The following is a 115,343-nucleotide window of genomic DNA, read 5'->3' as shown; positions in this document are numbered from 1 at the left end:
TCAAGTGAAGCTTCGCTTGTTCAGCTATCCGGCCATCGGGATAAAATAAATGGGCTGTATTATACAATCGTCCCTCTTTTTCGATAATATGAGTGCCTCCAATAATATGCATGCCCGTTTCTTTAGCAAGCGATGTAAATAGTGAATAATATCGGTCCGTATAATGAGGTAAATTTTGAATCGTCTGCTTTTGATTCGGAATGGACAGCAATTGAGTCGTAAAAAATTCAGGAAAAAGAACAAAATCAGCATCAAACTCTTCTGCGGTTTTCACATAATGCGTTACTTGGTTTGCAAAATCTTCAAAACTCCCGATGGAATGAAGATGATATTGAACAGCAGATACACGTATTTTCATGTAGCCTCTTTCCCTTCATCATAATCTGTTCCCCGCTTATTACTGAACAAAGTATAACATAAAACCAGTTTAATTTAATTTGCTAAATACAGTATAATAATTATGCAAAAGATAGTGAACGAAAATGAATTATCACGTGATATTACAATCTTCAGAAGACCGAAAAACTTTTGAACAGCCACACATTCAAAATGTGTTCTGGAAATTATACAAAACATCGAAAAAAACGAACCGCTGTTCTTTAAATCGACAGCACTATGGAATAGCGAAACGTTTAAAAAGATCAGAGGAAAAGTGTGGTGAAAGCATTGTTTAAAATTTTGCTCATTGAAGATGACACCACCCTGTTTCATGAAATAAAAGAACGGTTATTACAATGGTCTTATGATGTATACGGCATTACTGACTTTGGAAAAGTGATTGAAGAATTTACAGCCATCAAGCCTGATTTGGTCATCATTGATATTCAGCTGCCAAAGTTTGATGGATTTCATTGGTGCCGAATGATCCGCTCCCATTCAAATGTTCCGATTATTTTTTTATCATCGCGGGATCACCCGACCGATATGGTGATGTCAATGCAGCTTGGAGCGGATGATTTTATACAAAAGCCGTTTCATTTCGAGGTGCTTATCGCAAAAATACAAGCAATTCTCCGCCGAGTATACAACTATAATACAGAACAAATGAAGCTGAAGGCATGGTGCGGGGCGACGGTCGATTATGAGAACAATACAGTCACAAATGATAAAGGAACAATTGAACTAACTAAAAATGAACTATTGATATTAAAGCATTTGCTTGAGAAGAAAAACAAAATCGTCAGCCGGACAGAATTAATCAAAAGCCTGTGGGAGGATGAGCGCTTTGTCAGCGATAATACCTTAACGGTCAATGTCAATCGTTTGCGAAAAAAATTGGATGAGCTCGGGTTGGGACGCTTTATTGAAACGAAAGTCGGCCAAGGCTACATAGCAAAGGAAGAGGCAGCCGTATATGATTAAAAAATATATTATTGAAAGAAAGAGCTGGATCCTTCTCTTTTTATTCATGCAGCTGTTTATCCTTTTTATTTCTTATCTTGATTCAACCATTTCATTAAAGTCCGTTCTCTATATTGTCTTTTTATTGATGATTATTTTTTTCATTTTTGTCATCATCCGCTACAATAAAGAAACAAAGTTTTATAAAAGCTTGGAAGGATGGGAAAACAGCCTTGATTTAACAAGTATAGCGAATGCTGAAAGCCCTTTTGAAAAAATGATTGAACAGCGGATAATAAACCAAACGAAGCTTTTGAAACAAGAGGCTTCGCAAAATCGAATTGCGCTCGAGCAGGAAAAAGATGAATTGCTGTCATGGATTCATGAAGTTAAAACACCGCTGACAGCGATGCATTTAATCATTGAACGATTAGATGATGAAGTTATCAAAGCACAATTGACATATGAATGGCTGCGCATTCATCTGCTGCTTGACCAGCAGCTTCATCAAAAACGGATTCCTTTCATGGAAAATGATTTATATATTGAAAATGTTGCACTGGAACCACTCATTTTCAAAGAGATAAAAGCTTTGCAATCATGGTGTATGCAAAAAGGAATTGGGTTTGAGGTCGAGCTAGAGGCTGCCGAAGTGCTAAGCGATGCGAAATGGCTCGCCTTTATCATGAGACAGCTGTTAACAAATGCGGTAAAATACAGCGATTCATCCGATATCATCATTCAAAGCTATCGGCAAAATGATCAGACAATGATCAAAGTGAAGGATTTTGGCCGTGGCATTGACCCGAAGGATCTGCCGCGTATTTTTGACAAGGGCTTCACATCCACGACCGCACATCAGGACAATGCCTCAACAGGCATGGGATTATACTTGGCGAAAAAAGCCGCCGAAACATTGCTGATAGATATTAAAGTAGAGTCAAAGCTTGGAGAAGGAACGACTGTTACCTTAACCTTTCCAAAGAAAAATGAATTTGTCCGCATTACAAGCATGTGACAATTTTGTCACATGCTTTTTCATTTTGTTCGCTGAATCGAAGGAAAAATACAAGAAGGACGATTATGATAAAAATATCAAGGAGGGACGCGATATGTATATTTTAGAGGCAACAAAAATTTACAAAAGCTATGGAAACAAATTTAATAAACAAGAAGTGTTAAAGGGATTGGACATTCGTGTCGAAAAGGGAGAATTCGTCAGCATCATGGGGGCATCCGGCTCAGGGAAAACGACATTGCTCAATGTTCTATCCTCTATTGATCAAGTCAGCCAAGGAACGATCAAAATAGAAGGAAAAGACATTGTAAGCATGAAAGAAAAACAACTGGCTGAATTCCGCAAAAGACATTTAGGATTCATCTTTCAAGAATACAATTTGCTCGATACACTAACAGTGAAAGAAAACGTCCTGCTGCCTTTATCCATTACAAAAACAGCAAAAAAAGACGCGGAGCAAAAATTTAATGAACTAGCGACAGAACTAGGAATTTATGAGATCAAAGACAAATATCCGAATGAAATTTCCGGCGGCCAAAAACAGCGCACTTCAGCAGCAAGGGCATTTATTCATGAGCCGAGCATTATTTTTGCCGACGAACCAACAGGCGCCCTTGATTCAAAGTCGGCATCTGATCTATTAAACAAGCTGCAAAAATTAAATCAAAAACGAAAAGCCACCATTGTTATGGTCACCCACGATCCGGTTGCAGCAAGCTTCTCAAGCAGGGTCATTTTTATAAAAGACGGACAAATTTATACCCAATTAATAAAAGGGGAAGAAACAAGACAAACGTTCTTTCAGCATATTATGAAAACCCAAGGGGTATTAGGCGGGGTGCAAAATGAGCATTAATCAGCTGATTTTCCGTAATTTGAAAAAAAATCTGAAAAACTACTATTTATATGTATTTGCCTTAATGTTTACAGTAGCCCTTTATTTCGCGTTTGTCACATTGCAATATGATCCGTCAATGGATGCAACAAAAGGCTCGATTAAAGGGGCTGCTGCCATTCGAACTGCATCCGTATTATTGATTGTCATTGTGACTGTCTTTCTCTTGTATGCCAATAACATCTTCATTAAACGGCGCAGTAAAGAAATTGGCTTGCTACAATTAATCGGCATGACAAAAGGGAAAATATTCCGCATTCTTACGGCTGAGAATTTTATCATTTATTTCAGCTCATTATTCATTGGAGTCTTTATTGGATTTGCCAGCTCCAAATTATTCATTATGATTTTGTTTAAAATTACCGGTGTCAATGCCATTGCAACGCTTACTTTTTCACCTAATGCTTTGATCCAAACAGTGATCGTTTTTAGTGCGATTTATCTTTGTATCATGCTGTTGAATTACGTATTTATTAAAAAGCAGAACATTTTATCTTTATTTAAAGTTGCTTCCACTACAGAAGTAAAAAAAGTATCCCTGTTGGAAATGATTATCGGGATTCTCGGCATATTCTTCATCATTATAGGCTACTATATTTCGTCTAAGTTATTTGGCGGCGATTTTACTACGATGAATGAGCTATTCCTTGCGATGATCTTTATACTAGGATCTGTCATTATCGGAACCTATTTATTTTATAAAGGGTCTGTCAGCTTTATTTTTTATCTCATTAGAAAAAAGAAGGATGGTTATTTAAATATTCATGAGGTACTATCTCTTTCATCGATTATGTTCCGAATGAAGTCAAATGCTTTATTATTAACGATCATTACAACCGTCTCTGCTCTTGCCATCGGATTGTTATCTTTAAGTTATATTTCCTACTATTCATCGGAAAAATCCGCTGAAAATTATGTCGCCGCCGATTTTGCTCTGACGAATGCGGAAGATGCAAAGCATTTTAAAGAAGCATTACATGCGCATCACATTCCATACAGTGAAAAAATGATTGATGTGATCCACGCAAACATCAATATGGAGAAAATATTAGATACAAAGCTGAAGGAATTGAAAGTTGACCCGGCATCCATGCCTCTCCCAATCATTAGTGACGACGATGTAGAAAAGATCAATCTGTCTCCAGATGAAACTCTTTTTGCAGGGTATAACGATATGATGCAGAAGTTTATGCCGCTGAAAAGTTCCGGTCAAATCGAATTAAAAGGCCGGCACGAAGTCATACCGCAAAAATATTTAGGTTTACAAAAGGAATACTACATTTCCTATTTTTTCACAGGCGGCGGCCTGCCTGTTGCCATTGTCGACGAAACGATATTTGACCGTTTACAAAAGGACATGGACATGAAACCGTCTGTTCATATAGGAATTGATATTCAAGATGAAGCTAAAATACAGGAAGCTAATGAAATCTTTCAAAAAACGACGTTTAGCGGCAATCATGATTCACGGCTCGCCATGAGCAGCAATCAAAAACGATCTATGGGGCTCAGCATGTTTATTGTCGGCTTTTTAGGTTTAACTTTTCTGATTACATCCGGCTGCATTCTTTATTTCAAACAAATGGATGAGAGCGAAGATGAAAAGCTAAATTATACCATTTTAAGAAAACTCGGCTTCACACAAGGCGACTTGCTCAAAGGAGTTCAAGCCAAACAAGCTTTTAATTTTGGGATTCCTTTGATCATCGGGCTTTTCCACAGCTACTTTGCCGTTCAATCCGGATGGTTTTTATTCGGCACAGAGCTCTGGACGCCAATGATTCTCGTCATGCTGCTATATACAGCTTTGTATTCGATTTTCGGCTTTCTCTCCGTACTTTATTATAAAAAAGTAATAAAAGCGGCTCTTTAATATTAAGGAACTGTCCAAAAAGTCAGTATAAGTTGACTTTTGGGAACCCCCTCTTTATTAAAAAAACCGCCCGTGTGAAAAACGGGTAGCTTGTTCAACTTTATAGAAAAATATAAGCCTCAGCTCCCCACAGGGTGTCTGAGGCTTATATTTCATTATATGAATAACCCCCGAAATCCTCCCAAATCTCAAACCGTAAAAAAATAAGAAAATCTGCACCGCTCGGCAATCAAGCTTTTATTTGGATACGACGGAAAAACGTTTATTAATGTGCTTACGGTTTTCAATTTCATCTACAAGTGCTATCGCATAGTCTCTATAACTGATGTAGCTTTGGCCTTCAGAGTTGACAGCAAGCACATCGCCTGAAACTTTATATTCACCTGTGCGCGGACCTTGCGGATCAAAAAATGCAGCTGGGCTAATATAAGTCCATTGAATCCCTTCAGAGTTTTCAAGATCTTGCAAATTTTGAGCTGAGCTTTTTGCTACCGGCAAATATTCTTTCGGAAAATCCGGCGTATCAAAGAGGCGGGTTGTTTTCGCTTCATCGACAAACAGGCTGCCCGCTCCTCCTACAACAATAAGCCGCGTATTAGGCGCTCCTTTCAAGGCATTGATTAATACTTTTCCTGCCTCCACATGTTTATGCTCTTCACCAGGTGCAGTGCCAAATGCATTTACAACAACATCAAAATCTTTTATATCCTCTGATGTAATATCGAAAATATCCTTTTCAACAGCTGGTACATCAGTCACTTTAGAAGCATTGCGGACAATAGCCGTAACATCATGTCCTCGTTCCTTTGCTTCCTTTACTATTAAACTTCCTGCTTTTCCCGTTGCACCAATAACGGCAATTTTCATAAACAATTTTCCTCCCTTTATGTAACTAATTCAGTTACAAATTATATGTAACTATTATAGTTACAAATATAAATCTCTGTCAACTTATTGATTGAAGCTGTCATCCGGAAATCATTGCCTGCCGACCTGTTTGACAAAATTTCAAATTTGTCACTAAAATAGTGACAAATGGTGGTGGAAACTTATGATTAACAGCCGTTTAGCAGTGGCGATTCATATTATGATCTTAATAGCATCAAATCCCCTTGAGCATATGTCTTCAGAATTTATTGCCAAAAGCGTCAACACGAATCCCGTGGTGATCCGGCGAATTACAAGCATGCTCAAGAAAGCGGGACTATTAACTTCCCATGCCGGCAGAACCGGAGCAAAATTAACAAAAAACCCTGAAGACATAACACTTTTGGATATTTTTAAAGCGGTCGAACCGAAAGATGAATTATTCGCTATTCACGAAAATCCGAACCCCAATTGTCCCGTTGGAAAAAACATTCAATCCGCCCTGGACAGCACATTTACGCGCGTTCAAAAAGCGATGGAAGACGAGCTGTCCAGCCAATCCCTAAAAGACGTAATGGGCCATTTCTTACAATAAGAATGGCCCATAAAAAATGAAGCTGTAGTTATTTCCTCTTTTTCGGCACTTATGACCGTTTCGCTGTTTTGAATAAGGTGAATGATTCATTTTTACTTTCATTAGTTTGCACGCATGCAGGGAATCTTTGAAATCGATTTTATTCCTCCATCAAGTGCTTGATTTCAAAATAAAAAGCATGGATAAATTTTTTCGTATTGATTCGTATAGACGATGCAGCTGCAGGCCGATCGGCTTTTAATTCCTCCATTTTTTGACGAACAGCAATGAAATCAAAAAATTTGGATGAGTAATTTTCAAACTTTGGATGGATGAAGTCTGTGAGCCCAAGTGACGCTAAGTTGTTCAAGGAATGATAGATCGCCCTCCGCACACGTTGTTCAGACGCTTTAATTTCCCTTTTCAGCTCCTCTTCACTGGCTCCTTCTCCAAGCTTCTTCAACGCAATATTTCTAAATATCTCCTTTAATGAAGGAAATCCGCCGGCAAATGTTTTCTCTTGTTCGTAATCATATAAAAACTGCATGATTTCAATGAGATCTTTACTGCCGCTTTCTCCGGCAATGCCTAGTTCTGAAAGGAGGAATCGTGCACTGGCAGAAAGAGAATTTTCTTTATAAGGATTTACATTTTGCTTTAGAAGATGATCAACGTTCATAACACTATATAAAGAGTGATGGATATCCTGAATGGTTTTTTCCAAACATATATGACCCATCACCTTCTTTAAGATTGACAATACTTCAATTTTATTAATCGGCTTCGTTATATAGTTTTCGATTCCGTATTCATAAGCTTGGCCGATCATATCCTTTGATTCCACCTGCGATATCATAACAATTTTCCCTTTAAAAATCGGCTTGATTTTCTTAATCGTTTCAATGCCGTCCTGAACGGGCATTAACAGGTCAACTAATAAAATATCGACTTTCTTCAAATTTAAAAATTCACCGCTAACATCAGCACCGTCTGCTGCTTCACCGACGACTTCACCAAGTTCCTCGTCTTCAATGATATGCCATAGCATAGTACGAATTGACTCATCGTCATCTATTATAAAAAACCTCATAAAATCACCTTTTCTGGGTTAAATTTCCAATTGGCAGACGAACGATAAATGTTGCCCCTTTGCTATCTTCCTGATGCTCAAATTTTACTTCCCCGTTAAGCTTTTCGGCCAATTCTTTCACATATGAAAGCCCAATACCTGTTGATGAATTGCCCGTGCTGTCGAATTTCAAGGTGAATCCTGGTTTAAAAATAATATCTTTATATTGATCGGGAATTCCGGGACCATCATCATGAACGCGTATTTGGAGCCAATCATTTTCCCGCTCCACTGCAATTTCAATGCTGCCAGTTCCTTTGATGGCCTCCACTGCGTTAGCGACAAGGTTATTCACAATGGAAATAAACGTATACACATGATACTCAGGATGTGACCCATTATATGCAATACTGAATTCAATGTTTTTCCCCAACAGCTCAGCATACTTCTCATGTGTTCGAACAATGATTGATAAAAGTGATCGGACATCTAAATAATCAAGGGAGCTTTCTTCTGAAATTACTTTTGAAAGTCCAGACAAAATGCGTTGATTATCTTTTTTGATCTCATGAACCTCGCCGGCAATCCTCAAGGCATGCCGTGAAAGCTCCTCCAGCGACAGCCTTTTCTTCCCTTTCCTGATCTCCTGCAATTTTTGATACAGGTTGTAAGATTGCCTCGTAATTTCCTCAGCATCTTGAACGGATTTTTTTAATAGCACCGACTCTTCGTAAAGGTTCGATACAAGTATGATCATATGTTCATTTCGTTTTTGAATCTCCGCTTCCCTTAGCTTAGATTCATGCAATTTTATCATACTAAATAAACCGATCACAAAAAAACTTCGGAATATGGCAATAATCATAATTTTATTAAAGGCATCTAAAGTCATTACCGTTCCAATCATAATATTTTCAGCGAGTAGCTCGACAATCCCGGCTGCCAATTCTATCACAATCCCCAAAAGGCCGATCACCCATGGTCGATTGTAAAATCGGTGAATTCTTAAAACAGAAAAAACAAGCGCATACGTGAAGTAATAGAAAAAATAAGGAGAATTTGTATGAATGGAAGCCATCCAATCAACAGATGTAAGGGATATCAAATCGAGAAGAACCCGAAATGTCACAATTGATAAGCCTGCAAGAACACCACATATAACAGCTGGTACCTTTCTCAGCCACAATAAAAAAATAAACAATGTTGGAGGTCCAAAACTCACCCGATAAACTTCATTAAATGGATAAAATTTAATTTCGCCAGCGAGCGGAACCAAAATGATCATTGCAACCAATAATTGAAGTTCTTTTTTTTCAAGAGAGTGCAAGTTCAATATTACCACAACCTTGTTATAATGGTTCCTCTTAAAAAATTGAATAAAAGTTAGAATTTTAAAAACGAAGTAAATAATCAATTTGTAGAATTTTGTAGATTTATCGTCTGATCTTGTAGTTTCAATTTTAAATTAGATGAGATAACTCGTAAGCGCTCTCGCAAACAACTCTACTAATTATTATAGCTTATTATTTCGACGAGTAATCATTTAAAAGATAATGATAATCAATTTTGTCATCCATTCGTTTTGGAGGCAATTATAAAAGAAAAGAGGTGCTATGATGAAAAGAATAAGCTTGGCTTGGCAAATTTTAATAGGTCTTGTACTAGGTATTGTTGTTGGTACTATTTTTTATGGTAACCCAGATGTTGCGAAATTTTTGCAGCCAATTGGGGATATATTTTTACGATTAATTAAAATGATCGTCATTCCAATTGTTATTTCCAGCTTAATTGTCGGTATTGCAAGTGTAGGTGATACAAAAAAACTCGGAAAGCTTGGCGGAAAAACAATTTTGTATTTTGAAATTATTACAACTGTCGCCATTATTGTCGGACTTTTAGCAGCTAACATTTTTCAGCCTGGTTCCGGCGTCGATATGAGCTCATTAGAGAAAACAGATATTCATAGTTATGTCGATACGGCAGAAGCAGTTGAAAGCCACGGAATAGCTGATACATTTGTCAACATTGTTCCACCAAACATTTTCCAGGCATTTGTTGAAGGAAATATGCTGGCGATCATTTTCTTCTCTGTATTTTTCGGACTTGGAGTCACAGCCATCGGAGAGCGTGGAAAACCGATCATTGCCTTTTTCCAAGGTACAGCTGAAACCATGTTCTGGGTGACGAACCAAGTGATGAAATTTGCACCATTTGGTGTGTTTGCCCTTATCGGTGTGACTGTGTCTAAATTCGGTATCGAATCATTGGTGCCGTTGGGTAAATTAGTAATTGTCGGCTATGCAACAATGTTATTCTTCGTTGTCGTCGTTCTTGGATTTGTTGCAAAATTAGTCGGTCTAAACATTTTTCACATCATCCGTTTACTTAAAGAAGAGCTTATCCTTGCCTATTCAACCTCAAGCTCAGAAACAGTTATGCCAAGAATAATGGAGAAAATGGAGAAATTCGGATGTCCAAAATCCATTACAGCATTTGTCATTCCAACAGGTTATTCCTTTAATCTTGATGGTTCAACCCTATACCAAGCATTAGCAGCACTGTTTATAGCACAAATGTATAGTATTGATTTGTCCATCGCTGATCAAATTTCATTGGTGCTTGTATTAATGTTGACCTCAAAAGGAATTGCAGGCGTTCCAGGCGTTTCATTTGTTGTACTGTTGGCTACGCTGGGAGCAGTAGGCATCCCGCCTGAAGGTCTTGCATTTATCGCAGGTATTGACCGTATTCTCGATATGGCTAGAACAGTGGTCAATGTCATTGGAAATTCATTAGCCGCTGTCGTTATGTCTAAATGGGAAGGTCAGTTCGATGTTGAAAAAGCTATTTCATATATCAATTCTTTTAAAAATAATAAGCAATCCGCAGCTTAATATAACCGATATAATTCCAAAAACTTTGCAATCAAAAAGCCGGAGTGGTTATGATACCCTTCCGGCTTTTGCTATAGATTGAAGATAATGATTTCAACAGCTTTGTTAGATTCATTCGTAAAAGATGATACTTCTGATCTTGATCGTTTTCTACATAGTTAAACGTTAAGAAAAAACAGAGCGTATTTTCCATCATTTCTGTCATTTCCTATTATTTCTTTATCTTTGTTTGTTCCAAAGTGCAATTCTTTCCCAAAAAGCTTTTCGCATGTAGAATGATTTTTCACAGGAATAAGCAGACAGCTCAAACTCGAAAAAAAGGTGTCACCTATAATGATTATTAAATAAAACTTGAAACTGTTTCCAAATTCAAGTATTATATAGAAAGACTTAGAAATAGGCACGTTTGAAAAAGTGAAAATTAATAATTTTATAGTGGACGGATGTTTATTTTCTTGTTGTCTTCAACACAAAATCACAATAGCCGAATCTGAAATAATTGGTGTATCGCTTAATTTTGCAAAATTACCATAAAACAACTTCTTCGTTTATTAGAGAGATAGAAACTTAAAAAACTTTGAACATATTTTTAAAAAGATAAATCAGGAGTTCCATTGCTTTCAATTCATTTCAGATTAGAAAAACCGTAAATTAAATTTATGGTATCTTAGGCTATTTAACTTATATAAGTTAGGGCCTTTGTTTAATCTAATTTTGAATAGTGGACGTGGTGAGCCGTCCGCGATTGCAAAAGTGAGCATTGCCTTATTTGCGCCATTTGCAAAAACACCACGTCCACAAAAGTTAAATCTCAAGGGAGTACTGTTTTCATATCTCTAATCTCCTAATGATTATTTTTCTTTTTAATACTAATATCTATAAAATTGTTGATAACGTTTGCAAGCAAGGAATCTCCAATTACACAAAACCATTTGTTTACCTTTTCCCTAATTCATCAATTAATTTTAATAAATTAGGATCTTCTATATAATTTTCTATAGTGATAATTCTTTTGTTTTTATGAGATAATCTTGCTCTTTCTAATAAATCTTTATGAACGACGATAATGTCAGTGTCTTCTGGAACATCCTCTATTCTATAATGTTTTACTTCAATACCGTCAATATTTGCTTTTTGCAGTCTTTTTCTAAATGTGGTTGCACCTAATGCACTGCTGCCGGCACCTGCATCGCAAGCAAATGAAATTTTACTTATTTTTGTATTAGACAGTTCATTAGATGGATTTAAAATTTGTTTCCCTTCAGATTTCATTGCTTTTGACTTTTCGATTGAACTTGTAAAATCTTCTTCATCTGTTTTTTTATCAAACTTTAATATTATTGCAGTAACGATGAAGGATACTACCGCAGCTACGATTACACCTGAAATGATTCCTAGGAAATTACCTTTAGGGGTTAAAGCTAAATAAGATATTATGGATCCCGGACTAGGTCCAGCTACAAGACCCGCATCGAAAAGATAAAAAGTTGTAATACCTGACATCCCGCCGGCAATCATTGCTAAAATTGTTAATGGTTTCATTAATACATATGGGAAGTATAACTCATGAATGCCTCCGAAGAAATGAATTATTATAGCACCCGGAGCAGTCCGCTTAGCAGCCTTTTTGCCGAAAAAGCTAAAAGCTAATAATAATCCAAGACCAGGTCCTGGGTTTGACGCAACGGTAAAGTAAATTGATTTTCCTGCTTCAAGCGTTTCTTGCATACCTAAAGGATAATATATTCCTTGATCAATGACGTTATTTAAAAACAATACTTTAGCTGGCTCATTAATAAGAGATAATAATGGTAAGTACCCTGTATCCACTAGAGATTTAATAGCGGATGAAACAACATTATTTGCCGCTTCAATAACCGGTCCTATAAAATAAAAGGAGAAAATCATTAGAAAGAAGCCTAAAATACCAATTGAAAAGTTATTAACAATCATTTCAAATCCTGCAGGTATTTTACCATCTATCAATTTATCAAATTTCTTTATAAGCCAGCCTCCCAAAGGACCAATAATCATCGCGCCTAAAAACATTGGTATATCGGATCCAACTATTAGCCCTATGGCTCCGATGGTACCCATTACAGCGCCCCTTTGGCCGGCAACCATTCTCCCTCCTGTGCTTGCTAAAAGCAAAGGCAATAAATACTTGATTGCCGGATCAACTATACTAGCAAGATTCTCATTTGGAAACCAGCCAGAAGGTATAAACAAAGCTGTTAATAACCCCCATGCAATAAAAGCTCCAATATTCGGCAAAACCATATTGGTCAAGAATCCTCCAACAGCTTGGATGCGTGCACGAAAAGATGGGGTTTTGGCTTTAATTACATTTTCCATGTATAACACCCTTTCTTCATATCAATATTTATAGAAGAAATTTCTATACTTTTTTGAAAAAAAAGATGTTTAAATTTTAAATTTAATCAAAAAAACATTTTTTATTCTACCATTTTAATAACATTCATTATTTCTTCTTCATTGCTTGAATTTCTAAACTTATTTACAACATCTTCATCAATTAGTATAGAAGATAAGTCGGATAGCAAACCTAAATGACTTGAATTGTCTTCAGCCGCTAAGACGATAATAATATTCACTTCTTTTCCCTCTGGGAACTGCACGTTGTTTTGTAATTTCAAAAAAGAAATGCCTGTTTTGATTACTCCTCCTTCGTTTCTTGCATGCGGCATGGCAATTCCCGGAACAATTACTATATATGGACCATTTTTATTGACATTATCAATCATATCTTGAATATATTTAGGAGTAATATTACCTTTTTTTAATAAAGGATCGGAAGCAACTCTTATAGATTCCTCCCATGAAGATACTCTATTCAAGAAATTTATATTACCTTTTAAATATTCACTTAACACACCGTTTCACCTTTCTTCATGATTCTATTTACACTACCATTTCTGTATTTTTAGTTGATAATAAATTTCTTTAATTTTTTCTCTAATTGTTTTATTTTCTAACTCTGTAAAATGTAAAATGGCTTGTTCGATCCCATTTTCACAAATGTAGTTTTGCAAAATTACAGACTCTTCATCATCAGGGTTATCGAATAAAAATGCAGCAGCAACGGCAACTGATAAATATTCTATTGAAAGTCCTAAATCAAAAAGTTCTCTAGTGGGTTTAATTAATCGTTCATTATAGCCCAGTTTGCGAATCGGCGATCTTCCTACTCGCAAAATCGAGTCGCTAATATTTTTGTTTTTAAAGCGCTTTATAATTCTTTCAATAAAATCACTCATATCTTTTGGGTCCATATTAAATTTCCTTAAAATATATTGGGAAGCTTCATTTAGCGTTTCCCGTACAAGATGTTCAATTTTTGCATTTCTCAAAGCGCTCTGTATTGTAGATTCTCCTGCTAAAAACCCAATATAAGCAGTTGCCGCATGACCCATATTCACTAAATATAATTTTCTTTCAATATAAGGCTGTAAATCTTCAACATAGATTGCGTTTTTTATAATAGGCGAATCTGCATTAACGATTTCTGATTTGTTAATGATCCATTCATAGAACGGTTCTACAAGAACACTCTCACCCCCTTCGCTATGTTTTGATAAAGCTAGGCGATCAATAGCTGAATTAGGAAAGCCAACAAAAGTACATATATTTTCCATTTCTTTATTTGAAACATATCTCTTTATCTCACGTTTCAAACTGGAAGAAGCGTTAATTGCATTTTCATTTGCGATAATGTCGATCTTCTTTTTATTTTCTTTTGCTCTTTTCAAAAGGCCTTGAGATAATATATTAGCTATTTTAGGTATGTTATTGATGCCGACAGATGTTGTAATTAAATCTGCATTCACAATAGCATTGATCACTTCTTCTTCTTGTGTTACACTGTTTAATGCTGAAACCGGAGAGATAGTCTCTATCGTATGATTATCATCTAATATCTCAACCTGATAACTATTGTAATTGTTAAATTTATCAACCGTTTTTTGATTTATATCCACGAAACAAACTTCATACCCAGTTTTGTTTAATAAGTAACCAATTAAACCTTTCCCTATATTCCCTGCACCAAAATGCAACGCTAGCATAATATTATCTCCCTTTACAATACTTAAAACTCTTTATCAAAGAATATCCAATCCAGCGAAGCTATTAACTTTTTACTCTAAATTCGCGTGATATTGCCAAAGACTAGACATATCAATATTTTGCTCTCTAATCATCATTAAGGCTAACGCGTCGCCTAATAACAATAAGCTTTGTTCAAATAAGCTTGTCATTGGTTGTACAGATTTCACTTCATTTGGCAGCTGTAGTTTTGTACCTACTGGTATCCTTACGAAACAATCTGAATACTCATTCATTGAGCTATTTGGATTTGCACCTATATGAGCAACTTTTGCTTTAAATTGCTTTGCCTTCTTTGCAATGATTAATGGAAAAGCCGTTTCTCCGCTTCCCGATCCCACTATCAACAAGTCTTTTTCAGTTATTGCAGGCTCAGTGATTTGGCCGACAATATAAGTTTTAATACCAAGATGAGCTAATCGTTTAGCGATAGCTTTCAAAGATAATAGAACTCTTCCAACCCCGACAAAAAATACTTTATCTGCTTTTTTTATCTCGATTAACAATTTATTGACTTCATTCATATCAATTTGGTTTAAAGTAGTGGTGAGTTCGTTTGTAATTTCCTTTACAATATCATAGTAATTAACCATTATTTCCCCTCTTTTCACAATAAACCTTCTATGATGCATTTTTCCATCGCTTTTTTATTCTCAGCTAAACTTTTGTCTCGAATAAATAAGCTTGTACTCCCGGCAACTAGTATGTCGGCCCCAGCTTTTACTAAGCTTGGTATTGTGTCTAAAGATACTCTGCCATCAACCTCAATATTTGTATCCAATTCTTTTTCTTTTATTAATCGCGCCAAATCTTCTACTTTTTTTATTGCATAAGAAACTTGCTTTTCATTTTCATCAGTTGCAAAGCCTGGATTGATTAACATTAACAAAATGGTATCGCACTGCGGCAAAATATAATCCAGGACAGACAGGGGAGTTGCTGGGTTGAGTGCTAAACCTGCTTTAATTCCATTGTTTTTTATTAAGTTAATGTATCGATCAATATGAGTGCTCGTTTCATAGTGAAATGATATTTGTTGTACATCAATTTTGATCATCTCTTGTATAAAAAATTCATTATTATTGGACATAATGTGGACATCAAAATTCATATCAGTTATTTTTCGTAATTGCTTAATAGTATCTATTCCCAATGGCATACTAGGGCTAAAGTGTCCATCTATAATATCAATATGTAAAGTATCCAGTCCTTCTTTCTCAATTTCTTTTACACTTTTTTCTAAATTACATAAGTCAGCACACATTATAGAAGGTGCAATCGTTATTTTTTTATTATTTTGCATGTTTGTGCCTCCATTTGCATGTGTTTGCATGTTTTCCTTTATTATAAAACGCATACAATGAAAAGTAAAGCATGTTTTTGCGTTTTCATGCCATTATTTGCGCGAATGCGTTTTGATCAATTGTTGAAATTATGATAAACTATAAGAAAGACTTAAAGGAGTAAAGTCACTATGCTAAAGGAAGAACGTCAACAAAAAATCTTGCAGATTTTAAATGAAGAACATAAAGTTATTGCAAGCGATTTAAGTAAACGCCTGTCAGTTTCGGAGGATACAATTCGAAGAGATTTAAAGGAGCTTGATAACCGCGGACTTATTAAAAGGGTTCATAGCGGAGCTTTGAGGATAGGGCCTCCTGTTGTTGATTTTTCAACAAGGCAGCACATGTTTAATGAAGTTAAAATTAAATTAGCTAAAAAAGCTTTATCCTTTATAAAAGAAGACATGGTTTTATTAATTGATGGAGGAACGACTAATTTACATCTAGTAAACCAATTACCTTTAACATTAAAAGCCACCGTCATTACAAACAGCCCGCCAATCGCTATGGCTCTGACTAATCATCAACATATTGATGTTATTATGATCGGCGGAACTTTATTCAAACAATCAATGGTTAATTTAGGAATAGACACTGTCGAATCTTTAAGTAATATGAGAGCAGATTTATATATCATGGGAATTTACAAAATTGATCCTTATATAGGAATCAGCGTCCCAAGCTTATCAGAAGCATTAGTAAAGCGGAAAATGGCTTCCATCTCTTCTGAAATATTAGGGATGGCAACATCTGATAAATTAAGCACTGTTTCCAATCACATTGTATGTCCTACTAAAGATTTAACATACTTAATAACAGAAAATATTAGTCCTAACATTAAAAAGATATATGGCAGCCAACAAGTAGTGGTGGTTGATTGATAATGCATTAACAAATTTGATAATCAGCAGTTTGATGAGAAAAAACGAGGGTAAATGAAATCAGATTCAACAAGCCGCTGGTATTGCTAATATATACCATATTGCTAAATTTCGAAGACCGCTTGGTTAATTCCAATTTAATTAAAAGAGGATAGTCTTCCTTCAGGGTAGACTATCCTGCAAAAAATCATGTATCTTTGATGATTGATTAAGCCGTCAAATCCCCTTTAACCCGTTCCGAATAAATTGGATCGTGTATTCCATTTCTTTCTCGTCATCCCATGGATAGTCCGGCATGACCAAAAAGCGGGTAATGAAAAACCCAACGATCGCGTTAATCGTTAAACGAATGACAGTCTCGGTGGGAAAATCACCTATTTGCCCATTTTGTTTAAAATGGTTGACAACTTTTATAAACTGAGGCAAAACTTTTTCAGTAAAAACCGCGCTAAATTTTTCTTGAATTTCTGCATGGAACGCTATTTCCTGAAAAAAAATTTTTAACAATGGGACATTGTTTTTGACAAATTGATAGCGGTTGCGGATGATTTTCCTTAACAGATCTTCAAAATCATCAAGTCGTTGATCCTGGAAAACTTCATTGATAAACCTTTCAGCAAATAAGGGAACGGCAAATTCTATAATGATCGGTGAAACGATGGATATCAGCAAATCTTTTTTTGTTTTGTAATGGCGAAAAATCGTTCCTTCCGCTACCCCGGCTCTTTTCGCAATTTCGCTCGTGGATGTCGCAGCATACCCTTTTTCGGCGAAAATTTCGACTGCCGCTTGAAGAATTTTTGCCTGCTTCGGCGTTAAATCTTGATTCGCTGCCTTCATGAACTCGTCCATAAAATTTTTCTGGTCCATACACTTTCCTCCTTATTTCTCTCTTTTATTGTTATAACCTGCGATGTTTTTTCAATGCAAATATATTTAAGACATAGAAAAGCAGCGCAAAGCCGAACAATATTAGCAAATCCTGCCAAAGATCGACCAAGTCTTTTCCTTTAATCATGATTTCTTGAATGGCGTCCGCTCCATAAGTAAGCGGCATAAATTTACTCAACACTTGCAACCACTCTGCCAATGTCTCCAAGTTAAAGATTCCCGAAAAAAATGCTTGTGGAATGATGACAATCGGAATAAACTGCATGATTTGCAGCTCATTATTTGCAAAGGCTGATAAAAGGGTAGCAAGCGCCAGCGCAGTGATGGCTAATAAAAATGTAACTACTAACAGCTGCCAAAAATCCCCTGCCATCCAAATATCAAGTACATATACGCAATACGTGACAATAACGAACGATTGAATAATCGTGAATAAGCCAAATCCTAGCAAATAGCCTGTTACAATCTCCCATCTTTTAATCGGCGTCGACAGCAATTTTTCTAATGTTCCTTGTGTTCTTTCCCGCAAAAATGAAATACCGCCTAGCACAAAAACAAAGAAAAAGACAAAAAAACCGATTAGTACTGAACCCGTCTGATCAAAAAGATTGATTTTGTCAGAGCCATAATAATATTCGACATCAGGCTGAATATTTTTTTGGTCTGACAGGGAGCTGAAGGCGGTTTGAATCACCTTCATAACCGCTGAATTGGCTGTCGGGTCGCTTCCTTCCAGCAAAACATACGGAACATGATTTTTTATCGTTATAAATGCATCTAAATCCTCTTTTTGAAAAGCCTCCTTCGCTTCACTTTCGGACATGTGAACAACATCTTTCTCCAATTCATTTTGCAATACTTGCTCAAGCGGCGCCGGTATATTTTCTGCTGCTATTTTCGGTTCGTATGGGTCGCCGTCTAATACAAGCCATACAAGAGTGATAACTAAAAGCGGCGCAAAGATCAATAAAGCAATCGACCGTTTATCCCTTAACAGCTGTCTTATAATTCGGATGACAACAGCTCCTATTCTCATTTCTCATTCCTCCCGTATGCTAAAAATGCTTCTTCAAGTGAATCGACCTTTTGGTTTTCTTTTAGCTTTTCCGGCGTATCACAAGCAATGATATAACCGTTTCTTAGCATGGCCAGACGATCACACTTTTCCGCTTCATCCATGACATGTGTCGTAACTAAAATGGTCATCCCGTTGTTTTTTAGTTTTCTTAATTCACTCCATATCGATTGGCGAAGCACTGGATCGATTCCAACCGTCGGTTCGTCTAAAATTAATAGATCCGGTTTATGCATGAGCGAAGCAGCTAGAGACAACCGCCTTTTCATCCCACCTGAAAAGTCCTTGACAACTTTATCCATATGATCAGTTAAATCGACAATTTCCAAAACTTCCTGAATCGCTTTCTTCCGTTCTTGGCGTTTTAGCCCGTAAATAGCGGCTATAAATTCCAGGTTTTCTTTCGCGGTCAACTCCTGATAAAGAGCATCCGATTGCGCCATATAACCGATTGATTTCATTAGCTCGAGTGAAGGAACTTTTTGATCTTTGATGGAAATTTTCCCTTGATCTCCCTCTAAAATTCCTGTGATCATTTTGACCAACGTCGTTTTCCCAGAGCCGGATGGACCAAGAAGCCCGAAAATCTCTCCCTCATTTACGTCCAAATCAATATTTTTTAGCACTTTTTCCTTCCCAAATGAAATCGCAGCTTTACGGACAATAATCATTGAGGCCATTTTTTCCCTTCCTTTCGTACAAAATGAGTGAGTACTCACATACATTATAGTTGTGCAAATGAATTTTGTGAAGTGAGTAATCACTCATTTTTTGTAAATGATAGAAAAAATTTTTTAAACAGATTCGGCTTTAATAGTTATCGTCTTAAAAAAGCTGACCGCTGCGGATTTATACAAAAAGCAACAATAAGCATCTGAACTAGAAAAAATCCACACAAATTGACTGAGGAATGAACATCAGAAGATGCGCTTTTTTGCACAAATTATGCCCATTGGAGAAATCGGGGCAATCGGTTAGCTATTGGCTCATTAGGAGTGTTTTACAGGAACGACTAGATGAAGATAGCCTTGTTATTCGTTCCTTAGAAGAAATTAAACAAGCATTTTTAGTTATTTTACATAACGATTAAAGGAGATTTTAGATACAATACACATTCAATAAAAATGGTTGAAGTGATACTATATGGGCAAGTGGTACTGTAAAAACAATAATGATTGATTCAATATAATAATTCTTCTCATGCGGATTTCTGTTTACGGATAAGGCTGACATATGTGACTTTCAAATCTTACAGTTGAAAGAAGTGAAAAAGGATGAGCTTAGAGGCATTAAACAAACAAGTGAAAACCGATCTTTCCTATCTCGCCTTCGGAGGTCCAAGCTGGGTGCGAACGCTAAAAAAACCTGAAGGGCATGTCTACGATGTCGTGATCGTCGGCGGCGGCCAAAGCGGCTTAGGTGCGGCTTTCGGTCTTCTACGCGAACGGATATCCAACATTCTTGTCATTGATGAAAACCGAGAGGGCTGGGAAGGACCGTGGGAAACCTACGCCCGTATGGTGACCTTGCGAACACCTAAACATTTGACCTCCATCGATCTTGGGATTCCTTCCCTAACCTTCCGCGCTTGGTGGGAAGCACAATTCGGATCGGAAGGCTGGGAAGCGCTAGACAAAATTCCTCGGGGAGATTGGATGAATTATTTGCGCTGGTTTCGGAAAGTTCTCAATCTGCCCGTCATCAATGAAGTAAAGTTGAAGTTGATAGAGCCGACTGATGAAGGGATTCATCGGCTTCATATTGAAGGAACGGGTGCACCATCTGACATATTGCTCGCACGAAAGGTTATTTTAGCCACGGGAATTCAAGGCGGCGGCGAATGGCATGTTCCTCCTTTCATTGCTGAAAAATTGCCGCATCATCTCTATGCCCACTCCTCAGAAGCAATTGATTTTAAAGCACTACAAGGGAAAAAGATCGGAATTTTGGGCGGCGGCGCATCTGCCTTTGATAATGCCAATTTTGCCTTATCAGAGGGTGCGGCCGAAGTTCATGTCTTTGTCCGCCGCAAGAAATTGCAGCGTATCAATCCGATCCGCTATATGGAAGTTTCCGGTCTAATTGAACATTTCCAAGCTCTATCGGACGCTGATAAATATGCAATCATCGCTCATTTCTTTAAATATAATCAGCCGCCGACCAACGATACCTTCGGACGCGCAGCCTCATGGCCCGGTTTTCACCTGCACTTAGGAGCACCATGGCTTGATGTTGAAGCTGCAGATCAAGGTGCAGTAGTGACCACACCTCAGGGCAAGTTCACCTTCGATTTTCTGATCATCTGCACCGGACTCGTCACTGATCCTGCTTTGCGTCCGGAGCTGAAACTTGTCGAAAGCCACATAGCTCGTTGGGGAGACCGCTATCATCCCCCGAAGGAGTTGGCCAATCCAATGCTTGATGCCCATCCTTATCTCAGCCCTGGTTTCGCTTTTATAAGCCGCGATGAAAAGGGCAAAAAACTTCTGTACGGACTTTTCGCTTTCAACTATTCGGGTTTGATCAGCTGCGGTATTACGGCAGCTGCTCTTTCCGGCTTGAAATACGGGATACGCAGGCTCGTATCTGAAGTAGCAGATCAGCTTTTCTTAGATGATCGTGAAAAGATATTGAAAGACTTCTTTTCCTATAACGAAATCGAATTTGTCGGGGAATGGACTAAAAAGGAGTAAGGCTTTAGAATAACCGTTGGTGGTGTGGGGGCTGTCTCAAGTTGATTTTTCAGCTAAGAGGCGCCCCTTTTTCAAATAAAAATAACGTTTATATTTTTTTCGGACAGCTGTTTGCATGGAATTTATGACCGGAGAAAGCAGCCTTTTAACACTCTTTAAAAATAAATAAGGTGAATCGAATCAAAGTTCGATCCACCCAATTAAATTTTTTCAGTTTCCTTCGAACAATTAATGGACCACGGCTGGACCAATTAATGCTGCTGGTTTTTCCCCTAAAGCCAGCTTGCTAATGTTTGTATAGCTAATATGTTTATATGATTGCAGCAATTGTTTTAATTCCGGAAATCTTTTATCTTTTTTTAGTTTTTCGATTTCCTGATGATAGATAGACAGCACATAATCATCCTGAAATTTCGGTTGGAATTTACCTGGGTTTTCATCCATTAGTAAAGAACCCATATATTGATATCCATATTGTAATTGACGAGTCAAATGGACGATATTTAAAAATTTACGATAAATAGTTGGTGTTGTTGCCTTTAAGTTTTCGATAGCGGTTTGTGCATTTTTCAACTCATCGTAACTAGAGTCTATTATCACACTATATCATTCCTTTGTTCCGTATTAATCCCACGGTTTATTCAGTGAAAGTCTGGACACGAGTTCTTTATTTTGTTGTCTTTTTAACTTGCGAATGCTTTCACGTTCTTTTCCTGTTTCGTAGAGATATTTTTCTTCCTCTGTTTCTGGAATAATAGGCGGTACTTCCAACGGTCTTTTATTCTCATCCAAGGGAACAAAAGTGAAAAATGCAGTAGCTGCAATTCTTCGTTTCCCAGTTTCTAGATCTTCTGCAATCACTTTACAGAAAATCTCCATGGATCTTTTACCTGTATAGCTAACAAATGATTCAATACAAACCGAATCACTTACCCGGATCGGTTCAAGGAAATTAACGGAGTCGGTCGACGCCGTAACACATTCCTTTACCCTTGTATGTCTGCGGGCGGAAAGCGTCGCACATGCATCCATCTTCTTCATTAAAACTCCGCCAAATAATGTATGATAATTGTTCAAATCATTAATGAGCACTTGATCTGTTTGAACAACACGTGTTTCTTTAACTTTTTTTGCTTCCATCATGATCACCTTACGTATAAAAATACTTTTGAAGCGTACGCTTCATCCGTATTAAAATTTTTACAAAGAGAATTATAATATAGCTGGTTTGCAAAGATACAATGCCAATCCTATATACAATTCATAACAAAATAGTATGGAAGCGCTCTTTAACCTAAACAAAAAACCACCCGTGTGATGAGCTGTCCCCAGTCAAGTAGACAGGAATAAAAAAGCACATATAGAAAAATCCCTCCATAATAGACAGATGAACAGGCTTTCTTTTTCCTGTCTACTATAAAGGGATCGTATCATTGAGCTTGGTCGTGTGTTACATTCTATTCCAAATAAACTTTTATTTCATCATTTGCTTTATCAATTCTCGGTTGAGTTCTTTAAAGATTTCGTTATGGGATGATACCATGCCAAATTTATCAGCCTTAGGTTCAATAAATTGTTTAGCGCTATTTACCGCATTTGCGGCATCCTGAAAGGCCCCCGCAATCAAATGCAATTTCCCATCGTATTTTAGAATATCCCCCGCTGCATAAAGTCCCGGTACAGAAGATTCGCTATGGGCGTTGCCCGCAATGTAGTGATTGTCAATCATTTGAATTTTCAGCTCGCTTTTTTCCAGCAAGGAGGAATCGCGCTCATAGCCATGATTCACAATTACTTCATCAATCGGTAAATAGGTGATCTCTCCTGTTTCACGGTTTGTTAGCTCAACTCGTTCAATCCGTTCATGGTCCTCGCTGGCAATCAATTTGGTAATCGTTGTATGAAAATAACAAGTAGCCGAGCTGTTTAGAAGCTGCGTCACCTGCGATTCATGACCTTTTAACATCTCCCCTCGATACGTCAAATACACTTTTTTAGCAATCGGCACTAATTCATTCGCCCAATCAATAGCCGCATTGCCTCCTCCTGAAATGATGACCGTTTTATTTTTGAAGAGCTTTAACGATTTCACTGTATAATGCAGATTAGCCACCTCGAACTTTTCTGCACCCTCGATCTCCAGTTTTTGCGGCTTCAATATACCGCTTCCCACTGCGACAATGACCGTCTTGGAAAAATGCTGCCGTCCAGAAGCGGCCTGCAATATAAAAGTGCCATCTTCCTTTCGTTTCATCGATTCAATCTTTTCATTTAGTACCACTGTAGGATTAAATGTTAATCCTTGCTTGACAAGCTGCTTAATTAATTGTTCTCCTGTAATCGGTGCATGTCCTCCAACATCCCAAATCATTTTCTCCGGGTAAACATGAAGCTTGCCGCCCAATTGCGGCTGATACTCAATCAGCTTTGTTTTCATTTCCCGCAATCCGCTATAAAATGCCGCATACAACCCCGCTGGTCCGCCGCCAATAATCGTCACATCGTATAATTCGTCATGTTTCATCTATTTCCACCTCTCCTAGAACTCAGGAAATGATTATCATTCTCAATTAAATATACATTGTTTTTACCTCTTTTACAACGAATAGTGATTGACTATTGAAAAAAATGTTTACACCATATAGAGCTCGTATTGTTTATGGACGGTCGGACCACTGTCTCGCATTCGCACAACGAGAGCAAGTCCCAGACGGTTCCTAACCGTTGGAAACATCCGTCTTTCTTCAAGCTATCTATGAAAATCGTTTGTAGATGCAGGAAAGCAACGGACATCTAGAACCTCTATCTATTCTTCATGAAAAGATAGCGGCCGCTTCCACGAACATATGAAACATGATATTCATATGAATCCTTCCTAGCCCCTGCTTAAGTACAAGAGACGGCTCCACACAAAAAAGACACTTTTTTCTTGTTTCTGCTTCAAGTAAAAAAAGCTTCCTTTCATAAAAGGAAGCCTTCTTATAGTTGACTCAATCGGATTTAGAATCCTGGCCGGGATTAGCCGTCGACAGCTTTTCTTTTGCAAATCGTATAAATTCCTGCGCAATCTGTGATAAGCTTGCATCCTTTCTCCAAATCATTGCCAGATTCCATTCGATTTCCGGATTAGTGACGGTGATCGTTTTAAAATCATCTGTTAGTTCTATACACGTACTTTCAGGCAGCAAAGTAATACCTATATTGTAGGCAACCAATTCTTGAATAAACTCCAGTTGTGATGTTTCCGAAATAATTTTCGGTTGAAAACCGGCTTCTTTACAAGAATTGATGACAAGATTTCTTAGCACAAAATCCCGGTCGAACATAATAAAGTCCTCTTTTTTTAGCTCCTGCAAAGACACTTCTTGTTTTCCCGCCAGACGATGAGACGAAGAGACAACTAGTTTTAATTTCTCATTCACAAATATAATACTGTCAAGATTTTCATTTTCCTCAGAAAGAACAACGACCCCAAAATCCAATAAATTATTGAGAACCTTCTCTTCAACTGGTTTGGAACCATCCTCTTCTAGTAGGAAAATCACCTCTGGATATTCTTCATGAAACGATGCAATCAATTTTGAGAAGAAAATGGAATTCGTAATCGTAGGTAGCCCGATGCGAATTTGTCGTTTTCTTTGCATAAACATTTTATCTAGTTCTGCATCCAATTGCTGCAACTGATTTTCAATTTTTAAAGCATGTTTTTTTAAAATACGGCCTGCATCCGTCAATATCAGCTTTTTTCTAGTACGTATGAAAAGCGGTGCTCCAATTTCATCCTCCAATGATTTGATAATTCTACTGAGAGCAGGCTGCGTAATGAACAGGTTCTCAGATGCAGTGGTAAAATTGCCGGTACGTGTAACCTCAAGAAAACACTTCAATTGTTTAATTTCCAATTGAATCAAACACCCTATTACATTTTAATGATAATAAAGTTTACCATACTTTTCACTTTAGCGCTTTAAATTTGTTTTATCAAATTGACGAAGCATAAAACCTTGATGTTCTTGTTAGGATTAGGAATATATTCAATGGGAATCAGAAGCATTTACTTTAAAAGGATCAAAATGGAATCCCGAAAAAAATTTATTAATACTTGGCAAGCTGTACTAGGAAGCGCTATCGCAATGCCTTTATGCTTTTCTCTTAATAGCTTTAATAGTTGATAAAATGTCTTATCAAGTCGAGCCTCTACCTTTATATTTTCACTAATATTGTAAATTTAATCCCACTGGCTCTATCCTGAATCCTGTTTACAAAACGCTTTTCGAATACTATCAACCTTACGAATATTTTTTTGAATTATCATTTTCCTCTTTAAACCATTCATTTATAGATCTTGAATCTTTTTCTCTCCATTCACTTTCGCAGTGTTCTTAATTAAATCCCACCAAATAAAATTTCCTTTCTACTGTATACGGCATATTTGTTTATCGGAAGCCTCACTTGCCGTAAAACCGTGATTGACATGATATGTTTTAATATTTTTAATAAACACCGCCAGACATACACATATCAAAACCATCATACAATCCAATAGAGAATGCTTACTGTATGATCCAAAGAAAAGGAGCGTATTTCATGGATAATCCAACTCGGAATCATCCAGCGTATGGAAATGTGCCGCAGCCGATAAGGGACGATGGTGCCGGTGCGACCGATTTCTGTCCGCGTGACGTCATGCGGGACCTTGAAAACCCCGATATGTTCGTTCCGCCGGCTACCGATGCCGGAACAATCCCCAACTTGAAGTTTTCTTTCTCCGACACTAATATGCAGTTAAATCACGGCGGCTGGTCACGGGAAGTAACAGTTCGTCAGCTGCCGATCGCGACCACGCTTGCGGGGGTGAACATGCGTCTGACGCCGGGCGGTGTTCGAGAGTTGCATTGGCATAAGCAAGCGGAGTGGTCCTACATGATCTTGGGCCGGGCACGAATCACAGCGGTCGACCAGAACGGGAGGAATTTTATAGCCGATGTCGGTCCAGGCGATTTATGGTACTTTCCCCCAGGTATTCCCCACTCGATTCAAGGGTTGGAGGAAGGCTGTGAGTTTCTGCTTGTCTTCGACGATGGCAACTTTTCCGACCTCGATACCTTCTCCATCTCCGATTGGTTCGCACACACACCGAAGGACGTGCTAGCGGCGAATTTCGGTGTACCGGAAAGTGCCTTCGCTCATATTCCGACGGAACAGCGATATATTTTTCAATCGAAGGTGCCCGGCCCTCTGGAAAGTCAAAAAGTGCCGGATCCTTACGGTACTGTTCCAAAGAGCTTCACACACCGGCTGTTTGCACAGAAGCCAATCGTTACCCCGGGCGGGACGGTGCGCATAGTCGATTCCACTAACTTTCCCATTTCAACTACGGTTGCAGCCGCGCTGGTAGAAGTCAAGCCGGGCGGAATGAGGGAAATGCATTGGCACCCGAATAACGACGAATGGCAGTATTACCTCACGGGCACAGCGCGTATGACGGTATTTGCAGCAAACGGCAAGGCTCGAACCTTCAATTTCCGGGCTGGTGATGTAGGATACGTACCGTTCGCTTTTGGACATTACATTCAAAACACTGGTGACCAAAGTCTGTGGTTTCTGGAGATATTCAAAAGCGACCGTTTCGCCGATGTGTCACTGAACCAATGGATGGCGCTGACTCCTCGGGAGCTGGTAGAGAACAACCTGCATGCAGGTCCGGAACTGATGAATGCACTGCGGAAGGAAAAATGGCCGGTCGTTAAATACGATGGGAACTAACGGCAAATAGGAAATTCCTAAACAGATGGGAATTATTTTGTACTTTCGCTCAGTCAATTACAGTTGCTAAAAAAACAATAGTTATAAAGAATCACTTCATTTGATACGATCCCCTCATAGTAGACAGAAAAAAGAAAGCCCATTCATCTGACAATTATAGAGGAGCTTTTTCTATGGGGAAAATACGAAAAACCTATGATGTAACGTTGTGGATTTATATTTGAAAGAGGACATGGGCTACAAAACGGTGGCGAAAGAATTAGCGATTGATCATTCCATGGTCTCTGCTTCTTCCTATCCCCGAATGTTCGCCCTTTTATTCTAATTGTGACGGCGCTTCACACAGATGATTCATTCTGCTTGTTTCACGTTTCTTTCTTTTACTGCTTTTACTTCGTACATGCCTACTTCAACATTAAGCATGTATTCTGGTTTCGGATGGTTGCGCTTTTCTCTGCGAGCGGCAATATGCGCATCGCTTTTTTTCCACCGCTTCCAATGTTCTTCTGATTCCCAGGTGAAGGACAATGACTTCTCCTTCCCATCCCTTTGTTTTTTCACCATAATTTTAATGTCAACAAACCCTTCCTGCTGTTCAATGATTCCCGGTTTGCTGAATTGTTCAACCACTTTCTCTGCGTTCCTTCTGTCACCGTAATTTTTCTTAATTGTACAAACATATTTTTTCTCCCATTTTTTATTGATCAGACTGTGTTTCTTCATCCTCAGTTGCTGACTCTTCTCCGGATTTGTCTTTCCCATCTGTCAGGCTGTCGTATTGCTCAATTTCTTCTTCGTGAATTTCAAACAGTTGGGTGAATTCGTTGATCACCATTTCAATGGCTTTCAGCTCTCCAACCAAAACTTGGTTAATCGATTGCAGTTCTGGTGCAGCCAGCTGCTGTTTTAATGTCGCACGTTTTACATTCAGCCTGTTTAAAAACTCAATAGCTCTCCCACGACGGAATGTTTTTGCACCGTGATGATGCTTTTTTCTGCGGTATCCCCCCTCTTTTGGATGGTGTTGCCCTTCGTGTGAAAATTTCTCGTTCGGACCGAACCCTTTACCGAATTTGTCTCTCATTTGTGCACTCCTTTCTGTATACAAATGTATACGATTATTATTGTATACATTTGTATACAACATGTCAAATTTTCCATTATGGGAAATTTTTATGACACTGAATCAACTTCATAATTGCCCTTTTTAAAAATGTAAAAACCGCCACTATCGACGATACTTCTTTGGTTTTCCAGAGTTTCAAGAAGGTCAACCGTTTAATCCCTCTCTGATGCCTCATTTCCGCAAACAATCAGGCTTGGAAATCATTCATGAAGCGAACGAATGGAGGAATCAAGAAAGCACAACGTCAGAAAGCTCAAGATTCTTCCAACGATGAAACACCCAGCCGGCAAATCATCTGATTTGAGAAAAATGCTACATAGAGCTTATTTTTGAAATTTCCTGAATTGTACAGGGACAAATGCCGGAAATAAAGCATAAATAAATACAGTAAAAATTCGTTAATTTGGGAGTGAGGTGTCATGAAAACTCCATGGATTCACCATGAGAGGATGCAGCAAATACGTTCTAAACAAATGGACATTTTTAAATCTTCAAGAGTTCAAAAAAAATCTGTATGTGCCAATTTTCAGCATACAAAAGAAGAAAATGATAGTCACAAATCAGATATTGTGGCAAATCGCATTGATACAGCAGAAGCAGATGATTCACATGAAAATTACGGTATAAAAAAGGTGCCCAAACTAAACAAAAATAAAAATAATGTTTCCAAACTGATGAATTTATACAAAAAGTATAATATGGCTAAAAGAAATCATACAGGCAGCATCTGTGGTCCCACTCAACCATCGAATGGAACGACCGATCCTGAACACGTTTCCTCAACTGATGATCACACTTTAAAAACGGATGATTCCTATATTAAGCAGATTTCTTTACCTAGCCCTGGCCATGAGACTAAGGAGTATTCCTCAGCCGATTCGGTTCTTGAGCCTGTTCATACTTCATCCAATTCGGATGAAATAAATGATCAAGAGGATGACTTTGATACTGATCCTATTGATCATTCAGTCGATAGAGCTCATTCATCATCGGATGGAAACAATTCTGAACTAATGCCTTTAGCTAATGCTGATCATGATTTGAAAACGGATTGTTCTTCCCATGATGTTAAGCAGATTTCTCTACCTAGCCCTGGCCATGAGACAAAGGATCAGTCTCCAACCGATTCTATTTTTGAGCCTATTCATATTTCATCCAATTCGGATGAAATAAATGATCAAGAGGATGACTTTGATACCGATCCTATTGATCATTCAGTCGATAGAGCTCATTTATCATCGGATGGAAATGATTCTGAACTAATGCCTTTAGCTAATGCTGATCATGATTTGAAAACGGATTATTCTTCCCATGATGTTAAGCAGATTTCTCTACCTAGCCTTGGCCATGAGACAAAGGATCAGTCTCCAACCGATTCTATTTTTGAGCCTATTCATACTTCATCCAATTCAGATGAAATAAATGATCAAGAGGATGACTTTGAAACCAATTCTTTTGATCATTCAGTCGAGCTTGCTCATTTATTGGATGAAAACAATCTTAAACAAGTTTTTCCAGCTGTTGACGAGCATGCTGTGAATACGGATGAGGCTTCTCATATTAAGCAGATTTCTCTAACTGATCTTGATGAACAGGAGACGAATGATCAACCTGCAACCAATTCGGGTTTTGAGCTAGTTCACGCCCCATCCAGTTCGGATGAAATAAACAATCATAAGGATGTCAGTGAAATCAATCTTATTAACCATACAGTCGAGCCAGTTCATTCATCGGACGATGCCGTTCCTGAACAAGTTTCTTCAGCTGCTGATGAGCATGCTGTGAATACGGATGAGTATTTCCATGCTGATCTTGAACAGGATAAAAAGGATCATCCAGCAGATTCAGCATTTGAACCTGCCCAAGATTTATCCAGTTCGGATGAAATAAACGATCATGAGGATGTTCGTGAAAACAATTTTATTAACCAGCTAGTTCACTCATCAGTTGGAGCTGATCCTGAACAATCTCCTTCAGCTGTTGATGAGCATGCTGTGATTACGGATGAGTATTTCCATGCTGATCTTGAACAGGATAAAAAGGATCATCCAGCAGATTCAGCATTTGAACCTGCCCAAGATTTATCCAGTTCAGATGAAATAAACGATCATGAGGATGTCCGTGAAAACAATTTTATTAACCAGCCAGTTCACTCATCAGTTGGAGCTGATCCTGAACAATCTCCTTCAGCTGTTGATGAGCATGCTGTGATTACGGATGAGTATTTCCATGCTGATCTTGAACAGGATAAAAAGGATCATCCAGCAGATTCAGCATTTGAACCTGCCCATGCTTCATCCAGTTCGGATGAAACGAACGATCAAGATGTCTTTAAGATCAATTTTATTAACCATACAGTCGAACTAACTCGTCCATTGGATATTGCCGATTCTGAACAAGTTCCTACAACAGATGTTGTTCGTGCTTCGAAAATGGATGAGACTTCTCATGCTGCTGGTCTTGAACAGAATACAAAGGATCATGCTCTAACCGATTCAGTTTTTGAACCTGTTCCTGCTTCATCCGGCCCGGATGAAATAAATGATCAAGAAAATATTCATGAAACCAATTTTATTGACCATAAAGTTGAGCCGGATCATTCGTCGGATGGTGTCGTTCCTGAACAAAATTCCTCAGCTGATGTTGAGCATATTGTGAAAACGGATGAGGTTTCTCATGCTGAACAGGAGATAAATAAAAAATCTCCGACCGATTCTGTTTTTGAGCCTGTTCATCCTTCATCCGAATCGGATGGAACGAATGATCAAAAAGCTATTAATTTTGATAATGCAGATGAATCTATCAAATATGGAAAAACATGTTCAATGACTATAAAAAGACCATTTTCGACTTTTGTAGAAATAGATGACTTTCTTCATTCTCCTATCTTTAGCAATATAGTTCAAAATTCAGCTGAATTTCTTGACTTAAACAATAAACAAACTCCTCAATTAAACACAAAATTACTCAATACGACAACTTATTATCCTGAACAGCCTGAATGTCGTTTAGTTTGCTCTAAAATTCATGAAATGATCTCTTTAACTGACACTGTACACACTTATAGTAAGAATAATACAAATAATCATTATCAATCTATTGCAGTTCCCCTGCATGACTCAAAAGCTGCGAAAACAAGCGAAACAGATAACAAAACTTGTACATCTCATGACTTTATACAAATTAGAGTTCCAGTTGTAGCAGGGGAATACAAAATGGAAATAATTTTAGAAGAAGATGTTGTATTTGAAGAAGAGATTTTGGGCGTTAAAGAAATCTCTAAAGAGGTCGTACTAACAAATTGTAAATTCGTACCTACTCAATTCTCCCCATCATTAGATAATGGAACATGTACAGCACTGAAAGGAAATTTATTTATAAAAGGATATATATCACAAAATATTGAGTACACTGCCGCAGACAACGGAAATGAAGGTTCCAAACAAAATGAATCAGTACCTTACTATCGTCAATTGCACCAAAAAATTATATTGGATTTAATCGTTCATTTATTACAAGTACAACAAGTTCGGGTCAGTTATGCTGGCAATGGAATCTAGAGATCATCGAATGTATACGAAATCCACTCTTTGATTTAAAAATGAGAAAAATGATTATGTGAAAAGCCCAAACTTAAAAATGAATGCTGCATATTGTATTAATGCAGAGTTTGGAAAACTCAAAAAAAAATTAAGGAGTGGATTTTTTCATGAGTAAAGACGATCATCAAATCCCAGCTTGCCCAGTAAAATCGACAGAACAAGTACCATTATCAAATGAAAATACCGATTTAGTTCTTACACCAGATGTTACTGTAACTCTTAAAACTCCAGTTGTATTAGCAGAAAAAACTATTCAAGTGGTAGTAGAGGCAGATATTCCGCTTGATCCGCCAGCAACTGAAATTAAGAGAGTGACAAAAAACGTATTTTTGGAACAAGCGAAACTAGTACCTGTTAGATTTACACGTATTGGTACAACGGACTATTTTAGAGTAACTAGAGCGAAATTATTTGTATCAGGATTTATTCGCAAAGATATTGAATATGCTTCCAGAGACTGCAATGGAGCACTTCAAGACAGAATTGCAGACGTTCCGTTCTCTGGTTTTACAGAACTTGCAGACGCTGCTCCAACCGGAGATTTCCTTCTTTTCCCAATAATAGGAATTTCTGATCAAAGCAAAGCTCTCTTCTTAAATGAGAAAAATGACCTTGTTCCTCGTTTGGATAAATATTTCTTCCAAAATCTCGTCAAATATAATGAACAACCATACGGTGAATTAATAGCCGCAAACTTCTATGAACTTGATTTCTCACCAGTTAAAGTAGGACCTGAAGGCCAGTTTAAAACATTGCGCGAAAAAATCGTCTTAGATCTTACTGTGAAATTATTACAAGTTCAACAATTTCAAACTACAGCTACACAAGTAACTCCTAGTTTCCCTGAAGGAACTTTAGATGCTGCCACAAACAGATCTAAACACAAATAACTAGTTCAGAAGCCGTGACTTTTTGGGTCATGGCTTCTACTTTTCTTTTTAACTGTTATTTCTTCGCTTTCTCGTTAAAAGAAAATTTAAGCCCTTTATCGGCTGAACCTGCTGCGAGAGCTCGGGCTTTCCTAAACGTTTTCCCTTGTTCACTCACTGCAGCTCTAAGCGTAGCTTATTTGCCATTATCTTGAGTAACTCTGATATGTTCCAGTGCTTTTGCGCCGCTCTTAGTATTCAGTCATGTTAGGTTGTTCATCGATTTCTCGAAAGACAGCCCAATCACCAGGATGGACTCACGGTTTGGAAAAATACGAATCTCTTCAATGAGTTGTTCCACACGCTCGGTAAGTCTCAAGCGGTTTTTGCAGCGTTTAGGAAACGCAAGAACAGCAGAGGCATCATCAAAGTCCGTGTATAATCTTCCATCACCTGATTGCGTACAGTTTAATTTCTGAGACATAAAATCGCTCTGATGAGTTCCGTTAATGCAGCCGGCAAAGCGGCAATAACGCAAGTATGGAGTTGAGTTTTCTACAGGTGCAGTCCGTCAATATTATACATACATGAGAATACGTACATGAAGCTGAAGTGTTGAGGAAAATGTTTCGGAATGTATACATTCTTTTTTTATGTCATTTCACAAAAAGTGACGAAGAATCCGCATTTTTTCTGCTTAAAACCATTCTTGAAAAGTAATAGCTACAATGATACCGAGCATATTTAAGAGAACATCATCTTTATCTACTGTCCTAGTACCAATTTTGAACAGATAGAGCAGCAACTGAACCAGTTCTATCAAGACAGGTATACCTATAGATAAATTGATCACTTTAATATTTTTCATATTTTTTCTCGACAAGAACAATCCGGTGGGAGAGGTAAGAAGTATATTTCCTAATAAATTCGTCATCGCAATTGAAAAAGGCGAAGTACCGTTCCCTCTACTCTTTCACGATAAGATCCAGCTTTCGTTTTAGTTACAGTATCAACTTTGGAACATGTCTCCCCATCAGTTTCACCTGTATTCAAGGATGTCACATCCTTTTATATAGTCGATTTATCCGCTTATATGATTTATCCGATAAAATTCGCATGCTACACGGAAATAGACAATAATTGATTTTTCATTAAATTTTGTTTCCAACTTCTGATTAAAGGATAATCTTTGTAATCAACTTTATACATATTCCAATTTCCTTCTTTCATAGTTATTTAAGAATTTTTACAAAACAAAAAAAAACAGCCTAACTAATCTAGTTAGACTGTTTATATAAACAAACTTATTCACTTATAACACGATTTTGCAAACTTTATTAGACGGTCTAAAAGAAAACCATCGGTTCTCTTCCATGAGAAATACTTTAATTAATGGCCTTACAGTAACTTTTTATCTTCATCACATACAATTTCAACTTGTTTATAATATCGACGACAGCGTTAAATACATTGAAAAAATTGAGAAACTATGATAAATTAGTAAAGAAACACACTTTGTTTAAATTATAAAAATAGTATACCTATTATAATTATAAAACATAAATCCTCTTCAGTCAATCCCCATTTTTATTTTTTAAAGGAGTGCTTAATATGAATACAGAACTTCGGCAGGAGCAAGAACGATTGGACAGCATAATGGCGATCATTGTGGAGCAAATCGGCATGCTGGAAAACGAAACCTCCCAGCGTCGAAAAGAAGTGATTGATTTCCGCAAACATTTTTGGGATGACGTCAAGGTGAATACTGATACGTTCGACGATTATCTTGAGACGATCATCGCCTTGAGACAACAGGCGCAGAACCTGTCCGTGAGCCAAAGCACCCACAGACAAGCCTTCAAGAGGTTGTCCACCCTGCGCCGCATGCAGGAGGTGCCTTATTTCGGTCGAATCGATTTCATTGAGGAAGGGACTTCAGCTGCTGAACGAATCTATATCGGTATCTCCACGCTCACGGATACAAGCGGAGAGAACATCCTGATCTACGACTGGAGGGCGCCGGTCTCGAGTGTCTACTACGATTACGCGCCCGGCCCGGCCGAATATACTACTCCCGGAGGCACAGTCCGCGGCATGCTGGAGAAAAAGTGGCAATATATCATCCGCGGCGGCGTTATCAAGTCGATGTTCGATACGAGTCTCACCATTGGAGACGACATTTTACAGCAGGTGCTTGGCAGAGTGACAGACAAACATATGCACAACATCGTGGCCACCATTCAACGGGAACAAAACCAGATCATCCGTCATGATCGCGGGCGGCTGCTCATCGTGCAAGGACCCGCCGGCAGCGGCAAGACATCGGCCGCCCTGCAGCGGATCGCTTACTTGCTCTACAAATATCGGGATAAGCTGAGAGCCGATCAAATCATTTTATTTTCACCTAATTCGATGTTTAACAGCTACGTATCCAATGTGTTGCCCGAACTAGGCGAAGAGAATATGCAGCAGGTCACCTTCCAGGAATATTTGGAATATCGGCTGAGCAAAGAATTTCAAATCGAGGATCCATACGAGCAATTGGAATATATGTTGACTGAAGCGGATGACTCTTTATACCGGACTAGAACTGCGAGCATCCGATTCAAGGCATCAACCCGTTTCTTCGAGACGATTAAAACATACTGTAAGTCGCTGGAATTATCCGGCATGCTATTCAAAGATATTCTATTTAGAGGAAAACCGATCATCACCGCCAAACAAATCACAGAAAGGTTTTATAGCAGCGACACCTCGCTCCGTTTTCACAGCAGACTTGAAAAGCTGGCAGATTGGCTAAACAAGCAAATCGATGAAGCGGAGAAGCTTGAACGGACTAAGCCATGGGTGCAGGAAGAAATCGAGCTGCTTAGCAACGAGGATTATCATAAAGCTCATACTCTCTTACGGAAAAAACGCGGCTTTAAAGCAGAAACGTTGAACAACTATGAGAACGAGATCGAAGCGCTGGGCCAATTGATCGTTCGCAAGAAGCTGAAACCGTTGCGCAAACGGATCCGAACGCTTCGTTTCATCGACATGAAGGGAGTATACAAGCAGCTTTTCGCCGATCCAACGCGGGTCAAACAGTGGATGGAAGGGGAAACACCCGAGGAGTGGGAGTATATTTGCCGATTGACTGTAAAAACGCTAGACGAAGGCAAACTGTTTTACGAAGATGCAACTCCGTATTTATTTTTGAAAGAGCTGATTCAAGGCTTTCAGACGAACGTCTCGATCAAACACGTGCTTGTAGACGAAGCGCAAGATTATTCTCCGTTTCAATTCGAATTTTTGAAGCGTTTGTTTCCTTCGGCGAGGATGACTGTGCTCGGCGACTTTAACCAAGCGATATTCGCTCATGCCAGTGAAACAGTCGATTTCCACACGCTTACCAGCCTATACGGACCGGATAAAACGGATTCGATCACCTTGACCCGCAGTTACAGATCCACAAGACAGATCATTGAATTTACGCGCGGACTCGTACCCGATGGCGAACGGATCACTGCTTTTGAACGCGACGGCGATAAGCCTGTGTTGACGAGAGTGTCCGATCAAGCTGAACTGCACCACTGTATTGCTTCCAAAGTCGCGGACTTGCGGAAACGGGGATATAATACGATCGCGATTATATGTAAATCTGCTGCGGAAAGCACCGCCGCATACGAAGCACTGAAAAGAGTTGAAGATATAAAACTTGTGAAGAGCGGCTCTACCGAATATGAACAAGGTGTTGTCGTTATACCGGCGTATTTGGCGAAGGGCATCGAATTCGACGCCGTCATCATTTATAACGCTTCATCGCACGTATACGGCGTTGAGAGCCTGCGCAGATTGTTCTACACCGCCTGCACCCGGGCTATGCATTACTTGCAGCTTTACAGTGTAGGCGAACCGAGCCCCTTTTTACAGAACGGTGCGCCGGGTAGTTTCCTTCAGATCCCGGGTTAACACGAAACTGGTCTGGTGTCTGAAATGTATCACTGTCATTAAACGGCCATATATGATATAAAAAACCACTTGCCAGCATCCCTTCAATACCATACCCCGAGTTAGGCAACTTGTTTAATGGAAGGTAATGAAGGGATGTCAGCAGTAGCTGAAATAATTAAATCAGACATGTGAAATTCTATATGATGTGTTAAAAGTTCTGTAAGCAGCAAGGTTCCGTAATTTTTCGGTAAAAGCTTTTTTACTAGGATATCGCGAACAGATCAATACACAATATCCAATTTATGCCCGGCGCATATATACACGGACGGTGATGGGCGCAAAGATTGCCACAATGGCAGTAGCCCCGATGAGAGAGACAGCAAAATCCGAGCCAATAGTTCCAGCATTGATCAGATCACGGACGGCAGTAATAATATGCGAAACTGGATTAATCTTCGCAAACCATTGAAGCCAATCGGGCATCGTCTTGACTGGAACAAAAGCATTAGAAAGAAACGTTAGCGGAAACAGCAAAAGCATTGCGATTCCTTGTACGCTTGAAGCCGTGCGCGCAATCACGCCAAAAAAAGCAAAGATCCAGCTGATTGCCCAAGAACATACAATGACAAAAACCGCAGCGATGACGACGTACCCCAGTCCTCCTTCTGGACGATAGCCCATGATATACCCCATCACAAACGTGAGCACTGTTGCAATGGTATATCGGATGGTGTCTGCCAACAGAGCGCCCGCCAACGGAGCAATGCGGGCAATTGGCAGCGACTTAAAGCGGTCGAACACGCCCTTATCCATATCCTCTCGCAGTTGGATTCCGGTCACAACAGATGTCGCGATAACAGTCTGCACGAGGATACCAGGAATGATGATTGGCAAATAACTATGCACATTTCCCGAGATCGCCCCGCCAAAGATGTAGGAAAACATTAAGGTGAAGATGATTGGCTGAAGCGTAACATCAAATAATTGCTCAGGCGTACGCCGAATCTTCAGTAAACCACGGTAGGCCATCGTCAACGAGTTGCGCACTGCCTGTCCAAAGCTTGTATTGTTTTTTAGTTGACGCTTTGCAACTAGCTGATTAGAAGCATTTTTCATATCCTTACCTCCTCTGTTTCATCGAATGTCTCTGTTGTGTCCTCCCTCACACTATGACCAGTAATGGTTAAAAAGACCTCGTCAAGAGTCGGCTTCTGAACACTCAATTCAGACAAGCGGATCCCTGTCTCGCGAAGAGCGATCAGCAAATCCGTAACTCGGTCAGCGTCCGCCATCGGTGCCGTAATCTTTCCTGTTTCCAACGACACATTGGACCGGACTTTGAGCACCTGTTCAACGGTCTGGCGAGCATTTTCGATATCTTTTGCATTTTGGATTTTTAATTGTAACGACGAACTGCCAACCGACGCTTTCAGCTCATCCGCTGTTCCCTCGGCAACGACTCGGCCGCGATCAATCACCGCGATTCGATCAGCTAGTTCGTCAGCCTCCTGTAAATACTGAGTTGTTAACAGTACGGTTGATCCCTGCTTGACCAATCGCCGGATCGTCTCCCACATTTGATTGCGCGTGCGTGGATCCAGTCCTGTAGTCGGCTCGTCTAAGAAGATGAGCGGCGGCTGTGCAATAAGGCTTGCTGCCAGATCCAGCCGGCGCCGCATACCGCCGGAGAAATGCTTCAACGGGCGCTTCGCCGCTTCTGTCAAACCAAATTCCTCCAACAACTCCAGAGCTTTGCGCCTTGCCTCGGTACGGCTCAACCCTAGCAACCGAGAAAAGATGACTAGATTTTCGATCGCGCTGAGTGACTCGTCAACCGATGCATATTGGCCAGTCACACCAATCAACTGACGCACGATCTGCGGCTCCTTCACCACATCATAACCAAAAATGTATGCCGAACCTGCGTCTGGTCGCAATAAAGTCGCCAGCATTCTGACTGTTGTGGTCTTGCCTGCCCCGTTCGGCCCAAGCACGCCGTAGATTGTCCCAGCGCGCACATTCAAATTTACGCCGTCAACCGCACGTTTATCGCCAAAAGTTTTTACGAGTCCGTGCGCTTCAATAGCCCAATCACCATTGCTTGACACTGTTTGGTATCTATGTCCCATTTCATTTCCTCCTCTGCAACTAAGTACATTGGTGATGGTAACACCTCTTTATGAACTGAATATGAACAATGAATCCCCATGATGAAACATGTTAATGCTGGAAATTTGCCCGGCAAAAGCATGAATCAGTTTTATACCGCTTATGGACGTGGTTCATCCTAAATGGATCGGTGTCGCGTCCATAAACAACAATAGACATTCTTCTTTTGTCATCAATATCATATAGATCGTTATTGTTTCTCTCTGCTTATCCATAAAAATATTTTTTTAGTAAATATAATTCGCCTAATATAGTCACGTGGCAACAAATGCAGTAATTTTCATCAGAAAATTTAATGATCCGTGTTATTTATCCAATATATGTATATTTATAGGAAATAAATATGCAGAAGCTTTATATGAAGGAACCTGCCATTTATCATCTTTAAAAGAATGATCGAGCCAAGATTGGTGCTTCGCAACAGATAAAGTTACTGAGGAAAAATAAGGTAGAATTTGGGGTATATTGAATGGTATAGAAGCTTTGGTGATATACAATACTGTGTTGGTAAATAAAATCAGAGGCAATTCGCAAAATAATAGCCCTTGCATAGAGGGTCTCCGTTAAAATGAAAATGCGATCCAACATTTGAAAGGAGAAACTCCATGCAAGAGCACATTCAATAGAAAAAGCAAACATTCAAAAACAATAGGCAGCGATTTTGTTCTTTGTATCTGAGTAATGATCACCCTTCAAATAGCTTTACAACACCGCAAGCCTTAGAAAAACGCGGTCATTATGACCATCCCATATCCTTGGAAAGCTGTTGAGTTTTTCATCCTAACAAGCCTCGCAGCAGTTAGTAATCGTAAATTGGTTTTCCCAATCCTTGTTTCCTAAACGTTCCCGATACAAGGGTCACTACAGAGCATGTCGCTGGATTAAATGACAGATTTTATCGTTTCTTTTAGCACTGAAACGGAATAATTAAATTGTTCTTTTTCCTTTTCGTTTAGTTCAATTTCGATTATTTCTTGAACACCGTTACGATTAAGTTTGGCAGGTACTCCAATATATACATCATTTTGTCCATATTCACCTTCTAGATAGGAAGATACTGTCAGGATACTATTTTCATTTTTAAGAATTGCTTTTGTAATTCGGACAAGGGACATTCCTATTCCATAGTATGTCGCCCCTTTTCGCTCAATGATATGATAAGCAGCGTCACGGACGTTTACGAAGATTTCCTCTAAACATTCTTTCTTTAAATCTTTCTTTCTCTCTAAAACATCATCAAGATTCTCTATTCCGATCTTGGCATGGCTCCAAACTGGAAGCTCGGTATCTCCATGTTCCCCTATGATAATTGCATGAATATTTCTTGTATCCACATTGAAATACTTCCCTAATTCAAATCTTAGACGTGCAGAATCTAAGACTGTTCCTGAACCAATGACACGTTCCTTTGGCAGTCCTGACTCCTTCCAAGTGACATAAGTTAAGATATCTACCGGATTTGTTGCCACTAAAAATATGCCATTAAATCCACTTTTCATAATCTCTTTGATAATTTGTTTAAATATTCGCGTATTTTTCTCAACTAATTGCAATCGGGTTTCACCTGGTTTTTGTGCCAATCCCGCAGTAATAACAACTAAGTCCGCATTTGCGCAATCTTGATAAGAACCGCTCCATACCTTTATTGGCGAAGGTGCAAACGGCACTCCATGATTAAGATCCATCGCCTCGCCTTCAGCTTTTGCTTCATTTATATCAATTAAAACTAATTCCTCAACGACCCCCTGATTAATTAGTGAATAGGCATAACTGCAGCCTACAGCTCCTGTTCCAACGATTACAACACGATTTACTTTTTCTTTATTCATAGTTATACATCCTCCTTAAAATGTTATATGATTAAAATAGTAGCCAGCTAACTAATCCAATTACAGCAAGCAAACATAAACTATATTTTATTGTCACTTTAAATAAATCACTTTCTTTTCCTGCTAATCCAACTGCCGCAGCTGCAACAGCAATTGATTGAGGTGAAATCATTTTAGCCATTGTACCACCCATTACATTGACAGCAACCATCGTTTCAGGTGCTATTCCAATTTGTGAAGCAGTGACAGCTTGAAGTGGAGCAAATAAGGAACCGCTGTTTACAACAGATCCTGTTAAAAATACTCCTAACCACCCCAGCACTGGCGAGAATAAAGGAAATACCTTACCTGTTGAAGCAAATGCTAAGCCTAATGTTGATGACATGCCAGAGTAAGTACAAATATAAGCAAAAGCAAGTACACTGCAAATGGTTAGAACAGGTGATACTAATTCTTTTGAAGTTTCTTTTGCGATTTCTCTAAGCTGCTTATTGCTGCAGCGAAAAAGAATGCTTGCGACAATGATTGTCATTACAATCGCTGTTGTCGTAGATGAAAATAAATCCAACTTAAATACCGCAGCCATTGGAGCATCTTGCGTCACAATTGGTGCATGTTTTATAACTAAGTTGTCCAATCCTGGAATCGGAAACAACAACACTAGCTTTTCTAAAAGGCCGCCTGGGAGAAATAATTTTTTAAAAAATGGTAGATTAAACAAAGTAACACATATGGTTAAAAATACAAATGGCAGCCAAGCATAAGCGATTTTCCCAAAAGAATACTTAATTTGCTTATCTACCGCTTTCTCTCTATTTACACGGTAAATTTCTTTAGGTTTCCATACTTGTAAAAATAAAGTTAATACTACTAAGCTCACAATCGCTGCAAAGATGTCTGCTAGTTCTGCCCCTAAAAAAGTGAGAACAAGTGCCTGTGTAAGCCCAAATGAACCCCCGCTTACTAAAATGGCTGGGAAGGTTTGTCTAATTCCTTTGAATCCATCAATGATAAATATCAGCAGGAATGCTACGACAATACTTAATGCAGGAAGGACCAATGCTGTATATCTTCCCACAACTAGACCATCCAAATTTGTAAGGAGGGCGGGAACAGTTACTGGAATCCCCATTGCTCCATATGCACCGCCTGCTATGTTTGCAATCAAACAAAGACCAGCTGCATATAACGGACTAAATCCAAGCCCTACTAAAATGGCTGCCGTTATGGCAACGGGTGCTCCAAATCCTGCAGCTCCTTCTAAAAATGCCCCAAATGAGAATGCCACAATAAGAACTTGCAATCTTTGATCCACTGTAATAAAAGAAATACTTTTTTCAATAATGGCAAATTTTCCGGTTTTTACTGTTATTTTATAAAGGAAAATAGCAGCAAATACGATTGATGCTACTGGCCATAAACCGACTAAAATTCCATATATCGCAGACATCAAAACTAAGATTGCAGGCATTTTATAAATAAAGACGGCAAAAATGCCTGCAGCAATTATGCTGAAAAGCCCTGCTATATATCCTTTTAATTTAAATACTGTCAGCAAAACAATAAAAACGATGATAGGAACGGCAGCTATAATAGCTGAAAGCCATATATTTTCCAATGGATTATAAACTTGCTCCCATACATGCATCTTGTTCAGCCCCTATACTCTAAAATCGACGAAATGATTTTGTGATATATTTCACAATATGTATTACATCCTCCCCCTAAATTATTTATTTTGCTTACAAAGTTAGTATAACATCTGTTTGTGAAATTTTTCACAATATATATGAAAAAAATATGAACTTTTGAGACATGTCGAGTAAAGTAATGATAAAAAGGAGAAAATCATTTATGAAGGAATAAGAGGGTTAGATAATCTTTAAAATTTAATATAAAAATATAATAATTAACTAGATGAAAAGTGATGAGGACGACTAAACTTACTATTTTATAAAATAAAAATTTTACGTAAATTTTTTTACATGTCTATTTTCTTGACATAATACCAAGACGAATATAGTAAAAAAGGGCTGTTCAGAATGAGGCATCCAAGTTTTTTGATGGAAGATCTACACACTAGGAATAAGTAAACTAAAATTCATTTTACCCATAATAACAAAATGCAACTGTTCGTAAATTCACCGGTCTAATCAACTTAGAACTCCGGAATCTTCTTGATCGTCAGCAATTCACCATGATGTAGAGCGAGTTGTTTAGGATTCGATAATTGATTCAATAAGAGTTTTCTCCGTTCTACAATTTTTAAAGGGTGTCGGTGTGTATTTAAAATGTGAGCAATTTGAATGGTACATGTCTTATAGTAACTGCATACGTCGAGAATATATTTATGAAGCAATGGCAATCCAAAATCATCATATGCTTCTAAAGTTTCAGGATCACACAAACCATAAACGATTTCAATTTGCACGGGATAATCGAATCCATCTACTTTTTCATCACTTTCTGTTAAGTCAAGAGTTTGATCAAGAGCTATTTTACTCCCATTTAAATTAATAAAACCACTTTTAGAGTATATACCTGATGGTAGTTTAATATCTGAGGCAAGGTAATAATAATATGTCATAGAAAACCCCTCTCATTTAATGACTTCATCTGTATTTGCGCTAGATAAATTAATTCGGGTCGCAAAACGTCCTTGGATTTTGGAAAAATCTTTTTTCGCTATGGACATTAAGTGACGCTTTTATTTTTTCTTGAGATGTGACAATGACCCATGCTTGGCCCATTGTTGCACTTCGTACACCCTCATTAATCGGACGAAAAATTTCTTTTTTAAATATTTCTTTAACTAACACATAATCTTCTCCTCTATGATATTCTCGTTAATTGATACTGATCTTCATTATGTAAAATCCCAAATAGTCGTAGGTCTAATCCGGTAAAATGACCGGGGTAAAAAAGTATAATTGGTTTACGTTTTTTTGCAAGCAAAAAGTGCAGAGAATTGCAAAATCCTTATGCAGTGATATGCAATGGGGATTTACATGGAGGAGGAGCCATGATAACCTTTTTTGGTTTTGCCAAAACTGTTGGCTAAAGAATCATGGCTACAGAGGATCCATGTCAAGCCCTTGATGGATAGATCACATATATGTATATTTATTCAAAATTTTGATAAAGCACTGTATTTTTTTCTTGTAGAAAACATACTACCATCTCAAAGGTGTCATTGTTAATTTCTAATTCTTCTGCGGATACTTTATATACTGTTGTATCATCATCACTTGAAACTACTTCAACTGTTTCATCAATACTTACATCAATTTGTTCTGTACTTTCAAAAATTTCTTCTGTATTTGGAAATTGGTTATTTCTTCCGCAAATGCAACCGGAGCAACTCCAGCAATATTAATAAACAAAAATGTAGCAACTAATAATTTAATTAATTTCTTTTTCATCTTTTTCATTTAGAATTTCCTCTACCCTTTCTTTTTGTAATGTTAGAAAACCTTCTCCAAATTGTACTTTGTCACCTAACTTCACAACATAATTGGAGAGTTCTTCTTTGATGGTGCTGGCATTATATTTTGAGTCGCTTCTATTCAGGATTGCTGCAATAACACTAGTGGCATATGCAGTAGCGAAAGACGTTCCTGAAAATGTTGAGTAGGATCCTTTGTTATCTGTAGAGATAACTTCTACACCTAGAGCTGAATAATCTATTTTCCCGACTCCCGAATAAGGATCAAGTTTGAATTTTTTATCAAACGAGGAATCAAGTAATCGCTGAACATCCGAGTTCTTATGAACGAAATCAAATGATTACGAATTTAGACCATTACCTAGAGGCGTTATTAGGTAAAACCTCGGGCTATTCGGGATGCAGGTCAACAAATCATCTTTAATCACGGTTGAGACTTTATTTGACGCTTACTTTTAATTTATTTCAAATAATTCCCTTTATACAACAGAACATTTGTTCCTTTCCTGTGGATCATAGTTATGTTAAATTAGTATAATGTAGTAGACAAGCTACTATTAAATTGGAGGTTATTAGATGAAACCTATTTTAAAATATCGTGGTGGAAAAAAAGCAGAAATTCCTTTCTTTATTGACCATATACCCAATGATATCGAAACCTACTTTGAACCCTTTGTCGGGGGTGGTGCTGTATTCTTCCATTTAGAACATGAAAAATCAGTTATCAATGATATTAATTCTAAGCTTTATAAGTTCTATCTTCAATTAAAGCACAATTTTGATGAGGTAACTAAACAATTAAACGAACTACAGGAAATATATGAAAAAAACCAAAAGGAATATGAGGAAAAAAAAGCTCTTGCTCCTGCTGGTGTCAGAGTGGAAAATAAAAATGAAGAACTATATTATGAGCTAAGGAACGAATTTAACTATCCATCAGGAAAATGGCTAGACGCAGTAATTTATTATTTTATAAATAAAACTGCTTATAGTGGGATGATAAGGTATAACAGTAAAGGAGAATATAACGTTCCTTTTGGAAGATACAAAAACTTTAATACAAAAATCATTACTAAACAACACCATAACCTGCTTCAAAAAACAGAAATATATAATAAAGATTTTTCTGAAATTTTTAAGATGGCAAAACCAAATGACTTCATGTTTCTTGATCCTCCATATGATTGTATTTTTAGTGATTATGGAAATATGGAGTTTACAGGTGATTTCGACGAGAGGGAACATCGTAGGCTTGCTGAAGAGTTTAAAAACTTAAAGTGCCGTGCACTAATGATCATTAGTAAAACGGAATTAACTACCGAACTATATAAAGATTATATCGTTGATGAATATCATAAAAGCTATTCTGTAAACATTAGAAATAGATTTAAGAATGAAGCAAAGCATTATATAATCAAGAACTATGATTATGTACGAAAAAATAAAGAAGAAAAATATGAGCAACTTGAACTTATTCATTAGTTAAAGGAACAATGAACTGGCATTGTTCCTTTTTCAATTTCATTTTAAATTGTACTCAATGAAAGTTAGCCATTCTTCAGCTTGATCATATCCTAAGTCACTTCGTAATAATTTTATCAGTATTTCTTTTAGTTTATTAGGATTAAAGTGTTCTCCATCACCTTTCAGCTGTGTAACTAGCTTTTTAAACTGGTCTACTGTTAATGGAATTACAGGTTCTGATTCCTTGTTAAAACCTATATGTCTTGCAAAAGAAAGATCAATACTTTTTCCTAAGAAAAGAGTATATGCTTCTATTCCTTTTTTTTTATATTCTTGTAGGTGCCTGACGACTGAATCCCCTTCATAATCTAGTTGCTTTTCCCCTATCGTGAGGGAACATTCAATTAAAATTGAAAAATGCTCATATTCAACTAATATATCTTCAACACCTGGTATGGCATTACCAATTGGATGACCTGAATCATCAAGCTTAAAGTTTGGGACTAGATTCTTATAGGAACCTAGTTTTTTAAAAACTCTATATGTGTTCCACTCGAAGTAATTTGGAGGATTTATCGTTTTTTCAACTTCTTCATAAAAGTCCAGAATATCTTGCATTTTAAAACCTTACCTCCTTGTCAACAACCCAATTATTTAAAGTTTCTTCTAAACCAGCTTTAATTTGAGTATATTTTCTTTCACACTCTATAGTTGTTCGATATAATGAGACCATCAGATTCTTAATATCATAAGAAGATAACCTTCTTCCTTTTTCAATTAATTTCTTCTGTACCATTAGGAGCATGTTAAACTGTTTTAATGAGAGAGGGATAATTCTTGTGTTTTGAACAATATTGTATTTCATAAACTCCTCAAAAGTATTCTTATTGATTTCTGGCGCAATGAATAAACAATATAGTTCTTTCTCTACTCCTTGCTTTTCTAATTCTTTTTTCTTGTTTAAATAATGCCTTGTTACTGGTTCTGATTCCATCTTAAACTGGGTTGCTCCCTTAGAAGTTGTTACTTCACCAAGAACAATAAAGTCTTCATATATAATTTCCATATCAGGCTGGTTACCTGCGGCATGAGTAACTGGTTGTAACTCTTCATCAATAACGAAGTTGTTTTTATATTCTAAAGCATTTCCAAGAATAATGAAGCCATTCCACGTAAGCCATTCAAATACAGTATTTTTATTTGCAATGAAGCGAGCTTTAATTTTCTCTTCAATCACATTCTTTTTCTCATGATATACCTCAAGAAGGTCAATGACTTCTTCAAGTTGACGTGGGTCATTAAAATCTGCTTGTAACTTTTTCTTTTTGAGTTCTAGCTGTAATTCCTTAGCATGGTAAATAACATCTTTTAATGTTTCTACATCAACTTTTTTATTAAGAGAATTATAAATGTCTTCAAGGACTTGTATTTCAACTTTAACATTTGGAAAATGTTCTACTAATTGCTCAGCTAGTCTGGTATTTTCATCTCGTATTCTATGGGCTAGATCTAAAAGTTGTTCTTTTGTCTCAAATGAAAACTGTGGTAAACTCGGATTTCCATAATATTCATGAAATTCCTCTACTCTCGTATAGTTCTTTACAACTTTTGATGAACTGATAATTTCATCAATTAAATCAGATTTTTCTGGATTTAAGACGAGTTGATTCCCTCTTGCAACAAATAGACCTGTATATCGAAAATATCTTGTGGTTGCATCTGCCACATCTCGTGCATTTCTCATTTTAGTTTCAATTTTTGACTTATGTGAAGAGTCAGATTTCCCTTCACGAATTTTACCTACATTTCCATAAATCTTTTCGAATCTTTTAAAAAAGTAATTCTCAGTAAACTCAAGTTTCTTATTTTGTCCTTTTATTTTTTCACGTTCATTACGGAACTGCATTATTTCCTCTGCAATTTCATCCACCTGATTATTATTTGTTGCTGTTAAACAGAACATAGCAATATCTAATTTACTGAGGCCGCCTACCTTTTTTAGTAAGCTAAGAACAAATACAAGAGGATTTATACTCCATTCCTCCTCGGGATATTCCTTACCTTTGTGTTGAAACGATGGATATTGCCACTTTACTAACTGTTTTAAGAAAACATCTTTGGGTCTTCGGTTATTTGCAAGCATTTTCCCTGCTTCAGTTATACGAAGATAACCTTCTTCATCTACAAATACGAAACCATAAGTTTTCATTGGTGCCACTCTGTCTCGAGTAGAAAATGCAGCTTCTTTTTTATAAGTAGTACCTAAGAATTGTGGTAAAGCAGCAAGTTCTTTAGCAAATGCCTCTTGTGCTTTATACCCTTTTACCCCTTTCCAATAACTTCCCTCAAAATTTGCTAGTACTTTTAACTCAGGCTGAATTTTTTCTGGACTTCTAGGTGAACAAGAAACATACCAATTAACTTTTTTAGCCATCTAATCCCTCCTGTAAGATCCATAAATGTGATGTATACCTAGATTATACTGATTAACCAAAAAAAGTAAATGTCCTTTACTCAAAAACTTAAATATTTTTCGTTTTTGAGTAAAAGACATAATAAATATTTATACACTTTATTGTTAAGTTGAACCATTTAGAAATAACTTTTATGCTTATAGTTAGAGTAGAATTTAAAAGGGGAATTTAAAAATTGAAGAAAAAAATATATCAATAATAGGGGTTCCAATGGATTTAGGTCAAATGCGCAGAGGTGTTGATATGGGGCCAAGCGCAATTCGATATGCTGGTATAGTTGAGCGATTAGAGCGATTAAACTATTCAATAGAAGATTTAGGAGATATCGATATTGGAAGAGCAGAGCGTAGTAATATTAGAAATGTCGAAAATTTAAGAAATTTGAAAACGGTATCAGAGGCGAATGAAAAGCTTGCCGCTAAAGTAAATGAAGTAATCCAATCAGATTCTTTTCCATTAGTGTTAGGAGGAGATCATAGTATTGCTATTGGAACATTAGCAGGCGTAGCCAAGCATTATGAAATGTTTATTGCAAAATAAAAGTACATAGTTTTGCAAGAAATTTGTGCAGAATAGCTGCATAAAAAAAGGCTTGCCAGCTCACCCAATAACCTCTACTGTTGAGATTGAGCAGAACTTAACAGTAGGAGGATAAGAAAGGATGCTAGCAATGCCTGAAGTTAATTATATCAAACATTTAAGAGAAGTCGAAGATATGTCAATCTCTGAGATCGCTAAAAAGACAGGTAAAAATTGGAGAACAGCAAAAAAATACGCTGACGGTGAAGTACCAGTAGAATCTCTTCCCTTCCGTCGAAGGGGAATGATGTACGAGGAAGAGTACGGAGAAATCGTAGATTGTTGGCTTGAGGAGGACATGAAGCTTAAGAAAAAAGAAAGACGAACAAACAAGAAGATGTTTGAACAACTTAAAGAAGAGCACGGGTTTAAAGGTTCTTATCGAACCGTTTGTGAGTACATTCAGCATCGCAGACCACAAATAAAAGAAGAAAAAACCACAAGATACGAACGTCTGGAGCACCCTCCGGGCGAAGCCCAAGTGGATTTTGGAAATATGACGGCTGTAAAAGACGGCGCATATAAAGACATCAAAACTCTTATTCTCAGTTTTCCATATAGTAATGCCGCCTTTTCTTATCCCCTGCCGGCAGAAAACTCGGAGTGTTTTCTAGAGGGCTTGAAACAGTTATTTCACCAGGCTGGGGGTGTCCCGACATATTTACGAATTGATAACCTGTCGGCAGCGGTTGTAACGGTAGGCAAGGGAGACAAGAGAAGCTATACGGACTCTTTCTTACGCTTCCAGTCCTATTATGGATTTGAAGTACAACCATGCAATCCCGGTAGTGGACATGAAAAAGGGAATGTAGAGAAAAAGGTAGGCTATACAAGAAATAACTTTTTTGTAACAGCCCCAGTAATGGAGGATTTTTCACAACTGGCCCACTGGCTAGAAGAGAAAATGGTAACCGATCGAAAACGCCCTCACTACGAAAAAGGAGTTCCGATAGAAGAATTGTGGGCTGAGGATCAGAAGCAATTAAAAGCTTTGCCAATCAGTGATCTTCCAATCTTTTCAATCGACTCGGCTACTGTAAATAAATATGGCGAGATTCTAGTCGATAGAGAAAAATTCCTTATTCATAAAGCGAGGATCAAACAGACACTAGTTATTAAAAAGGAATGGGACAAATTCACTTGCTTTTCGAATGACGGTGAAATGATCTATCAAGACTCACGTCCCTATATGATGACCACAAGGCCTATACCATGGGACAACATCTTGGCCGACTGGGAGAAAAAGCCACGTGCTGTTAAGTATTCTCGTTTCTTTAAATACCTGCCCGAAAGAGTACAAACTTATCTTACGATAAAACCTGATGAGATTAAGAAACGGGTGGCAGGCTTAAAAAAACTGCTGGAGGTTCATGCCTTACAAGACATCCATAAATGTTTGGAAATGGAGCAACGTATTGAAAAAGAGCCGCACGAATTGGGTTCCTTATTGGAAGCTCAGAAAGCAACTTATCCGGAAAAATTGTCAGAACCCCATACCCCTTCTGTATTACTAGATTATGAAACGGATTTAAGCATGTATGATCAGAGGCTATGTCCGACCTTAGAAGGGAGGGATAACTGATGATCGCTCGTGATCTGAAAGAAGTCTGTAAAACCCTGCACCTTGCTTATATAGCTGATCAGTATGAAGACATTGTCTTTGAGAATAAAGAACAGTTTTTATGTGATGTATTACTGGCCGAAGTCTCATCAAGACAAGCTGCCAAGGTATCGAGACTAATAAAAAAAGCCAAATTTAGAGAACTGAAATGGTTGAAAGATTATGAATGGAACGACCAGTTGCATCTGCCAGCTACCACGACAAAAGAAGAGATTTGTGACCTTCGTTTCTTACATGGGAAACAAAATTTATTGCTTCTTGGCTCACCAGGAACAGGCAAAACCCATTTAGCGACAGCTCTTGGATTAAAAGCCTGCGAAAAAGGGTTTGAGGTTCGTTTCTTTCGTGTCGCAGATTTGGTAGGACAATTAGAGGAGGCGTTAAAAGAAGGTACTTTACAACGAGTAAAACGTCAAATCGATAAGTGCGATTTACTTATACTAGACGAACTGGGATATGTTCCTTTCCAAAAACAAGGATCGGAATTATTGTTTCATATCATAGCCGACTGTTATGAACATAAAAGTGTGATTGTCACATCGAATTTAGAGTTTGGCCAATGGAATCGAGTGTTTGGAGATAACCGCTTAACTTCCGCTTTAGTGGATCGCTTGGTACACCATGCCCATATCATCGCATTCACAGGTGAAAGTTACCGGCTGAAAAATGCTCTTTCTTCTGTGAAATTGAATGGTAATTAATGTAAAAAAATAAAGCTGCAAGCCTATGTATTTTTCGCTGCAATACTCTGCACTTTTTGCTTGCAAAAAACATTATGAAAACCTGGGAGTTATTTGGTATGATGCACATGGGGATTTAAATACAGCCGAAACATCGCCCTCAGGAAATATACATGGTATGCCATTAGCAGTAAGTTTAGGAATAGGACACCCAAGTTTAACAAACATAATGGGCTATACTCCCAAAATTAAACCAGAGAATGTCATGATTATCGGTGCACGCTCATTAGATGAAGGAGAGCGTAAATTAATTAAAGAGGGTATTCGGATTTTATGGTGGAAAAGGGCTTATAAATCACCCTTCTCCAAATTCTTAATAAGTGTGGAAATATCGACACCAAAGTTGTCTGTAATGTCGTGATCAGTCACTTCAAACCAATTGAAAGTATCGTATAGCATAGCTTTGTTAAAAGCACTCGAATTAAATCGTGGTTTACGCTTCTTATGGAGCTTCTCATTGAACAGGATTTTGGCTCGTAAGGCATCAAAAGAGTAACCTCTACCCATTCGCTCTACCTGCCTAATAATGCTATTAATTGACTCCGTATAAGCGTTAGTGAGCCTTTTATCAAAGTAGTTAAATATTTCTTCTTGCCAGTTGTCTACGGCTCTCACAAGGTCTTTATAAGCGTCTTTATAGTTACTGGACATACAACTGTGTCTCCATTGACTATAACGAAGTAGACCTTCATCTGGATCAGGAGTATCCCAAATCCAGTAAAACTCTTCTTTAAGTTCATAGGCTTCTTTCAAAGCAGGAAGATTATCTAGCCAAGTCTCTAAGAGGAATAATTCACGTTCATTTAGATCGTGTTTACGCTTTAGAAGGATAAACCTTTCACGCATAAGGGTACGTCTTTCTTTTTGGCTCATTTGGGTTTTCAAAGACTTTCTGACGTTATCTAAGGCTTGATTAGCCATTCTAACTACATGGAACTTATCTACGACAACTTTAGCGTGTGGAAGGACAGTGTTCACTGCGTCTTTGTAGGGCTTCCACATATCCATTGTGACGTACTCAATATAAGTCCTGTCACTGATTTCTGAAAGACGTTGGATGACTGTTTCCTTGTTACGGTTAGGCTTTATATCATAGATAGTCCTGCGTTCAACATTAGTCAATACAAGCCGAGGTTTACGAATAATATGTATCTCGTCTATCCCAAGCCATTTAGGAGTCTCAAACTGGTATTCACGTTCTTTGAGTGCCACATAATTCTTAAAGACGTTCCTAACGGTTTTCTCGTCAACACCAACGCTTTCTGCAACTTCTACAAAGGTCTTAGACATGGATTGCTCTTGAATGGACTTTAAAAGCCTTTTGGTCATATTACGCTTTTCATCAACGGATATTAGGCGTTCCCAGAAGGTAGATCCGCATTCACGACACTTGTATCGTCTGCGGTTCAATTGTAAGCCCACTCGCTTTAAACGAATGGGCAAATCCATAATTAGTTGCTTTCTTGAACTGTGTTTGTACAACTTGTCAAAACCACATTCAGGACAACGTTCAGGTGGTTCGACTGCTTCAACTTTAAACATCATATCGGTGTCATTTTCTTGTGGTGGTTCAATTGCAGTTAGATCTGAAAGACATAGTAGGTCTGTCATGTTGTTCATCCTTTAAACAGAAGGTGGGAATTGTCCCTGCTTCGTTACTGTATAGGAACTAATATTTCACACAAATGATTATCAATCATTTGTGAAGTATATCTTTCTATAATTGGTTGTTCTCTTATTGATAGATTATTTCTTTCTATCTCAGAAAAAATATTGCCCCAAAATTCACTGACTGCCTCTTTTGTATGGTCAAGCAAGAAAACAGCGTATTTCCCACCAGAAAATTCACCAACTTGAGCTGGTTTTTCCACATTAAAATCTTTATTTATAACAACGCAAACATCATAACGACATTCCTCTTTAGGAGTAATCTCTGGGTTATCTTGCGGTATACCTAAAATTGTAGAATTATCAAATACACCATTCGATTTTGCCCACTTTTTAAAATTCTCCATTAATTCTTTGTTTTTCTTTTCACCATATTCCCCAACATTTCGGAAATAAGCAATCCTTGATTCAGGTAATTCTTCAATAGTTATTTTCATTTTTTAATCCTCCTTTCTTAGATAAGGTAATTCGATTTAAAATGTTTTTCAAGTTCTTTTTTAAAAGAATTTGATTATAGTATGGTTTAATTAATCCATTATTCCACTATATAATCCGATTTATGATGTAATTTTATCAAGCAATTAAAATAGTAATTCCACTATATATTCCGAAGACCCATTAAAGAAAAAGGTATAAAAGTATATACAATGCATGAAATTGATCGGCTGGGCATGACAAAGGTTATGGAAGAAGCAATAACATACTTACAAAACCAAAGGACAGATGGAGTGCATTTATCATTAGATTTAGATGGCTTAGATCCACACGATGCTCCTAGAGTTGGTACACCTGTTATTGGTGGTATCAGTCATAGAGAGAGCCATTTAGCAATGGAAATGTTGGCTGAATCCGGAATTATTACATCAGCAGAGTTTGTTGAAGTAAATCCAATTTTAGATGAAAAAAATAAAACAGCAACTGTAGGTGTAGCCTTAATGGGGTCATTATTTGGTGAGAAATTAAAATAAAGATGAATTATACAATGAACACTCAAAAATTTTAATTCCTTTAATTTATCCTAGTAAGGGGCTTATTAATGGATTGGTTATTATTTTCACTTTAGTGACTTTACTTGGTATTCTTCAGTTTTTCAGACTATTAAGGGAAAGAACATGCTAGGCATTTTATTTGCTTTTAGCACTGTAGCTGTTTTCGGTTGGTTTACAGTAATGAAAATTTATCCATCATGGATAACCAACAGCTCACTAATTAGAAGGGTTGTCCGAAAATGCTTCGGACAACCCTTTTCTATACATTTACGATTCAAGCCACAAATCTATATTTTTTTCAAAAAACCTCATTTACTTATGGTACGGTTCTCCCCTATTTATGCGAAAAGCACGGTAGATTTGTTCGAGCAAAATGAGACGCATGAGCTGGTGAGGGAAGGTCATTTTGGAAAAGGAGAGGGCTTCGTCCGCCCGTTTCATTACCTCTTTACTTAAGCCGAGAGAGCCTCCGATTAGAAAGGCGATTTTGCTTTTTCCGTATGTGGCCAGTTTATCTATACTATGTGCGAACTCTTCCGAGGATTTCATCTTGCCTTCAATGGCAAGGGCGATGACGTATGCATCGGACGGGATTTTGGCTAAAATTCGTTCGCCTTCTTTGTTTTTGATTAGTTCCATTTCCTGCGGGCTTATTTGTTCAGGAGCCTTTTCATCAGGAAGTTCAATGATGTCAACTTTTGCGTACGATGAAAGACGCTTTAAATATTCGTCGATTCCCTGCTTTAAATATTTTTCCTTCAGCTTCCCAATCGCTATAATTTGAATGTTCAACTTTCATATTTCCCCTTTTTTATTTTATCAACATGTTGATAACTATTTCCCACACAAAATAACAAATATTCCACAGATTTTATCCACAATTGTGGATGAATACCTCTATATTTCGTGTCCGAAAATCAGTTCCCAACTATATATACTGCGGTTTTTTTGCACAATTCACAGGTTGTGGATAAGCTGTGATTAAATTCAAATTTTTGAATATTTGGTGCTGTTTCATACTGGTCTACATACATGTCGATTGCTAAATCAATATGATCCTCGCAGCAATACATTTATAATCCTCCTACCCCATAATGAAAACAGGAAAGCTGATTCCGCCTTCCTGTTCTTTAAAAAGATTTTTGTTCAACGAGCTTCAGCTTCACTGTTTTCAACTCGCCATTTCGATAGAATTTTACTTCCACTGTGCTTCCAACCTTTTGGCTGTATAGCTGCTTTCGAAGCTGGAGAACATTTTCAACCTTTTTCCCAGCAAGCTCTATAATTACGTCCTTCTCTCTCAAACCTGCGCGTTGAGCTGGCGACATCGGCTCAACACTCATCACAATCACGCCGTTTTTAACGTCCTTTGGCAAATTTAATGCCTCTTCCCAATAATAGCTTGGGATGTCTTCAAGAGACTGAAGACCGATTCCCATATATGGACGCTTCACTTCGCCGAATTTTTCAAGATCATTAATAATCGGAATTGCAATGTTAATTGGGATAGACAGTCCGATTCCTTCCACCGCGGATTCAGCAATTTTCATGGAATTAATTCCAATTACTTTCCCGTCTAAATTCACAAGTGCTCCGCCGCTGTTTCCGGGATTAATTGCGGCATCCGTCTGCAGCACTTCCGCCTGCCAATCCACTGTTCCGTTTTCATCAATATCAACAGGAATGGTCCGTTCTGTTCCGGAAATAATCCCTTGTGTAACAGACCCAGCAAATTGCAAGCCGAGCGGGTTTCCGATTGCCAGCACCGGCTCACCCGGTTTGACTGTGTCCGAATTGCCGAATTCAGCAACCTTCTTAACATGCTTTGCATCCACAACCAATACTGCTAAATCCATCAGCTGATCACTGCCGACAAGTTCAGCGGGAATGCGTGTTTCGTCGTTTAATACAACTTCCAATTGATGCGCTCCGGCTACAACATGGTGATTTGTTACAATATAGGCTTTATCGCCTTCCTTTTTGTAGATGACCCCTGATCCTGTTCCTGCTTCTCCCTCTTGTGTTTGATCCCAGAAGCTTACTTGCTGAATATTGACGACTCCGACAACCGCATCACTCACTTTATTGACTGCTTCTGTAACTGCTGAATTCACATTTACATTTACTGTTTTGACTGGCCCTTGGACATTTCCTGTTTCCCCTTCCTCAGTTTGCTCTGGACTGATGTTCAGATCATATGGAAGAATATTAAATTGTGCTAATGCTGGAAGGGAGAAAATAACTAATAACGCGCCTAACACGGCTCCGATTAACCCAGCCAATAATGATCCGCCCCAGTTTCCCCTTTGTTTTCTGTTATTATACCGTTCAAAATCATCATCATAATATCCCATCGCCTCATCATTCCTTTCCGATGACGAATGATTTTATCTACATTATTATAGTATAACGCGAGCTGGCAGGAAAAATATATGACAACATTAACATACCCAACGATGGGGAAATTCAAACATTTAAACAGCTACGAGAGGCGTCGGTTTCTTTGGATCTGTATCATATAATTCAAATTGTTCTCCGACAACGAATCCTTTTTTCTCTAATACTTGCTGGACAGACATTCGTGCGAGCTCTTTCATATTATTTTCTTTACTTAAATGCGCCAAATAAATTCGTTTCGTCTTGTCGCCAATGACATCAGCCATAGCAAGTGCAGCATCTTCATTTGAAACATGTCCAACATCAGATAAAATTCTTCGTTTTACATTCCAAGGATACCGGCACATTCGCAGCATTTCTACGTCATGGTTGCTTTCAAAAATAAAAACATCTGCACCGCGTATGATCCCTTTCATTCTGTCGCTTACATATCCAGTATCAGTAATTAACGCTAGTTTTTTTCCACGGTGGTGAAACACAAAAAACATTGGTTCTGCTGCATCATGGGAAACGCCAAATGATTCAACCTCTAAACTTCCAAACGATTTCGTTTCGCCGATTTCAAAAGTAAACTTTTGTTCTAAATGAATTTCGCCGATTTCTCTCTCCATTGCTTTCCACGTTTTTTCATTCGCGAAAATCGGAATTTCGTATTTTCTCGCTAAAATTCCAAGTCCCTTGATGTGATCGCTATGCTCATGGGTGACTAATATACCGCTTAAATTTTTTATGTCCCGTTGAATTTCTTGAAACAAATTTTCCATTTGTTTACCACTTAATCCTGCATCGATTAACAGGGAATGTTCATCTGTTTCTACATAAATGGCATTCCCTGTGCTGCCGCTCGCAAGAACACTGAAATTAAGGCTCATTTCCTTCACTCACTCCAAATTATTATTCTCTTTCTCCGGTTTAATGACCTGACCTTCCAATGCATTCACATAATAATCTTCTGTTTTATTGACAACTACATGCCATGTCGGAGCCAAAATTTGCTGTTCCGACAGCGGGTATTGTGTGTAATATCCGTATTCTACATCGGTTACTTTACTGTTAGATTTCAAATCATTTTTTTCATAAAGAGCTTCCAATGCTTTAATCGCAGGCAATATTTCCTGCTTCTCCAATTCTTTTATATCTTCTAGCAATGTTTGCTGATAAGACACAATTTCATTTTTATCATTTAAATAAAAGACAATCATACCGATTCCATCACTTACATCTTGAAAAATAATTTTTCCTTTGTATTCCTGTAGACAAATAATTTCCCTTGTTTCTTTGCTGTAGCGCCAAAACTTGTATTGACTGCCCGCAATGATTTGTGTTGTTAAAATTTGCTTGATCTTATTTTCGATACTTTCTCCTACAATTGGAATCGGTTTGTCAAAACTCATCCGAAGCTTTGTTACCGAACGAGTCAACTCCTCATCAGGCAGCATCGGCTTTTGATTTTTCAGTTGTTCGATTTCTTCTTCCTTAAATATTTTGCTTTCTGCCGTTATATAAGAACCTTCTATTACTTCTTTTGGAAGCTTCCCAAATTGTATATTTTCCGCTGCAAACTGCTCTTCAATCGTCGTTTTCGTGATCATATCATATTTGGAGCTTTTGATTTTTTCAACATACTGAAAAGCTAAATAAATATCAAGGATCAGGAAGGCAATAATAAACACCGTTTTCGTTTTACTCCAATCCAATACCTTCCCCTCCTTTACCCGCTTTTTTCACATTCAGCCTTTGATATTTATCGTTTTCGAGTTCAATGCACCATATCGGCTCCAAATTTACGATATTTTGCCGTGACGACTGTTGTATGTCATAAGCGGGAAAAATACGTTTTATTTTGTCGGCTTCAATGCTTGGATTATCCTTAATAGCTTCAATTATATCTGCTGCTTTAGGTAAAGTCGTTTTATCTTCCCGGATAAAACCATCCAAATAAAATAACGGACGCTGATATAAGGCAATATCATTCTTTCCCCAGCTTTGCATGATCGTCGTGATCGAATAATGCGAATCGCTGAACGAAAATACTGGCAAATTTCGAACCGTTAGACGAAAATAAATTTTCTGTTCTTGATCCGTTTTTTCGAAGCGATAATCATTTAATCCTGACAGCCAACCGCCATGTTTGTTCAAAAAATCAATGCTCTGCAAGATCAATTTTCCTTTTTCCGTCGTTAAAGACTGGTCAATTGTCGGATTAACGTAAACAACCCTTTCTTTATCTTCGTTGATGACAAGCTGACGGGAGCTGTCTGTATACACAAATTCGGAAGCATTGACATCCCGTTTTACATAACTTGGATCATTAAACAATGCATTTTTAAACTGCTCACCGCTCATTGATTTTGTAAAATATTGAAGGCGATGAATCGGAAACGGCTTTTCAGGCAAAAATAATCCGTTCCAAAACACGTAGCTTTCAAAGTTTTCTTTTTCTTTATACACTTCCGTCCACAAATTGCTTAAAACGGTTTTCACCTGTGCTTCTACAACATATTTATGCTCGTAGTCGACTAAATAAAGTTTTCGGTTCGCTTTCTCGTTTGTCAGAGGAATGTAAATCCGATCAAATTCTATATTGAAATCTTCTTCATCCGTCCAGTCGGTTATTGATAAGAGGGCTGACATCGGAATCGAGTCGTTAAAAATAACTTCAAAGTTAGGGGTTGAATTATGTATTTCCCTGTTTATCCATTGATTAAAACCATATTGCTTTTCAATCTCTCCAGAAATATTTTTGAATTCCTCTAGCTCCCACTGACGAATATCCTTCCAAAGTCTTTCGATGACGATTTCGTCATAAGTTGCGTAATGTTTTATTTTTTCATGAATCATAATATGATCCGGCTGCACGACTTCATAAGGCTTTTTTGTTACATTACTTAACGGGTTGTTTTCAATATAGTTGGAGTTTGAAATTTCCCCGTAGTTTGGCTGATATGTCCAAATATTCCAGGTGAAGAATAAACTTGTCAGCACTAAAAATGTTAAAATAATGGATTTTATCGTTTCCCGGTTCATAGCCAATCATCCTCTTGGTTCTGTTCATATGGCAATGTGAAAAATACAGTCGTGCCTTTTCCTTCTTCACTTTCCACCCAAATTTCTCCTCCGTGTGCTTCCACCATCTCTTTTGCAATTGCAAGACCAAGACCGGTTCCGCCCATTTTGCGTGATCTAGCCTTATCAACACGATAAAAACGTTCAAAAATTTTTTTCACACTTTCTTTTGGAATTCCAATGCCTTCATCTTTTACACTGACTTCAATATGGTCAACTTGTTCTTTTACTTGAAAAGAGATTTTTCCGCCTTCAGGAGAATATTTCAAAGCATTGGAAATAATATTATCGAGCACTTGCGTAATTTTATCGGGTTCAATTTCTACATAAAGGCTTTTTTTCGGAATGTTTCGTACAAATGTGACATGCTGCTGCTTAGACATTTCAAAACGATCAATAATTTTGTGGAAAAAGTCTGTGAAATTCACCATGTCTTTATTTAATTGATAATCTTTACTATCTAGTTTTGATAGCTGGAGCAAGTCATTAACAAGCCTAATCATCCGCTCCGTTTCGTTTTGCGTCACTTGTAAAAATTTTGGTGCGATCGTTTCGTCTTTCCAAGCCCCTTCCGCCAATGCTTCCAAATAACTGCGCATTGTAGTAAGCGGCGTCCGCAGCTCATGAGAAACGTTTGCGACAAATTCACGCCGCTCTTGGTTGATTCGTTCCTGCTCTGTTACATCGTAAACTACTGCAATCAATCCGTTAATATGATCTTCATCAATTTGTATTGTAGAAAAGCTGATTCGTAATATATACGGTTTTTCCTCTGTGCTGAAATCTAACAGCATCGGTTCTTGCTGGTTCACTAAATCTTCAAAAGTACATTCATCCGTTAAATCTAAAAGCTCCACAATTGATTTTCCTAAGGCTGTTTCACGTGAAACATTCAACATTTCATGGGCCGGATTGTTCATGACAATTACTTTTCCATGCCGATCTGTAGCTATGACACCTTCTGTCATATGAGTAATAATAGACGCCAGCTTTCTGCGCTCTTCTTCAGTTGTTTCCTGTGCTTCCTCCAATTTTTCCGTGAGATGATTGAACGTTAATGCAAGCTGTCCAATTTCATCTTCTCCATACACTTTTACTTTTCTGGAAAAATTCCCTTTTGCCAGCTCCAACGCTTGCCTTCTCATATCTGACAACGGACGGGTTATAGTGCGGGCAAGAAAAATTCCTAGCGCCGCGGTAATAAGAAGGGACATCCCTGTGCCTGTTGCAAAAATTTTGTTAATCGTCCGCAATTGTGAAAAAACTTCCTCCATTGAGGCAACGACATAAACAACGCCAATTGTTTCTCGTTTATAATCTGTGACGATCGGAGTCGCTGATACGTACATTCGATGCTTCGTTTGCGGATCAAGCAAAATATTGCTTTCAGGCGAACCGACGATTAAAGTCCGTTTAATCATATTTTCAGTTGTTCTTTTCCCGATCACATCTTTGTTGTAATCAGATGTCCCGATGACACGCGCATCTTGGTCCACTACGCGAACTTCATGAATTTCCTCCCGTTTAAAATCTTGCAAAATAGCAGATATCTCATCTTCCATATTCAATGATTCGTCCACTTCTTCATTCGTCATCGCTTGCTCAATCTGGTAAGCCAGCAAATCAATCCGCTGCGAAAGGGAAGATTTAAAATTTTCTATAAGAGAAGATTCCAATTCCTTAACGAAGTAAATACCGATGATTTGCATAGCCAAAATAATCAGAAGCACATAGATCAGCACAATTTTAAAATGTATCGAACGGAAAAAACTCACTCGACTGCTATACATGTTCACTGCTCCTGTTCAGGATTGCGCAAATAATAACCTACCCCTCTTCTTGTCACAATCCATATTGGATGACTTGGGTTGTCTTCAATTTTTTCCCTAAGTCTTCTAACCGTGACATCTACAGTTCTGACGTCTCCGAAATAGTCATATCCCCAAACGGTTTGCAGCAAATGCTCTCGGGTCATGACCTGTCCAATGTGCTTCGCTAAATAGTGAAGCAATTCAAACTCACGATGAGTAAGCTCGATCGTTTCTCCCCGTTTTGAAACGACATATGCATCAGGATGAATAACGAGAGAGCCGATTTGAATTTCCGACTGTTCAGAAGCCGCTTCCCTTGCAGCATTTGTTTGCTGTCTTCGTAAATTTGCCTTTACCCTTGCCAAGAGCTCTCTTGTGCTGAATGGTTTTGTCACATAATCATCAGCACCAAGCTCCAGACCAAGTACTTTATCGATTTCTGAATCTTTCGCAGTCAGCATAATAATCGGCATTTCATATTTTTTTCGAACTTCCCGGCACACTTCCATTCCATCCTTGCTGGGAAGCATAATATCTAACAATATCAAGTCAGGTTTAATTTCTTCCACCATTTCAATCGCGCTTGTTCCGTCATAAGCACAGTATACATCAAAACCTTCTTTTTTAAGATTAAACTCTAATATATCTGCAATTGGTTTTTCGTCATCAACAACTAATATTTTTTTATTTTCCATCATTTTCTCCCCTTTTGATCTATTAACTTTACTTTACCACGATTACATTCATCTCATCATCAACTTTCAATACAAATGGAAAAAACAAGCAGAAAACCCCTAGCTATTGCTAGAGGTCTTAAATTCAATAGGTTTTGGAACTTAGAGTAAACCCCTGTAAATTCCTATCAAACCTATTATATCAATTTTTATCTTATTGTAACAGCTTGAGATGAGAAATCAAATTTCTATTTACAACCACAAATGTTACCAATTTTGGTTTAACATACTTATAGCCAAAAATAGCACGGATAAACCGTGCGTATGAAGTGGCTCGGGACGGAATCGAACCGCCGACACAAGGATTTTCAGTCCTTTGCTCTACCGACTGAGCTACCGAGCCGTGTAAAGTTTTCAAGAATGCGAACTCTTTTTCCCTCTCTCAAGCCTTTCATATATGTGGATTCTCGAATGTGAGGCAGCTTGTATAATATTTCTCGATTGTAATGGTGAGCCATGGAGGATTCGAACCTCCGACCCTCTGATTAAAAGTCAGATGCTCTACCGACTGAGCTAATGGCTCATAAAATTTTTTTCTTCTAATCCATTTTTCATTTGTCAGATGTCCCTTCCTCTTCTAGCTTTTTCGAGGATGTTAGATGCATTGTGCGAACAGTTCGGAGCCAATACGCTCATTTTTCTCAAGACGTGTATAATAATATCATTTCTAGAGGGACAAAACAACGATTTTTTTTAATTTCACAAAAAAAAGAGGGAACAGCCGATCCCTCCAAGTTTATTATATTGGACTGTATACACTGCGGACAACATTTGTTTGTGAACGATCTGGACCAACTGAAAAGATGGAAAGTGGGATACCTGTTAACTGGGAAATCCGTTCAACATAATGGCGTGCATTGTCAGGAAGATCGTCCAAGCTTTTTGCCCCCGTAATGTCTTCCTTCCAACCCGGCAATTCCTCATAGACAGGTTCGCACTGTGCAAGTACTTTTAAACTTGCTGGAAATTCTTCTAAAATTTCACCTTTGTATTTGTAGGCGATGCATATTTTTAATGTTTCGATTCCTGTCAATACATCGATGGAATTTAAAGATAAATCAGTTATTCCGCTTACCCGGCGCGCATGGCGAACAACAACGCTGTCAAACCAGCCCACTCGACGCGGACGTCCTGTTGTTGTACCATATTCCCGTCCAACTTCACGAATTTGATCGCCAATTTCATCGTGGAGCTCTGTCGGAAACGGACCGTCTCCTACACGAGTTGTATAAGCTTTTGATACGCCGACAACATGTTTAATTTTCGTAGGACCTACACCTGCTCCAATTGTCACACCGCCTGCTACTGGATTGGAAGATGTAACAAAAGGATATGTACCTTGATCGATATCAAGCATAACACCTTGAGCGCCTTCAAATAAAACACGGCGTCCTTCATCAAGCGCGTCGTTCAGCACAACAGATGTGTCGCATACATATTGTTTGATTTGTTGGCCGTACTCGTAGTATTCATTTAAAATCTCTTCCAGTTTAAACCCTTCAACTTCGTATACTTTTTCAAACAGGCGATTTTTTTCTTCTAAATTTCTTCTCAATTTTTCTTCAAAGACTTCACGATCCAATAAATCGGCGATGCGGATGCCAATACGGGCTGCTTTATCCATATAGGCTGGACCTATTCCTTTTTTCGTCGTCCCGATCTTGTTGGCTCCTTTTCGTTCTTCTTCCACTTCATCCAATTTTAAATGATAAGGCAAAATGACGTGAGCGCGGTTGGAAATTCGCAGATTATTTGTTTGAATTCCCCGTTTATGCAAACCGTTCAACTCTTCTACCAGCGCTTTAGGATCGACAACCATTCCGTTTCCGATGACACAAATTTTATCTTGATAAAAAATACCGGATGGGATTAAATGCAGTTTATATGTTTCACCGTTAAATTTGATTGTATGGCCAGCATTGTTTCCACCTTGGTAACGGGCGATCACTTCCGCATTTTGAGAAAGGAAATCGGTTATTTTCCCTTTTCCTTCATCCCCCCATTGTGTACCAACAACAACAACTGATGACATGTGTGCACCTCCGTGTTCACCAAAAATCCAATACAAAGAAACAAGTTTATTCTACCAATTGTAGCAAGTAGAGTCAATAAAATCCGAACGTTCACTTTATTATTAAATATTTTGTTCGTGTTATATAAGATGCTTACAAAAAACAACTGCCTCATCAAGAGACAGCAGGAGGAATATGATCGTCTTCATATCTTCTTTCAAGATTTACAAATTTATTATATTCTTTTACAAATGCAAGCTGAACAGTTCCTACAGGGCCGTTCCGCTGCTTGGCTATAATGATTTCAATAATATTTTTGTTTTCTGATTCCGTATTGTAGTAATCATCTCTGTATAAAAAGGCGACGATATCTGCATCCTGCTCAATACTACCGGACTCCCGAATATCTGACATCATCGGGCGTTTATCTTGACGCTGCTCGACGCTTCGTGATAGCTGGGATAATGCGATGACCGGCACTTCCAATTCACGTGCCAAAGCCTTAAGAGATCTTGATATTTCCGAAACTTCCTGCTGGCGGTTTTCCCGATTCCGCCCGCTTCCTTGAATTAATTGCAAATAATCTATGATAATTAAACCAAGGCCCTTTTCCTGTTTTAACCGTCTGCATTTGGCGCGAATATCACTCACTCTTATGCCAGGTGTATCATCAATATAAATGCCGGCATTTGATAAACTCCCCATTGCCATCGTCAACTTTCCCCAATCATCCGGGGTTAAATTTCCCGTTCGCAAATTTTGGGCATCTATGTTTCCTTCTGCGCAAAGCATACGCATGACAAGCTGTTCCGCACCCATTTCCAAGCTAAAAATCGCTACATTTTCGTCCGTTTTCGTCGCAACATTTTGAGCGATGTTTAAGGCAAATGCAGTTTTACCGACAGACGGGCGGGCCGCTACGATAATTAAATCATTTCGCTGAAAGCCGGCCGTCATACGATCCAATTCGGAAAAGCCTGTAGGAATTCCTGTTATTTCCCCTTTGCGATTGTGGAGCATTTCAATTTTATCGTATGTTCGAACAAGAATATCTTTAATGTTTTGAAACAATCCGGCTTTTCTCCGCTGCGCCACTTCCATGATGCTTTTTTCGGCTTCTGTTAAAAGTGTTTCCACATCGTCTTCCCGATTATAGCCTTCTTGAGCTATAGCCGTTGCTGTTCGTATAAGTCTTCTTAATATCGATTTTTCTTCAACAATTTTCGCATAATATTCGATATTTGCTGCTGTAGGAACGGATCCCGCTAAATCGCTTAAATAAGAAACCCCGCCAACCTCTTCCAAAATTTTCGCATCCGCCAAGTCTTTTGTCACAGTTACTAAATCGACGGGCTCTCCTTTTTCCGAAAGCCTCAACATCGATTGAAAAATCTTTTGATGGCTGGATCGATAAAAATCTTCAGGAACTAATATTTCGGAAGCTAACATAAGCGCTTCAGGTTCTAAAAAAATTGCCCCAAGCACTGCCTGCTCTGCTTCTATATTTTGTGGTGGAATTCGATCACTGACCAGAAGATCATTCAAGATGATCACCGCCTTACCGTGGACACATAAATTTTTTCTCCAAAAAGTATAAAGAGAAATGTGGCATTACTTCAAGATCAACTTCTTTCCATAATACCACATTGCTCCTTGCCATTATTCTTCTGTAACATGTACCTTTAATGTCGCCGTCACTTCCGAATGAAGCTTAATCGGAACATTTGTATAGCCTAAAGAACGAATCGCATCTGGAAGATCAATCTTCCGTTTATCGATTTGAATATTATGTGCTTTTTTTAATTGATCAGCAATTTGTTTGCTTGTTACAGAACCAAATAATCTTCCGCCCTCACCGGCTTTCGCTTTTAATTCAACCGTGATTTTTTCAAGCTGTTCTTTTAATTTTTTTGCCTGCGCTAATTCTTCCGCTGCCTCTTTTTCTTCTTTTTTCTTTTGCGCTTCCAGCTGTTTTAAATTGGCACTCGTCGCTTCAACAGCCAAACCTTTTTTAAAAAGATAATTTTGGGCATAGCCGTCAGCTACATTTTTTACTTCACCTTTTTTCCCTTTCCCCTTTACATCTTGTAAAAAAATCACTTTCATTCTTCATTTCTCCCTTCTAAATATTGTTGAACAGCTTCTTTTAATCGTTTTTCTGCTTCATTTATCGTAACATGCTCCAACTGGGTCGCGGCATTTGTTAAATGCCCTCCACCTCCAAGTGCTTCCATTATTAATTGAACATTAAAATCGCCCAATGATCTAGCACTAATACCGACTGTATGTTCATCACGCTTCGCAATGACAAACGACGCCAATACGCCGTTCATTGATAAAAGAGTGTCAGCTGCCTGAGCAATGATCACTTGATCGTAATATTCATCTTCTCGATCTGCTTTTGCTATTGCAACCCCATTATTCATAATCTCTGTGTTTTGAATGAACTTGGCACGTTGAACAAATTGTTGAATATCCTCTTTCAACAATTTTTGGACAAGGATTGTATCCGCTCCTTTTGATCGCAAATAAGACGCCGCATCGAATGTTCTAGAGCCTGTTCGAAGCGTGAAGCATTTTGTATCTACCGTAATACCTGCCAACAATGCAGTTGCCTCTATTGTACTCATTTTAAATTCTGCAGGCTGATATACTAAAATTTCCGTAACAAGTTCAGATGTAGATGATGCATAAGGTTCTATATAAACAAGCAGTGGATCTTGAATAAATTCTTCTCCCCTGCGATGATGGTCAATGACTACTACATGGTCAATTTCGCTCAGCAATTTTTGTTCAGCCACCATTGAAGGTTTATTCGTATCTAGAATCACGAGAAGAGAATGATCTGTTGCAATATTCAGGGCTTCATCCGGAGTGATGAATCTGGACCATAACTCAGCGTCCTTCTTTACTTCCTCCACAAGCTTTTGAAGTCCTTGGCCGAATTCTTCATGGTTTACAACAATAAAACCTTCTTTATGATTGATTTGCGCCACCTTCAATATTCCAATTGCTGAACCAATTGAATCCATGTCAGGATTTTTATGACCCATAATAAATACTTTATCACTTTCACGAATGATTTCTTTTAATGCATGGGAAATCACTCGAGCTCTAACGCGTGTGCGTTTTTCGATCGGATTTGTTTGTCCGCCGTAAAATTTAACCTTGCCATTTCCCCGTTTAATAGCAACTTGGTCTCCTCCGCGGCCTAAGGCAAGATCTAGACTCGACTGCGCCAGATGCCCCAATTCAGACAGATCTTTAATGCCGGCTCCAATCCCGATGCTTAAGGTGAGAGAAACATTTTGAATAACCGCTTTTTCTCTGACTTCATCTAAAATAGAAAATTTCGTTTTTTCAAGCTCAGCCAAAATTTTTTCATTAAAAACCGCAATAAAACGTTCAGAGGAAACTCTTTTTAAAAAAATACCGTTATCGACTGCCCATTTATTTAATATGGATGTCACAAGACTGTTTAAATTGCTCCGCTTTTGATCGTCGAGCCCTTGTGCGATTTCATCATAATTATCTAAAAATATATAAGCTAAAACAATCCGTTCGCTTTCATACTGCTTTTTTAGTTCCGTGTGGTCCGTTTCATCAAAAAAATAAAGAAGCCTTTCTTCTTTTTTGACAATGACGCGAAATTTACGGTTTTGAAGAGTCACGATATCGGAATCTATCCCTTTTTGAAATAACACTTTTAATGTTTCAGAAATTTCGTCAAGAGGACGACCGACCAGCTTGTCGTTCTTAAAATATGAAGCTAAAAATGGATTGACCCATTCCACGGCAAATTGATCGTTGATAAGCATAATGCCAATCGGCATCTTCATAAAAACTTCATCGCCAGCTTTTTTCAAACGAAACGTTAAATCAGAAATAGAATGTTCCAATTCCAATTTCAATCGTTTAACAGCATAAAAGAAAAAAAACAACAGACAACCTGCAACGATTGCGCTAATACAGCCAATCACCCAATTATAAAATAACAGAAAACCGATCATTGCCGCTATTACGCCAATGAGTGCGTATAACGGGTAAAAGAATAAAGGTTTTTCAAAAAAACTCGGCATTTTATTCAGCTCCTTGCAAAAAGAACGAACCAAGGCCTAACGTATTTTTTCGCGGAGATTAAACCCTAAATCAATGATTCCCAATATTCGTACTGGATAAAGAAGAATTGGCAAAATAAATGTTCCAATTACAATTAATACCGGCACTGCTTTCGAAAGTTTTTTCACATGACAAAAATAAAAAATAAAGGAAAACCCTTGAATTAAAAGCACAGTCTGTAAAACAAACACAATATTGTAAAGCGCGATATTTAAAAAAGATTCTTTAGGCAAATTGATAAGCATAAGGAGAGTGGCGATTAAATAATACCAAATAATACTTTTTGGAAATTTCCAGTCGCGGAAAGGGGTGATTGTTCCAACATTCAATTTTAATCTTTTTATAATCCCAATGTTCAATATATGTATAATCACGGCTAACATAAATGACACAATGACAAACATGCTCGGAAGCAAGTTCATTAATAAATCAAACTGCTCGTTCATTTGCTCCATCATTGTTTTTTTCATTTCTTCATCCATTGAAGGGAATGCGGCTAATGTTTCCCTTACTGAAGACTTGGTTTGTTGTATGACATCACTAAAAAGATCAACGCCCAAAAAAACAATTGATAACGCATAATCAAGAACGAAATTGATGAGCAATGAAATGGTGCCGCCTATTAACGCAAACAGCTGCCGTTTTTGACGATAAAAGTATGCCATTATGATACCTGTCACACTGAACATGAGCCCAATCGGCAGCGAAACGATGGAGCCGACCAAAAATGTCATCACGATTGATGCTAATAATAAAACAAAAGACTGCTTGATTCCGTGGCGGATACCGAAAATAATAAACGGCGTCGAAAGGAAAAATATTGATATAACGCTTAATATCGGAACATATAAAGTAATTAATAGAAAAACGGTATAAATAGCAACGAATATAGCACCTTCTGTTAAAACATTCGTACGTTTCACAGACTCACCTCAATCAAGACTCATACCATTATTTTAATCTAGACTTTTTAAACAATCAAATCATGGTTTCATTTAACGGACAAGAAAAAAGCAACAAGGGATTCACCTTGCTGCCTTTGAAATTTCTTATTTATCATCTGCAACATAAGGAAGCAATGCCATTTGACGGGCCCGTTTAATGGCAACTGTTAATTTCCGTTGATATTTTGCACTCGTTCCTGTTACACGGCGAGGCAAAATTTTTCCGCGTTCAGAAATGAATTTTTTAAGCAAATCAACATCTTTGTAATCAATGTGCGTAATGCCGTTTGCTGTGAAATAGCACACTTTCCGGCGTTTACCGCGGCCTCTGCGTCCAGCCATTACAATTCCTCCCTTCTTTACATTTATCTAGGCGTACAATCGGTTAAAATGGTAAATCATCATCTGAAATATCAATCGGTTGTCCATCATTAGCAAATGGATCATCGTCAAAGTTTTGGTGGTTCTGATTATTCCGGTTTGGATCAAATGGTGCACCGCCATATGGATTTGCATTTCCTTGATTTCCTGCAAAAAATCCCGAATTATTCCCGACTGCGGCACTCTTCGGTTCTAAAAATTGAACACTGTCCGCCACAACCTCTGTTACAAATACTCTTCTTCCCGTTTGATCTTCATAGCTGCGTGTTTGAAGACGGCCATCAACACCCGCAAGGCTGCCTTTTTTTAAATAGTTGGCTACGTTTTCCGCAGGACGCCGCCAAACGACACAGTTGATAAAATCTGCTTCGCGTTCCCCTTGCTGATTTGTAAAATTTCGATTAACTGCCAATGTAAAGGTTGCAACGGCTACACCGCTGGGCGTGTATCGTAATTCGGGATCTCTTGTAAGCCGACCGACCAAAACGACACGATTCATCATTTCAGAACCACTCCTAAAATGTCTTTTAAGATGATATTACCATTTTAACACGTATATTGGAACAAATTACTCTTCTTCTTTAACAATGATATGACGTAAAATATCTTCATTGATTCTTGCCAAACGGTTAAATTCTTCAACCGCTTGAGGTGAAGCTTGAACGTTTAAAATCATGTAAATACCATCTCGGAAGTCTTTAATTTCATAAGCGAGACGGCGTTTTCCCCATTCCTTCACCTCTGTAATCTCCGCACCATTGTTCACAAGAATGCCGTTAAAACGCTCAACTAGCTCTTTTTTAGCATCCTCTTCAATATTTGGACGGATAATATACATAATTTCGTATTTTCTCATTCTCTTACACCTCCTTTTGGTCTTGACGGCCCAATTCGGGCAAGGAGTAATTATCATTACTCACAAACCAAAATTATAGCAAAATTTTATTGATCCCGCAACATTAGACATTGAATCGAAAATGAATAATATCTCCGTCTTGAACCTCGTAATCTTTTCCTTCCAATCGAACCTTTCCAGCTTCTCTTGCAGCAGCCATCGAACCTGCCTCAATTAAGTCTGTATAGGAAACTGTTTCGGCCCGAATAAATCCCCGTTCAAAATCAGAATGAATGATGCCTGCGCACTCAGGTGCTTTCATTCCTTTGCGGAACGTCCATGCCCGAACCTCTTGTTCCCCAGCAGTAAAATATGTGGCGAGTCCCAGCAAGCTATAAGATGCTTTAATTAATTGATCTAAACCAGATTCCTGAATTCCAAGCTCCTGCAAAAACATTTCTTTTTCTTCCGAATCAAGCTCGACCATTTCAGATTCAATTTTTGCACATACGACAATTACTTCGGCATTTTCCGCAGCAACATATTTGCGCACTTTTTCCACATACTCATTACTTCCAGAGGATATATCTTCCTCACTAACATTTGCTACATAAAGTACAGGTTTAATGGTGAGCAAATGAAGCTGTTTTACATATTTCATCTGTTCTTCCGTGAATGAAACAGAACGGGCGGGCTTTTCATTTTCAAACGCTTCTTTTAACTTCATTAAAATTTCATATTCAAACATAGCTTGCTTGTCTTTTTGTTTTGCTATTTTGGCAACGCGATCGATCCGTTTATCAACTGTTTCCAAATCGGCCAAAATTAACTCGATGTTAATTGTTTCAATATCTGCAATCGGATCCACTTTTCCGTCAACATGCGTAATATTTTCATCATCAAAACAGCGAACAACATGGCAAATTGCATCCACTTGGCGAATGTGAGACAAAAATTTATTGCCAAGGCCTTCTCCCTTGCTTGCCCCTTTGACAATTCCTGCGATATCAGTAAATTCAAATGTTGTCGGAACCGTTCTTTTCGGCTTAAATAATTCTGAAAGCTTTTGCAGGCGATAATCAGGCACTTCAACAATTCCTACGTTCGGATCAATGGTGCAAAACGGATAGTTCGCACTCTCGGCCCCCGCTTGTGTGATCGCATTAAACAGCGTTGATTTTCCAACATTCGGAAGACCAACAATACCAGCAGTTAATCCCATGAATTTTCCACTCCTCTTTTTGTACGGACACTATCTCATCAACTAATCTTCACCCATTATAGATAGGAACAAGAAAAATGACAAGCTTTCATCCTCCAAATCGATCAGCTCTATAAAAAAAAGACTGCCGATTTAAGGCAGCAGTCTTTCATTGTTGCTTCTCACTATGTTTTTCAATGACTTTTTTCATCTTTCTTACAAATTCTTTTCTCGGCATGAGAACACTATGGCTGCAACCTTCACATTTAATACGGATATCCATTCCCATTCGGATCACTTTCCAGCGATTTTCTCCGCAAGGATGAGGTTTCTTCATTTCAACAATATCATAAAGGTCAAATTCCTTGTTAACCATCTAAGCCGTCATCATCCCTTCCTTAAATATTCCATTTATAGCAAACATACAGTATATCTTTTTAGTTAAAGCGAAAAGCCATCTATACTTAGATGGCGCCATGATAGATTTATTTTAACAAGTTTTGTATTTGATTTGTACCTTTCATCAAGCCAATCCCGTTTGAAGGTATAAACACTATTCATTTTTAGGTATAGAAAATTTAAATATTCCGTATACTGGTAATACTATTTCAGGGGGTGAATGGCCGATGAATATAAAAACAAATTTTTTCCCTTATAAAAAAGAAAAAGAAAGAATCTTTTATCATCATACAGATGCTGTTACTAAATTATCTCTAAAAATTGGAAGTCTTATACCAAAAGAACATCAAGATTCCATCGTCGTTTTATGCATTGGAACAGATCGTTCAACAGGAGATGCGTTAGGTCCGATAGTCGGGACGAAGCTAATGGAACAAAATTTAACTCATGTTCATATATTTGGGACTTTGAAATCTCCGGTTCATGCTGTCAATTTAGGAGAAACGATTGAGACAATAAACAATCAGTTCGAACATCCCTTCATCATTGCTGTGGATGCTTGTTTAGGTCTCTATCAAAACATTGGTTCTTTTCAAGTAGCGGAAGGTCCCTTAAAGCCAGGTGCAGCTGTCAATAAATCTCTTCCGGCGGTCGGAGACATGCACATCACCGGAATCGTTAATGTCAGCGGCTTTATGGAGTTTTTTGTTTTGCAAAATACGAGGCTCCATCTTGTTATGAGCATGGCTGACGTCATCTCAGCAAGTTTGATCAATGCCTTCAAGTCTATAAGGGAATCTGAACAATCAAACGTATCGCTATTTCGAAGAGGATTTGAATTTTAGCTGTTCTTCAACATCAAGATGATACTTTTACATCCAACAGTTCTAAAATACGCACCAAATCTTCTTTCGAAAAAAACTCAATCTCTATTTTACCTTTCTTCTTTTGCTGCTTAATGGAAACGGATGTTCCAAATTTTTCTCGTAAAAACGATTCTTGTTCACGTATAAAAGCATCTTTTTTCTCTATCTTTTTCTTTGTTTCACGTGAAACACTTTCATTCATCTGCTGCACTAACTGTTCTACTTGCCGGACATTTAAATTTTCTTTTAAAATTTTATTCACTAAATATTCAAGTTTCTCTTTTTTCTTTATGCCAAGCAATGTTCTCCCATGACCCATTGATAGCTTGCCTTCAGATATCAATGTTTGGACGAACGGTGGAAGGCTTAGGAGCCGCAAATGATTGGCAATATGCGGACGGCTTTTGCCAAGACGTTTTGCCAATTCTTCTTGTGTAATGTTCAAATGCTCCAAAAGCGATTGGTACGCTTTCGCCTCTTCGATCGGGGTTAAATCTTCCCTTTGCAAATTTTCTAATAGAGCGATTTCCATCATTTGCTCATCTGTCAACTCTTTCACAACTGCCGGAACTGTCTTAAGCTTCGCTTCTTTTGCTGCTCGATAACGGCGTTCACCGACTACAATTTCATAGCCTTTTATGCTCTTTCGGACTATCAGCGGCTGTAAAATTCCGTGCTGCAAAATGGATTGCTTAAGCTCTTCAATCGAACCAGGGTCAAATGTTTTTCGCGGTTGATAAGGATTTGGACGTAAATCCCCTATTTTAATATCTTGCACCACTTCTTCCTTATTCAGTTCTAAATTGGCAAAAAGTGCATTAATTCCTTTCCCTAATCCTCTAGCCATTTGCCACCACTTCCTTTGCTAATTCTAAATAAACCTCTGCTCCTTTGGATCTTGAATCATAAAGGATAATAGGCTGTCCATGGCTCGGTGCTTCACTAAGCCGCACATTTCGTGGAATAATGGTTTGATACACTTTGTCTTGAAAGTATTTTTTTACCTCATCAATTACTTGAATGCCTAAATTAGTCCGCGCATCAAGCATTGTCAGCAATACACCTTCAATCATCAAATCCGAATTCAAATGTTTTTGAACCAACCGAATAGTATTTAACAGCTGGCTTAATCCTTCCAAAGCATAGTACTCGCATTGAACTGGAATAATGACCGAATCCGAAGCCGTTAGCGCATTGAGTGTTAAAAGTCCGAGCGAAGGCGGGCAATCTATTAATATGTAATCATATTGCTGCTTCACTGGTTCAAGCGCTCTTTTTAATCGGACTTCACGGGAAATCGTCGGAACTAATTCAATTTCAGCACCTGCAAGTTGAATAGTTGCTGGAATCACATCAAGATTTTCAATCTGTGTTGTTTTAATGACTTTTTTTACATCTGCATCCTCTACTAAAAGATCATACACACAAAGGTCGACATCCGCTTTTTCAATACCAACCCCACTTGTCGCATTACCTTGAGGGTCTATATCGACTAATAGAACCCGCTTTCCTGTGTATGCTAAGCAAGCTCCGAGGTTAACGGAAGTTGTGGTTTTTCCAACGCCGCCTTTTTGGTTCGCTATGGAAATGATCTTACACACGGTGTCACCTGCTTTCTCCTACTTCAAATGTTCTATTGTATTTTATTTTATCACGAAAATGCTTAAATGTAGGTGATATCTTTGGGGATGTTTCACAAACTTTTTTCTTTTGTAGGTGGAAATGCTAGGAATTCATTCTTTTTTCAAAAAAATAAAATATTGTCGTATTTCCCGGAAAATAATTTGTTGCTGTCGAACATTCTGTCCAAGTCTTTTTGCTAAGTATTTTTATAATAAAAAACTCTTCACGAAAAAGTGTGAAGAGTTATTTTGGAATTTTGATCGTTAATTGTATATAGTTTTCAAATTCTTCTTCTTTTGAATCTATTTTAACTCCTGTTTCAGCCACCATAGTCAAAGATTTCCGAATCGTATTCAAAGCAATTCTCGTATCTCTGCTGAAAGCTTTTCTTTTCGGTTTTTGCTTTTCTTCTTTTTGGTCTAACATTTTAACTACGCGATCTTCTGTTTGTTTAACATTTAACTGTTTTTCAATAATTTCGTTTAACAATTTAATTTGCAATTCATGATCTTTTAAAGGAATGAGTGCTCGCGCATGACGTTCCGTAATGGATTTGTTTAACAATGCCTCTTGAACTTCTTTTGGGAGCTTCAGCAGACGTAGTTTATTGGCAATCGTCGATTGTCCTTTTCCAAGCCTTTGAGCTAGCGCTTCTTGAGTCAGCTGATGGAGTTCAATTAATTTTGCATAAGCAACTGCTTCTTCAATGGCTGATAATTCTTCCCGCTGCAAGTTTTCAATTAAGGCGATTGAAGCGGTTTCTTTATCATTATAATTTTTTACTATAGCCGGAATTTCCATCCATCCAAGTTTTTTGACAGCTCTCCATCTTCTTTCCCCGGCAATAATTTCATACCGTTCATCCGTTTTTCTGACAACAATCGGCTGTATAATGCCATGAGTTCGGATTGTTTGCGCCAATTCATCAATTTTATCTTCAGAAAAAACAGTTCTCGGCTGAAATGGATTAGGGACGATCTCATCAACAGGAATATGCAAAATTTCTTCTTTTACATCTTTTTCTTCTTCAAAGTCCGTCACATCTTTTTCCCCAAAGCCAAATAATCGAGAAAAAGGATGCTTCATATGCTGACACCACCTTTAGAAACTACCAGCATTTATTAAATTTCTCGTTTTCTAGACAAATTTCCTGCTAAAAATGACAAACAAAAAATATTATTTTCGAACAAGTTACTCAATAGGCATTTTATTTGGTGTGCCGGGCTTCCTAGGATACTTTTTCGGAGTAGCACGATGTTTATGAATCACAATGATATTGCGCTGACTTTTTTCAATGGGCAATTGAAAGGAATGAATCGTCTGGACTTGTCCGCCAAATAATGAGATCGCTTTATTTGCCCCTTTTAATTCTTCTTTTACCGATTGAGCCTTCAATGCCAAAAAATCACCATTTACTTTCACGAGCGGGATACAAAGTTCACTTAGTACGGATAATCGTGCTACAGCCCTAGCTGTCACGATATCAAAAGATTCCCGAAATATTTTCTTTTGACCGAACGTTTCCGCACGATCGTGGTATAAAAAGACATTTTCCAAATTTAGTTGAGCAGTTAAATGCTCTAAAAACGTAATTCGTTTTTTCAAAGAGTCAACGATTGTCAACTGCAAATGAGGAAAGCAAATTTTCAGCGGAATGCCGGGAAAACCAGCACCCGCTCCAACATCGCAAACGGAAAGAGGTCTGTTAAAATCATAAAAAAAAGCAGCCGAAATAGAATCATAAAAATGTTTGATATACACTTCTGTCCGATCCGTTATGGACGTCAAATTCACTTTTTCATTCCATTCCGTTAGGAGCTTGAAATATGCTTCAAATTGTTCCAATGCTTGTGAGGAAAGTGAAATCCCTCTTTCCTCCAGCAACGTTTGAAACTGAATACTGTCCATCGCTCTATCCTTTCGTCTCCATTGTAATAAATCTCTTTATTCATTAGACACGCGGGCGATACGGCCTTGTTCCAAATAAACAAGTAAAATAGAAATATCCGCCGGATTGACGCCTGATATGCGTGAAGCCTGTGCAACTGATATCGGCCGAACCTGTTTTAATTTTTGCCGCGCTTCTGTTGCAAGTCCATTGATAGCGTCATAATCAATGTCTTCTGGTATTTTTTTGTTTTCCATGCGTTTTAATTTCTCTACTTGCTGCAACGATTTTTCAATATATCCTTCATATTTGATTTGAATTTCTACCTGCTCCTCCACTTCTTTAGGCAAAGCTTCACTTTCGGTAAGCATTTTTATATGTTCATAATTTATTTCTGGACGCTTCAAAAGGTCTGAGGCACGGATGCCGTCTTTTAACGGACTTCCTCCGACTTCTTCAATCAGTTTTTGAGTCTGTTCATTCGGCTTGATAATGATGGAACGGAGGCGTTTTTTCTCATTTTCTATCGCTTCTTTTTTGGCCAAAAACTTTTCATACCGCTCTTTTTTAATCAAACCGATTTTGTATCCGAGTTCTGTCAAACGCAAATCCGCATTGTCATGGCGAAGGAGAAGACGGTATTCGGCTCTTGATGTTAAAAGACGGTATGGTTCGTTCGTTCCTTTTGTCACCAAATCGTCTATTAATACACCGATGTAAGCATCAGAACGGCTGAGAATGATCTCTTCTTTATTCAACGCTCTTCTAGCGGCATTAATACCGGCCATAATTCCTTGACCAGCTGCTTCTTCATATCCTGAAGTTCCGTTAATTTGTCCTGCCGTATATAAATTTTTCACTTTTTTCGTTTCTAGCGTCGGCCATAGCTGCGTTGGTACGATCGCATCATATTCAATGGCATATCCAGCTCTCATGATTTGTGCATTTTCAAGCCCCGGAATGGTAGATATCATACGGCGCTGTACATCTTCCGGCAGGCTTGTAGAAAGCCCTTGAACATAGACTTCTTCCGTATTACGGCCCTCTGGCTCCAAAAAGATTTGGTGGCGCGGTTTATCATGGAAACGGACAATTTTATCTTCAATAGACGGACAATAACGAGGTCCTGTCCCTTTGATCATACCAGAATACATGGGCGATCTGTGCAAATTTTCGTCAATGATTTTATGAGTTTCACTGCTTGTATACGTCAGCCAACAAGGAAGCTGATCGGTAATATATTTCGTTGTTTCGTAGGAGAATGCGCGCGGCTCCTCGTCTCCAGGTTGAATTTCTGTTTTGCTGTAATCAATGGTTTTACTGTTGACTCTTGGAGGTGTCCCTGTTTTAAAACGAACAAGTTCGAATCCAAGCTTTTCTAAATGCTCTGACAGCTTAATGGACGGCTGTTGATTGTTTGGTCCACTTGAATAAGAAAGGTCGCCGATAATGATTCTTCCACGCAAAAACGTCCCTGTTGTTAAAACAACTGTTTTCGAACGGTATTCGGCTCCTGTCTGCGTCACGATCCCTTTGCATATACCGTCTTCTACAATTAATTCTTCGACCATTCCTTGAAGCAATGTTAAATTTTCTTCCTGCTCCAGCGTCTTTTTCATTTCCCTTTGATATAAAACTTTATCGGCTTGTGCTCGAAGTGCACGAACAGCAGGTCCTTTTCCTGTATTTAACATTCTCATTTGAATATATGTTTTATCGATGTTTTTTCCCATTTCTCCGCCAAGCGCGTCAATCTCACGGACGACAATTCCTTTTGCCGGCCCGCCGATTGAAGGATTACATGGCATAAAAGCTACCATATCCAAATTAATGGTCACTACTAATGTTTTAGCACCAAGCCTTGCAGCCGCAAGACCCGCCTCACAGCCCGCATGACCTGCGCCAACCACGATTACATCATATTCACCGGCTTGATATCGCATCAAATTCACACCCTTTCCTATTTACCTAAGCAAAATTGCGAAAACAACTGATCAATTAAGCTTTCATGTACACTGTCGCCAATGATTTCGCCGAGGAGTTCCCACGTTCTTGTTAAGTCGATTTGAACAATATCGATTGGGACGCCTTGTTCTATTCCCTCTATAGCCTCTTCAACAGCTTTTTTGGCCTGAGATAACAACGCAATATGGCGTGTATTGGAAACATAAGTTAAATCATCTGCTTGAAGATCCCCTTTAAAAAACAAAGAACTGATCTGTTGTTCCAATTCATCGATCCCTCTATCTTCCTTTAAGGAAGTGGTCACAATTGGATGTCCATTGGCAAGCTTCTTCACTTCATCCATATCGATTTTCTTCGGCAAATCAGTTTTATTGACAATGACAATAAAATCTGTTCCCTTCACGGCTTCAAACAATTTTTTATCTTCTTCCGAGAGCTCTTCGTTATAGTTTAGCACAAATAAAATTAAATCAGCTTCTTTCAATACCTGTCGGGATCGTTCCACACCGATTTTTTCTACAATGTCTTCCGTCTCACGAATTCCAGCCGTGTCGATAAGACGGAGAGGAACACCTCTCACATTGACATATTCTTCTATTACATCCCTTGTCGTTCCTGGTATATCAGTTACAATCGCTTTATTTTCATGAACGAGTCCATTGAGCAAAGAAGATTTGCCAACGTTTGGCCGCCCAATTATAACGGTTGATAAGCCTTCCCTCAATATTTTCCCTTGGTTAGAAGTTGAAAGCAGTTTTTCAATTTCGTCTCGCACGTACGAAGCTTTTTCAATTAACATATTATGTGTCATTTCTTCGACATCATCATATTCGGGGTAATCGATGTTGACTTCAACATGTGCGAGCGTTTCAAGAATTTCCTGACGCAGCCGTTTGATGCGCTTTGAAAGACGGCCTTCCATTTGCCCAAGAGCAACATTCATTGCTTTATCGGTTTTAGCCCGAATTAAATCAATCACAGCTTCCGCTTGAGACAAATCAATTCTTCCATTTAAAAATGCTCTCTTCGTAAATTCTCCTGGTTCCGCCAAACGAGCGCCGTGCTTAAGAACTAGCTGCAAAACGCGGTTAACTGTTACGAGACCTCCATGGCAATTGATCTCAACAACATCTTCTCTTGTAAATGTTTTAGGCGCCCGCATGACAGAAACCATCACTTCTTCAACCATTTCTTGCGTATCGGGATCAATTATTTTTCCATAATGAATCGTATGGGTTGGAACATCTTTTAATTGTTTCTTTGCAGGGCTTTGAAAAATGCGATCCGCAATGTCCACCGCCTCATCGCCGCTTAATCGGACAATCGCAATGGCTCCCTCTCCCATCGGGGTGGAAATTGCTGCTATTGTATCAAATTCCATTGTCTCACCTCGCTTTTTGTTGCGATCTATCATAAACCAATCCGGCAGTTGTTTTCATTCACCAAAGTTTAAAAATACCATATAGTCTAGAAAAAAGAAAAGCACAATGTTTATCCACAAAAAAAATTATCTAATTTATTATTTTAACTTATCCACATGTTCATAACAATATTTCGCTACTTTTCACTTATTCACAATACCGTAACGTTTAAGAAACAAGCCAGTTAATCTTCCATGGGGTTAGATCTGCATGTCTCGTAATTCAAAATAATGAAAAACGAAATGATTTGATAACTGGAGAAACAGCTTAAAAAACTGCTGGGCTTGAAAAATCAAAGAGGTACCAAAAAAGTTGAAGAGTCTTTAATAGAGGTTGACAGAAACCGAAAATTCCTTTTTAAAGACATCTATTTGGAGGCTAAAAAAAATGATGAATTGGCTTTCCAATTCATCAAAAAACTTATTTTGGTGCGATGACGACATATCGATTGGGCTCTGTTCCGACTGAATACGTTTGAACCCTTTCATCTTCCATTAACGTTGAATGAATGATTTTTCTTTCAAAAGAAGGCATGGGCTCCAAAGAAAATTCCTTATTTGTTTTTACAACTTTATCTGCCAATTTTACCGCCAATTGAGTCAAAGTCTCTCGGCGCTTTTCACGATAATTTTCAGCATCCAAAATAATGGGTACGTAATCGGTTGACGTTTTATTCGCTACAAGCTGTGTCAAATATTGCAAGGAATTTAACGTTTGTCCTCTTTTTCCAATTAGAATTGCCAAATTTTCCCCTTTAATATTAAAATACGCTGTTTTTTCTTCGAGTTTAATATCAACGGAAGCTGTAATTCCCATTTCTTTTATAACCTGCTCAAGGAAATTTTTCGCCTCGTCCAATGGATTAAGGTCCGTATTCTCGTTCCATTTTAACAAAGCATCCGTCAATTCGCTTGTTTCCTTTAATTTCACATGGACAATGGCAGGTTTTTGGCCAAATATCCCAAAAAGCCCTTTTTTTCCTTCATCGATAATTCGAATATCCACTTGTTCCTGCTCAACATTTAATTCTTTTAAGGCTTTCTTCACAGCATCCTCAACGGTCTGTCCAGTAGACGTTATTTCTCTCACTTTTGAGCTCCTCCTGCCTTTTCAGAAGCTTTGCGTATATCTGAACCTTTGATCACAAGAGTTTGGACAATCATAAAAATATTTCCGACTACCCAATAAAGTGATAAAGCTGCTGGGAACGACACCGCAAAAATGACAATCATAATCGGCATCATCCAAAGCATTGTTTGCATTTGCGGATTTATGTTTTCTGTTCCTGCCATCATTAATTTTTGCTGAACAAATGTCAAAATGCCTGCTAAAAGAGGTAGAATAAAATAAGGATCTCTCTCACCTAGATCGAACCATAAAAAGCTGTGTTCAGCAATTTCCCGGGTTCTCATAATGGCATGGTAAAATCCAATTAAAATTGGCATTTGAATTAATAGTGGTAAACAACCGGCAAGAGGATTAACACCATGCTTTTGAAATAAAGCCATTGTTTCTTGTTGAAGCTTTTGCTGTGTTTTTTGGTCTTTCGAACTGTATTTCTCACGCAGCTTTAAAATTTCCGGCTGAATTTCCTGCATGGCCTTTGAATTTTGAATTTGTTTGATCATTAACGGCAAAATCGCTAATCGAATTAAAATGGTTACGATGATAATGGATAAACCATAATCATTTCCAAATAGCTGCGCAAAATATGTAATTAACCAAGAAAGCGGATAAACAATGTACTGGTTCCAAAAACCTTCACTGTCTTTTGTAATCGGTTCATTTATTTCCGTACACCCGGACAAAACAGATGCTAGTCCAAGAATAGCCAGCAATAATACTATTCGCTTCTTCAAAAAAACTTCCTCCTAACAAATTCTATATATCATAATTAAAAATAATCCGTTTCCATTCAAAAAGTATTTTACCATCTTTTTTGTAAAATTGCTTTTGATTTCTTAATGATTTTTTGTCTGATAAATGTTCATTTTTATAAAAAGATGAACAAGACTTTTTTTTACCTCATGATAATTCATTTGCGCAGACGGTTTCCTCGCAATAATAATATAATCCTTCCCTTTAGCGATATTGTCCTTCTCTTCTAAAAATACTTGACGAATCAAACGTTTTACTTTATTTCTCGTCACGGCATTGCCAATTTTTTTACTGACAGACAGCCCGATCCGAAAATCTTTTATATCCGGCTGATCAAGCATATAAATAACGAACTGTCTATTCGCCATTGACTTTCCTTTTTGAAATACTTTTTGAAAGTCCTTATTTTTTTTTATCCGGTTCCTTTTTTTCATTCCATTCACTCCGACTCTCCGATTTACTCGAGAGATCAAGTAACTTCATTTTGTGTAAAAAAGACCACTGACTTTTTTTCAGTGGTCTACGCTGATAATACTTTTCTTCCTTTACGGCGTCTCCGAGCTAAAACCTTTCGACCGTTTTTTGTGCTCATCCGGCTGCGGAATCCGTGAACCTTGCTGCGTTTTCTTTTATTTGGTTGATATGTTCTTTTCATTCTATGACACCTCCCCGAGGATTAACTCTAAAAAGACAGTCTTTCTAATTATAGTAAAGGAATATCCTAATTGTCAACTAAGGTCCATTGTACTATCGGCAAACAACATTGTGGATATTTTTTTATAAAAAATACAGTTTTACAGCAATTATCGACATTTTTTTCACACATTTATCGACATGTGAATATTTTTTTCAACAGCATGTTGTCTTGTGGATAAACTTTCAAAACCCATTGCAACACATAGGTTATTTTGATATGATATTTGTGTTTTACCTCTGAATATCTTTCATTTATCATTATATTATCCACACATTGTGGATAAATTGTGGAAAGTTGTTAACGACCCTGTGAAGGAAGTTTTCCACACTCTCTGAATTTTGTAGAAAAGTTATTTTTCTACTATATTAATATTTTTGTGCAAACATATGTGGAATGCATATTTATTCATTGTTCATTTTTTTACAGCCGATGTAAAGGAGGGTGACCCCAAAGAGCCATGGAGAACATAGAGGACTTGTGGAATCGGGTGCTTGCCGAAATTAAAAAAAAGGTCAGTAAACCGAGCTTTGATACCTGGCTAAAATCTACAAAAGCACACGCTTTACAAGGTGATTTGCTCATCATTACTGCTCCAAATGAATTTGCGAGAGATTGGTTGGAATCCAGATACCTGCATTTAATCGCGAACACAATATATGATTTAACAGGAGAAGAAATCGGTATAAAATTTATCATTCCGCAAAATTTGACAGACGATGAATTTATGCCTAAAGCCCCCATTAAAACATCGCCAAAAAAAGGGGAAGAGACAAATGAATTTCCCCAAAACCTGCTGAATCCAAAATATACTTTTGATACGTTTGTTATCGGCTCAGGAAATCGATTTGCCCATGCTGCATCCCTGGCTGTTGCGGAAGCGCCGGCAAAAGCATACAACCCGCTGTTTATTTATGGTGGCGTCGGTCTCGGAAAAACTCATTTAATGCATGCAATCGGCCATTATGTAATAGAACATAATCCTTCCGCGAGAGTCGTCTATTTGTCATCAGAAAAATTTACGAATGAATTTATTAACTCAATTCGTGACAATAAAGCCGATGAATTTCGCAATAAATACCGGAATGTTGATGTTCTATTGATAGATGATATTCAATTTCTTGCTGGAAAAGAACAAACACAAGAGGAATTTTTCCATACGTTCAACACACTTCACGAGGAAAGCAAGCAAATAGTCATATCAAGCGACAGGCCGCCAAAGGAAATTCCTACTCTTGAAGACCGGCTGAGATCACGTTTTGAATGGGGGCTCATAACAGATATTACTCCTCCTGACCTCGAAACAAGAATTGCCATTTTAAGAAAAAAAGCGAAAGCTGATGGATTGGATATTCCAAATGAAGTCATGCTTTATATTGCCAACCAAATTGATACAAATATTCGTGAGCTAGAAGGTGCCCTTATACGCGTAGTAGCTTATTCTTCTCTCATTAATAAAGATATTAACGCGGATCTCGCGGCAGAAGCATTAAAAGACATTATACCGAGCTCCAAGCCTAAAATTATTACCATTCAAGAAATTCAACGTGTAGTTGGACAGCATTTTAATGTTAAATTGGAAGATTTTAAAGCAAAAAAGAGAACAAAGTCTGTTGCATTTCCAAGACAGATTGCCATGTACTTATCAAGAGAATTAACCGACTCTTCTTTGCCGAAAATTGGAGAAGAATTTGGAGGAAGAGACCATACAACAGTCATTCATGCTCATGAAAAAATTTCAAAGCTATTAGAAGAAGACCCACAGCTGCAAAATCAAATAAATGAAATAAAAGAACAGTTAAAGCATTCCATTCATTATCATTAGTTGAGGACATTGTGAATAACTTTGACATTGGCATGCACAGTTTATCCACATGTGGATAGACTGTGCTTCCTTTCATTAACATTGTTATCAACATATCCACAAGCCCTATTACTACTTATACTATATTTTTTAATTAAAAAATAATAATATAAAATGTATTTGATAGATGGCAGTGCAGCCTTAGAAGGAGGATTTACATGCAAGTTATCGTCCAAAAAAATAAGCTTGTTGAAAGCGTCCAAGATGTCATGAAGGCCGTCTCCTCTAGAACAACCATTCCTATATTGACCGGAATAAAAATTGTCGCAACAGAAGAGGGCATTTCATTAACAGGCAGTGATTCAGACATTTCGATTGAGTCCTTTATACCTGCAGAAGAAAATGGAACGATTCATGCGGAAATCATCGAGCCCGGAAGCATTGTTTTGCAAGCTCGTTTTTTTAGTGATATTGTGAGGAAGCTTCCGCAGGATAAAGTGGAAATGAAAGTGGAAAACCACTTTCTAACTATTATTCGATCAGGAAGTGCGGAATTTAATCTGCATGGTTTGGATGCAGAAGAATATCCAAGATTGCCGGAAATTGAGGAGCAAAACGTTTTTAAAATTCCATCAGATCTATTAAAAACCTTAATTCGACAAACAGTTTTTGCTGTTTCGGTTTCAGAAACAAGACCAATTTTAACCGGTGTAAACTGGCGTTTAGAAAATGGCGAATTAACATGTATTGCAACGGACAGCCATCGATTAGCTTTACGGAAAGCAAAAGTGGAAACCAATATTTCTGAAGCGCATAATGTCGTTATTCCGGGAAAAAGCTTAAATGAGCTGAATAAAATTCTTGATGAAAACGATGATCTTGTCGAGATTGTCATTACAGAAAATCAAGTTTTGTTTAAGACGAAAAACATATTATTCTTTTCACGCCTCTTAGATGGAAATTACCCTGATACGAGCAGGCTTATTCCATTGGAAAGTAAAACGGATATCATTCTTGATGCAAAAGAATTTTTACAAGCAATAGACCGCGCATCTCTTCTTGCAAGAGAAGGACGGAATAATGTCGTCAAGTTGACAACATTGCCTAACGGGAAGGTTGAAATCTTGTCGAATTCACCGGAGATTGGGAAGGTTGTTGAAGAAATTCATGCCAAAAATGTACAAGGAGAAGATTTAAAAATCTCCTTTAGTGCAAAATATATGATAGATGCATTAAAAGCTGTGGAAGGATCAGAAATTCGCATCAGCTTTACGGGGGCGATGAGGCCGTTTTTAATTCGTGTTCCCGAAGATGAAACAGTTTTGCAGCTGATTCTTCCTGTCCGAACATATTAAACAGCTGTCACCGGTTCTTTATGATAAATTCCTCTATTTTGAAGTACTGGAAATAAAAATGAAAGCTACTAGTAATCAAAAAAGCTAGTAGCTTTCTTTTCGAATTGGGAAATATTTAGTAAAATAAAAAGTTAGAGACTATTTTGAGAAAGCGGATGAAATTCAGATGAAGCGTATGATTCAAATTAAAGGTGAATATATTACACTCGGACAATTTTTAAAATTAGCGGATGTCATCCAAACTGGCGGAATGGCAAAATGGTTTCTGCAAGAGCATGAGGTGCTCGTAAATTCTGAGAGGGAACAGCGCCGGGGAAGAAAATTAAGAGACGGAGACATCGTAGAAGTAAAAGAGATTGGAACCTTTATTGTAAAAAACTGAAGTTGGTGACCTTCATTGTATTTAAAAGAATTCAGTTTAAAGAACTACCGTAATTATGAGTCCCTTCATGTACAGTTTGAAAACAAAGTCAATGTGATAATTGGAGAAAATGCCCAAGGGAAAACAAATATGATGGAGGGCATCTATGTTTTGGCGATGGCGAAATCCCATCGAACCAGCAATGATAAAGAGCTCATTCAATGGGAGAAGGAATATGCTAAAATAGAAGGGAGAATAGAAAAACAAAATCGTTTTTCTACGGTTGAATTAATTATTTCCAACAAAGGGAAAAAAGCTAAATTAAATCATTTAGAACAAAAAAAATTAAGTGAATATGTCGGTCACGTCAATGTGATTATGTTTGCTCCGGAAGATTTGAATTTAGTTAAAGGAAGTCCGCAAATTCGCAGGCGTTTTATCAATATGGAAATTGGACAAGTTTCTCCTGTTTATTTGCACCAACTGAACAAATATCAAAAAATCATTCAGCAGAGAAATCATTATTTAAAGCTTCTCCAAACGAGAAAGCAGACGGATGAAAAAATGTTGGATGTGCTTACACTTCAGCTGTGTGAGACAGCGAGCAATATCATTAAAAAAAGATATTTGTTTGTTAAACAGCTTGAAAAATGGGCACAACCGATTCATTCCAGCATTTCAAGGGGAATGGAGGAATTAAGAATTCAGTATAAGCCTTCTGTTGATGTATCAGAAGAAGCAGACTTGTCGAAAATAGTAGAAGTATACTATGACAGGTTTGCTAAAATAAGAGAAAAGGAAATAGAACGTGGAACGACGTTAGCCGGTCCCCACAGAGATGACCTTATTTTTTATGTGAACGGCCGGGATGTTCAAACATTCGGATCGCAAGGCCAGCAGCGCACAACAGCTCTTTCGCTGAAATTGGCCGAAATAGATTTGATCCATGAAGAGATTGGCGATTATCCTGTATTATTGTTGGACGATGTTTTATCAGAATTAGATGATTTTAGGCAATCTCATTTATTAAATGCCATTCAAGGGAAAGTGCAAACATTTGTGACAACAACAAGCGTAGATGGAATTGATCACAAAACCTTGAAGGAAGCGGCTATCTATCGTGTATCTTCCGGACAATTAATATAAATTATTTTTTTTTGAAACAGATCATGATGCTATTAAGAATTTTAACATCTGCAGCTTGTTTTTTACTCATGCATAGATCGTGTCATTACTTTGAAAAAAGCGGATCAATCTATTTAGATTTTTTTGTGGAAAAAAGATTTTTTTATCTATTCAATCGATTTTATGTTTATAAAAGTGTAGGTGATCATTGTGGCGATGGAACAAAATCATGAGGAACAAACAACATATGATGAAAACCAGATTCAAGTGCTGGAAGGGTTGGAAGCTGTTCGAAAAAGACCTGGAATGTATATTGGATCTACCAGTTCCAAAGGTCTTCATCATCTCGTTTGGGAAATTGTCGATAATAGTATAGATGAGGCTTTAGCGGGTTTTTGTACAGAAATAAATGTGACGATCGAAGAAGACAATAGCATAACAGTAAAAGATAATGGGCGGGGAATACCCGTCGGAATACAAGAAAAAATGGGAAGACCAGCCGTTGAAGTCATCATGACTGTACTTCATGCCGGAGGAAAATTCGGAGGCGGAGGCTATAAAGTTTCTGGTGGACTCCACGGTGTAGGAGCTTCAGTTGTGAATGCACTGTCAACAGAACTGGAGGTATTTGTTCATCGTGATGGAAATATTTACTATCAAAAATATCGCCGAGGTGTCCCTTGTGAAGATTTGAAAATTGTCGGAAAAACGGATACGACAGGAACCATTGTGCATTTCAAGCCTGATCCTGAAATTTTTAAAGAAACAACTGAATATGATTATGATACGTTGGCGTCGCGTTTGCGAGAACTTGCCTTTTTAAACCGCGGAATCAAGATCACATTAGAAGATAAGCGGGACGAAAAAGGACGGCAAAATTTATATTACTATGAAGGCGGCATTATCTCCTATGTAAAGCATCTCAACCGTACAAAAGAGGTTCTTCATGAAGAACCAATTTACATTGAAGGAGACAGAGATGGAATAAAAATAGAAATCGCTCTTCAATACAATGATGGATATACAAGTAATATTTACTCTTTTGCTAATAATATTCACACTTATGAGGGCGGTACTCACGAATCCGGCTTTAAAACTGCTTTAACTCGCGTCATTAATGATTACGCTAGAAAAACTGGATCTATTAAAGAAAACGATCAAAATTTATCAGGTGAAGATGTTCGTGAGGGGTTAACCGCGATCATTTCTGTCAAACATCCTAATCCTCAATTTGAGGGACAAACGAAAACAAAGCTCGGGAATTCCGAAGTAAGAACAATTACTGATTCCATTTTCTCGGAAATGTTCGAAACGTTTCTTTTTGAGCATCCGCAAACAGCCAAAAAAATTGTGGAAAAAGGTCTGATGGCGGCAAGAGCCCGTTTAGCTGCCAAAAAAGCAAGGGAATTAACGAGAAGAAAAAGCGCATTAGAAGTTTCAAATTTGCCTGGGAAATTAGCAGATTGTTCGTCAAAAGATCCATCCATCTCAGAATTGTTTGTCGTTGAGGGTGATTCTGCCGGCGGTTCTGCAAAGCAGGGACGGGACAGACATTTCCAAGCTATTTTGCCCTTGAGAGGAAAAATTTTAAATGTTGAGAAAGCACGTCTTGACAAAATATTATCTAACAATGAAGTGCGTGCTATAATCACTGCCATTGGAACAGGGATTGGCGAAGATTTCGATGTTTCGAAGGCGAGATACCATAAAGTAGTGATCATGACGGATGCCGATGTGGACGGAGCGCATATTCGTACATTGCTGCTTACCTTTTTCTATCGGTACATGAGAGGAATTATTGAAAAAGGATATGTTTATATTGCGCAGCCTCCTTTATATAGAATTCAACAAGGCAAAAAGGTTGAATATGCGTACAATGATCGTCAACTCAATAAAATTTTGTCCAATCTTCCAAGCCAACCGAAGCCAAGCATTCAACGCTACAAAGGACTTGGAGAAATGAATGCTGAGCAGCTTTGGGAAACAACAATGAATCCGTCAACTAGAACTCTGCTGCAAGTAACGTTGCAGGATGCGATTGATGCGGATGAAACGTTTGAAATTTTAATGGGAGATAAAGTTGAGCCTCGCCGCCAGTTTATTGAAGAAAATGCACGCTATGTAAAAAATTTGGATATTTAATCGATTTGTTCACCCCATTCTCATTTTGATTTCTCCATTAAGTGAGGTTTGGGAATTGCTTTTTACGGAGGTAATAAAAAATGGCTGAAAACAAAGAATCGCAAATACAGGAAGTCAATATAAGCCAAGAAATGCGTTCATCCTTCCTCGATTATGCGATGAGCGTCATCGTGTCGCGCGCCTTACCTGACGTCCGTGACGGACTTAAGCCTGTTCACCGGAGGATTCTTTATGCCATGCATGACCTTGGCATGACTCCGGATAAACCGTATAAAAAATCTGCAAGGATTGTAGGAGATGTGATCGGTAAGTACCATCCACACGGAGATTCAGCTGTTTACGAGACGATGGTGAGAATGGCCCAAGATTTTAACTATCGCTATATGCTGGTGGATGGTCACGGAAACTTTGGATCCGTTGATGGAGACGCCGCAGCTGCGATGCGTTATACAGAGGCGAGAATGTCAAAAATTTCAATGGAACTTTTGCGTGACATTAATAAAGACACCATTGATTATCAAGATAATTATGACGGATCGGAAAAGGAGCCTGTCGTTCTTCCTTCCCGTTTCCCGCACTTGCTCGTAAATGGCGCATCCGGAATTGCAGTAGGAATGGCGACCAACATTCCTCCACATCAAATCGGCGAAGTAATCGACGGTGTTCTGGCATTAAGTAAAAATCCAGACATCACCATTGGAGAGCTAATGGAAATCATTCCTGGACCGGACTTTCCGACGGCAGGACAAATAATGGGGAAAAGCGGCATTCGAAAAGCTTATGAGACCGGACGAGGATCGATCACGCTCCGGGCAAAGGTTGAAATTGAAGAAAGAGAAAACGGGAAACAGGCAATTATAGTGACTGAGATTCCGTACCAAGTAAATAAAGCAAAACTTATTGAAAAGATTGCAGAGCTTGTCCGTGAGAAAAAAATTGACGGTATCTCCGATTTAAGAGATGAATCTGATAGAAAAGGTATGCGCATTGTCATCGAAGTTCGGAGAGATGCAAATGTCAACGTGCTTTTGAATAATTTATATAAACAGACGGCATTACAAACAAGCTTTGGAATTAATATGCTTGCTTTAGTAGACGGAGAACCGAAAGTATTAAATTTAAAACAAATTTTAGAGCATTATTTAGATCATCAAAAAGTCGTTATTAGAAGACGTACTGCTTTTGAATTAAGAAAGGCTGAAGCGCGAGCGCATATTTTGGAAGGGTTAAGAATTGCATTAGATCATATCGATGAAGTGATTAACCTGATTCGAAGCTCCAAAACAACAGATATTGCCCGCGAAGGATTAATGGAAAAATTCAGCTTAACGGAAAAGCAAGCACAGGCCATCTTGGATATGCGGCTTCAGCGCCTGACAGGCCTTGAACGAGAAAAAATAGAAGAGGAATATAATGAGCTTATAAAGCTAATTGAAGAGTTAAAAGGTATATTAGCCAGCGAAGAAAAGGTTTTAGACATTATTCGCGAGGAATTGGAAGAAATAAAAGAGCGTTTTAATGATGAACGCCGTACAGAAATAATCGCAACTGGTTTAGAATCTTTTGAAGACGAAGATTTGATTCCAAAAGAGAATATTGTCATTACGCTTACCCATAAAGGCTATATTAAGCGCCTCCCTGTTTCTACTTACCGCAGTCAAAAGCGTGGCGGAAGAGGCATTCAAGGAATGGGAACTAATGCTGACGACTTTGTTGAGCATCTTTTAACAACATGTACACACGATACTATTTTATTTTTTACAAATAAAGGAAAAGTTTATCGAGCAAAAGGATATGAAATCCCTGAATATGGACGAACAGCTAAAGGGCTTCCGATCATTAATTTATTGGAAATAGACCAAGATGAATGGATCAATGCCATCATCCCTGTTCCAGGATTTGTTGATGATTGGTTTTTATTTTTTGCGACAAAAGAAGGAATATGTAAACGATCACCGCTTTCTCAATTTTCCAATATACGTAACAGCGGTTTAATTGCGCTGCACTTACGCGAAGGGGATGAGCTTATCTCCGTACATTTGACAGATGGTACAAAAGATATTGTAATTGGAACAAAAAATGGAATGTTAATTCGTTTTCATGAACAAGATGTCCGGTCAATGGGCCGCACAGCTACGGGCGTAAAGGGAATTACGTTGGAAAAAAATGATGAAGTTGTCGGCATGGAAGTGCTGGACCCAGGTGTCGATGTATTAGTCGTAACTGAAAATGGGTACGGAAAACGTACGCACGAAAGCGAGTACCGAATCCAAACCCGGGGCGGCAAAGGTTTAAAAACATGCAACATTACCCCTAAAAATGGATCGGTAGTTTCTGTAAAAGCTGTTCGCGGTGACGAAGATTTAATGATCATTACTGGGAACGGCGTTCTGATTCGCATGGATGTCAATGATATTTCTTCAATGGGACGTAATACAGTCGGTGTAAAGCTTATTAAACTTGATGAAAATGAACATGTTTCAACGGTTGCGCTCGTTGAAAAAGAAGAGCAAGAGGAACAACAGGAAGAAGAATAAAAAGTGCTCTTTTTTGAAGGGTGATATCTGTTGAAACATATTCTGCCAGCGGAAGGAAAAAGTACTAATTTTAGGTCTACCACAGCTTTCAAAGCTGTGGTATTGTTAATTTATGGAGATCAAACGAATATTTCCTGATCTATATTCTATAAAAAAAGTATTTTTCGTTTTGAGGTTTGTTTACGTTCTTAAATGAATGGGTGCCAATTGATTTTTATTTAAAGGAGGGGGGTTCATTTGCGGATTCATGTCAAAAAATTGAAGCCGGGATTTGTCTTAGCAGAAGATGTTTATTCTTTGTCACCAAAACCAATTGCGAAAAAAGGCACTGTTATTAATGAGGAACATATTGAATTTTTTCGTGCATTTTTAATTAAAGAAGTTCAAGTCCGGACTTCTACTACTACAGGAGCAAAAGAAGCGAAAGAAGATATTTCCACTGATCAACCTCAAAAAGATGAGGCTGACGTTCAAAAAACGGAAAGTTCATCAAAAACTGCTTTTGAAGAAATTTTTGTACATTCAGTAGAACAGCTCCAAAAGTATTTTTTATCTTGGCAGTCGGGTGCTTCAGTAGATATTTATAAAATTAGAACATTACTCCTCCCAGTATTAAAAGCTGGGTTTGATCAACCAAGCAAAATAATGGAGACTTATACAACATGTGATGCAAAAAATTATATTTGCCATCATTCTGTTTCTGTCTCTTTATTAAGCGCTTTAATTGCAAAAAAAATGGGATTTTTAACTGGTGAAGTAAATCAAATTGCTCTTGCAGGTCTGTTAAGTGATTGTGGGATGGCAAAAATTACGCCGGCAATTTTAACAAAAAAAGAAGCGCTGACAGAAAAAGAGTTCCTCGAGGTTAGAGAACATCCTATTCACAGCTATAAATTATTAAAAGATTTACCAGCTTTAACAGAAGGGGCGAAAGTTGCAGTCTTGCAGCATCATGAACGATTTGATGGATCAGGTTATCCTTTAGGAATTAAAGGCGTTCAAATTCATCCTTTTGCCAAAATCATTTCGTTTGCAGACGCATATCAAGCAATGATTTCTCCTCGTCCATATCGCAATGGACAATCGCCGTTTCATGTCTTGGATCAAATAGAAAAAGACCAATTTGGAAAATTTGATTTATCGGTTGTTCAAGCTTTCAAAAAAATATTTATAAAAGATATGGTAGGACGGACAGTAAAGCTTTCTAATGGAGCTTATGGGAAAATCGTTTTTATAAATGAAAAATTGGTTACAAAGCCGATGGTACAAGCAGAAGATTCCGATCAAATTATATCTTTGGAAAAGAGCAAGGATTTGTCGATTATAAAGGTTTTTTAGTTTTTTCGAAGATATAAAATAATGCTTGTCAAAAACGATTGAAACTGCTATAATCACTGAAGTCAGCAATTAAAATAAAAAAAGTGTTGACAACCATAAAGTATGATTTTATAATGTAAAAGTCGCTGTTTTTGATATATGATCTTTGAAAACTGAACAAAACGAAAAGCGTGCCTGTTGATTCTGACAAGAGCATTTGGTGACAAACTTTTTTTGGAGAGTTTGATCCTGGCTCAGGACGAACGCTGGCGGCGTGCCTAATACATGCAAGTCGAGCGGACCGAAGGGAGCTTGCTCCTTTAGGTTAGCGGCGGACGGGTGAGTAACACGTGGGCAACCTGCCCTGCAGACTGGGATAACTTCGGGAAACCGGAGCTAATACCGGATAACACCGAAAACCGCATGGTTTTCGGTTGAAAGGCGGCTTTTAGCTGTCACTGCAGGATGGGCCCGCGGCGCATTAGCTAGTTGGTGAGGTAACGGCTCACCAAGGCGACGATGCGTAGCCGACCTGAGAGGGTGACCGGCCACACTGGGACTGAGACACGGCCCAGACTCCTACGGGAGGCAGCAGTAGGGAATCTTCCGCAATGGACGAAAGTCTGACGGAGCAACGCCGCGTGAGCGAAGAAGGTCTTCGGATCGTAAAGCTCTGTTGTCAGGGAAGAACAAGTACCGTTCGAACAGGGCGGTACCTTGACGGTACCTGACGAGGAAGCCACGGCTAACTACGTGCCAGCAGCCGCGGTAATACGTAGGTGGCAAGCGTTGTCCGGAATTATTGGGCGTAAAGCGCGCGCAGGCGGTTCCTTAAGTCTGATGTGAAATCTCGCGGCTCAACCGCGAGCGGCCATTGGAAACTGGGGAACTTGAGTGCAGGAGAGGGGAGCGGAATTCCACGTGTAGCGGTGAAATGCGTAGAGATGTGGAGGAACACCAGTGGCGAAGGCGGCTCTCTGGCCTGTAACTGACGCTGAGGCGCGAAAGCGTGGGGAGCGAACAGGATTAGATACCCTGGTAGTCCACGCCGTAAACGATGAGTGCTAAGTGTTAGAGGGTATCCACCCTTTAGTGCTGCAGCAAACGCATTAAGCACTCCGCCTGGGGAGTACGGCCGCAAGGCTGAAACTCAAAGGAATTGACGGGGACCCGCACAAGCGGTGGAGCATGTGGTTTAATTCGAAGCAACGCGAAGAACCTTACCAGGTCTTGACATCCCCTGACAACCCTAGAGATAGGGCGTTCCCCTTTCGGGGACAGGGTGACAGGTGGTGCATGGTTGTCGTCAGCTCGTGTCGTGAGATGTTGGGTTAAGTCCCGCAACGAGCGCAACCCTTGACCTTAGTTGCCAGCATTCAGTTGGGCACTCTAAGGTGACTGCCGGCTAAAAGTCGGAGGAAGGTGGGGATGACGTCAAATCATCATGCCCCTTATGACCTGGGCTACACACGTGCTACAATGGGTGGTACAAAGGGCAGCGAAACCGCGAGGTGGAGCGAATCCCAAAAAACCACTCTCAGTTCGGATTGCAGGCTGCAACTCGCCTGCATGAAGCCGGAATCGCTAGTAATCGCGGATCAGCATGCCGCGGTGAATACGTTCCCGGGTCTTGTACACACCGCCCGTCACACCACGAGAGTTTGTAACACCCGAAGTCGGTGGGGTAACCCTTACGGGAGCCAGCCGCCGAAGGTGGGACAAATGATTGGGGTGAAGTCGTAACAAGGTAGCCGTATCGGAAGGTGCGGCTGGATCACCTCCTTTCTAAGGATATATACATTGAAATAGGGTGCGCTTTTCCGTTTTGTTTAGTTTTGAAGGATCACATCCTTCCCCGTTTGCTGGTGAATTCGCAAAGTCGATTTCCCAGCGAATAGAAGCTGAATAAAAATATACAGGATGGGCCTGTAGCTCAGCCGGTTAGAGCGCACGCCTGATAAGCGTGAGGTCGGTGGTTCAAGTCCACTCAGGCCCACCATAAATAAGACCATCCTGGGGCCTTAGCTCAGCTGGGAGAGCGCCTGCTTTGCACGCAGGAGGTCAGCGGTTCGATCCCGCTAGGCTCCACCATAAGTTTGATGAATATTGGAAGCATTGCTCCTATGCGAGAGCCCATTCGAAGGATCGGATGTTCGGCTCGAAGCAACTCAAGCAGCAAGGGAGCTCATTGAAAGAAAAAGCATTGTTCTTTGAAAACTGGATAACGGAAAGACATTCACGAATAGATCGCTCATGTTAGGAAGAAACGGTTAAGTTAGAAAGGGCGCACGGTGGATGCCTTGGCACTAGGAGCCGATGAAGGACGGGACAAACACCGAAATGCTTCGGGGAGCTGTAAGTAAGCGTCGATCCGGAGATGTCCGAATGGGGGAACCCACTGCCCGTAATGGGGCAGTATCCATACCTGAATCCATAGGGTATGGAGGGCAACCCGGGGAACTGAAACATCTAAGTACCCGGAGGAAGAGAAAGCAACAGCGATTCCCTGAGTAGCGGCGAGCGAAACGGGAACAGCCCAAACCAAGAGGCGTGCCTCTTGGGGTTGTAGGACACTCGATTAAGGAGTGACAAAGGAACGGGGTAGACGAAGAGGTCTGGAAAGGCCCGTCAGAGAAGGTAACAACCCTGTAGTCGAAACTCCGTTCCCTCCCGAGTGGATCCTGAGTACGGCGGGACACGTGAAATCCCGTCGGAAGCAGGGAGGACCATCTCCCAAGGCTAAATACTCCCTAGTGACCGATAGTGAACCAGTACCGTGAGGGAAAGGTGAAAAGCACCCCGGGAGGGGAGTGAAAGAGAACCTGAAACCGTGTGCCTACAAGTAGTCAGAGCCCGTTAACGGGTGATGGCGTGCCTTTTGTAGAATGAACCGGCGAGTTGCGATTTCGTGCAAGGTTAAGCCGAAAGGCGGAGCCGCAGCGAAAGCGAGTCTGAAGAGGGCGAAATAGTACGAGGTCGCAGACCCGAAACCAGGTGATCTACCCATGTCCAGGGTGAAGGCAAGGTAACACTTGCTGGAGGCCCGAACCCACGCACGTTGAAAAGTGCGGGGATGAGGTGTGGGTAGGGGTGAAATGCCAATCGAACTTGGAGATAGCTGGTTCTCTCCGAAATAGCTTTAGGGCTAGCCTCAAGGGAAGAGTCTTGGAGGTAGAGCACTGATTGGACGAGGGGCCCCCATCGGGTTACCGAATTCAGTCAAACTCCGAATGCCAATGACTTATCCTTGGGAGTCAGACTGCGAGTGATAAGATCCGTGGTCAAAAGGGAAACAGCCCAGACCGCCAGCTAAGGTCCCAAAGTATACGTTAAGTGGAAAAGGATGTGGAGCTGCTTAGACAACCAGGATGTTGGCTTAGAAGCAGCCACCATTTAAAGAGTGCGTAATAGCTCACTGGTCGAGTGGCTCTGCGCCGAAAATGTACCGGGGCTAAACGTATCACCGAAGCTGCGGGTTGACACCGTTGGTGTCAGCGGTAGGAGAGCGTTCTAAGGGCATCGAAGCCGGACCGGAAGGACCGGTGGAGCGCTTAGAAGTGAGAATGCCGGTATGAGTAGCGAAAGAGGGGTGAGAATCCCCTCCGCCGAAAGCCTAAGGTTTCCTGAGGAAGGCTCGTCCGCTCAGGGTTAGTCGGGACCTAAGCCGAGGCCGAAAGGCGTAGGTGATGGACAACAGGTTGATATTCCTGTACCACCTCCTCACCGTTTGAGCAATGGGGGGACGCAGGAGGATAGGGCAAGCGCGCGGCTGGATGTGCGCGTCCAAGCAGTTAGGCTGGCAAGCAGGCAAATCCGCTTGCCGGAAGGCTGAGCTGTGATGGCGAGGGAAAGGAAGTACCGAAGTTCCCGATTCCACACTGCCAAGAAAAGCCTCTAGCGAGGTGAGAGGTGCCCGTACCGCAAACCGACACAGGTAGGCGAGGAGAGAATCCTAAGGTGAGCGAGAGAACTCTCGTTAAGGAACTCGGCAAAATGACCCCGTAACTTCGGGAGAAGGGGTGCTCATCAAGGTGATAAGCCATGATGAGCCGCAGTGAAAAGGCCCAGGCGACTGTTTAGCAAAAACACAGGTCTCTGCGAAACCGTAAGGTGAAGTATAGGGGCTGACGCCTGCCCGGTGCTGGAAGGTTAAGGGGAGCGCTTAGCGAAAAGCGAAGGTGCGAACCGAAGCCCCAGTAAACGGCGGCCGTAACTATAACGGTCCTAAGGTAGCGAAATTCCTTGTCGGGTAAGTTCCGACCCGCACGAAAGGCGTAACGATCTGGGCACTGTCTCAACGAGAGACTCGGTGAAATTATAGTACCTGTGAAGATGCAGGTTACCCGCGACAGGACGGAAAGACCCCGTGGAGCTTTACTGCAGCCTGATATTGAATGTGGGTACAGCTTGTACAGGATAGGTAGGAGCCAGAGACGCGTGAGCGCCAGCTTGCGCTGAGGCGACGGTGGGATACTACCCTGGCTGTACTGACATTCTAACCCGCGCCCCTGATCGGGGCGGGAGACAGTGTCAGGTGGGCAGTTTGACTGGGGCGGTCGCCTCCTAAAAGGTAACGGAGGCGCCCAAAGGTTCCCTCAGAATGGTTGGAAATCATTCGGAGAGTGCAAAGGCAGAAGGGAGCTTGACTGCGAGACCTACAAGTCGAGCAGGGACGAAAGTCGGGCTTAGTGATCCGGTGGTTCCGCATGGAAGGGCCATCGCTCAACGGATAAAAGCTACCCCGGGGATAACAGGCTGATCTCCCCCAAGAGTCCACATCGACGGGGAGGTTTGGCACCTCGATGTCGGCTCATCGCATCCTGGGGCTGTAGTCGGTCCCAAGGGTTGGGCTGTTCGCCCATTAAAGCGGTACGCGAGCTGGGTTCAGAACGTCGTGAGACAGTTCGGTCCCTATCCGTCGCGGGCGCAGGAAATTTGAGAGGAGCTGTCCTTAGTACGAGAGGACCGGGATGGACGCACCGCTGGTGTACCAGTTGTCCCGCCAGGGGCACCGCTGGGTAGCTATGTGCGGAAGGGATAAGCGCTGAAAGCATCTAAGCGTGAAGCCCCCCTCAAGATGAGATTTCCCATCGCTAAACGCGAGTAAGATCCCTTGAAGATGACGAGGTAGATAGGTCCGAGGTGGAAGCGTGGTGACACGTGGAGCTGACGGATACTAATCGATCGAGGACTTAACCAAGTAGGAGCATCTATTCGTGAAGGAACCGTTATCTAGTTTTGAAAGAATGATATTCAAAAAAGTGTTGACAACTGCGATCAAAAAGTTATAATATTAGTTGTCCATCGAACTGAATGGAATAATGAATACAATAATTTGCTTGGTGGCAATGGCGAAGAGGTCACACCCGTTCCCATCCCGAACACGGAAGTTAAGCTCTTCAGCGCCGATGGTAGTGAGGGTTTGTCCCTTGCGAGAGTAGGACGCTGCCAGGCAAAAACAAAAAGCAGCAAAACAGCTGCTTTTTTTGTATATAATCATATTTTTTGTTAAAGAAGCAGCCAACGGTAGTTGTGCTGCTTTTATCCATTGAAAATATGGTTTAAATACATTAAGGTTAACCAAGGAATTTTTTTTAATGTGATTTCCATAAATTGATGAATAAAAACGTAATCATCACTATGATGGTTATACATAAGATCATACAGCCATTCGGTTTCATATCGGGAAATCATGCTTAAGTTATAAAGCACAAGGTAGTGGATTAATATTTCCGGCATTAATTTTATATCTTCTTTCGCAGCCGGCAGATAATATTGTTTATTATAAAAGTTGAATAAATAGGAGGATTTCCATAAATAGTGAAATTCGGCTGAATGGGAAAAATAAAGTGAATCTACATCTTCGTTTGAAAGCATCCAATGAAGCTGGCTTTGTAAAATCTCAGCAAGACGCTTAGAGGTAATACAGTAACGATTTGCTATTTCTTTATGTACAATGATGAATGTGTCATTTGTCTCAATTGGGATGGTCGTTGGAATTTGTAAATGAAACTGATATAGATCGCTTAATTCGGGGATTCTTTTCAAAAGGGAATCCATGGAAAATTTTTCTCCAGGCGTGTGATTTAATTGAAAAAGATTGAGGGCAGCATGGCGATATAAACCATTTTTTTGCACCTTAACTTCATCTTTTAAAAAGTTATAATTATGTTTTTTTCGTTTCCTTGTTGATACCCCATGGGATAAAACAGCTGAAGAGGAAGGATAATGAGCATCGACTGTCAGAAGCAGTGCCTTTATCAGCTGGCTGATGCCGTAAAAAGCTAAAACCGGTTTGATCATGATCGGGGCTGTATCAGCCATTTTGTAATAATTTTCTCCATGTTTTAAAAAATAAATAAATGTATAGCAGTTTTGATAAGATGTTTGTTCAGGCTCATGCACGTTAAGTTTTTGATAATGTTTGGTAAGCAGCCGTTGGACTGTTTGAGCAGAGTGAAATGATGAATAAAAATTCCAAATCGACAATGAGACCCCTCCATAACAACTATTCTAAAAATTTAAATTCTTTGTGGATTTCTTGACAGCATCTTTAGCAATTGTTAATCTACATATAATATTTTGCCGTGATTAGGGGGTTTTAATAATGTGGGAATCAAAATTTTTAAAGGAAGGCTTAACGTTCGATGATGTTTTGTTAATTCCTGCTAAGTCAGAGGTTTTGCCGCGTGATGTGGACTTAAGTGTTGAGCTCACGAAGACGTTAAAATTGAATATTCCAATTATCAGCGCAGGAATGGATACTGTTACCGAATCAGAAATGGCGATTGCTATGGCGCGCCAAGGAGGATTGGGCATTATCCATAAAAATATGTCGATTGAACAGCAAGCTGAGCAAGTAGATAAAGTAAAACGTTCTGAGCGCGGTGTTATTACAGATCCGTTTTTCCTTACTCCGGACCATCAAGTATATGATGCGGAACATTTAATGAGCAAATATCGGATTTCTGGTGTTCCGATTGTGAACAATGCAGAGGAACAAAAGCTTGTAGGTATTATTACAAACAGAGATTTACGTTTTATACAAGATTATTCTACAAAAATTTCTGAAGTGATGACGAAAGAAAATCTAGTTACAGCTCCTGTAGGCACAACATTGGAAGAAGCTGAAAAAGTTTTGCAAAAATATAAAATTGAAAAGCTCCCGATTGTAGATGATAAAGGCATATTAAAAGGCCTTATTACGATTAAAGATATTGAAAAAGTAATTGAGTTTCCAAATTCAGCTAAAGATGCCCATGGAAGATTGATCGTCGGCGCTGCAGTAGGTGTAACATCTGATACGATGCTGCGCGTTAAAAAACTAGTGGAAGCAAATGTGGATGTTATTGTCGTGGATACGGCGCATGGACATTCAAAAGGAGTTTTAGAAACAGTAAGGAAAATTCGTGATGCTTATCCAGATTTAAATATTATTGCAGGAAATGTTGCAACAGCTGAAGGAACGAGAGCTCTCATAGAAGCTGGGGCAGACATTGTGAAGGTTGGAATTGGCCCTGGTTCCATTTGTACTACTCGTGTGGTAGCAGGTGTTGGGGTGCCGCAAATTACAGCCATATATGATTGTGCGACAGAAGCAAGAAAGCACGGAGTAGCTATCATTGCTGATGGCGGAATAAAATATTCAGGAGATATTGTAAAAGCATTGGCTGCAGGTGGACATGCCGTCATGTTAGGAAGTTTGCTTGCAGGTACATCTGAAAGCCCGGGAGAAACAGAAATTTACCAAGGGCGTCGATTTAAAGTATATCGCGGCATGGGTTCAGTTGCAGCGATGGAAAAAGGTAGCAAAGACCGTTATTTCCAAGAAGACAACAAAAAATTTGTTCCAGAAGGAATTGAAGGCCGCATCCCATATAAAGGACCGTTGGCAGAGACAATTTACCAACTTGTCGGCGGTGTGAGATCAGGTATGGGATATTGCGGAGCAAAAAATTTATATGAGCTCCGTGAGCATTCACAATTTATCCGGATGACTGGTGCAGGATTAAGAGAAAGCCATCCGCATGATGTTCAAATTACAAAAGAGGCCCCTAATTATTCCATTTCTTAACAACTGACAGTTCAATAGTCTTATTTAAAAAATTACGACTTTTAGACAGAGTAGAGACTCTGTCTATTTTTTTTATAAGATGTATGTTAAAATCAATTTTGTTGTGTTAACTATTAATTATTTTTTAAAATAGATATTTTCAAATAAATGGAGGTAATCATGGTGCACTTCACGAAAAAATTCATCTCGGCTCTCGTCATCACGTTTTTATTGATGACGGCATTTTCCCCTTTGTCTCCCAAAATAAATGCTGAAGAAAATGACCCATTGGGCATCAATGCCTCTGCAGCCATTGCCGTTGAAGCCTCTACAGGGAAAATTGTGTACGGAAAAAATATTGATAAAACTCTTGGAGTTGCAAGTATGACAAAAATGATGACTGAATACTTGCTGCTGGAAGCGATCCGTGAAAAGAAAGTTTCTTGGGATCAAACATATCGTCCAAGTGATTATGTTTACAAAATTTCCCAAAATCGCAGTTTATCCAATGTCCCTTTAAGAAAAGATGGAAGTTATACAATAAAAGAGTTATATGAAGCAATGGCCATTTATTCTGCAAATGGTGCGGCGATTGCAGTGGCAGAAGTGATCGGTGGATCGGAAACAAATTTTGTGAAAATGATGAATGAAAAAGCGAAAGAACTAGGCTTGAAGCATACGAAGTTTGTAAATGCGACAGGTTTAAACAATAGAGACTTAATGGGGATGCATCCGGAAGGAACAGGTGAGGAAGAAGAAAATGTAATGTCTGCGAGAGACGTTGCCAGCCTTGCGTACCATCTTTTAAAGGAGTATCCTGAGATTTTAGAAACGGCCAAAATTACGAGAAAAGCTTTTCGAGAAGGTACGGATGATGAGATTAAAATGGAAAACTGGAACTGGATGCTGCCTGGATTAGTTTATGGTACAGAAGGTGTAGACGGGTTAAAAACAGGATATACCGATTTTGCGGGCTCCTGCTTTACGGGAACAGCCGAACGGAACGGAATGCGAATCATCACAGTTGTTATGAATGCGAAAGGTAAAGGGAGCAACAATTACGTACATCGTTTTAGTGAAACTAGAAAACTAATGGACTATGTTTTCAGCAATTTTTCCATTGAGGAATTATTTCCTGCGCAATATCAAATAAAAAATAAATCAACTGTATCTGTTGTAAAAGGAAAAGAGAAAAAAGTAGAAATAGAAACAAAAGATTCTTTAAAGCTCCCTATTAAACGTGGGGAAAAAGACCAGTATGAGCCGAAATATGTTTTAGATAAAAAGCTTTTAACTGCGAACGGAGAGCTGACTGCACCAATTAAAAAGGGCGCCAAGGTCGGGTATATGTCCATAGAATATAAAGGGAACAGCCAGGATTACGGATTTGTAACAGGTGAATCCGAAGCGAAAGTTGATGTAGTGACAAAAACAAAAGTCGAAAAAGCTAACTGGTTTGTATTATCAATGAGAGGCATTGGTAGTTTTTTTGGTGATGTATGGAACGGAGCAGCAAACATGGTAAAAAGCTGGTTTTAATGCATAACTCCTAACATTTTGTTGGGGGTTTTTACTATATTTAAAATAAAAGAAATCCTTGAAATTTGATAGGAATTTTATAAAAATTAGGATAAAATAGACGTATGCATTTGAATGTATCATTAAGGAGGAACTATAGAAATGGCAATTACAGGTACTGATCGAGTAAAAAGGGGAATGGCCGAAATGCAAAAAGGCGGCGTCATCATGGATGTGGTCAATGCAGAACAGGCCAAAATTGCTGAAGAAGCAGGTGCGGTTGCCGTCATGGCGCTGGAAAGAGTTCCTGCTGACATTCGTGCGGCAGGCGGGGTTGCCCGCATGGCTGATCCGACGATTATTGAAGAGGTCATGAACGCGGTTACGATTCCAGTAATGGCAAAATGCCGTATTGGACATATTGTAGAAGCTCGAGTATTAGAAGCGCTCGGTGTTGATTATATTGATGAAAGTGAAGTGTTGACACCGGCTGATGAAGAGTTTCATATAAATAAGCGGGAATTTACGGTTCCATTTGTTTGTGGCTGCCGTGATTTAGGAGAAGCAGCTCGCCGAATTGGAGAAGGTGCTTCCATGCTCAGAACGAAGGGCGAACCGGGAACTGGCAACATTGTAGAAGCAGTTCGTCACATGCGGAAAGTGAATGCACAGGTTCGGAAAATTGTCGGCATGAGCGAAGATGAGCTAATGACGGAAGCAAAAAATTTAGGAGCACCGTATGAAGTGCTGCTACAAATTAAAAAGGAAGGACGACTCCCTGTCGTGAATTTTGCTGCTGGCGGCGTTGCAACACCTGCTGACGCAGCGTTGATGATGCAGCTTGGTGCAGATGGTGTGTTTGTCGGCTCAGGTATTTTTAAATCTGAAAATCCAGGAAAGTATGCCCGGGCAATTGTGGAAGCGACCACACACTATGAGGATTATGAATTAATCGCTCATTTATCGAAAGATCTTGGAACTGCGATGAAAGGGATCGATATTTCTTCATTGCTTCCGGAACATCGTATGCAAGAACGTGGTTGGTAAAGGAGAATACAAAATGAAAGTAGGAGTTTTGGCACTCCAAGGTGCTGTGAGGGAGCATATTCAGTCAATCGAAGCTTGTGGTGCAGAAGGCGTAAAAATTAAAAAATCCGAACAATTGCAAAATATCGATGGACTTATTTTACCAGGCGGCGAAAGCACGACAATGAGAAGATTGATTGAAAAGTATGGGTTGATGGACCCTTTGAAAGAATTTATAAAGGGAGGAAAACCTGTTTTCGGTACATGTGCTGGTCTTATTTTGCTGGCGAAGCAAATTGTTGGACAAGATGAGCCGCACCTTGGTGTATTGGATGTGGTCGTTGAACGGAATTCTTTCGGCCGCCAGCGTGAAAGTTTTGAAGCGGAATTAACCATTGCAGGAGTTGGGGACGATTTTATAGGTGTGTTTATTCGCGCTCCGCATATTGTAGAAGCAGGAGAAAATGTTGAAATTTTAGCAAAACATGAGGATCGAATTGTTGCTGTTCGACAAGGCCACATTCTTGGATGTTCATTCCATCCGGAATTGACGGATGATCATCGATTTGTGCAATATTTTTTAAATATGGTGAAGGAATCAAACGAGAAAGTTCATGCATAAAAAAGTTGAACAAACCCTAAACTTATAGTAAATTTATGAATATAAATAGATCTAAAGCAATGAGAGGAACTAGTAGCAAGTTGTTTTTCTTAAGAGAGCTGGTGGTTGGTGGAAACCAGTGAAAAACGCTTGTGAATCCGTCCTTGAGTGAAATGCTGAATGCAAGTTTTTGTTAGTAAGCATTTACGGCAAAAACCGTTACCTTTGTAAGTGGAAGGCTGATGCCTTCAAGCAGGGTGGCAACGCGGGTATACTCTCGTCCCTTTTTGGACGGGAGTTTTTATTTTGAATATAAAAGCGAAAGGAGTGTCCATGATGCTTGATATGAAATTTTTACGGTCAAATTTTGAAGAAATAAAAAAGAAGCTTGAACACCGTGGAGAGGATTTAACTGATTTTGATCAATTTGTTGACTTGGATAAAAAGCGTCGTGAACTAATTGTTACGACGGAAGAATTAAAAAGCAAAAGAAATGAAGTATCTTCTAAAATCGCCGAATTAAAAAGAGAAAAGAAAGACACAGATCATTTAATTCAAGAAATGCGTCAAGTAGGAGAACGCATCAAAACACTTGATGAGGAATTAAAAGAGATTGAAGAAAAGCTTGAAACCTTGATTTTGTCGATTCCAAACATTCCGCATGAGAGCGTTCCAGTCGGCGATTCAGAGGAAGATAATGTAGAAGTCCGCAAATGGGGAGAAATCCCGACCTTTAGTTTTGAACCAAAACCTCATTGGGAAATTGCCGACCAATTAGGAATTCTCGATTTTGAAAGAGCCGGCAAGGTGACCGGCAGCCGCTTTGTATTTTATAAAGGTTTGGGCGCAAGATTAGAAAGGGCGCTTATCAGTTTTATGATAGATTTGCATGTTGAAGAACATGGCTATGAGGAAGTTTTGCCTCCGTATATAGTGAACCGTACAAGCATGATCGGAACAGGACAGCTTCCGAAGTTTGAGGGAGACGCTTTTAAAATTCAAGGTGAGGATTATTTCTTAATACCAACAGCGGAAGTTCCTGTCACAAATTTGCACCGTGATGAAATTTTACAGGAGAAGCAGCTTCCAATCAATTATGTAGCGTACAGCGCTTGCTTCCGTTCTGAGGCAGGGGCGGCCGGAAGAGATACGCGCGGCCTTATTCGCCAGCATCAATTTAACAAAGTGGAGCTTGTGAAAATTGTAAAGCCTGAAGATTCTTATGAGGAATTAGAAAAATTAACAAGTCATGCTGAAAACGTATTGAAGCTGTTAGGACTTCCATATCGAGTTATGAGCATGTGTACAGCTGATTTAGGCTTTACGGCAGCAAAAAAATATGATCTTGAAGTATGGCTTCCAAGCTATCAAACATATCGTGAAATTTCTTCTTGCAGCAACTTTGAAGCGTTTCAGGCTCGCCGGGCGAATATACGGTTCCGACGGGATCCGAAAGCAAAGCCTGAGCATGTGCATACGTTAAATGGTTCTGGGCTTGCAATAGGTCGTACAGTAGCAGCCATTTTGGAAAATTACCAGCAAGAAGACGGATCTGTCGTCATTCCGGAAGTGCTGCGTCCATATATGGGAAATAAAACAGTAATTAGTAAAAAGTAATTCTTACTGAATAGAAAAAATGAAAGGGGGTAGGAGGGGTTCTTCCATATCCCCCTTTTATGTACAAATGTATTTTATATAGGCTGCCGTTGTATCATTTGTTTGGCAATTGTTCTTCCTATTTCAATGGATGCTGTCGCTGCAGGAGATGGAGCGTTCAGCACATGAATGGACCGTTTCGTTGGTACAATATAAAAATCATCGATTAAAGCCCCGTCTTTACTTAAAGCTTGAGCTCGGACACCAGATGGTCCAGGCAGCAAATCTTCTTCTGTAATATCGGGCATGAGTTTTTGAACATTTTCGACAAACTTTTTCTTTGACATCGATCGAATCATTTCTTCGAGTCCTTCTTTCATATATTGACCTGCTAATTTCCAAAAACCGGGGAACGTTAATACTTCAAATAAATCTTTCATATTTGCGTCGCTTTTTTTATACCCTTCTCTTTTCAAGCTTAAAACAGCATTTGGACCTATATCTATAGATCCGTCAATCATTCTAGTAAAGTGAACGCCTAAAAATGGAAAATTAGGATTTGGTACAGGATAGATTAAGTTTTTAACTAAATATGATTTTTGCGGATTTAACATATAATATTCTCCACGGAATGGAACAATTTTCACATCCGTATACAGATTTGCTATTTTAGCAATACGATCGCTGTTAAGTCCTGCACAATTTATAAAAAATCGGCTTTGAAAGGTTTTGTTTGCTGTTTCAACGATAACTTCTTGTTTTTTTTCATGAATCACTTCTACTTTTTCGTTTAAAAAGATCTCCCCGCCCTTTTCGAGGATTAAATCTGCCATCCGTTCACTAACAAGACGGAAATTTACAATACCTGTTGATGGAACATGAATGGCTTCTATTCCATTCACATAAGGTTCAAATTCATGAAGCTCCTCCTTTGAAATTTTCCGGATATTGAGGCCGTTTTTTAATCCGCGTTGGAACAACTTCTCAAGCTCCTCCCGCTCATGTTCATCGCTGGCAACGATTACTTTGCCGCAGACTTCATAAGGGATATCGTATTTTTGGCAAAACATGATCATTGCCTGATTACCTTTTTTCGCAAGCTGCGCCTTATAGCTCCCGGGCTTGTAATATATACCGGAATGGATCACCCCGCTGTTATGACCCGTTTGATGGGAGGCAACTTTATTTTCTTTTTCGATTATTGCCACTTTTGCGTTTGGGTGTTGTTCATATATTGCCAATGCAGTGGATAAGCCGACTATTCCTCCACCGACAATTACATAATCATACATATTTTTCTCCGTCCTCCTCTAGTCATCCGCAAGCTTCTCACTCTGATTTTTTAAGGGATTTACGTTTTGCACTAGGCTTCAGTTGTTTTTATACATGCTGTTTTAAAAGCGCGGCAAATCAATGCAAAGATAGCAGCCGATTGCGGGGAAAAGATGCCTTTGTCATGTCCCGAAAAAACTAGTGTCCATTTGTGAGCGCTTTAAATTAACTTGCAATTCAAGTTTATAACATGATGAATGAAATACAATCGATTTTTTCGAATTTTTTAATTTTTTCTATTTAAAAAAATAAGCTTCTTTGTAAAGAAGCGTTTAAGGAAAAAAATTATTTGATAACTTTTATGAGTTTATTGACATACATTTTATACTGTGCTATATTAGTCCATGTCATATGGAGGAGTACCCAAGTCTGGCTGAAGGGGTCGGTCTTGAAAACCGAGAGGCGGGTCAAACCGCGCGGGGGTTCGAATCCCTCCTCCTCCGCCATTATTTACCGAGTGCGCATAAATTGGAGATTGGCTAAATTCGTTACGGGCTGTAACGAATTTTTTATTTTTTAAAACAAAATGGCTAATCCTCATGGAAAACAAAAATCATCGATATAAACGTTAAAGGGGCGTCTATAAGCTGAAAAGCAACTTATTAGGCACCTCTTTTATTTTTTTGAAAAACAAAACAGAAATTCCTCATATTTAAGATCATTTGATCAATAGTTGTTTATAAAGAAGTATTTATTTTTTTACGACTTGAAAATTATCGATAATCAACAGCCAATTTTGCGGAAACGAAATTCCTAGTTTCCAATAGCTAACACCTCGCAAATGCAGCTCTTTTACAAGATCGAATTTGGCTTGTATGGAACGGGCATCTTCAAACCAAACTTCATGAACCTTTTGGTTTTCATCCGTATATCGAAAAGTAGGGGCTTGGGCTTCTTCATCAAATTTGATTTCTGCATTGTATTTTGATGCAAGCTGAATCGCCTGCTGCGGACTTATCGCTTTTGCGTAAGGCCCGCCTTGCACAAAGGGAAGAGTCCAGTCATAACCGTATAAATTTTGTCCCATCATAATTTTCTGTGGAGGAATCTCCGTAACGGCATATTCGAGTACATCACGGACTGGGCCGATAGGAGAAACAGCCATTGGCGGTCCGCCGCTGTACCCCCATTCATATGTCATAATGACGACCCAATCCACAATTTCTCCATGTGCTTTATAGTCGTGGGCCTCGTACCATTGTCCTTTTTGCTCTGCGCTTGTTTTGGGGGCTAATGCAGAGGAAATGAACCACCCTTCACTGTGAATCCTGTCTCTCGCCCTTCGCAAAAATTGATTATAGGCTTCCCGGTCGGCAGGAAACAAATATTCAAAATCAAAGTGAATATCTCGAAACTGATATTTTTTTGCTGTGGCAATAATATTATTTAAAAATTTAGTTTGTACATCATCGTCTGTCAGCAATATATGCCCTAACTCTGCACTAAATTGATTGTTCTCCAAATTTGTGACAGCCATTGAAAACACTAAATTTTGTTCATTAGCAATAGTTGGCAAGTTCCCAATCGGTGGCTCTTTTAAAGAACCGTCACGTTGTGCTTGAAAGCTAAAATGGGTAAGGTAGGTTAAATAAGGGGCAGTCTCTCTTGCGCTGTCTTCGAGATTTTGGCTGACTTGAGCACCAAGCGGTTCTAAATATACATTAAATTCTGCTTGCCGTTTAGGCCGTTCTGGGATATATAATCGAAGGCCAATAGGCAATAATTGATTTATATTCAGTCCATTTACTGCTGCAAGCTCAAATACAGACGTACCAAATTTTCTTGAAATGCTCCAAAGGCTGTCTCCCCGTTGAACGGTGTAAAATTGTCCGATGATTGGAATAACAATTGCTTGACCTACAACAAGCTGATCAGGATTAGGAATTTCATTTGCTTCAACGATGGCTGTTATAGATGTTCCATATGTTTGTGCAATGGAATAAAGCGTTTGCCCAGATTGAACAACATGAATTAGCAAAATCATGACCTCCTGTAAAAACTGTTTGTAAATTTTATGTTTTTATCGCAGAAAACATGCTTTTGGAAAAGGTTGAAAGGAACCCGCACTTTTTTTAAGATGAAATTATATCGATAGGATGAGGAGCAAAAAATGACTAAAGACGAATATTATATGACTTTAGCAATTGAAGAGGCGAAGAAGGCGGAAAAGATTGGCGAGGTTCCGATTGGTGCTGTGCTTGTTGTAGATGATGTAGTGGTTGCAAAAGCTCATAATTTGAGGGAAACCGAGCAGAGGTCAATCGCTCATGCGGAAATATTGGCAATTGATGAGGCGTGCAGGAAGCTTCGAACGTGGAGACTCGAGAACTCGACGTTATATGTGACGCTTGAGCCATGTCCAATGTGTGCAGGAGCGATTGTAATGTCAAGAATTGAACGTGTAGTTTTCGGCGCTTTCGATCCGAAGGCTGGTTGTGCAGGAACGTTAATGAATTTATTAAATGAACCTCGTTTCAATCATCAAACAGAAGTAATTTCAGGCGTGAAGCAGGAGCAATGCAGTGAAATGTTAACCTGTTTTTTTCAAAAGTTGCGGGAAGAGAAAAAACGGTTGAAAATGAAAAATAAAAACAATTGAATTTTTTAACATATTGGGAAGCGTTGCATTTTCTCGAAAAAACATATATACTAAATTTGCGTCCTTAAACGGCGCAAAGTGAAAATCGGTTTAAACTTTGCCGTGCTAAGCGGGGAGGTAGCGGTGCCCTGTACTCGCAATCCGCTCTAGCGAGGCCGAATTCCTTCTCGAGGTTAGTATATTTTAGGGTCTGCCTCAAGTAAGTGGTGTTGACGTTTGGGTCCTGTGCAATGAGAATCCATGAACCATGTCAGGTCCGGAAGGAAGCAGCATTAAGTGGAAGCTCTCATGTGCCGCAGGGTTGCCTGAACTGAGCTAACTGCTTGAGTAACGCCTAGGGTTGCTAATCGACAGAAGGTGCACGGCAGTTATCATATCAAACAATAAGATCCCCTTATAGTAGGCAGAAAAAGAAAAGTCTGTCAACTATAAGGGGATTTTTTCGATGAGAGAAATATGAACAGCGTATGATGTAAAGCTTAAAAAATGTAATGAGGACATTGGTTTAAAATATGGATTGATGCATGATGGGGAAAACACTTTAAGCAGAAAGAAATGAAGAAAATATTAGAAAGACTTTAAAACTCCCCAAGAAGATCTTGAAACAAAAGTGTCCTTAGCGGCTAAAACCATACAGAATACGCCGTCCCATTTCAAGTCTCATCCATACTTTTTCCGCACGTCCGAATAGATGAAGGATGCATTATGCAATATAACTATCAACGGCTTCAAAAGAGAAACAGCTTAAAGTCCTAATGAATATCGGTCTCAGGCTGTCTACATGTGCTGTCTATTTAACTGGAGACGCTTTTACAGAGATCGGTTTTATTTTTTTCATAAGTTTTTTATCCTTCTTATGGAAAACTTACATTCGTTTAAACAATCAGGTATAATAAATGAAAGATTACTGTATAAAGGGGAGGGCGTTACTTGAGTTATCAGGCTTTATACCGAGCATGGAGGCCACAGCAGTTTCGTGATGTCGTGGGACAAGAACACGTCACGAAAACATTGCAAAATGCCCTTTTACAAAATAAATTTTCGCATGCTTATCTTTTCACAGGTCCTAGAGGAACAGGTAAAACAAGCGCTGCAAAAATATTTGCGAAAGCGGTCAACTGCCAACAAGCACCAATTGCAGAGCCTTGTAATGAGTGTCCTGCATGTAAAGGAATCACGGAAGGATCGATTTCGGACGTTATTGAAATTGATGCAGCTTCTAATAATGGAGTAGATGAAATTCGCGATATTCGCGATAAAGTCAAATTTGCACCTGCGGCGGTCAAATATAAAGTATATATTATTGATGAAGTTCATATGCTTTCAATCGGAGCATTTAATGCTTTATTAAAAACGCTTGAAGAACCTCCAAAACATGTGATTTTTATTTTGGCTACAACTGAACCTCATAAAATTCCGCTTACCATTATTTCGAGATGTCAACGCTTTGATTTCCGGCGTATTTCTGTTCAATCCATCGTACGTCGCATGAAGGAAATTGTGGAAAATCAATCGATCAAGGTTGAAGAGGAAGCGTTAAAGGTTATTGCGAGCTCGGCTGATGGTGGGATGCGAGATGCACTGAGTCTGTTGGACCAAGCCATCTCTTTTAGCGATGATAAAGTCACATTGGAGGATGTATTATTTATAACTGGATCGGTTTCTCATAAGATGCTCGCAAATTTGGTCCGATTTATTTTTGAGAACAATGTTACGGAAGCTTTAAAAACTATCCACGAATGGTTGGATCAAGGGAAAGATCCTTTAAAATTAATTGAAGATCTCATTTATTACTATCGCGACATGTTATTATATAAATCGGCTCCAAACTTAGAGGAAGTAATGGAACGAGTCGCAATAGACGATGCGTTCGTTTCATTGTGCGAACAAATTCCTATTGAACAAATTTATGAGACGATTGAAGTTTTGAACCAAAGCCAGCAGGAGATGAAATGGACGAATCATCCCCGTATTTTTGTAGAAGTAGCGATTGTGAAATTATGTCAAACTGAGCGTGTGCAGCCGCCTTCAGTTCATTATGAAGAACTTCTTAATCGAATACAGGAACTTGAACGCACAATATCTTCATTAGTTCAGCATGGAGTTCAAGAACAGTCGCCAGTTAAACAAGAAGCAAAAGTACAAAAAACAATTCAAAGCGGTTATAAAACGCCTGTTGACCGCATTTATGATATTTTGAGAAATGCTACTCGAAAAGATTTGGATTTAGTGAAAAGCCGATGGGGAGATCTGTTAACAACGCTAAAGCAGCAAAATAAAGTGTCGCATGCAGCCCTTTTAAATGAAAGTGAACCAGTTGCTGCTTGCGAATATGCTTTTGTGCTAAAATTTAAATATGAAATCCATTGTAAAATGGTGGCGGAAAATCAAAATCATGTATTAACAAACCTCCAAACGATTTTACAAGGACTCATTGGACGTCAAATGGAGATGATTGGCGTTCCGGAGAAAGAATGGGGTAAAATAAGGGAGGATTATTTGCGCAATCAACGATCAGACGATGCACATCAACAGGAGCATGAAGACGAAGATCCGCTTATTGCCGAAGCAAAAAAATTAGTTGGCACGGATCTGATTGAAATAAAAGAGTAAATAAATGCTTATGGAGGAGATAATATGATGATGCGTGGCGGTATGGGAAACATGCAAAAAATGATGAAGCAAATGCAAAAAATGCAAAAGGAGATGCAAAAGGCTCAGGAGGAGCTTGCTGAAAAAAAAGTGGAGGGAACTGCTGGCGGCGGTATGGTCACGGTTGTTGCAAACGGACATAAGGAAATTTTAGAAGTGAAAATCAATGAAGATGTTGTAGATCCTGAAGATATTGAAATGCTTCAAGATTTGGTATTGGCAGCAACAAACGATGCTCTTCGCAAAGTGGATGAGTTAACAAGCGAAACGATGGGAAGATTTACTAAAGGTATGAATTTGCCTGGGTTGTTCTAGGAGGATCTATTCGATGCAATATCCAGAACCGATATCAAAACTTATTGATAGCTTTATGAAGCTGCCAGGAATTGGTCCGAAAACGGCCGTTCGTCTGGCCTTTTTTGTTTTAAATATGAAGGAAGAAACAGTATTGGATTTCGCGAAAGCGCTTGTCAATGCAAAACGAAATTTATCATATTGCTCGATTTGCGGTCATATTACAGATGAAGATCCATGTTATCTTTGCAAAGATGAGCGCCGCGACAGAAGCATAATATGTGTGGTTCAAGACCCGAAAGACGTCATTGCAATGGAAAAAATGAAAGAATATAACGGTCTATATCATGTTCTGCATGGCGCCATTTCGCCAATGGACGGGATTGGTCCTGAAGATATTAATATCCCTGATTTGCTAAAACGTCTGCAAAATGATGAAATTCAAGAAGTAATTTTAGCAACAAATCCGAACATTGAGGGAGAAGCGACAGCAATGTATATCTCTCGCCTTTTAAAGCCTACAGGCATAAAAATCACAAGAATTGCTCATGGGCTGCCTGTTGGCGGTGATTTAGAATACGCGGACGAAGTCACACTTTCAAAAGCGCTTGAGGGAAGACGAGAGATTTGAAGAGAAAAGGAGTTTGCCAGACATGTTTATTCGGCGAAAGCAATGGTTGAGAAGAGAATTCGATCAGCTGCTTCTTCAAGATTTAATTGAGCTGAAGGAACATTGGGAGTATCAAAAGCGTTTAGTGGAAAAAAGCTTTGATCCTTCACCTGAGGTGCTTAGCAGTTTAAAATTAGCAGAAGCAAAATATTTATTTCTTTTAAAAGAAGCCAAAAAGAGAAATATCAAGATGGAATAGTAGGTAGAAGGAAGCAGCCACATTCCTGTTTGTTGTTTTCTTAGTTCTAAACAATATGAAATCTTTCATATTGTTAAAGTAAAGCCGAAATAAACAGGAAGGTGGGTTTTATATAATGGAGCCTTATATTATGATCATTTGCATTTTAGGGCTTTTATTCCTTCTGCTTCTTGCCGGTGCTTCTTTGAAACCGGTGAAATGGATAGGGAGTATTTTTATAAAAATTGTGATCGGGGCCTTGCTACTTTTTTTTGTTAATTCTTTTGGGACGAGTTTCGGTCTGCACGTGCCCATTAATATTGTTACATCATCTATTGCTGGTTTATTGGGGCTCCCCGGATTAGCTGCTTTAGTAATTATTAAAATGGTGATTATCCCTTGAAAAACACCTGTATACAGGCGGGTGTTTTTATTTTCAAAAAAAGTGTTGACATTATAAACAATCATGGTAAAATGATATTCGTCGCTAAGATACAAAATAAAAAAACATTGACAAATGAATTTTTGATTGATAAAATAGAAATCCTGATTGATCCTTGAAAACTGAACAAAACGAAAAGCGTGCCTGTTGATTCTAAAAGAGCATTTGGTGACAAACTTTTTTTGGAGAGTTTGATCCTGGCTCAGGACGAACGCTGGCGGCGTGCCTAATACATGCAAGTCGAGCGGACCGAAGGGAGCTTGCTCCTTTAGGTTAGCGGCGGACGGGTGAGTAACACGTGGGCAACCTGCCCTGCAGACTGGGATAACTTCGGGAAACCGGAGCTAATACCGGATAACACCGAAAACCGCATGGTTTTCGGTTGAAAGGCGGCTTTTAGCTGTCACTGCAGGATGGGCCCGCGGCGCATTAGCTAGTTGGTGAGGTAACGGCTCACCAAGGCGACGATGCGTAGCCGACCTGAGAGGGTGACCGGCCACACTGGGACTGAGACACGGCCCAGACTCCTACGGGAGGCAGCAGTAGGGAATCTTCCGCAATGGACGAAAGTCTGACGGAGCAACGCCGCGTGAGCGAAGAAGGTCTTCGGATCGTAAAGCTCTGTTGTCAGGGAAGAACAAGTACCGTTCGAACAGGGCGGTACCTTGACGGTACCTGACGAGGAAGCCACGGCTAACTACGTGCCAGCAGCCGCGGTAATACGTAGGTGGCAAGCGTTGTCCGGAATTATTGGGCGTAAAGCGCGCGCAGGCGGTTCCTTAAGTCTGATGTGAAATCTCGCGGCTCAACCGCGAGCGGCCATTGGAAACTGGGGAACTTGAGTGCAGGAGAGGGGAGCGGAATTCCACGTGTAGCGGTGAAATGCGTAGAGATGTGGAGGAACACCAGTGGCGAAGGCGGCTCTCTGGCCTGTAACTGACGCTGAGGCGCGAAAGCGTGGGGAGCGAACAGGATTAGATACCCTGGTAGTCCACGCCGTAAACGATGAGTGCTAAGTGTTAGAGGGTATCCACCCTTTAGTGCTGCAGCAAACGCATTAAGCACTCCGCCTGGGGAGTACGGCCGCAAGGCTGAAACTCAAAGGAATTGACGGGGACCCGCACAAGCGGTGGAGCATGTGGTTTAATTCGAAGCAACGCGAAGAACCTTACCAGGTCTTGACATCCCCTGACAACCCTAGAGATAGGGCGTTCCCCTTTCGGGGACAGGGTGACAGGTGGTGCATGGTTGTCGTCAGCTCGTGTCGTGAGATGTTGGGTTAAGTCCCGCAACGAGCGCAACCCTTGACCTTAGTTGCCAGCATTCAGTTGGGCACTCTAAGGTGACTGCCGGCTAAAAGTCGGAGGAAGGTGGGGATGACGTCAAATCATCATGCCCCTTATGACCTGGGCTACACACGTGCTACAATGGGTGGTACAAAGGGCAGCGAAACCGCGAGGTGGAGCGAATCCCAAAAAACCACTCTCAGTTCGGATTGCAGGCTGCAACTCGCCTGCATGAAGCCGGAATCGCTAGTAATCGCGGATCAGCATGCCGCGGTGAATACGTTCCCGGGTCTTGTACACACCGCCCGTCACACCACGAGAGTTTGTAACACCCGAAGTCGGTGGGGTAACCCTTACGGGAGCCAGCCGCCGAAGGTGGGACAAATGATTGGGGTGAAGTCGTAA

Annotated in this window: 98 protein-coding genes, 5 tRNA genes, 4 rRNA genes, 1 other RNA gene, 3 pseudogenes and 1 other annotated feature (2 of these 112 cut by a window edge); of the genes and pseudogenes, 45 read left to right on the top strand and 66 right to left on the bottom strand. The window is 39.1% G+C overall.

Annotation, left to right across the window (positions count from 1 at the left end; genetic code table 11):
* On the bottom strand, positions 1 to 358 hold the 5' portion of the coding sequence (locus tag NSQ61_RS16235) for a carbon-nitrogen hydrolase family protein (protein WP_063389120.1). It extends 548 nt beyond the left edge of the window; only the first 358 of its 906 coding nucleotides appear in the window; it begins with the start codon at positions 356 to 358; its stop codon lies off the left edge, out of view.
* Positions 359 to 666: 308 nt separating this feature from the next.
* Here NSQ61_RS16235 and NSQ61_RS16230 point away from each other — a divergent pair, with 308 nt between their 5' ends.
* The 4 genes from NSQ61_RS16230 to NSQ61_RS16215 all read left to right on the top strand — a co-directional run bounded on the left by NSQ61_RS16230 (position 667) and on the right by NSQ61_RS16215 (position 5,127).
* A complete protein-coding gene (locus NSQ61_RS16230; protein WP_117016918.1) occupies positions 667 to 1,362 on the top strand; it encodes a response regulator transcription factor in 696 nt (231 codons plus the stop codon).
* The gene (locus NSQ61_RS16225) at positions 1,355 to 2,359 is read left to right on the top strand and encodes a sensor histidine kinase (RefSeq protein ID WP_063389122.1); all 1,005 of its coding nucleotides are present in this window, start codon (positions 1,355 to 1,357) and stop codon (positions 2,357 to 2,359) included. Before NSQ61_RS16230 ends, NSQ61_RS16225 begins: the two co-directional genes overlap by 8 nt.
* Before the next feature lie 94 nt (positions 2,360 to 2,453).
* Entirely contained in the window at positions 2,454 to 3,215 is a 762-nt protein-coding gene (locus tag NSQ61_RS16220) for an ABC transporter ATP-binding protein (protein ID WP_117016894.1), read from the top strand.
* On the top strand, positions 3,205 to 5,127 hold the full coding sequence (locus tag NSQ61_RS16215) for an ABC transporter permease (RefSeq protein ID WP_340807562.1): 1,923 nt from the start codon (positions 3,205 to 3,207) through the stop codon (positions 5,125 to 5,127). Before NSQ61_RS16220 ends, NSQ61_RS16215 begins: the two co-directional genes overlap by 11 nt.
* A gap of 237 nt (positions 5,128 to 5,364) precedes the next feature.
* Here the strand turns inward: NSQ61_RS16215 and NSQ61_RS16210 are convergent, their stop codons facing one another.
* On the bottom strand, positions 5,365 to 5,994 hold the full coding sequence (locus NSQ61_RS16210) for an NAD(P)-dependent oxidoreductase (protein ID WP_094244775.1): 630 nt from the start codon (positions 5,992 to 5,994) through the stop codon (positions 5,365 to 5,367).
* A 184-nt stretch (positions 5,995 to 6,178) separates the two neighbouring features.
* On the opposite strand from NSQ61_RS16210, the gene NSQ61_RS16205 reads away from it, so the two are divergent.
* Positions 6,179 to 6,589 (top strand): Rrf2 family transcriptional regulator, encoded by a 411-nt coding sequence (locus NSQ61_RS16205; RefSeq protein ID WP_063388285.1) that lies wholly within the window; start codon positions 6,179 to 6,181, stop codon positions 6,587 to 6,589.
* Positions 6,590 to 6,728: 139 nt separating this feature from the next.
* Here the strand turns inward: NSQ61_RS16205 and NSQ61_RS16200 are convergent, their stop codons facing one another.
* Both NSQ61_RS16200 and NSQ61_RS16195 read right to left on the bottom strand, forming a co-directional pair.
* Positions 6,729 to 7,658 carry a response regulator gene (locus NSQ61_RS16200; RefSeq protein WP_340807559.1) on the bottom strand — a complete coding sequence of 310 codons (930 nt, stop codon included), beginning with the start codon at positions 7,656 to 7,658 and terminating at the stop codon, positions 6,729 to 6,731.
* A gap of 4 nt (positions 7,659 to 7,662) precedes the next feature.
* Entirely contained in the window at positions 7,663 to 8,970 is a 1,308-nt protein-coding gene (locus tag NSQ61_RS16195; RefSeq protein ID WP_340807557.1) for a sensor histidine kinase, read from the bottom strand.
* A gap of 283 nt (positions 8,971 to 9,253) precedes the next feature.
* Here NSQ61_RS16195 and NSQ61_RS16190 point away from each other — a divergent pair, with 283 nt between their 5' ends.
* Complete coding sequence (locus NSQ61_RS16190) at positions 9,254 to 10,531, top strand: cation:dicarboxylate symporter family transporter (protein WP_340807555.1); 1,278 nt, start codon at positions 9,254 to 9,256, stop codon at positions 10,529 to 10,531.
* A 936-nt stretch (positions 10,532 to 11,467) separates the two neighbouring features.
* Here the strand turns inward: NSQ61_RS16190 and NSQ61_RS16185 are convergent.
* The 5 genes from NSQ61_RS16185 to NSQ61_RS16165 all read right to left on the bottom strand — a co-directional run bounded on the left by NSQ61_RS16185 (position 11,468) and on the right by NSQ61_RS16165 (position 15,959).
* Entirely contained in the window at positions 11,468 to 12,886 is a 1,419-nt protein-coding gene (locus NSQ61_RS16185; RefSeq protein ID WP_066251470.1) for a PTS mannitol transporter subunit IICB, read from the bottom strand.
* Positions 12,887 to 12,987: 101 nt separating this feature from the next.
* Positions 12,988 to 13,425, bottom strand: a complete 438-nt coding sequence (locus NSQ61_RS16180) for a PTS sugar transporter subunit IIA (protein WP_066251473.1) — start codon at positions 13,423 to 13,425, stop codon at positions 12,988 to 12,990.
* A 33-nt stretch (positions 13,426 to 13,458) separates the two neighbouring features.
* On the bottom strand, positions 13,459 to 14,616 hold the full coding sequence (locus NSQ61_RS16175) for a mannitol-1-phosphate 5-dehydrogenase (RefSeq protein WP_117016899.1): 1,158 nt from the start codon (positions 14,614 to 14,616) through the stop codon (positions 13,459 to 13,461).
* Positions 14,617 to 14,688: 72 nt separating this feature from the next.
* Positions 14,689 to 15,249 carry a 6-phospho-3-hexuloisomerase gene (hxlB, locus tag NSQ61_RS16170; RefSeq protein WP_066251479.1) on the bottom strand — a complete coding sequence of 187 codons (561 nt, stop codon included), beginning with the start codon at positions 15,247 to 15,249 and terminating at the stop codon, positions 14,689 to 14,691.
* Positions 15,250 to 15,263: 14 nt separating this feature from the next.
* Entirely contained in the window at positions 15,264 to 15,959 is a 696-nt protein-coding gene (locus NSQ61_RS16165) for a ribulose-phosphate 3-epimerase (protein ID WP_066251481.1), read from the bottom strand.
* Positions 15,960 to 16,130: 171 nt separating this feature from the next.
* Here NSQ61_RS16165 and NSQ61_RS16160 point away from each other — a divergent pair, with 171 nt between their 5' ends.
* Positions 16,131 to 16,880, top strand: coding sequence for a DeoR/GlpR family DNA-binding transcription regulator (locus NSQ61_RS16160; RefSeq protein ID WP_066251483.1), 750 nt, complete (start codon positions 16,131 to 16,133; stop codon positions 16,878 to 16,880).
* Between the two features lie 216 nt (positions 16,881 to 17,096).
* On the opposite strand, the gene NSQ61_RS16155 is transcribed toward NSQ61_RS16160, so the two are convergent.
* Genes NSQ61_RS16155 through NSQ61_RS16145 form a run of 3 tightly spaced genes read right to left on the bottom strand, consistent with a single transcriptional unit; the run spans position 17,097 to position 19,526 of the window.
* Complete coding sequence (locus NSQ61_RS16155) at positions 17,097 to 17,750, bottom strand: TetR/AcrR family transcriptional regulator (RefSeq protein ID WP_340807552.1); 654 nt, start codon at positions 17,748 to 17,750, stop codon at positions 17,097 to 17,099.
* 31 nt (positions 17,751 to 17,781) lie between these two features.
* On the bottom strand, positions 17,782 to 18,807 hold the full coding sequence (locus NSQ61_RS16150) for an ABC transporter permease (RefSeq protein ID WP_339193672.1): 1,026 nt from the start codon (positions 18,805 to 18,807) through the stop codon (positions 17,782 to 17,784).
* Positions 18,804 to 19,526, bottom strand: a complete 723-nt coding sequence (locus NSQ61_RS16145; protein ID WP_339193674.1) for an ABC transporter ATP-binding protein — start codon at positions 19,524 to 19,526, stop codon at positions 18,804 to 18,806. Before NSQ61_RS16145 ends, NSQ61_RS16150 begins: the two co-directional genes overlap by 4 nt.
* Before the next feature lie 594 nt (positions 19,527 to 20,120).
* On the opposite strand from NSQ61_RS16145, the gene NSQ61_RS16140 reads away from it, so the two are divergent.
* Entirely contained in the window at positions 20,121 to 21,539 is a 1,419-nt protein-coding gene (locus tag NSQ61_RS16140) for an NAD(P)/FAD-dependent oxidoreductase (RefSeq protein WP_340807550.1), read from the top strand.
* A 228-nt stretch (positions 21,540 to 21,767) separates the two neighbouring features.
* On the opposite strand, the gene NSQ61_RS16135 is transcribed toward NSQ61_RS16140, so the two are convergent.
* The 4 genes from NSQ61_RS16135 to NSQ61_RS16120 all read right to left on the bottom strand — a co-directional run bounded on the left by NSQ61_RS16135 (position 21,768) and on the right by NSQ61_RS16120 (position 25,441).
* A complete protein-coding gene (locus tag NSQ61_RS16135) occupies positions 21,768 to 22,139 on the bottom strand; it encodes a hypothetical protein (RefSeq protein WP_340807548.1) in 372 nt (123 codons plus the stop codon).
* A gap of 24 nt (positions 22,140 to 22,163) precedes the next feature.
* On the bottom strand, positions 22,164 to 22,679 hold the full coding sequence (locus NSQ61_RS16130) for an acyl-CoA thioesterase (RefSeq protein ID WP_082829614.1): 516 nt from the start codon (positions 22,677 to 22,679) through the stop codon (positions 22,164 to 22,166).
* 334 nt (positions 22,680 to 23,013) lie between these two features.
* A complete protein-coding gene (locus NSQ61_RS16125) occupies positions 23,014 to 24,063 on the bottom strand; it encodes an NAD(P)/FAD-dependent oxidoreductase (RefSeq protein ID WP_340807545.1) in 1,050 nt (349 codons plus the stop codon).
* A 466-nt stretch (positions 24,064 to 24,529) separates the two neighbouring features.
* On the bottom strand, positions 24,530 to 25,441 hold the full coding sequence (locus NSQ61_RS16120; protein ID WP_066251505.1) for a LysR family transcriptional regulator: 912 nt from the start codon (positions 25,439 to 25,441) through the stop codon (positions 24,530 to 24,532).
* 685 nt (positions 25,442 to 26,126) lie between these two features.
* On the opposite strand from NSQ61_RS16120, the gene NSQ61_RS16115 reads away from it, so the two are divergent.
* Positions 26,127 to 27,305: an oxalate decarboxylase family bicupin gene (locus tag NSQ61_RS16115; protein WP_340807543.1), complete on the top strand. Its 1,179-nt coding sequence runs from the start codon at positions 26,127 to 26,129 to the stop codon at positions 27,303 to 27,305.
* Between the two features lie 351 nt (positions 27,306 to 27,656).
* Here NSQ61_RS16115 and NSQ61_RS16110 read toward each other — a convergent pair whose 3' ends face one another.
* Both NSQ61_RS16110 and NSQ61_RS16105 read right to left on the bottom strand, forming a co-directional pair.
* A complete protein-coding gene (locus tag NSQ61_RS16110; protein ID WP_412674451.1) occupies positions 27,657 to 28,028 on the bottom strand; it encodes an antibiotic biosynthesis monooxygenase family protein in 372 nt (123 codons plus the stop codon).
* Positions 28,003 to 28,389: a hypothetical protein gene (locus NSQ61_RS16105; RefSeq protein WP_117016906.1), complete on the bottom strand. Its 387-nt coding sequence runs from the start codon at positions 28,387 to 28,389 to the stop codon at positions 28,003 to 28,005. Before NSQ61_RS16105 ends, NSQ61_RS16110 begins: the two co-directional genes overlap by 26 nt.
* A gap of 461 nt (positions 28,390 to 28,850) precedes the next feature.
* Between NSQ61_RS16105 and NSQ61_RS16100 the strand changes: the two genes are divergently transcribed.
* Positions 28,851 to 31,991, top strand: a complete 3,141-nt coding sequence (locus tag NSQ61_RS16100; RefSeq protein ID WP_340807540.1) for a BC_2427 family protein — start codon at positions 28,851 to 28,853, stop codon at positions 31,989 to 31,991.
* A 149-nt stretch (positions 31,992 to 32,140) separates the two neighbouring features.
* Complete coding sequence (locus tag NSQ61_RS16095; protein WP_117016908.1) at positions 32,141 to 32,923, top strand: CsxC family protein; 783 nt, start codon at positions 32,141 to 32,143, stop codon at positions 32,921 to 32,923.
* Between the two features lie 286 nt (positions 32,924 to 33,209).
* Here the strand turns inward: NSQ61_RS16095 and NSQ61_RS20370 are convergent.
* Positions 33,210 to 33,332, bottom strand: a pseudogene (locus tag NSQ61_RS20370) (IS256 family transposase); the annotation flags it as partial.
* 267 nt (positions 33,333 to 33,599) lie between these two features.
* Positions 33,600 to 33,836 (bottom strand): VanZ family protein, encoded by a 237-nt coding sequence (locus NSQ61_RS20365; protein WP_445206398.1) that lies wholly within the window; start codon positions 33,834 to 33,836, stop codon positions 33,600 to 33,602.
* A gap of 677 nt (positions 33,837 to 34,513) precedes the next feature.
* On the opposite strand from NSQ61_RS20365, the gene helD reads away from it, so the two are divergent.
* Positions 34,514 to 36,856, top strand: coding sequence for an RNA polymerase recycling motor HelD (helD, locus tag NSQ61_RS16090; RefSeq protein WP_130158239.1), 2,343 nt, complete (start codon positions 34,514 to 34,516; stop codon positions 36,854 to 36,856).
* A gap of 282 nt (positions 36,857 to 37,138) precedes the next feature.
* Here the strand turns inward: helD and NSQ61_RS16085 are convergent, their stop codons facing one another.
* The 9 genes from NSQ61_RS16085 to NSQ61_RS16045 form a co-directional block, all read right to left on the bottom strand.
* Positions 37,139 to 37,954 (bottom strand): ABC transporter permease, encoded by an 816-nt coding sequence (locus tag NSQ61_RS16085; RefSeq protein ID WP_066251805.1) that lies wholly within the window; start codon positions 37,952 to 37,954, stop codon positions 37,139 to 37,141.
* Entirely contained in the window at positions 37,951 to 38,967 is a 1,017-nt protein-coding gene (locus tag NSQ61_RS16080) for an ATP-binding cassette domain-containing protein (RefSeq protein ID WP_340807537.1), read from the bottom strand. Before NSQ61_RS16080 ends, NSQ61_RS16085 begins: the two co-directional genes overlap by 4 nt.
* 921 nt (positions 38,968 to 39,888) lie before the next feature.
* Entirely contained in the window at positions 39,889 to 40,836 is a 948-nt protein-coding gene (locus NSQ61_RS16075) for an L-lactate dehydrogenase (protein ID WP_066251795.1), read from the bottom strand.
* Between the two features lie 31 nt (positions 40,837 to 40,867).
* Positions 40,868 to 42,484, bottom strand: coding sequence for a lactate permease LctP family transporter (locus NSQ61_RS16070; RefSeq protein WP_340807534.1), 1,617 nt, complete (start codon positions 42,482 to 42,484; stop codon positions 40,868 to 40,870).
* Between the two features lie 510 nt (positions 42,485 to 42,994).
* The gene (locus NSQ61_RS16065) at positions 42,995 to 43,423 is read right to left on the bottom strand and encodes a hypothetical protein (protein ID WP_339193689.1); all 429 of its coding nucleotides are present in this window, start codon (positions 43,421 to 43,423) and stop codon (positions 42,995 to 42,997) included.
* A gap of 49 nt (positions 43,424 to 43,472) precedes the next feature.
* A complete protein-coding gene (locus tag NSQ61_RS16060; protein WP_144598567.1) occupies positions 43,473 to 43,655 on the bottom strand; it encodes a hypothetical protein in 183 nt (60 codons plus the stop codon).
* Between the two features lie 13 nt (positions 43,656 to 43,668).
* Positions 43,669 to 43,791, bottom strand: coding sequence for a BREX protein BrxB domain-containing protein (locus tag NSQ61_RS16055; protein ID WP_242009369.1), 123 nt, complete (start codon positions 43,789 to 43,791; stop codon positions 43,669 to 43,671).
* A gap of 323 nt (positions 43,792 to 44,114) precedes the next feature.
* Positions 44,115 to 44,267: a hypothetical protein gene (locus NSQ61_RS16050; RefSeq protein WP_340734381.1), complete on the bottom strand. Its 153-nt coding sequence runs from the start codon at positions 44,265 to 44,267 to the stop codon at positions 44,115 to 44,117.
* Positions 44,239 to 44,493, bottom strand: a complete 255-nt coding sequence (locus tag NSQ61_RS16045) for a S8 family serine peptidase (protein WP_340808146.1) — start codon at positions 44,491 to 44,493, stop codon at positions 44,239 to 44,241. The genes NSQ61_RS16050 and NSQ61_RS16045 overlap by 29 nt, the downstream gene beginning before the upstream one ends.
* Before the next feature lie 364 nt (positions 44,494 to 44,857).
* Here NSQ61_RS16045 and NSQ61_RS16040 point away from each other — a divergent pair, with 364 nt between their 5' ends.
* Positions 44,858 to 45,763, top strand: coding sequence for a DNA adenine methylase (locus NSQ61_RS16040; protein WP_339198141.1), 906 nt, complete (start codon positions 44,858 to 44,860; stop codon positions 45,761 to 45,763).
* A 39-nt stretch (positions 45,764 to 45,802) separates the two neighbouring features.
* Here NSQ61_RS16040 and NSQ61_RS16035 read toward each other — a convergent pair whose 3' ends face one another.
* Entirely contained in the window at positions 45,803 to 46,363 is a 561-nt protein-coding gene (locus NSQ61_RS16035; protein WP_144598408.1) for an AlwI family type II restriction endonuclease, read from the bottom strand.
* A gap of 1 nt (position 46,364) precedes the next feature.
* The gene (locus NSQ61_RS16030; RefSeq protein ID WP_339198145.1) at positions 46,365 to 48,179 is read right to left on the bottom strand and encodes an AlwI family type II restriction endonuclease; all 1,815 of its coding nucleotides are present in this window, start codon (positions 48,177 to 48,179) and stop codon (positions 46,365 to 46,367) included.
* Positions 48,180 to 48,393: 214 nt separating this feature from the next.
* Between NSQ61_RS16030 and NSQ61_RS16025 the strand changes: the two are divergent.
* The 4 genes and pseudogenes from NSQ61_RS16025 to NSQ61_RS16010 form a co-directional block, all read left to right on the top strand.
* Positions 48,394 to 48,741, top strand: a pseudogene (locus tag NSQ61_RS16025) (arginase family protein); the annotation flags it as partial.
* A 139-nt stretch (positions 48,742 to 48,880) separates the two neighbouring features.
* A complete protein-coding gene (gene istA, locus NSQ61_RS16020) occupies positions 48,881 to 50,380 on the top strand; it encodes an IS21 family transposase (RefSeq protein ID WP_327848831.1) in 1,500 nt (499 codons plus the stop codon).
* Positions 50,380 to 51,120, top strand: coding sequence for an IS21-like element helper ATPase IstB (gene istB, locus NSQ61_RS16015; RefSeq protein WP_412674477.1), 741 nt, complete (start codon positions 50,380 to 50,382; stop codon positions 51,118 to 51,120). Before istA ends, istB begins: the two co-directional genes overlap by 1 nt.
* A gap of 25 nt (positions 51,121 to 51,145) precedes the next feature.
* The gene (locus NSQ61_RS16010) at positions 51,146 to 51,520 is read left to right on the top strand and encodes an arginase family protein (protein WP_340807532.1); all 375 of its coding nucleotides are present in this window, start codon (positions 51,146 to 51,148) and stop codon (positions 51,518 to 51,520) included.
* Here NSQ61_RS16010 and NSQ61_RS16005 read toward each other — a convergent pair.
* A complete protein-coding gene (locus NSQ61_RS16005) occupies positions 51,448 to 52,770 on the bottom strand; it encodes an ISL3 family transposase (RefSeq protein ID WP_340807529.1) in 1,323 nt (440 codons plus the stop codon). The genes NSQ61_RS16010 and NSQ61_RS16005 overlap by 73 nt on opposite strands.
* Before the next feature lie 44 nt (positions 52,771 to 52,814).
* Positions 52,815 to 53,264: an AraC family transcriptional regulator gene (locus tag NSQ61_RS16000; RefSeq protein WP_103032112.1), complete on the bottom strand. Its 450-nt coding sequence runs from the start codon at positions 53,262 to 53,264 to the stop codon at positions 52,815 to 52,817.
* A 180-nt stretch (positions 53,265 to 53,444) separates the two neighbouring features.
* On the opposite strand from NSQ61_RS16000, the pseudogene NSQ61_RS15995 reads away from it, so the two are divergent.
* Positions 53,445 to 53,795: pseudogene (locus tag NSQ61_RS15995) on the top strand (arginase family protein); the annotation flags it as partial.
* A gap of 333 nt (positions 53,796 to 54,128) precedes the next feature.
* On the opposite strand, the gene rlmH reads toward NSQ61_RS15995, so the two are convergent.
* The 20 genes from rlmH to NSQ61_RS15895 all read right to left on the bottom strand — a co-directional run bounded on the left by rlmH (position 54,129) and on the right by NSQ61_RS15895 (position 71,692).
* A complete protein-coding gene (gene rlmH / locus NSQ61_RS15990) occupies positions 54,129 to 54,608 on the bottom strand; it encodes a 23S rRNA (pseudouridine(1915)-N(3))-methyltransferase RlmH (protein ID WP_130158231.1) in 480 nt (159 codons plus the stop codon).
* 125 nt (positions 54,609 to 54,733) lie between these two features.
* Positions 54,734 to 54,889 carry a CxxH/CxxC protein gene (locus NSQ61_RS15985; protein ID WP_340807525.1) on the bottom strand — a complete coding sequence of 52 codons (156 nt, stop codon included), beginning with the start codon at positions 54,887 to 54,889 and terminating at the stop codon, positions 54,734 to 54,736.
* A 57-nt stretch (positions 54,890 to 54,946) separates the two neighbouring features.
* Complete coding sequence (locus NSQ61_RS15980; RefSeq protein ID WP_340734383.1) at positions 54,947 to 56,170, bottom strand: S1C family serine protease; 1,224 nt, start codon at positions 56,168 to 56,170, stop codon at positions 54,947 to 54,949.
* A gap of 120 nt (positions 56,171 to 56,290) precedes the next feature.
* The gene (locus NSQ61_RS15975) at positions 56,291 to 57,085 is read right to left on the bottom strand and encodes an MBL fold metallo-hydrolase (protein ID WP_130158225.1); all 795 of its coding nucleotides are present in this window, start codon (positions 57,083 to 57,085) and stop codon (positions 56,291 to 56,293) included.
* 9 nt (positions 57,086 to 57,094) lie between these two features.
* Positions 57,095 to 57,910, bottom strand: coding sequence for a two-component system regulatory protein YycI (locus tag NSQ61_RS15970; RefSeq protein ID WP_094244808.1), 816 nt, complete (start codon positions 57,908 to 57,910; stop codon positions 57,095 to 57,097).
* Complete coding sequence (locus tag NSQ61_RS15965) at positions 57,897 to 59,240, bottom strand: YycH family regulatory protein (RefSeq protein WP_339193711.1); 1,344 nt, start codon at positions 59,238 to 59,240, stop codon at positions 57,897 to 57,899. The genes NSQ61_RS15970 and NSQ61_RS15965 overlap by 14 nt, the downstream gene beginning before the upstream one ends.
* Positions 59,237 to 61,069 (bottom strand): cell wall metabolism sensor histidine kinase WalK, encoded by a 1,833-nt coding sequence (gene walK, locus NSQ61_RS15960; protein ID WP_066251764.1) that lies wholly within the window; start codon positions 61,067 to 61,069, stop codon positions 59,237 to 59,239. The genes NSQ61_RS15965 and walK overlap by 4 nt, the downstream gene beginning before the upstream one ends.
* Before the next feature lie 2 nt (positions 61,070 to 61,071).
* Positions 61,072 to 61,785, bottom strand: a complete 714-nt coding sequence (yycF, locus tag NSQ61_RS15955) for a response regulator YycF (protein ID WP_063387767.1) — start codon at positions 61,783 to 61,785, stop codon at positions 61,072 to 61,074.
* A gap of 309 nt (positions 61,786 to 62,094) precedes the next feature.
* A tRNA-Phe gene (locus NSQ61_RS15950) sits at positions 62,095 to 62,167 on the bottom strand.
* 104 nt (positions 62,168 to 62,271) lie between these two features.
* Positions 62,272 to 62,347, bottom strand: a tRNA-Lys gene (locus tag NSQ61_RS15945).
* Between the two features lie 216 nt (positions 62,348 to 62,563).
* Entirely contained in the window at positions 62,564 to 63,856 is a 1,293-nt protein-coding gene (locus tag NSQ61_RS15940) for an adenylosuccinate synthase (protein WP_063387766.1), read from the bottom strand.
* 154 nt (positions 63,857 to 64,010) lie between these two features.
* Positions 64,011 to 65,381 carry a replicative DNA helicase gene (gene dnaB, locus NSQ61_RS15935; RefSeq protein ID WP_063387765.1) on the bottom strand — a complete coding sequence of 457 codons (1,371 nt, stop codon included), beginning with the start codon at positions 65,379 to 65,381 and terminating at the stop codon, positions 64,011 to 64,013.
* A gap of 114 nt (positions 65,382 to 65,495) precedes the next feature.
* Complete coding sequence (gene rplI / locus NSQ61_RS15930) at positions 65,496 to 65,942, bottom strand: 50S ribosomal protein L9 (RefSeq protein WP_063387764.1); 447 nt, start codon at positions 65,940 to 65,942, stop codon at positions 65,496 to 65,498.
* Entirely contained in the window at positions 65,939 to 67,915 is a 1,977-nt protein-coding gene (locus NSQ61_RS15925) for a DHH family phosphoesterase (protein WP_063387763.1), read from the bottom strand. Before NSQ61_RS15925 ends, rplI begins: the two co-directional genes overlap by 4 nt.
* A gap of 36 nt (positions 67,916 to 67,951) precedes the next feature.
* Entirely contained in the window at positions 67,952 to 68,878 is a 927-nt protein-coding gene (locus NSQ61_RS15920) for a YybS family protein (RefSeq protein ID WP_066251762.1), read from the bottom strand.
* Between the two features lie 126 nt (positions 68,879 to 69,004).
* On the bottom strand, positions 69,005 to 69,241 hold the full coding sequence (gene rpsR, locus NSQ61_RS15915; RefSeq protein WP_044748995.1) for a 30S ribosomal protein S18: 237 nt from the start codon (positions 69,239 to 69,241) through the stop codon (positions 69,005 to 69,007).
* A 43-nt stretch (positions 69,242 to 69,284) separates the two neighbouring features.
* Complete coding sequence (ssb, locus tag NSQ61_RS15910) at positions 69,285 to 69,782, bottom strand: single-stranded DNA-binding protein (protein WP_063387761.1); 498 nt, start codon at positions 69,780 to 69,782, stop codon at positions 69,285 to 69,287.
* Between the two features lie 66 nt (positions 69,783 to 69,848).
* Positions 69,849 to 70,136, bottom strand: a complete 288-nt coding sequence (rpsF, locus tag NSQ61_RS15905; RefSeq protein ID WP_063387760.1) for a 30S ribosomal protein S6 — start codon at positions 70,134 to 70,136, stop codon at positions 69,849 to 69,851.
* A 103-nt stretch (positions 70,137 to 70,239) separates the two neighbouring features.
* Positions 70,240 to 71,337: a redox-regulated ATPase YchF gene (gene ychF, locus NSQ61_RS15900; protein WP_063387759.1), complete on the bottom strand. Its 1,098-nt coding sequence runs from the start codon at positions 71,335 to 71,337 to the stop codon at positions 70,240 to 70,242.
* Positions 71,338 to 71,485: 148 nt separating this feature from the next.
* Positions 71,486 to 71,692, bottom strand: coding sequence for a DUF951 domain-containing protein (locus tag NSQ61_RS15895; protein WP_063387758.1), 207 nt, complete (start codon positions 71,690 to 71,692; stop codon positions 71,486 to 71,488).
* A gap of 250 nt (positions 71,693 to 71,942) precedes the next feature.
* Between NSQ61_RS15895 and yyaC the strand changes: the two genes are divergently transcribed.
* On the top strand, positions 71,943 to 72,560 hold the full coding sequence (gene yyaC, locus NSQ61_RS15890) for a spore protease YyaC (protein ID WP_340807521.1): 618 nt from the start codon (positions 71,943 to 71,945) through the stop codon (positions 72,558 to 72,560).
* Positions 72,561 to 72,573: 13 nt separating this feature from the next.
* On the opposite strand, the gene NSQ61_RS15885 is transcribed toward yyaC, so the two are convergent.
* The 10 genes from NSQ61_RS15885 to rpmH form a co-directional block, all read right to left on the bottom strand.
* Complete coding sequence (locus NSQ61_RS15885) at positions 72,574 to 73,428, bottom strand: ParB/RepB/Spo0J family partition protein (protein ID WP_063387756.1); 855 nt, start codon at positions 73,426 to 73,428, stop codon at positions 72,574 to 72,576.
* The gene (locus NSQ61_RS15880) at positions 73,421 to 74,182 is read right to left on the bottom strand and encodes a ParA family protein (protein WP_063387755.1); all 762 of its coding nucleotides are present in this window, start codon (positions 74,180 to 74,182) and stop codon (positions 73,421 to 73,423) included. Before NSQ61_RS15880 ends, NSQ61_RS15885 begins: the two co-directional genes overlap by 8 nt.
* A 265-nt stretch (positions 74,183 to 74,447) precedes the next feature.
* Positions 74,448 to 75,290, bottom strand: a complete 843-nt coding sequence (gene noc / locus NSQ61_RS15875; protein WP_063387754.1) for a nucleoid occlusion protein — start codon at positions 75,288 to 75,290, stop codon at positions 74,448 to 74,450.
* Between the two features lie 105 nt (positions 75,291 to 75,395).
* Positions 75,396 to 76,112, bottom strand: a complete 717-nt coding sequence (gene rsmG, locus NSQ61_RS15870) for a 16S rRNA (guanine(527)-N(7))-methyltransferase RsmG (protein ID WP_063387753.1) — start codon at positions 76,110 to 76,112, stop codon at positions 75,396 to 75,398.
* 36 nt (positions 76,113 to 76,148) lie between these two features.
* Positions 76,149 to 78,035, bottom strand: a complete 1,887-nt coding sequence (gene mnmG / locus NSQ61_RS15865; RefSeq protein WP_063387752.1) for a tRNA uridine-5-carboxymethylaminomethyl(34) synthesis enzyme MnmG — start codon at positions 78,033 to 78,035, stop codon at positions 76,149 to 76,151.
* A 17-nt stretch (positions 78,036 to 78,052) separates the two neighbouring features.
* Positions 78,053 to 79,438: a tRNA uridine-5-carboxymethylaminomethyl(34) synthesis GTPase MnmE gene (gene mnmE / locus NSQ61_RS15860; protein ID WP_130158157.1), complete on the bottom strand. Its 1,386-nt coding sequence runs from the start codon at positions 79,436 to 79,438 to the stop codon at positions 78,053 to 78,055.
* Between the two features lie 460 nt (positions 79,439 to 79,898).
* The gene (gene jag, locus NSQ61_RS15855; protein WP_094244817.1) at positions 79,899 to 80,567 is read right to left on the bottom strand and encodes an RNA-binding cell elongation regulator Jag/EloR; all 669 of its coding nucleotides are present in this window, start codon (positions 80,565 to 80,567) and stop codon (positions 79,899 to 79,901) included.
* Complete coding sequence (gene spoIIIJ, locus NSQ61_RS15850) at positions 80,564 to 81,337, bottom strand: YidC family membrane integrase SpoIIIJ (protein WP_063387749.1); 774 nt, start codon at positions 81,335 to 81,337, stop codon at positions 80,564 to 80,566. The genes jag and spoIIIJ overlap by 4 nt, the downstream gene beginning before the upstream one ends.
* Before the next feature lie 102 nt (positions 81,338 to 81,439).
* On the bottom strand, positions 81,440 to 81,790 hold the full coding sequence (gene rnpA, locus NSQ61_RS15845) for a ribonuclease P protein component (RefSeq protein WP_063387748.1): 351 nt from the start codon (positions 81,788 to 81,790) through the stop codon (positions 81,440 to 81,442).
* Positions 81,791 to 81,876: 86 nt separating this feature from the next.
* The gene (gene rpmH, locus NSQ61_RS15840) at positions 81,877 to 82,011 is read right to left on the bottom strand and encodes a 50S ribosomal protein L34 (RefSeq protein ID WP_063387747.1); all 135 of its coding nucleotides are present in this window, start codon (positions 82,009 to 82,011) and stop codon (positions 81,877 to 81,879) included.
* A gap of 499 nt (positions 82,012 to 82,510) precedes the next feature.
* Here rpmH and dnaA point away from each other — a divergent pair, with 499 nt between their 5' ends.
* The 12 genes from dnaA (at position 82,511) to rrf (ending at position 98,145) form a co-directional block, all read left to right on the top strand.
* Positions 82,511 to 83,875, top strand: coding sequence for a chromosomal replication initiator protein DnaA (gene dnaA, locus NSQ61_RS15835; protein WP_340807515.1), 1,365 nt, complete (start codon positions 82,511 to 82,513; stop codon positions 83,873 to 83,875).
* A 197-nt stretch (positions 83,876 to 84,072) separates the two neighbouring features.
* Positions 84,073 to 85,209 carry a DNA polymerase III subunit beta gene (gene dnaN / locus NSQ61_RS15830; protein ID WP_063387745.1) on the top strand — a complete coding sequence of 379 codons (1,137 nt, stop codon included), beginning with the start codon at positions 84,073 to 84,075 and terminating at the stop codon, positions 85,207 to 85,209.
* A gap of 166 nt (positions 85,210 to 85,375) precedes the next feature.
* On the top strand, positions 85,376 to 85,591 hold the full coding sequence (yaaA, locus tag NSQ61_RS15825; protein WP_066251626.1) for a S4 domain-containing protein YaaA: 216 nt from the start codon (positions 85,376 to 85,378) through the stop codon (positions 85,589 to 85,591).
* A gap of 15 nt (positions 85,592 to 85,606) precedes the next feature.
* A complete protein-coding gene (gene recF, locus NSQ61_RS15820) occupies positions 85,607 to 86,716 on the top strand; it encodes a DNA replication/repair protein RecF (RefSeq protein WP_063387743.1) in 1,110 nt (369 codons plus the stop codon).
* Positions 86,717 to 86,911: 195 nt separating this feature from the next.
* Positions 86,912 to 88,837, top strand: coding sequence for a DNA topoisomerase (ATP-hydrolyzing) subunit B (gene gyrB / locus NSQ61_RS15815; RefSeq protein WP_063387742.1), 1,926 nt, complete (start codon positions 86,912 to 86,914; stop codon positions 88,835 to 88,837).
* Positions 88,838 to 88,917: 80 nt separating this feature from the next.
* Complete coding sequence (gyrA, locus tag NSQ61_RS15810; protein WP_066251621.1) at positions 88,918 to 91,374, top strand: DNA gyrase subunit A; 2,457 nt, start codon at positions 88,918 to 88,920, stop codon at positions 91,372 to 91,374.
* Positions 91,375 to 91,611: 237 nt separating this feature from the next.
* Entirely contained in the window at positions 91,612 to 92,712 is a 1,101-nt protein-coding gene (locus tag NSQ61_RS15805; RefSeq protein ID WP_340807511.1) for an HD-GYP domain-containing protein, read from the top strand.
* Positions 92,713 to 92,922: 210 nt separating this feature from the next.
* Positions 92,923 to 94,476, top strand: a 16S ribosomal RNA gene (locus NSQ61_RS15800).
* A gap of 137 nt (positions 94,477 to 94,613) precedes the next feature.
* Positions 94,614 to 94,690: transfer RNA gene (locus tag NSQ61_RS15795), tRNA-Ile, on the top strand.
* A 16-nt stretch (positions 94,691 to 94,706) separates the two neighbouring features.
* Positions 94,707 to 94,782 (top strand) — tRNA-Ala (locus NSQ61_RS15790).
* A 177-nt stretch (positions 94,783 to 94,959) separates the two neighbouring features.
* Positions 94,960 to 97,891 (top strand): 23S ribosomal RNA (locus NSQ61_RS15785).
* Positions 97,892 to 98,029: 138 nt separating this feature from the next.
* Positions 98,030 to 98,145: ribosomal RNA gene (gene rrf, locus NSQ61_RS15780) — 5S ribosomal RNA — on the top strand.
* Together the 16S, 23S and 5S rRNA genes with 2 tRNA genes alongside form the textbook arrangement of a ribosomal RNA operon.
* An 87-nt stretch (positions 98,146 to 98,232) precedes the next feature.
* Here rrf and NSQ61_RS15775 read toward each other — a convergent pair.
* A complete protein-coding gene (locus NSQ61_RS15775; protein ID WP_063388664.1) occupies positions 98,233 to 99,180 on the bottom strand; it encodes a YaaC family protein in 948 nt (315 codons plus the stop codon).
* 118 nt (positions 99,181 to 99,298) lie between these two features.
* Here NSQ61_RS15775 and guaB point away from each other — a divergent pair, with 118 nt between their 5' ends.
* From guaB to serS, 5 genes are all read left to right on the top strand, one after another.
* Positions 99,299 to 100,765, top strand: coding sequence for an IMP dehydrogenase (gene guaB, locus NSQ61_RS15770; protein ID WP_063388665.1), 1,467 nt, complete (start codon positions 99,299 to 99,301; stop codon positions 100,763 to 100,765).
* A gap of 159 nt (positions 100,766 to 100,924) precedes the next feature.
* Positions 100,925 to 102,283 carry a serine hydrolase gene (locus NSQ61_RS15765; protein WP_133309183.1) on the top strand — a complete coding sequence of 453 codons (1,359 nt, stop codon included), beginning with the start codon at positions 100,925 to 100,927 and terminating at the stop codon, positions 102,281 to 102,283.
* 141 nt (positions 102,284 to 102,424) lie between these two features.
* Positions 102,425 to 103,309, top strand: coding sequence for a pyridoxal 5'-phosphate synthase lyase subunit PdxS (gene pdxS, locus NSQ61_RS15760; protein WP_063388667.1), 885 nt, complete (start codon positions 102,425 to 102,427; stop codon positions 103,307 to 103,309).
* Positions 103,310 to 103,322: 13 nt separating this feature from the next.
* Positions 103,323 to 103,910 (top strand): pyridoxal 5'-phosphate synthase glutaminase subunit PdxT, encoded by a 588-nt coding sequence (pdxT, locus tag NSQ61_RS15755; protein ID WP_066251693.1) that lies wholly within the window; start codon positions 103,323 to 103,325, stop codon positions 103,908 to 103,910.
* A gap of 50 nt (positions 103,911 to 103,960) precedes the next feature.
* Positions 103,961 to 104,177: a binding site (T-box leader), on the top strand.
* A gap of 48 nt (positions 104,178 to 104,225) precedes the next feature.
* A complete protein-coding gene (serS, locus tag NSQ61_RS15750) occupies positions 104,226 to 105,506 on the top strand; it encodes a serine--tRNA ligase (RefSeq protein ID WP_066251706.1) in 1,281 nt (426 codons plus the stop codon).
* A 74-nt stretch (positions 105,507 to 105,580) separates the two neighbouring features.
* Here serS and lhgO read toward each other — a convergent pair whose 3' ends face one another.
* A complete protein-coding gene (lhgO, locus tag NSQ61_RS15745) occupies positions 105,581 to 106,777 on the bottom strand; it encodes an L-2-hydroxyglutarate oxidase (protein WP_063388669.1) in 1,197 nt (398 codons plus the stop codon).
* Between the two features lie 393 nt (positions 106,778 to 107,170).
* On the opposite strand from lhgO, the gene NSQ61_RS15740 reads away from it, so the two are divergent.
* Positions 107,171 to 107,263: transfer RNA gene (locus tag NSQ61_RS15740), tRNA-Ser, on the top strand.
* Positions 107,264 to 107,508: 245 nt separating this feature from the next.
* Here the strand turns inward: NSQ61_RS15740 and NSQ61_RS15735 are convergent.
* Positions 107,509 to 108,795, bottom strand: coding sequence for a glycoside hydrolase family 18 protein (locus NSQ61_RS15735; RefSeq protein WP_339198196.1), 1,287 nt, complete (start codon positions 108,793 to 108,795; stop codon positions 107,509 to 107,511).
* 132 nt (positions 108,796 to 108,927) lie between these two features.
* Here NSQ61_RS15735 and tadA point away from each other — a divergent pair, with 132 nt between their 5' ends.
* The 8 genes from tadA to NSQ61_RS15695 all read left to right on the top strand — a co-directional run.
* A complete protein-coding gene (gene tadA / locus NSQ61_RS15730) occupies positions 108,928 to 109,416 on the top strand; it encodes a tRNA adenosine(34) deaminase TadA (protein ID WP_063388670.1) in 489 nt (162 codons plus the stop codon).
* Between the two features lie 100 nt (positions 109,417 to 109,516).
* Positions 109,517 to 109,781: signal recognition particle sRNA large type (ffs, locus tag NSQ61_RS15725), an RNA gene on the top strand.
* A gap of 565 nt (positions 109,782 to 110,346) precedes the next feature.
* Entirely contained in the window at positions 110,347 to 112,029 is a 1,683-nt protein-coding gene (dnaX, locus tag NSQ61_RS15720; protein WP_063388671.1) for a DNA polymerase III subunit gamma/tau, read from the top strand.
* 30 nt (positions 112,030 to 112,059) lie between these two features.
* Positions 112,060 to 112,383 (top strand): YbaB/EbfC family nucleoid-associated protein, encoded by a 324-nt coding sequence (locus tag NSQ61_RS15715; RefSeq protein WP_375338795.1) that lies wholly within the window; start codon positions 112,060 to 112,062, stop codon positions 112,381 to 112,383.
* 13 nt (positions 112,384 to 112,396) lie between these two features.
* Positions 112,397 to 112,993 (top strand): recombination mediator RecR, encoded by a 597-nt coding sequence (gene recR, locus NSQ61_RS15710; RefSeq protein ID WP_063388672.1) that lies wholly within the window; start codon positions 112,397 to 112,399, stop codon positions 112,991 to 112,993.
* 22 nt (positions 112,994 to 113,015) lie between these two features.
* Positions 113,016 to 113,231: a YaaL family protein gene (locus tag NSQ61_RS15705; protein WP_063388673.1), complete on the top strand. Its 216-nt coding sequence runs from the start codon at positions 113,016 to 113,018 to the stop codon at positions 113,229 to 113,231.
* 115 nt (positions 113,232 to 113,346) lie between these two features.
* Complete coding sequence (locus NSQ61_RS15700) at positions 113,347 to 113,613, top strand: pro-sigmaK processing inhibitor BofA family protein (RefSeq protein WP_063388674.1); 267 nt, start codon at positions 113,347 to 113,349, stop codon at positions 113,611 to 113,613.
* Between the two features lie 218 nt (positions 113,614 to 113,831).
* Positions 113,832 to 115,343 (top strand): 16S ribosomal RNA (locus NSQ61_RS15695); it runs 42 nt beyond the window's last position.

This window comes from Aeribacillus sp. FSL K6-1121 (assembly GCF_038003725.1).
Taxonomy (GTDB): Bacteria; Bacillota; Bacilli; order Bacillales; family Aeribacillaceae; genus Aeribacillus; species Aeribacillus composti.
This window is presented reverse-complemented; position numbering and strand designations above follow the sequence as displayed.

Excerpts from the sequence above, each read along its gene's own strand:
- NSQ61_RS16225 (WP_063389122.1), top strand. The coding sequence starts at position 1,355 with ATGATTAAAAAATATATTATTGAAAGAAAGAGCTGGATCCTTCTCTTT.
- NSQ61_RS16220 (WP_117016894.1), top strand. The coding sequence starts at position 2,454 with ATGTATATTTTAGAGGCAACAAAAATTTACAAAAGCTATGGAAACAAA.
- NSQ61_RS16215 (WP_340807562.1), top strand. The coding sequence starts at position 3,205 with ATGAGCATTAATCAGCTGATTTTCCGTAATTTGAAAAAAAATCTGAAA.
- NSQ61_RS16210 (WP_094244775.1), bottom strand. The coding sequence starts at position 5,994 with ATGAAAATTGCCGTTATTGGTGCAACGGGAAAAGCAGGAAGTTTAATA.
- NSQ61_RS16205 (WP_063388285.1), top strand. The coding sequence starts at position 6,179 with ATGATTAACAGCCGTTTAGCAGTGGCGATTCATATTATGATCTTAATA.
- NSQ61_RS16200 (WP_340807559.1), bottom strand. The coding sequence starts at position 7,658 with ATGAGGTTTTTTATAATAGATGACGATGAGTCAATTCGTACTATGCTA.
- NSQ61_RS16190 (WP_340807555.1), top strand. The coding sequence starts at position 9,254 with ATGAAAAGAATAAGCTTGGCTTGGCAAATTTTAATAGGTCTTGTACTA.
- NSQ61_RS16185 (WP_066251470.1), bottom strand. The coding sequence starts at position 12,886 with ATGGAAAATGTAATTAAAGCCAAAACCCCATCTTTTCGTGCACGCATC.
- NSQ61_RS16175 (WP_117016899.1), bottom strand. The coding sequence starts at position 14,616 with ATGCTAGCGTTGCATTTTGGTGCAGGGAATATAGGGAAAGGTTTAATT.
- hxlB (WP_066251479.1), bottom strand. The coding sequence starts at position 15,249 with ATGGTTAATTACTATGATATTGTAAAGGAAATTACAAACGAACTCACC.
- NSQ61_RS16165 (WP_066251481.1), bottom strand. The coding sequence starts at position 15,959 with ATGCAAAATAATAAAAAAATAACGATTGCACCTTCTATAATGTGTGCT.
- NSQ61_RS16160 (WP_066251483.1), top strand. The coding sequence starts at position 16,131 with ATGCTAAAGGAAGAACGTCAACAAAAAATCTTGCAGATTTTAAATGAA.
- NSQ61_RS16155 (WP_340807552.1), bottom strand. The coding sequence starts at position 17,750 with ATGGACCAGAAAAATTTTATGGACGAGTTCATGAAGGCAGCGAATCAA.
- NSQ61_RS16150 (WP_339193672.1), bottom strand. The coding sequence starts at position 18,807 with ATGAGAATAGGAGCTGTTGTCATCCGAATTATAAGACAGCTGTTAAGG.
- NSQ61_RS16145 (WP_339193674.1), bottom strand. The coding sequence starts at position 19,526 with ATGGCCTCAATGATTATTGTCCGTAAAGCTGCGATTTCATTTGGGAAG.
- NSQ61_RS16140 (WP_340807550.1), top strand. The coding sequence starts at position 20,121 with ATGAGCTTAGAGGCATTAAACAAACAAGTGAAAACCGATCTTTCCTAT.
- NSQ61_RS16130 (WP_082829614.1), bottom strand. The coding sequence starts at position 22,679 with ATGGAAGCAAAAAAAGTTAAAGAAACACGTGTTGTTCAAACAGATCAA.
- NSQ61_RS16125 (WP_340807545.1), bottom strand. The coding sequence starts at position 24,063 with ATGAAACATGACGAATTATACGATGTGACGATTATTGGCGGCGGACCA.
- NSQ61_RS16115 (WP_340807543.1), top strand. The coding sequence starts at position 26,127 with ATGGATAATCCAACTCGGAATCATCCAGCGTATGGAAATGTGCCGCAG.
- NSQ61_RS16110 (WP_412674451.1), bottom strand. The coding sequence starts at position 28,028 with ATGAAGAAACACAGTCTGATCAATAAAAAATGGGAGAAAAAATATGTT.
- NSQ61_RS16105 (WP_117016906.1), bottom strand. The coding sequence starts at position 28,389 with ATGAGAGACAAATTCGGTAAAGGGTTCGGTCCGAACGAGAAATTTTCA.
- NSQ61_RS16100 (WP_340807540.1), top strand. The coding sequence starts at position 28,851 with ATGAAAACTCCATGGATTCACCATGAGAGGATGCAGCAAATACGTTCT.
- NSQ61_RS16095 (WP_117016908.1), top strand. The coding sequence starts at position 32,141 with ATGAGTAAAGACGATCATCAAATCCCAGCTTGCCCAGTAAAATCGACA.
- NSQ61_RS20365 (WP_445206398.1), bottom strand. The coding sequence starts at position 33,836 with ATGACGAATTTATTAGGAAATATACTTCTTACCTCTCCCACCGGATTG.
- helD (WP_130158239.1), top strand. The coding sequence starts at position 34,514 with ATGAATACAGAACTTCGGCAGGAGCAAGAACGATTGGACAGCATAATG.
- NSQ61_RS16085 (WP_066251805.1), bottom strand. The coding sequence starts at position 37,954 with ATGAAAAATGCTTCTAATCAGCTAGTTGCAAAGCGTCAACTAAAAAAC.
- NSQ61_RS16080 (WP_340807537.1), bottom strand. The coding sequence starts at position 38,967 with ATGGGACATAGATACCAAACAGTGTCAAGCAATGGTGATTGGGCTATT.
- NSQ61_RS16075 (WP_066251795.1), bottom strand. The coding sequence starts at position 40,836 with ATGAATAAAGAAAAAGTAAATCGTGTTGTAATCGTTGGAACAGGAGCT.
- NSQ61_RS16070 (WP_340807534.1), bottom strand. The coding sequence starts at position 42,484 with ATGCATGTATGGGAGCAAGTTTATAATCCATTGGAAAATATATGGCTT.
- NSQ61_RS16065 (WP_339193689.1), bottom strand. The coding sequence starts at position 43,423 with ATGACATATTATTATTACCTTGCCTCAGATATTAAACTACCATCAGGT.
- NSQ61_RS16050 (WP_340734381.1), bottom strand. The coding sequence starts at position 44,267 with ATGAAAAAGATGAAAAAGAAATTAATTAAATTATTAGTTGCTACATTT.
- NSQ61_RS16040 (WP_339198141.1), top strand. The coding sequence starts at position 44,858 with ATGAAACCTATTTTAAAATATCGTGGTGGAAAAAAAGCAGAAATTCCT.
- NSQ61_RS16035 (WP_144598408.1), bottom strand. The coding sequence starts at position 46,363 with ATGCAAGATATTCTGGACTTTTATGAAGAAGTTGAAAAAACGATAAAT.
- NSQ61_RS16030 (WP_339198145.1), bottom strand. The coding sequence starts at position 48,179 with ATGGCTAAAAAAGTTAATTGGTATGTTTCTTGTTCACCTAGAAGTCCA.
- istA (WP_327848831.1), top strand. The coding sequence starts at position 48,881 with ATGCTAGCAATGCCTGAAGTTAATTATATCAAACATTTAAGAGAAGTC.
- istB (WP_412674477.1), top strand. The coding sequence starts at position 50,380 with ATGATCGCTCGTGATCTGAAAGAAGTCTGTAAAACCCTGCACCTTGCT.
- NSQ61_RS16010 (WP_340807532.1), top strand. The coding sequence starts at position 51,146 with ATGTATTTTTCGCTGCAATACTCTGCACTTTTTGCTTGCAAAAAACAT.
- NSQ61_RS16005 (WP_340807529.1), bottom strand. The coding sequence starts at position 52,770 with ATGACAGACCTACTATGTCTTTCAGATCTAACTGCAATTGAACCACCA.
- NSQ61_RS16000 (WP_103032112.1), bottom strand. The coding sequence starts at position 53,264 with ATGAAAATAACTATTGAAGAATTACCTGAATCAAGGATTGCTTATTTC.
- NSQ61_RS15985 (WP_340807525.1), bottom strand. The coding sequence starts at position 54,889 with ATGTATTGCTGCGAGGATCATATTGATTTAGCAATCGACATGTATGTA.
- NSQ61_RS15980 (WP_340734383.1), bottom strand. The coding sequence starts at position 56,170 with ATGGGATATTATGATGATGATTTTGAACGGTATAATAACAGAAAACAA.
- NSQ61_RS15975 (WP_130158225.1), bottom strand. The coding sequence starts at position 57,085 with ATGAGCCTTAATTTCAGTGTTCTTGCGAGCGGCAGCACAGGGAATGCC.
- NSQ61_RS15965 (WP_339193711.1), bottom strand. The coding sequence starts at position 59,240 with ATGAACCGGGAAACGATAAAATCCATTATTTTAACATTTTTAGTGCTG.
- walK (WP_066251764.1), bottom strand. The coding sequence starts at position 61,069 with ATGTATAGCAGTCGAGTGAGTTTTTTCCGTTCGATACATTTTAAAATT.
- yycF (WP_063387767.1), bottom strand. The coding sequence starts at position 61,785 with ATGGAAAATAAAAAAATATTAGTTGTTGATGACGAAAAACCAATTGCA.
- NSQ61_RS15940 (WP_063387766.1), bottom strand. The coding sequence starts at position 63,856 with ATGTCATCAGTTGTTGTTGTTGGTACACAATGGGGGGATGAAGGAAAA.
- rplI (WP_063387764.1), bottom strand. The coding sequence starts at position 65,942 with ATGAAAGTGATTTTTTTACAAGATGTAAAGGGGAAAGGGAAAAAAGGT.
- NSQ61_RS15925 (WP_063387763.1), bottom strand. The coding sequence starts at position 67,915 with ATGCCGAGTTTTTTTGAAAAACCTTTATTCTTTTACCCGTTATACGCA.
- rpsR (WP_044748995.1), bottom strand. The coding sequence starts at position 69,241 with ATGGCTGGACGCAGAGGCCGCGGTAAACGCCGGAAAGTGTGCTATTTC.
- ssb (WP_063387761.1), bottom strand. The coding sequence starts at position 69,782 with ATGATGAATCGTGTCGTTTTGGTCGGTCGGCTTACAAGAGATCCCGAA.
- rpsF (WP_063387760.1), bottom strand. The coding sequence starts at position 70,136 with ATGAGAAAATACGAAATTATGTATATTATCCGTCCAAATATTGAAGAG.
- ychF (WP_063387759.1), bottom strand. The coding sequence starts at position 71,337 with ATGGGATTAACTGCTGGTATTGTTGGTCTTCCGAATGTTGGAAAATCA.
- NSQ61_RS15895 (WP_063387758.1), bottom strand. The coding sequence starts at position 71,692 with ATGGTTAACAAGGAATTTGACCTTTATGATATTGTTGAAATGAAGAAA.
- yyaC (WP_340807521.1), top strand. The coding sequence starts at position 71,943 with ATGAATATAAAAACAAATTTTTTCCCTTATAAAAAAGAAAAAGAAAGA.
- NSQ61_RS15885 (WP_063387756.1), bottom strand. The coding sequence starts at position 73,428 with ATGGCTAGAGGATTAGGGAAAGGAATTAATGCACTTTTTGCCAATTTA.
- noc (WP_063387754.1), bottom strand. The coding sequence starts at position 75,290 with ATGAAGCATCCTTTTTCTCGATTATTTGGCTTTGGGGAAAAAGATGTG.
- rsmG (WP_063387753.1), bottom strand. The coding sequence starts at position 76,112 with ATGGACAGTATTCAGTTTCAAACGTTGCTGGAGGAAAGAGGGATTTCA.
- mnmG (WP_063387752.1), bottom strand. The coding sequence starts at position 78,035 with ATGCGATATCAAGCCGGTGAATATGATGTAATCGTGGTTGGCGCAGGT.
- mnmE (WP_130158157.1), bottom strand. The coding sequence starts at position 79,438 with ATGGAATTTGATACAATAGCAGCAATTTCCACCCCGATGGGAGAGGGA.
- rnpA (WP_063387748.1), bottom strand. The coding sequence starts at position 81,790 with ATGAAAAAAAGGAACCGGATAAAAAAAAATAAGGACTTTCAAAAAGTA.
- rpmH (WP_063387747.1), bottom strand. The coding sequence starts at position 82,011 with ATGAAAAGAACATATCAACCAAATAAAAGAAAACGCAGCAAGGTTCAC.
- dnaA (WP_340807515.1), top strand. The coding sequence starts at position 82,511 with ATGGAGAACATAGAGGACTTGTGGAATCGGGTGCTTGCCGAAATTAAA.
- dnaN (WP_063387745.1), top strand. The coding sequence starts at position 84,073 with ATGCAAGTTATCGTCCAAAAAAATAAGCTTGTTGAAAGCGTCCAAGAT.
- yaaA (WP_066251626.1), top strand. The coding sequence starts at position 85,376 with ATGAAGCGTATGATTCAAATTAAAGGTGAATATATTACACTCGGACAA.
- gyrB (WP_063387742.1), top strand. The coding sequence starts at position 86,912 with ATGGAACAAAATCATGAGGAACAAACAACATATGATGAAAACCAGATT.
- gyrA (WP_066251621.1), top strand. The coding sequence starts at position 88,918 with ATGGCTGAAAACAAAGAATCGCAAATACAGGAAGTCAATATAAGCCAA.
- guaB (WP_063388665.1), top strand. The coding sequence starts at position 99,299 with ATGTGGGAATCAAAATTTTTAAAGGAAGGCTTAACGTTCGATGATGTT.
- NSQ61_RS15765 (WP_133309183.1), top strand. The coding sequence starts at position 100,925 with ATGGTGCACTTCACGAAAAAATTCATCTCGGCTCTCGTCATCACGTTT.
- pdxS (WP_063388667.1), top strand. The coding sequence starts at position 102,425 with ATGGCAATTACAGGTACTGATCGAGTAAAAAGGGGAATGGCCGAAATG.
- pdxT (WP_066251693.1), top strand. The coding sequence starts at position 103,323 with ATGAAAGTAGGAGTTTTGGCACTCCAAGGTGCTGTGAGGGAGCATATT.
- serS (WP_066251706.1), top strand. The coding sequence starts at position 104,226 with ATGCTTGATATGAAATTTTTACGGTCAAATTTTGAAGAAATAAAAAAG.
- lhgO (WP_063388669.1), bottom strand. The coding sequence starts at position 106,777 with ATGTATGATTATGTAATTGTCGGTGGAGGAATAGTCGGCTTATCCACT.
- tadA (WP_063388670.1), top strand. The coding sequence starts at position 108,928 with ATGACTAAAGACGAATATTATATGACTTTAGCAATTGAAGAGGCGAAG.
- NSQ61_RS15715 (WP_375338795.1), top strand. The coding sequence starts at position 112,060 with ATGCGTGGCGGTATGGGAAACATGCAAAAAATGATGAAGCAAATGCAA.
- recR (WP_063388672.1), top strand. The coding sequence starts at position 112,397 with ATGCAATATCCAGAACCGATATCAAAACTTATTGATAGCTTTATGAAG.
- NSQ61_RS15705 (WP_063388673.1), top strand. The coding sequence starts at position 113,016 with ATGTTTATTCGGCGAAAGCAATGGTTGAGAAGAGAATTCGATCAGCTG.
- NSQ61_RS15700 (WP_063388674.1), top strand. The coding sequence starts at position 113,347 with ATGGAGCCTTATATTATGATCATTTGCATTTTAGGGCTTTTATTCCTT.